This window comes from Roseovarius sp. Pro17 (genome assembly GCF_035599575.1).
Lineage (GTDB): Bacteria > Pseudomonadota > Alphaproteobacteria > Rhodobacterales > Rhodobacteraceae > Roseovarius.
Genome location: NZ_CP141179.1, coordinates 3,898,445 through 4,012,020, shown reverse-complemented (window position 1 = coordinate 4,012,020; position 113,576 = coordinate 3,898,445). Strand labels below are relative to the sequence as shown.

The 113,576-nt window shown below is 61.1% G+C and carries 112 protein-coding genes, 1 tRNA gene and 1 pseudogene (1 of these 114 cut by a window edge); 57 read left to right on the top strand and 57 right to left on the bottom strand.

Features of this window, described 5'->3' with window-relative positions; translation table 11 throughout:
* The first annotated feature begins 277 nt into the window (after positions 1–277).
* A complete protein-coding gene (locus U3654_RS19365; protein ID WP_324753166.1) occupies positions 278–910 on the top strand; it encodes a tyrosine-type recombinase/integrase in 633 nt (210 codons plus the stop codon).
* 274 nt (positions 911–1,184) lie between these two features.
* Here U3654_RS19365 and U3654_RS19360 read toward each other — a convergent pair whose 3' ends face one another.
* The 4 genes from U3654_RS19360 to U3654_RS19345 form a co-directional block, all read right to left on the bottom strand.
* A complete protein-coding gene (locus tag U3654_RS19360) occupies positions 1,185–1,589 on the bottom strand; it encodes a hypothetical protein (protein ID WP_324753165.1) in 405 nt (134 codons plus the stop codon).
* 238 nt (positions 1,590–1,827) lie between these two features.
* Positions 1,828–4,017 carry a xanthine dehydrogenase family protein molybdopterin-binding subunit gene (locus U3654_RS19355; RefSeq protein WP_324753164.1) on the bottom strand — a complete coding sequence of 730 codons (2,190 nt, stop codon included), beginning with the start codon at positions 4,015–4,017 and terminating at the stop codon, positions 1,828–1,830.
* On the bottom strand, positions 4,014–4,997 hold the full coding sequence (locus tag U3654_RS19350) for a xanthine dehydrogenase family protein subunit M (protein ID WP_324753163.1): 984 nt from the start codon (positions 4,995–4,997) through the stop codon (positions 4,014–4,016). Before U3654_RS19350 ends, U3654_RS19355 begins: the two co-directional genes overlap by 4 nt.
* Positions 4,994–5,500 (bottom strand): 2Fe-2S iron-sulfur cluster-binding protein, encoded by a 507-nt coding sequence (locus U3654_RS19345; RefSeq protein WP_324753162.1) that lies wholly within the window; start codon positions 5,498–5,500, stop codon positions 4,994–4,996. The genes U3654_RS19350 and U3654_RS19345 overlap by 4 nt, the downstream gene beginning before the upstream one ends.
* Before the next feature lie 300 nt (positions 5,501–5,800).
* Between U3654_RS19345 and U3654_RS19340 the strand changes: the two genes are divergently transcribed.
* Entirely contained in the window at positions 5,801–7,171 is a 1,371-nt protein-coding gene (locus tag U3654_RS19340; RefSeq protein WP_324753161.1) for an IS1182 family transposase, read from the top strand.
* A 168-nt stretch (positions 7,172–7,339) separates the two neighbouring features.
* Here U3654_RS19340 and U3654_RS19335 read toward each other — a convergent pair whose 3' ends face one another.
* On the bottom strand, positions 7,340–9,058 hold the full coding sequence (locus tag U3654_RS19335; RefSeq protein WP_324753160.1) for a winged helix-turn-helix domain-containing tetratricopeptide repeat protein: 1,719 nt from the start codon (positions 9,056–9,058) through the stop codon (positions 7,340–7,342).
* A gap of 118 nt (positions 9,059–9,176) precedes the next feature.
* Between U3654_RS19335 and U3654_RS19330 the strand changes: the two genes are divergently transcribed.
* The 3 genes and pseudogenes from U3654_RS19330 (at position 9,177) to U3654_RS19320 (ending at position 14,719) form a co-directional block, all read left to right on the top strand.
* Positions 9,177–9,674 carry a DUF6647 family protein gene (locus U3654_RS19330; RefSeq protein WP_324753159.1) on the top strand — a complete coding sequence of 166 codons (498 nt, stop codon included), beginning with the start codon at positions 9,177–9,179 and terminating at the stop codon, positions 9,672–9,674.
* A 338-nt stretch (positions 9,675–10,012) separates the two neighbouring features.
* Positions 10,013–11,434: pseudogene (locus U3654_RS19325) on the top strand (transposase).
* Positions 11,435–11,869: 435 nt separating this feature from the next.
* Positions 11,870–14,719: a relaxase/mobilization nuclease domain-containing protein gene (locus U3654_RS19320; RefSeq protein ID WP_324753158.1), complete on the top strand. Its 2,850-nt coding sequence runs from the start codon at positions 11,870–11,872 to the stop codon at positions 14,717–14,719.
* Here the strand turns inward: U3654_RS19320 and U3654_RS19315 are convergent.
* The 5 genes from U3654_RS19315 to U3654_RS19295 form a co-directional block, all read right to left on the bottom strand.
* The gene (locus tag U3654_RS19315; protein WP_324753157.1) at positions 14,611–15,387 is read right to left on the bottom strand and encodes a DUF6538 domain-containing protein; all 777 of its coding nucleotides are present in this window, start codon (positions 15,385–15,387) and stop codon (positions 14,611–14,613) included. The two genes, U3654_RS19320 and U3654_RS19315, sit on opposite strands and share 109 nt — an antisense overlap.
* Positions 15,388–15,528: 141 nt before the next feature.
* Positions 15,529–15,605, bottom strand: a tRNA-Arg gene (locus U3654_RS19310).
* 62 nt (positions 15,606–15,667) lie between these two features.
* On the bottom strand, positions 15,668–17,047 hold the full coding sequence (locus tag U3654_RS19305) for a HAMP domain-containing sensor histidine kinase (protein WP_324753156.1): 1,380 nt from the start codon (positions 17,045–17,047) through the stop codon (positions 15,668–15,670).
* A 22-nt stretch (positions 17,048–17,069) separates the two neighbouring features.
* Positions 17,070–18,488: a dihydrolipoyl dehydrogenase family protein gene (locus U3654_RS19300; RefSeq protein WP_324753155.1), complete on the bottom strand. Its 1,419-nt coding sequence runs from the start codon at positions 18,486–18,488 to the stop codon at positions 17,070–17,072.
* Between the two features lie 3 nt (positions 18,489–18,491).
* A complete protein-coding gene (locus U3654_RS19295) occupies positions 18,492–19,238 on the bottom strand; it encodes a TVP38/TMEM64 family protein (protein WP_324753154.1) in 747 nt (248 codons plus the stop codon).
* A 298-nt stretch (positions 19,239–19,536) separates the two neighbouring features.
* Here U3654_RS19295 and rpmH point away from each other — a divergent pair, with 298 nt between their 5' ends.
* Genes rpmH through yidD form a run of 3 tightly spaced genes read left to right on the top strand, consistent with a single transcriptional unit; the run spans position 19,537 to position 20,365 of the window.
* Complete coding sequence (rpmH, locus tag U3654_RS19290) at positions 19,537–19,671, top strand: 50S ribosomal protein L34 (RefSeq protein ID WP_072775959.1); 135 nt, start codon at positions 19,537–19,539, stop codon at positions 19,669–19,671.
* A gap of 23 nt (positions 19,672–19,694) precedes the next feature.
* Positions 19,695–20,147 (top strand): ribonuclease P protein component, encoded by a 453-nt coding sequence (rnpA, locus tag U3654_RS19285; protein ID WP_416384535.1) that lies wholly within the window; start codon positions 19,695–19,697, stop codon positions 20,145–20,147.
* Positions 20,144–20,365 carry a membrane protein insertion efficiency factor YidD gene (gene yidD / locus U3654_RS19280; RefSeq protein ID WP_324753153.1) on the top strand — a complete coding sequence of 74 codons (222 nt, stop codon included), beginning with the start codon at positions 20,144–20,146 and terminating at the stop codon, positions 20,363–20,365. Before rnpA ends, yidD begins: the two co-directional genes overlap by 4 nt.
* Positions 20,366–20,373: 8 nt before the next feature.
* Here the strand turns inward: yidD and U3654_RS19275 are convergent, their stop codons facing one another.
* Positions 20,374–20,889 carry a superoxide dismutase family protein gene (locus U3654_RS19275; RefSeq protein WP_324753152.1) on the bottom strand — a complete coding sequence of 172 codons (516 nt, stop codon included), beginning with the start codon at positions 20,887–20,889 and terminating at the stop codon, positions 20,374–20,376.
* A gap of 110 nt (positions 20,890–20,999) precedes the next feature.
* On the opposite strand from U3654_RS19275, the gene ttcA reads away from it, so the two are divergent.
* The 7 genes from ttcA (at position 21,000) to U3654_RS19240 (ending at position 28,502) form a co-directional block, all read left to right on the top strand.
* Positions 21,000–21,878 (top strand): tRNA 2-thiocytidine(32) synthetase TtcA, encoded by an 879-nt coding sequence (ttcA, locus tag U3654_RS19270; protein ID WP_324753151.1) that lies wholly within the window; start codon positions 21,000–21,002, stop codon positions 21,876–21,878.
* A 58-nt stretch (positions 21,879–21,936) separates the two neighbouring features.
* The gene (locus tag U3654_RS19265; protein ID WP_324753150.1) at positions 21,937–23,484 is read left to right on the top strand and encodes a GGDEF domain-containing phosphodiesterase; all 1,548 of its coding nucleotides are present in this window, start codon (positions 21,937–21,939) and stop codon (positions 23,482–23,484) included.
* A 231-nt stretch (positions 23,485–23,715) separates the two neighbouring features.
* Positions 23,716–25,542: a membrane protein insertase YidC gene (gene yidC / locus U3654_RS19260; RefSeq protein ID WP_324753149.1), complete on the top strand. Its 1,827-nt coding sequence runs from the start codon at positions 23,716–23,718 to the stop codon at positions 25,540–25,542.
* Entirely contained in the window at positions 25,539–26,288 is a 750-nt protein-coding gene (locus U3654_RS19255; protein ID WP_324753148.1) for an MOSC domain-containing protein, read from the top strand. Before yidC ends, U3654_RS19255 begins: the two co-directional genes overlap by 4 nt.
* Positions 26,288–26,941 carry a ribosome biogenesis GTP-binding protein YihA/YsxC gene (yihA, locus tag U3654_RS19250; protein ID WP_324753147.1) on the top strand — a complete coding sequence of 218 codons (654 nt, stop codon included), beginning with the start codon at positions 26,288–26,290 and terminating at the stop codon, positions 26,939–26,941. The genes U3654_RS19255 and yihA overlap by 1 nt, the downstream gene beginning before the upstream one ends.
* Positions 26,942–26,994: 53 nt before the next feature.
* Positions 26,995–27,855 (top strand): acetylglutamate kinase, encoded by an 861-nt coding sequence (gene argB / locus U3654_RS19245; RefSeq protein ID WP_324753146.1) that lies wholly within the window; start codon positions 26,995–26,997, stop codon positions 27,853–27,855.
* On the top strand, positions 27,852–28,502 hold the full coding sequence (locus U3654_RS19240; RefSeq protein WP_324753145.1) for a ferredoxin: 651 nt from the start codon (positions 27,852–27,854) through the stop codon (positions 28,500–28,502). Before argB ends, U3654_RS19240 begins: the two co-directional genes overlap by 4 nt.
* A gap of 69 nt (positions 28,503–28,571) precedes the next feature.
* Here the strand turns inward: U3654_RS19240 and U3654_RS19235 are convergent, their stop codons facing one another.
* The 8 genes from U3654_RS19235 to U3654_RS19200 all read right to left on the bottom strand — a co-directional run bounded on the left by U3654_RS19235 (position 28,572) and on the right by U3654_RS19200 (position 36,025).
* Positions 28,572–29,336: an amino acid ABC transporter ATP-binding protein gene (locus U3654_RS19235; RefSeq protein WP_324753144.1), complete on the bottom strand. Its 765-nt coding sequence runs from the start codon at positions 29,334–29,336 to the stop codon at positions 28,572–28,574.
* A 15-nt stretch (positions 29,337–29,351) separates the two neighbouring features.
* Positions 29,352–30,650, bottom strand: coding sequence for an amino acid ABC transporter permease (locus U3654_RS19230; protein WP_324753143.1), 1,299 nt, complete (start codon positions 30,648–30,650; stop codon positions 29,352–29,354).
* Between the two features lies 1 nt (position 30,651).
* Positions 30,652–31,866, bottom strand: a complete 1,215-nt coding sequence (locus U3654_RS19225) for an ABC transporter permease subunit (RefSeq protein WP_324753142.1) — start codon at positions 31,864–31,866, stop codon at positions 30,652–30,654.
* A 135-nt stretch (positions 31,867–32,001) separates the two neighbouring features.
* Positions 32,002–33,021: an amino acid ABC transporter substrate-binding protein gene (locus tag U3654_RS19220; protein ID WP_324753141.1), complete on the bottom strand. Its 1,020-nt coding sequence runs from the start codon at positions 33,019–33,021 to the stop codon at positions 32,002–32,004.
* A gap of 193 nt (positions 33,022–33,214) precedes the next feature.
* Positions 33,215–33,934, bottom strand: a complete 720-nt coding sequence (locus tag U3654_RS19215; protein ID WP_324753140.1) for an ATP12 family chaperone protein — start codon at positions 33,932–33,934, stop codon at positions 33,215–33,217.
* Complete coding sequence (locus tag U3654_RS19210; RefSeq protein WP_324753139.1) at positions 33,931–34,611, bottom strand: HAD-IA family hydrolase; 681 nt, start codon at positions 34,609–34,611, stop codon at positions 33,931–33,933. Before U3654_RS19210 ends, U3654_RS19215 begins: the two co-directional genes overlap by 4 nt.
* Entirely contained in the window at positions 34,608–35,651 is a 1,044-nt protein-coding gene (locus tag U3654_RS19205; RefSeq protein WP_324753138.1) for an RluA family pseudouridine synthase, read from the bottom strand. The genes U3654_RS19210 and U3654_RS19205 overlap by 4 nt, the downstream gene beginning before the upstream one ends.
* Positions 35,648–36,025 carry a CrcB family protein gene (locus U3654_RS19200; RefSeq protein WP_324753137.1) on the bottom strand — a complete coding sequence of 126 codons (378 nt, stop codon included), beginning with the start codon at positions 36,023–36,025 and terminating at the stop codon, positions 35,648–35,650. Before U3654_RS19200 ends, U3654_RS19205 begins: the two co-directional genes overlap by 4 nt.
* 130 nt (positions 36,026–36,155) lie before the next feature.
* Between U3654_RS19200 and U3654_RS19195 the strand changes: the two genes are divergently transcribed.
* Both U3654_RS19195 and U3654_RS19190 read left to right on the top strand, forming a co-directional pair.
* Positions 36,156–37,433 (top strand): glycerate kinase type-2 family protein, encoded by a 1,278-nt coding sequence (locus U3654_RS19195; RefSeq protein ID WP_416384534.1) that lies wholly within the window; start codon positions 36,156–36,158, stop codon positions 37,431–37,433.
* A gap of 77 nt (positions 37,434–37,510) precedes the next feature.
* Positions 37,511–37,900, top strand: a complete 390-nt coding sequence (locus U3654_RS19190) for a hypothetical protein (RefSeq protein ID WP_324753136.1) — start codon at positions 37,511–37,513, stop codon at positions 37,898–37,900.
* A 16-nt stretch (positions 37,901–37,916) separates the two neighbouring features.
* Here U3654_RS19190 and rsmD read toward each other — a convergent pair whose 3' ends face one another.
* Positions 37,917–38,471 carry a 16S rRNA (guanine(966)-N(2))-methyltransferase RsmD gene (rsmD, locus tag U3654_RS19185; RefSeq protein WP_324753135.1) on the bottom strand — a complete coding sequence of 185 codons (555 nt, stop codon included), beginning with the start codon at positions 38,469–38,471 and terminating at the stop codon, positions 37,917–37,919.
* On the bottom strand, positions 38,468–39,676 hold the full coding sequence (locus tag U3654_RS19180; protein WP_324753134.1) for an NAD(P)/FAD-dependent oxidoreductase: 1,209 nt from the start codon (positions 39,674–39,676) through the stop codon (positions 38,468–38,470). Before U3654_RS19180 ends, rsmD begins: the two co-directional genes overlap by 4 nt.
* Before the next feature lie 89 nt (positions 39,677–39,765).
* Between U3654_RS19180 and U3654_RS19175 the strand changes: the two genes are divergently transcribed.
* Both U3654_RS19175 and U3654_RS19170 read left to right on the top strand, forming a co-directional pair.
* On the top strand, positions 39,766–40,254 hold the full coding sequence (locus U3654_RS19175) for a peroxiredoxin (protein WP_324753133.1): 489 nt from the start codon (positions 39,766–39,768) through the stop codon (positions 40,252–40,254).
* Positions 40,255–40,347: 93 nt separating this feature from the next.
* A complete protein-coding gene (locus U3654_RS19170) occupies positions 40,348–40,581 on the top strand; it encodes a hypothetical protein (protein WP_324753132.1) in 234 nt (77 codons plus the stop codon).
* An 18-nt stretch (positions 40,582–40,599) separates the two neighbouring features.
* On the opposite strand, the gene U3654_RS19165 is transcribed toward U3654_RS19170, so the two are convergent.
* The 4 genes from U3654_RS19165 to U3654_RS19150 are packed head-to-tail and all read right to left on the bottom strand — an operon-like array spanning position 40,600 to position 43,361.
* Complete coding sequence (locus U3654_RS19165; RefSeq protein ID WP_324753131.1) at positions 40,600–40,896, bottom strand: 4a-hydroxytetrahydrobiopterin dehydratase; 297 nt, start codon at positions 40,894–40,896, stop codon at positions 40,600–40,602.
* A complete protein-coding gene (locus U3654_RS19160) occupies positions 40,893–42,083 on the bottom strand; it encodes a GNAT family N-acetyltransferase (RefSeq protein WP_324753130.1) in 1,191 nt (396 codons plus the stop codon). The genes U3654_RS19165 and U3654_RS19160 overlap by 4 nt, the downstream gene beginning before the upstream one ends.
* A gap of 52 nt (positions 42,084–42,135) precedes the next feature.
* Positions 42,136–42,903 (bottom strand): glycerophosphodiester phosphodiesterase family protein, encoded by a 768-nt coding sequence (locus U3654_RS19155; RefSeq protein ID WP_324753129.1) that lies wholly within the window; start codon positions 42,901–42,903, stop codon positions 42,136–42,138.
* The gene (locus U3654_RS19150) at positions 42,900–43,361 is read right to left on the bottom strand and encodes a RidA family protein (protein ID WP_324753128.1); all 462 of its coding nucleotides are present in this window, start codon (positions 43,359–43,361) and stop codon (positions 42,900–42,902) included. The genes U3654_RS19155 and U3654_RS19150 overlap by 4 nt, the downstream gene beginning before the upstream one ends.
* 303 nt (positions 43,362–43,664) lie before the next feature.
* Here U3654_RS19150 and U3654_RS19145 point away from each other — a divergent pair, with 303 nt between their 5' ends.
* Together U3654_RS19145 and U3654_RS19140 are read left to right on the top strand one after the other, a co-directional pair.
* Positions 43,665–44,480, top strand: coding sequence for a VacJ family lipoprotein (locus U3654_RS19145; protein WP_324753127.1), 816 nt, complete (start codon positions 43,665–43,667; stop codon positions 44,478–44,480).
* Complete coding sequence (locus U3654_RS19140; RefSeq protein WP_324753126.1) at positions 44,470–45,075, top strand: ABC transporter substrate-binding protein; 606 nt, start codon at positions 44,470–44,472, stop codon at positions 45,073–45,075. The genes U3654_RS19145 and U3654_RS19140 overlap by 11 nt, the downstream gene beginning before the upstream one ends.
* A gap of 104 nt (positions 45,076–45,179) precedes the next feature.
* Here the strand turns inward: U3654_RS19140 and U3654_RS19135 are convergent, their stop codons facing one another.
* Positions 45,180–47,354, bottom strand: coding sequence for a transglycosylase domain-containing protein (locus U3654_RS19135; RefSeq protein ID WP_324753125.1), 2,175 nt, complete (start codon positions 47,352–47,354; stop codon positions 45,180–45,182).
* 185 nt (positions 47,355–47,539) lie between these two features.
* On the opposite strand from U3654_RS19135, the gene mutL reads away from it, so the two are divergent.
* Both mutL and U3654_RS19125 read left to right on the top strand, forming a co-directional pair.
* A complete protein-coding gene (gene mutL / locus U3654_RS19130; protein ID WP_324753124.1) occupies positions 47,540–49,375 on the top strand; it encodes a DNA mismatch repair endonuclease MutL in 1,836 nt (611 codons plus the stop codon).
* Positions 49,376–49,449: 74 nt separating this feature from the next.
* Positions 49,450–50,880: a DNA recombination protein RmuC gene (locus U3654_RS19125; RefSeq protein WP_324753123.1), complete on the top strand. Its 1,431-nt coding sequence runs from the start codon at positions 49,450–49,452 to the stop codon at positions 50,878–50,880.
* Positions 50,881–50,946: 66 nt separating this feature from the next.
* On the opposite strand, the gene U3654_RS19120 is transcribed toward U3654_RS19125, so the two are convergent.
* From U3654_RS19120 to ilvD, 3 genes are all read right to left on the bottom strand, one after another.
* Positions 50,947–51,324, bottom strand: a complete 378-nt coding sequence (locus U3654_RS19120; protein WP_324753122.1) for a hypothetical protein — start codon at positions 51,322–51,324, stop codon at positions 50,947–50,949.
* Between the two features lie 50 nt (positions 51,325–51,374).
* Positions 51,375–52,145 carry a DUF6478 family protein gene (locus U3654_RS19115; protein WP_324753121.1) on the bottom strand — a complete coding sequence of 257 codons (771 nt, stop codon included), beginning with the start codon at positions 52,143–52,145 and terminating at the stop codon, positions 51,375–51,377.
* 160 nt (positions 52,146–52,305) lie between these two features.
* Entirely contained in the window at positions 52,306–54,063 is a 1,758-nt protein-coding gene (ilvD, locus tag U3654_RS19110; protein ID WP_324753120.1) for a dihydroxy-acid dehydratase, read from the bottom strand.
* Between the two features lie 127 nt (positions 54,064–54,190).
* Between ilvD and U3654_RS19105 the strand changes: the two genes are divergently transcribed.
* The 3 genes from U3654_RS19105 to U3654_RS19095 all read left to right on the top strand — a co-directional run bounded on the left by U3654_RS19105 (position 54,191) and on the right by U3654_RS19095 (position 57,374).
* Complete coding sequence (locus U3654_RS19105) at positions 54,191–55,078, top strand: CPBP family intramembrane glutamic endopeptidase (protein ID WP_324753119.1); 888 nt, start codon at positions 54,191–54,193, stop codon at positions 55,076–55,078.
* A gap of 62 nt (positions 55,079–55,140) precedes the next feature.
* Positions 55,141–56,103 (top strand): acetyl-CoA carboxylase, carboxyltransferase subunit beta, encoded by a 963-nt coding sequence (accD, locus tag U3654_RS19100; RefSeq protein ID WP_324753118.1) that lies wholly within the window; start codon positions 55,141–55,143, stop codon positions 56,101–56,103.
* A complete protein-coding gene (locus tag U3654_RS19095; protein WP_324753117.1) occupies positions 56,100–57,374 on the top strand; it encodes a folylpolyglutamate synthase/dihydrofolate synthase family protein in 1,275 nt (424 codons plus the stop codon). The genes accD and U3654_RS19095 overlap by 4 nt, the downstream gene beginning before the upstream one ends.
* A 493-nt stretch (positions 57,375–57,867) precedes the next feature.
* Here the strand turns inward: U3654_RS19095 and U3654_RS19090 are convergent, their stop codons facing one another.
* The 6 genes from U3654_RS19090 to U3654_RS19065 form a co-directional block, all read right to left on the bottom strand.
* Positions 57,868–58,425: a F0F1 ATP synthase subunit B gene (locus U3654_RS19090; RefSeq protein WP_324753116.1), complete on the bottom strand. Its 558-nt coding sequence runs from the start codon at positions 58,423–58,425 to the stop codon at positions 57,868–57,870.
* Between the two features lie 4 nt (positions 58,426–58,429).
* Entirely contained in the window at positions 58,430–59,011 is a 582-nt protein-coding gene (locus U3654_RS19085) for a F0F1 ATP synthase subunit B' (RefSeq protein ID WP_324753115.1), read from the bottom strand.
* Positions 59,012–59,104: 93 nt separating this feature from the next.
* Complete coding sequence (locus U3654_RS19080) at positions 59,105–59,341, bottom strand: F0F1 ATP synthase subunit C (RefSeq protein WP_076530926.1); 237 nt, start codon at positions 59,339–59,341, stop codon at positions 59,105–59,107.
* 81 nt (positions 59,342–59,422) lie between these two features.
* The gene (locus tag U3654_RS19075) at positions 59,423–60,211 is read right to left on the bottom strand and encodes a F0F1 ATP synthase subunit A (RefSeq protein WP_324753114.1); all 789 of its coding nucleotides are present in this window, start codon (positions 60,209–60,211) and stop codon (positions 59,423–59,425) included.
* Positions 60,201–60,563: an AtpZ/AtpI family protein gene (locus U3654_RS19070; RefSeq protein ID WP_324753113.1), complete on the bottom strand. Its 363-nt coding sequence runs from the start codon at positions 60,561–60,563 to the stop codon at positions 60,201–60,203. The genes U3654_RS19075 and U3654_RS19070 overlap by 11 nt, the downstream gene beginning before the upstream one ends.
* Before the next feature lie 318 nt (positions 60,564–60,881).
* On the bottom strand, positions 60,882–61,295 hold the full coding sequence (locus U3654_RS19065) for a universal stress protein (protein WP_324753112.1): 414 nt from the start codon (positions 61,293–61,295) through the stop codon (positions 60,882–60,884).
* A gap of 90 nt (positions 61,296–61,385) precedes the next feature.
* Between U3654_RS19065 and U3654_RS19060 the strand changes: the two genes are divergently transcribed.
* A complete protein-coding gene (locus U3654_RS19060) occupies positions 61,386–61,727 on the top strand; it encodes a metalloregulator ArsR/SmtB family transcription factor (RefSeq protein ID WP_324753111.1) in 342 nt (113 codons plus the stop codon).
* 122 nt (positions 61,728–61,849) lie between these two features.
* On the opposite strand, the gene U3654_RS19055 is transcribed toward U3654_RS19060, so the two are convergent.
* Positions 61,850–62,782 (bottom strand): DMT family transporter, encoded by a 933-nt coding sequence (locus tag U3654_RS19055; protein ID WP_324753110.1) that lies wholly within the window; start codon positions 62,780–62,782, stop codon positions 61,850–61,852.
* Between the two features lie 383 nt (positions 62,783–63,165).
* Here U3654_RS19055 and ffh point away from each other — a divergent pair, with 383 nt between their 5' ends.
* The 16 genes from ffh (at position 63,166) to U3654_RS18975 (ending at position 75,926) form a co-directional block, all read left to right on the top strand.
* Entirely contained in the window at positions 63,166–64,671 is a 1,506-nt protein-coding gene (gene ffh / locus U3654_RS19050) for a signal recognition particle protein (protein ID WP_324753109.1), read from the top strand.
* 90 nt (positions 64,672–64,761) lie between these two features.
* Positions 64,762–65,316 carry a GNAT family N-acetyltransferase gene (locus U3654_RS19045; protein WP_324753108.1) on the top strand — a complete coding sequence of 185 codons (555 nt, stop codon included), beginning with the start codon at positions 64,762–64,764 and terminating at the stop codon, positions 65,314–65,316.
* A complete protein-coding gene (locus U3654_RS19040) occupies positions 65,313–65,609 on the top strand; it encodes a chorismate mutase (RefSeq protein WP_324753107.1) in 297 nt (98 codons plus the stop codon). Before U3654_RS19045 ends, U3654_RS19040 begins: the two co-directional genes overlap by 4 nt.
* 24 nt (positions 65,610–65,633) lie before the next feature.
* Positions 65,634–66,065, top strand: coding sequence for a 30S ribosomal protein S16 (gene rpsP, locus U3654_RS19035; protein ID WP_324753106.1), 432 nt, complete (start codon positions 65,634–65,636; stop codon positions 66,063–66,065).
* Between the two features lie 16 nt (positions 66,066–66,081).
* A complete protein-coding gene (gene bluB / locus U3654_RS19030) occupies positions 66,082–66,711 on the top strand; it encodes a 5,6-dimethylbenzimidazole synthase (RefSeq protein ID WP_324753105.1) in 630 nt (209 codons plus the stop codon).
* Positions 66,712–66,847: 136 nt separating this feature from the next.
* Positions 66,848–67,372, top strand: a complete 525-nt coding sequence (gene rimM / locus U3654_RS19025; protein WP_324753104.1) for a ribosome maturation factor RimM — start codon at positions 66,848–66,850, stop codon at positions 67,370–67,372.
* A gap of 105 nt (positions 67,373–67,477) precedes the next feature.
* A complete protein-coding gene (locus U3654_RS19020; RefSeq protein ID WP_324753103.1) occupies positions 67,478–67,639 on the top strand; it encodes a DUF1328 family protein in 162 nt (53 codons plus the stop codon).
* A gap of 85 nt (positions 67,640–67,724) precedes the next feature.
* Entirely contained in the window at positions 67,725–68,534 is an 810-nt protein-coding gene (gene trmD, locus U3654_RS19015) for a tRNA (guanosine(37)-N1)-methyltransferase TrmD (protein ID WP_324753102.1), read from the top strand.
* A gap of 309 nt (positions 68,535–68,843) precedes the next feature.
* The gene (rplS, locus tag U3654_RS19010; protein ID WP_324753101.1) at positions 68,844–69,218 is read left to right on the top strand and encodes a 50S ribosomal protein L19; all 375 of its coding nucleotides are present in this window, start codon (positions 68,844–68,846) and stop codon (positions 69,216–69,218) included.
* Between the two features lie 11 nt (positions 69,219–69,229).
* Complete coding sequence (rpmE, locus tag U3654_RS19005) at positions 69,230–69,451, top strand: 50S ribosomal protein L31 (RefSeq protein WP_324753100.1); 222 nt, start codon at positions 69,230–69,232, stop codon at positions 69,449–69,451.
* Positions 69,452–69,604: 153 nt separating this feature from the next.
* Positions 69,605–70,678 carry a phenylalanine--tRNA ligase subunit alpha gene (gene pheS / locus U3654_RS19000; RefSeq protein WP_324755331.1) on the top strand — a complete coding sequence of 358 codons (1,074 nt, stop codon included), beginning with the start codon at positions 69,605–69,607 and terminating at the stop codon, positions 70,676–70,678.
* A 101-nt stretch (positions 70,679–70,779) separates the two neighbouring features.
* The gene (locus U3654_RS18995; protein WP_324753099.1) at positions 70,780–71,202 is read left to right on the top strand and encodes a hypothetical protein; all 423 of its coding nucleotides are present in this window, start codon (positions 70,780–70,782) and stop codon (positions 71,200–71,202) included.
* Between the two features lie 319 nt (positions 71,203–71,521).
* The gene (pheT, locus tag U3654_RS18990) at positions 71,522–73,921 is read left to right on the top strand and encodes a phenylalanine--tRNA ligase subunit beta (protein ID WP_324753098.1); all 2,400 of its coding nucleotides are present in this window, start codon (positions 71,522–71,524) and stop codon (positions 73,919–73,921) included.
* A 15-nt stretch (positions 73,922–73,936) separates the two neighbouring features.
* The gene (locus U3654_RS18985) at positions 73,937–74,383 is read left to right on the top strand and encodes a YtoQ family protein (RefSeq protein ID WP_324753097.1); all 447 of its coding nucleotides are present in this window, start codon (positions 73,937–73,939) and stop codon (positions 74,381–74,383) included.
* Positions 74,384–74,563: 180 nt separating this feature from the next.
* Positions 74,564–74,995, top strand: coding sequence for a large conductance mechanosensitive channel protein MscL (gene mscL, locus U3654_RS18980; protein WP_324753096.1), 432 nt, complete (start codon positions 74,564–74,566; stop codon positions 74,993–74,995).
* Positions 74,996–75,113: 118 nt separating this feature from the next.
* Entirely contained in the window at positions 75,114–75,926 is an 813-nt protein-coding gene (locus U3654_RS18975; RefSeq protein WP_324753095.1) for a mechanosensitive ion channel family protein, read from the top strand.
* A 47-nt stretch (positions 75,927–75,973) separates the two neighbouring features.
* On the opposite strand, the gene U3654_RS18970 is transcribed toward U3654_RS18975, so the two are convergent.
* Together U3654_RS18970 and U3654_RS18965 are read right to left on the bottom strand one after the other, a co-directional pair.
* Complete coding sequence (locus U3654_RS18970) at positions 75,974–76,627, bottom strand: flavin reductase family protein (protein WP_324753094.1); 654 nt, start codon at positions 76,625–76,627, stop codon at positions 75,974–75,976.
* Positions 76,628–76,693: 66 nt separating this feature from the next.
* Positions 76,694–77,296, bottom strand: a complete 603-nt coding sequence (locus tag U3654_RS18965; protein ID WP_324753093.1) for an alpha-ketoglutarate-dependent dioxygenase AlkB — start codon at positions 77,294–77,296, stop codon at positions 76,694–76,696.
* Between the two features lie 199 nt (positions 77,297–77,495).
* Between U3654_RS18965 and dnaK the strand changes: the two genes are divergently transcribed.
* From dnaK to U3654_RS18950, 3 genes are all read left to right on the top strand, one after another.
* Entirely contained in the window at positions 77,496–79,409 is a 1,914-nt protein-coding gene (dnaK, locus tag U3654_RS18960; RefSeq protein ID WP_324753092.1) for a molecular chaperone DnaK, read from the top strand.
* 74 nt (positions 79,410–79,483) lie between these two features.
* A complete protein-coding gene (gene dnaJ, locus U3654_RS18955) occupies positions 79,484–80,632 on the top strand; it encodes a molecular chaperone DnaJ (RefSeq protein WP_324753091.1) in 1,149 nt (382 codons plus the stop codon).
* Between the two features lie 202 nt (positions 80,633–80,834).
* A complete protein-coding gene (locus U3654_RS18950; RefSeq protein ID WP_324753090.1) occupies positions 80,835–81,644 on the top strand; it encodes a division plane positioning ATPase MipZ in 810 nt (269 codons plus the stop codon).
* Here U3654_RS18950 and U3654_RS18945 read toward each other — a convergent pair.
* Complete coding sequence (locus tag U3654_RS18945) at positions 81,613–82,500, bottom strand: DMT family transporter (protein WP_324753089.1); 888 nt, start codon at positions 82,498–82,500, stop codon at positions 81,613–81,615. The two genes, U3654_RS18950 and U3654_RS18945, sit on opposite strands and share 32 nt — an antisense overlap.
* Positions 82,501–82,621: 121 nt before the next feature.
* On the opposite strand from U3654_RS18945, the gene U3654_RS18940 reads away from it, so the two are divergent.
* The 4 genes from U3654_RS18940 (at position 82,622) to pdeM (ending at position 86,746) form a co-directional block, all read left to right on the top strand.
* Entirely contained in the window at positions 82,622–82,909 is a 288-nt protein-coding gene (locus tag U3654_RS18940) for a hypothetical protein (RefSeq protein ID WP_324753087.1), read from the top strand.
* 119 nt (positions 82,910–83,028) lie between these two features.
* The gene (locus tag U3654_RS18935) at positions 83,029–84,984 is read left to right on the top strand and encodes a DNA topoisomerase IV subunit B (protein ID WP_324753086.1); all 1,956 of its coding nucleotides are present in this window, start codon (positions 83,029–83,031) and stop codon (positions 84,982–84,984) included.
* A gap of 31 nt (positions 84,985–85,015) precedes the next feature.
* Positions 85,016–86,032 carry an ATP-binding protein gene (locus tag U3654_RS18930; protein ID WP_324753085.1) on the top strand — a complete coding sequence of 339 codons (1,017 nt, stop codon included), beginning with the start codon at positions 85,016–85,018 and terminating at the stop codon, positions 86,030–86,032.
* Positions 86,033–86,080: 48 nt separating this feature from the next.
* A complete protein-coding gene (pdeM, locus tag U3654_RS18925) occupies positions 86,081–86,746 on the top strand; it encodes a ligase-associated DNA damage response endonuclease PdeM (RefSeq protein ID WP_324753084.1) in 666 nt (221 codons plus the stop codon).
* Here pdeM and folD read toward each other — a convergent pair.
* The 14 genes from folD to U3654_RS18855 form a co-directional block, all read right to left on the bottom strand.
* The gene (gene folD, locus U3654_RS18920; RefSeq protein WP_324753083.1) at positions 86,743–87,636 is read right to left on the bottom strand and encodes a bifunctional methylenetetrahydrofolate dehydrogenase/methenyltetrahydrofolate cyclohydrolase FolD; all 894 of its coding nucleotides are present in this window, start codon (positions 87,634–87,636) and stop codon (positions 86,743–86,745) included. The two genes, pdeM and folD, sit on opposite strands and share 4 nt — an antisense overlap.
* A 135-nt stretch (positions 87,637–87,771) precedes the next feature.
* A complete protein-coding gene (locus U3654_RS18915) occupies positions 87,772–89,448 on the bottom strand; it encodes a formate--tetrahydrofolate ligase (protein ID WP_324753082.1) in 1,677 nt (558 codons plus the stop codon).
* Between the two features lie 29 nt (positions 89,449–89,477).
* Complete coding sequence (fdhF, locus tag U3654_RS18910; protein ID WP_324753081.1) at positions 89,478–92,258, bottom strand: formate dehydrogenase subunit alpha; 2,781 nt, start codon at positions 92,256–92,258, stop codon at positions 89,478–89,480.
* Entirely contained in the window at positions 92,258–93,943 is a 1,686-nt protein-coding gene (locus U3654_RS18905; protein WP_324753080.1) for an NAD(P)H-dependent oxidoreductase subunit E, read from the bottom strand. Before U3654_RS18905 ends, fdhF begins: the two co-directional genes overlap by 1 nt.
* 150 nt (positions 93,944–94,093) lie before the next feature.
* Positions 94,094–94,873: a succinate dehydrogenase iron-sulfur subunit gene (locus U3654_RS18900; RefSeq protein ID WP_324753079.1), complete on the bottom strand. Its 780-nt coding sequence runs from the start codon at positions 94,871–94,873 to the stop codon at positions 94,094–94,096.
* A gap of 12 nt (positions 94,874–94,885) precedes the next feature.
* Positions 94,886–95,200 carry a succinate dehydrogenase gene (locus U3654_RS18895; protein WP_324753078.1) on the bottom strand — a complete coding sequence of 105 codons (315 nt, stop codon included), beginning with the start codon at positions 95,198–95,200 and terminating at the stop codon, positions 94,886–94,888.
* On the bottom strand, positions 95,200–97,005 hold the full coding sequence (gene sdhA, locus U3654_RS18890; protein ID WP_324753077.1) for a succinate dehydrogenase flavoprotein subunit: 1,806 nt from the start codon (positions 97,003–97,005) through the stop codon (positions 95,200–95,202). Before sdhA ends, U3654_RS18895 begins: the two co-directional genes overlap by 1 nt.
* A 20-nt stretch (positions 97,006–97,025) precedes the next feature.
* Entirely contained in the window at positions 97,026–97,397 is a 372-nt protein-coding gene (sdhD, locus tag U3654_RS18885) for a succinate dehydrogenase, hydrophobic membrane anchor protein (RefSeq protein WP_324753076.1), read from the bottom strand.
* A gap of 13 nt (positions 97,398–97,410) precedes the next feature.
* Positions 97,411–97,794: a succinate dehydrogenase, cytochrome b556 subunit gene (gene sdhC / locus U3654_RS18880; RefSeq protein WP_324753075.1), complete on the bottom strand. Its 384-nt coding sequence runs from the start codon at positions 97,792–97,794 to the stop codon at positions 97,411–97,413.
* Between the two features lie 247 nt (positions 97,795–98,041).
* On the bottom strand, positions 98,042–98,275 hold the full coding sequence (locus U3654_RS18875) for a TM2 domain-containing protein (RefSeq protein ID WP_324753074.1): 234 nt from the start codon (positions 98,273–98,275) through the stop codon (positions 98,042–98,044).
* A 40-nt stretch (positions 98,276–98,315) separates the two neighbouring features.
* A complete protein-coding gene (locus U3654_RS18870) occupies positions 98,316–98,609 on the bottom strand; it encodes a hypothetical protein (RefSeq protein ID WP_324753073.1) in 294 nt (97 codons plus the stop codon).
* Positions 98,610–98,702: 93 nt separating this feature from the next.
* Positions 98,703–99,896 (bottom strand): bifunctional phosphopantothenoylcysteine decarboxylase/phosphopantothenate--cysteine ligase CoaBC, encoded by a 1,194-nt coding sequence (coaBC, locus tag U3654_RS18865; RefSeq protein ID WP_324753072.1) that lies wholly within the window; start codon positions 99,894–99,896, stop codon positions 98,703–98,705.
* 64 nt (positions 99,897–99,960) lie between these two features.
* The gene (locus U3654_RS18860) at positions 99,961–100,731 is read right to left on the bottom strand and encodes a ChaN family lipoprotein (RefSeq protein WP_324753071.1); all 771 of its coding nucleotides are present in this window, start codon (positions 100,729–100,731) and stop codon (positions 99,961–99,963) included.
* The gene (locus tag U3654_RS18855; protein ID WP_324753070.1) at positions 100,731–101,609 is read right to left on the bottom strand and encodes an RNA polymerase factor sigma-32; all 879 of its coding nucleotides are present in this window, start codon (positions 101,607–101,609) and stop codon (positions 100,731–100,733) included. Before U3654_RS18855 ends, U3654_RS18860 begins: the two co-directional genes overlap by 1 nt.
* 107 nt (positions 101,610–101,716) lie before the next feature.
* Between U3654_RS18855 and cobU the strand changes: the two genes are divergently transcribed.
* From cobU to U3654_RS18835, 4 genes are all read left to right on the top strand, one after another.
* Complete coding sequence (cobU, locus tag U3654_RS18850) at positions 101,717–102,241, top strand: bifunctional adenosylcobinamide kinase/adenosylcobinamide-phosphate guanylyltransferase (protein WP_324755330.1); 525 nt, start codon at positions 101,717–101,719, stop codon at positions 102,239–102,241.
* Positions 102,238–102,810, top strand: coding sequence for a histidine phosphatase family protein (locus tag U3654_RS18845; RefSeq protein ID WP_324753069.1), 573 nt, complete (start codon positions 102,238–102,240; stop codon positions 102,808–102,810). The genes cobU and U3654_RS18845 overlap by 4 nt, the downstream gene beginning before the upstream one ends.
* Before the next feature lie 58 nt (positions 102,811–102,868).
* The gene (locus U3654_RS18840; RefSeq protein WP_324753068.1) at positions 102,869–103,735 is read left to right on the top strand and encodes a glutathione S-transferase; all 867 of its coding nucleotides are present in this window, start codon (positions 102,869–102,871) and stop codon (positions 103,733–103,735) included.
* Positions 103,736–103,815: 80 nt separating this feature from the next.
* A complete protein-coding gene (locus U3654_RS18835) occupies positions 103,816–105,330 on the top strand; it encodes a YifB family Mg chelatase-like AAA ATPase (protein ID WP_324753067.1) in 1,515 nt (504 codons plus the stop codon).
* On the opposite strand, the gene U3654_RS18830 is transcribed toward U3654_RS18835, so the two are convergent.
* Genes U3654_RS18830 through rsmI form a run of 4 tightly spaced genes read right to left on the bottom strand, consistent with a single transcriptional unit; the run spans position 105,308 to position 108,487 of the window.
* Positions 105,308–106,207: an alpha/beta hydrolase gene (locus U3654_RS18830; protein WP_324753066.1), complete on the bottom strand. Its 900-nt coding sequence runs from the start codon at positions 106,205–106,207 to the stop codon at positions 105,308–105,310. The genes U3654_RS18835 and U3654_RS18830 overlap by 23 nt on opposite strands.
* Complete coding sequence (gene gshB, locus U3654_RS18825) at positions 106,204–107,139, bottom strand: glutathione synthase (RefSeq protein ID WP_324753065.1); 936 nt, start codon at positions 107,137–107,139, stop codon at positions 106,204–106,206. The genes U3654_RS18830 and gshB overlap by 4 nt, the downstream gene beginning before the upstream one ends.
* Positions 107,140–107,198: 59 nt before the next feature.
* Entirely contained in the window at positions 107,199–107,612 is a 414-nt protein-coding gene (locus tag U3654_RS18820; RefSeq protein ID WP_324753064.1) for a YraN family protein, read from the bottom strand.
* Positions 107,613–107,614: 2 nt separating this feature from the next.
* Positions 107,615–108,487, bottom strand: a complete 873-nt coding sequence (rsmI, locus tag U3654_RS18815; protein WP_324753063.1) for a 16S rRNA (cytidine(1402)-2'-O)-methyltransferase — start codon at positions 108,485–108,487, stop codon at positions 107,615–107,617.
* 76 nt (positions 108,488–108,563) lie between these two features.
* On the opposite strand from rsmI, the gene U3654_RS18810 reads away from it, so the two are divergent.
* The 3 genes from U3654_RS18810 to murJ all read left to right on the top strand — a co-directional run.
* The gene (locus U3654_RS18810) at positions 108,564–109,751 is read left to right on the top strand and encodes a penicillin-binding protein activator (protein WP_324753062.1); all 1,188 of its coding nucleotides are present in this window, start codon (positions 108,564–108,566) and stop codon (positions 109,749–109,751) included.
* A gap of 19 nt (positions 109,752–109,770) precedes the next feature.
* The gene (locus U3654_RS18805; protein WP_324753061.1) at positions 109,771–112,557 is read left to right on the top strand and encodes a [protein-PII] uridylyltransferase; all 2,787 of its coding nucleotides are present in this window, start codon (positions 109,771–109,773) and stop codon (positions 112,555–112,557) included.
* A 146-nt stretch (positions 112,558–112,703) separates the two neighbouring features.
* On the top strand, positions 112,704–113,576 hold the 5' portion of the coding sequence (murJ, locus tag U3654_RS18800; protein ID WP_324753060.1) for a murein biosynthesis integral membrane protein MurJ. Its footprint extends 666 nt past the window's final position; only the first 873 of its 1,539 coding nucleotides appear in the window; it begins with the start codon at positions 112,704–112,706; its stop codon lies off the right edge, out of view.

Genomic DNA, 113,576 nt, shown 5'->3' with positions numbered 1-113,576 from the left:
GCGCAATGACGTTGGTTCGCACTCCGGCGCCACTGCCGATACTCGGCGGCAACTGTCGCTTTGGGCTGCCAACCGAGTTTAGCTGCACCTCAGACGGACGGAAGCATTGGCTCCGGAGGTCGGCTCTAAACGCTTTGTTGCCGTTCAGCCATCGTGCAGCATCGGTCAAATTGGGCTCGAAGCTGACCTCTGAGGCAGCGCATCAGTCCCGTGATATAGTGCATTGTCAACGTCGGGTTGTCGTTATGGGAGGGTATGGCGGACCGGAGGATCAGTGATGAAAATACCAAACTTACCGGCCATTCGCGCGCTTCGCCCCGCTTGGAACAAGGGCCGCATCGTGGGACAGAAGCGACCGCTTAAGCCAAAACATGTCTGGGCGATCAGGGTTTGGCTTGAGCTGGCCGAGAACCATCGAGAGCTGGCCCTCTTCAATCTGGCCATCGACAGCAAGCTGCGTGGCTGCGATCTGGTCAAGATGAAGGTCGTCGATGTCATGGCGTCCGGCCAGATCAAGGAACGCGCGTCGGTTCTGCAAAGCAAGACCCAGACTCCTGTCCAGTTTGAAGTCTCCGAAGGCACTCGGGCCTCTCTTAACCGATGGATGCAAGACCCGCTGATGGTCGGATCTGAATACCTTTGGCCTGGCCGGTTTCACAAAAGGCTCCACATCTCGAGCCGCCAGTATGCGCGAATTGTCCGGGAATGGGTTACCTCGATCGGCTTGGAAGGAAGCGCCTACGGCACACATTCGATGCGGAGGACCAAGGTCACGCAGATTTACAAGAAGACGGGCAACCTGCGTGCGGTCCAGCTCCTTTTGGGACACACGAAGATGGACAGCATGGTCAGATACCTTGGCGTCGAGCTTGAGGACGCCCTTGCTATCGCTGAGGCCATAGAAATCTGAAAGCACGGGCCGTCTTCACAGACGGCCCACTGCAGACCTTCAACCACCCCCGGCGATTCTGCGGCGCGGCCCGTCGAACCGGACTTTCGCTGCAATCGCAAAATCAGTTGATGGCCAAACTCACACTATGCGGGACTCTCTTGACCTTGAACGCGAACCATCCGTTCACGTAATTACTTATTACAGCGTGAGCACAAGGACTGCGGCAACAGCCGCAACTATCATGTTCAAAACTGGCCAGATAAAAAAGAAATCAATTTTTGACGAGATTCTGTTAACCAACCCGAAGCGACTGGCCCTTATTGTAGAGACTTTGAATGTTTTTTTTGAACTCACCCTCAAAACCAGCGTCTTTTACCGCCTGTTGATAAAAGAAACCGGCAGCATTATTGTAATATAAATGGGCCGTGCCAACCTTTTGGTTAATAAGGGCAAATGAAATACCTAAAATAAGAATTGAGCCTGCAACCACCCATGGATTCAGTGTTTCGGAAAAGCGGAAAAACAGTCCTACCAAGAGGGTTGCAACCGTTATGTTGCTGACAACAAAACTTAGCCTAATCGCGCTATAATGTATTGCAGCGCGTTGAGCATGGTCTGCCAGCTTCACACAAGCATCAGTTCGAGAATTCAAACGCCTCTTAAGTTTGCGTTCTTCTTCGCTGCTTTCCACGGACATAGCTGACCTCATCTTTCGTAGACAGTAGTCGAAATACGCGATGAATCCAAAGTGGTGTTTTTGGGCTCTAAGCCGACATGCGGCGATGCGGCACGCCCTTCCATCGTTGGTGCGGCAACCTCGTTACTCGCGGCGCAGAGCGGAAATTCCGGTCCCTCTGAATCAGTGTCTGTTTATACTCCCTTATTATCTCACTCACGGAACCGGACGGGCAACGAACAAGATAATGCCGCCTTCGTCACAACCCAACAATGACTTTATCCAACGTCGCCGGATAGTTCCGCACGCGCACGCCGGTGGCATTGTAGATCGCATTGGTAATTGCCGCGGCCGCGCCGCAGATGCCAAGTTCGCCAATACCTTTGGCCTGCAGGGGGCTCGCCCAATCATCGCGCTCTTCCAGAAGTTCAACCGTTAGCTGCGGCACGTCGGCGTTCACAGGAATATGGTATTCGGCAAGGTTGTGGTTCGCCACATGGCCATCGCGCGGATCAAAAGCCAACTCTTCTGTCAACGCCATGCCGATGCCAAAGGTCATTCCGCCAAGGCATTGCGAGCGCGCCGTTTTGGCGTTCAGAATCCGCCCGGCTGCGAAGCTACCATGCATGCGCCTTACGCGGGTTTCGCCAGAGGCTGCATGGACGGCAACTTCGGCGAAGTAGGCACCAAACGTAGCCTGGCGCACGGCGTCCGAAGTGTCACCGGGTAGCACATGGCCCAGCTTCGCAATCTCGTCACCTTGCAAAACATCCGCAAGGGCCTTGGTCTGATTGGCATAGATCGCGCGAGCGTCTTTCAGCATCAGGTCATGCTCATTCACGTCTAACCGGTCGGCCAGTTGGCGACGGATCGCTTCGCAAGCGATATATACCGATGTCCCGCTGGAGGACGCTCCCCAAGACCCGCCCGAGCCGGCAGCCGGGGGCAAGTTGGTGTCGCCGAGGATCACATCGACCTTGTCGCGGGGCAAGCCGAGCATGTCGCCAGCGATCTGGCCGAGGATCGCATAGGTCCCGGTGCCAATGTCGGTCATATCGGTCTCAACCCGCGCCGTGCCGTCGGGCAGCAGCGTCACGCGGGCTTGGCTTTCCTGCAAGACGTTGATACGCGCGGCCGAGGCCATACCATAACCAATCAGCCATTCACCTTCGCGCCGTTCCTTCACTCCGGGGCGGTTGGCCCAACCAAAAATTTCGGCCCCGCTTTGCAATGCTTCGCGAAACCTGCGGGATGAATAGTCTTTACCGCTTTCGGGGTCTTTCTCGGGGATGTTACGCAGGCGGAGCTCGACGGGATCGATGCCTACCTCATGCGCCAATTCGTCCATCGCGTTTTCCACCACGGTGACGCCTACGGCTTCTCCCGGCGCACGGACGGAGCCTGCGCAGAGCCGGTGCAGACGCGCCAATTCAAGCGACATCTTGCGGTTGGCCCCAGCATAGAGAAAGTGCGAGGCTTGCAACACCGGCTCGGCAAAGGTCTCTCCGGGCAGGTTGGACACACGTGCATCATGGCCGAAACCACTCAACCGCCCGTCAGAATCGGCGGCAAGGCGCAGCCGCTGGCGGGTTTCCGAACGACGCATCGTGGCCTCATAGACTTGCTGGCGGTGCAGGGCGACGGAAACCGGACGCCGCAGCTCTTTCGCCGCGATAGCGGCGGCCACCGCTTCCGGCGCCAGCCCCAGCTTGGAGCCGAAGCCGCCGCCCACGTAAGGGGAGATTATGCGGACCCTGTCAGGGTGGATGCGCAGCGAATCCGCCAATTCATTGCGGTTGTATTTCAGCATCTGATAGCTGGCGCGCAGGGTCAGGTCTTCGCCCTCCCATGACGCGATGGAAGCATGCGGCTCCATCGGCGAGCTGGAATGCGACGGGGTGGTATAGACCACATCAACACTGTGCTTGGCGTCGCTCATGGCACCATCAAGGTTGCCTTGATCCAGCGTTTGGTCTTCCTGAGGCTCAACTGCGGCGGTTGCCGGATCGACGGGCACCATTTCCCCATTCTCAAGCGTGACTTTCAAGGCCTGCGCCGCGTGTCGGGCCTGTTCGAAGCTTTCGGCAACGACAACGGCGATCAATTGACCAAGGTAGGTCGCGTGCTGCGCTCCTTGCACCGGCGCCTTGTTGGCCGTGCCCTGGGCGGGGTTGCGCAGCAGACGGTCGTCCTGGATCACCGACAGGACGCCGGGCATCTTCGCCACTGCATCCCTGTTGGACAGCACGACCCGGCCGCTGTTGCCCGGCGCGCGGACCATGACGCCATGCACCATACCCTCGATCTGCCACTCATTGGCATAGGTCGCGGTGCCCGTGACCTTCAATGCTCCCTCGGGCCGGTCGAGCGGTGCGCCGACGAGGCCCTGCGCCATGTCATCCAGCCGCCGTTCCGTCGCCGGGTCGTCCATCTTGAATTGCTCGGTCATGTCCGTGCCTCCGTCAATTCCGTGAGCACCGACACAAGCGTGCGGCGGGCGAGAAGGAGCTTGAAATCATTATCGCCAAAGCCCTGCGCCTGCGCGAGCAACTGATCGGCGGCTTTGTTAAAAAGCGACTCCGACGGAGTTTCGCCGACCAGAAGAGCTTCGACCTGAGTGTCGCGCCAGGGTTTCGGTGCCAAGCCACCAAAGGCCAGGTCCGCCTTGGTGATGCGACCATCCTCCATGGCTACAATTCCGGCGACGGAAACCAAGGCAAATGCATAAGACGCACGGTCGCGCACCTTGCGATAGGTCTGACGCCCATCAACGCGCGCGGGCAGAACGACGCCTGTGATCAGTTCGCCGGCCTCCAGCACCGTTTCGCGGTCCGGCCGATCGCCGGGGAGAAGGTAAAATTCATCAAGCGTCATTTGACGGGTCTCGCCGTCTTCCTTCAGTGTCTCCACCTTGACCCCAAGCGCGCGCATCGCCACGGCCATGTCGCTGGGGTGCGTGGCGATGCAATGCTCTGACGTCCCCAACACGGCGAGAATACGGTTAAATCCCTCGCGCGCCGCACAGCCGCTGCCCGGCTCGCGCTTGTTGCAAGCCATTGCGCGATCATAGAAATACAAGCACCGCGTGCGTTGGAGCAGATTGCCCCCGGTGGTCGCCTTGTTGCGCAACTGAGCGCTTGCACCAGCAAGCAGGGCGCGGCTCAACACCGGCCAATCGCGGCGCACGCGGGTGTCATTGGCAAGGTCACTGTTTGTCACCAAGGCACCAATCCGCAACCCGCCGTCTTCGGTTTCTTCGATCTGGTTCAGCTCCAGCCGGTTGATGTCGATCAAGGCCTCCGGTGCCATGACCTCTAGCTTCATCAGGTCGAGCAGATTGGTGCCGCCCGCGATAAAAATCCCGCCGTCCGCCGCTTGGCGTGTCGCGCCCTCCGCGCTATCGGCACGGACATAATCGAAAGGTCTCATGCGCCTTTCCCTGCCGCTTTCCGGATCGCCTCGACAATGTTGGGATAGGCTGAACACCGGCAGAGATTTCCGCTCATGCGCTCCGAGATCTCCTCATTCGTGAGCTCCGCCCCACCCAGAAGATCGTCCGTCACATGGCTCGGCCATTCATTTCTTATCTCTTCCAGCATCGCCGTCGCCGAGCAGATCTGCCCAGGCGTGCAATACCCGCACTGGAACCCGTCTTCGCTGACGAAAGCTTCTTGAAGCGCGCTGAGGTTGCCGGGCTGGCCGATCCCTTCGATCGTAGTCACCTCATCGCCGTCATGCATGCACGCAAGCGTCAGGCAGGCATTGATCCGCCGACCGTTAACCATAACCGTGCAGGCCCCGCATTGTCCGTGATCGCAGCCCTTCTTGCTACCCGACAGTCCGAGGTGATGGCGGAGGGCATCCAGCAGGGTCGTTCTTGGATCAAGCTCCAGTCGCCGCTGCGTGCCATTGATTATCACGTTTGTTTGCACGGGAAATTTCTCTGAATTGGTTCAAGGATGGTGGACTAACCCGCGCGCTATCGCTTGGTTCCGAACTTTCGGACCAGTAACCGAGGGGTCTTCGTTGAAGCTTGCGGTGAACCCTCTTGCCTGAGTGGTCATGTCAAACAACAAGTGGTCAGCGCTCAGACACCATACCTGCGTGCTCCGCCAAGCGGACCTTGAAGTGAATTGCAGCGACCGTCCGCAATCCGCCGATACTGTTGAAAAAGTCTGTTGATTGGCTGTCGATGTGCTGATTCACTCGTTTTAGGAGTGGAGGGCGTGGCGATGATGGGACCGAGGCAGGTGGCGCAAGGCGCGCTGTTCTATGAGTTCTCAATCGAAGGGTTTGTGCCGCAGGATCATCCAATGCGCGGCATTGATTGCTTTCTGGACCTGACGGATGTGCGGCCTCTGTTGGCACCATTTTATAGCGCACATGGTCGCCCGTCGATTGACCCGGAACCGATGATCCGGATGCTTTTGCTTGGCTACTGCCAAGGCATACGCTCTGAACGGCGGCTGTGCGAAGAGGTGCATGTCAATCTGGCCTATCGTTGGTTCTGCAAGCTCGATCTGGCTGATCCAGTGCCGGACCATTCAACGTTTTCCAAGAACCGCCATGGCCGCTTCCGCGAAAGTGGCCTGTTCCGGCATCTGTTCGAGACGGTCTTGCAGCGCTGTATGGATGAAGGGCTGGTCGGTGGTCACAGCTTTGGTGTTGATGCCAGCTTGATCCCTGCGAATGCCAATCAGACGCGTGGTGTCGATAGCAAGGAAGGTTTGCCGTCGGATCTGACGTCCCGCGCCGTCGGTGAATATCTTGTGACACTTGATGACGTGGCTTTTGGCGCATCGACAACAGCCATTCCCAAATACATATCACCGGTTGATCCAGCCGCCCGCTGGACAGGGGCCGACGGGGGTGCCGCCTATTTTGCCTATTCCAACAATTATCTGGTGGATTTGGATAATGCGGTGATAGTTGACGTTGAACCCACAGCTCCAATCAGGCCAGCAGAGGCGCGTGCCGCAAGGGATATGATCGATCGGGTGCAAGATCGCTTCGGGATCAAACCCGACAAGCTGGTCGGCGACACTGACTACGGATCAGCCGAGATGCTGGGCTGGCTGGTCGAGGATCGCAAGATCGCGCCGCACATCCCCGTCTGGGATAAATCCAGACGCACCGACGGTACATTCTCACGGATTGATTTTGCCTACGATGCCGCCGCCGACAATTACACATGCCCCGCCGGAAATACGTTGGAGAAATCCCGCCGCAAGTTCTCAAAGCCCCGATCAGCAAACGTCAGCAAGGACGGATTGATCCGGTATCGGGCGCGCAAACTCGATTGCGATGCCTGCGCGCTCAAGGCCCAGTGTTGCCCAACCCAGCCGGCCAGAAAAGTGCTGAGGTCTGTGCATGAAGCCGCAAGAGACGTCGCCCGGGATATCCGCAAAACCGATGCCTACATGATCTCGTTCATGCAACGCCGAAAGGTCGAGATGCTGTTTGCGCATCTCAAACGATACATCGGCTTGCGGATGATGCGGCTTCGCGGACCCAAAGGCGCAACCGAACAGTTCCAACTCGCAGCAACCGCCCAAAACCTCTGCAAACTGGCCAAGTTGGTACCAGCAACGGTGCCAGGGTGAAAAAGGGTGGCGAGCGCCTTCCCCAGACAACTCGCTAAAACGTCCCAGAAAACAGACTTTTTCAACAGCATCCGGAGCTAGCGGTCAATCAGGTCACACGCACAAATGATAGTCGCGGATCCCGAAGGTTCCTGTTGTACAGCAGCATCTTTGACGACTTGTCGGATCTCAATCTGGCAATCCCGCCTTGCGTAAGTCATCATAAAACCGATCCGCCGCGCCTGGATCGCGGAATTTCCCCCGGAGACTGTGCTCCTGCGATGCGATGGTGTAGTCGGGGGCGTTTTCAAGCAATTCATCAATCGTGGCCCAGGCTTCATCCATGCGATCCAGGCGTACGTACAACGCCGCCTGCGTACGCCGGGCCAGGTTAGGCATGTTTGCCATTTTTTGTATTGAGGCCAACCCGGCCTCATACTCCCCGGCAAAATACTGCGCCCAAGCCAGGGTCCACAGATACCAGTCCGGGTGATGGGGGTTCAGACGGATCGCGGCCTGAATTCGGGCAATAGCCTCGTCCATTTGCCCGAGATAAACCAACACTTCGGTGGAATCGGCCAAGACACCGGCGGAGTTGGGATTAAGCGCGATTGATCGGTCATACTCAATGAGAGCTTGTTCAAGATCGCCGCTTTGCATTGTTGCATTCGCCAGTGTCCAGTAAGCCAGAGAACTGTCCGGATCAAGCTGGACAGCCTTACGGGCCGCCATGAAAGCTCGATCCAGGGCGCCCTCGTGCGGTTGGTCGCCGCACCATTCCCAGCGGAAGCAGTTAATATGCACCCAGGCCAGGCTGAAATACGCCTCCGAGTATCCCGGATCGAGTTCCAGCGCTTTCTCGGACAGCAGCTTTGCCTCCTGGTTGCCCTCTGGTGTGAACTTCTTGCGTGCGGATCGCCCTCGATTGACGAGCTCATAAGCCGCGAGGCTCTCGGTTGGTTGACGCAGCAGGCGATCATACTCTGCCAGGGTGATGTTTCGTTCCAGCGTCGCGGCGATCGTTCTGGTAATCTCTTCCTGAACGTCAAAGACATCCACCAGATCGCGATCATAGGTTGCAGCCCAAATCGTGTTTCCGTCAGTCGCGTCAATCAACTGCGCCGCGACACGCAATCGGTCCCCGGCCTTTTGTTGGCTACCTTCAAGAATATAGCGAACACCAAGTTCCGTAGCGACATCGCGAACAGCCAAAGCCTTATCCCGGTAGAAAAAACTTGAACTTCGGGCAATTACAAAAAAATCAGGAAAGTGAGACAATCTGGCGATGATCTCTTCACTGATTGCGTCACTCAGATATCCCTTGTCTGCACCTTGGCTCAGATCATCGAAAGCTAGTACTGCGATCGACGGTTTCTCGGGAAGGGGGAAATTCAGCGTTGCCGAGTCAATTGGCTCAAAGTCGGTAGCTGTGTTCCACCACGTAAAAATGCTGACACCTGTGACAAAGGCCAGAACGATCAGGACCAAAAACCAAGACGACCCAAACTTGCTGGTGATTCGGAAGCTTATCGGTCCAGAATTTCCAGAGCTATCCAGAGTATCGTCCGACACAGGTATCGCTTCCAGCTTGTAGCCCTTTTTAGTCAAGGTCTGAACGATCCTGTGTTCGGTATCGTTCAAGGCGCGGCGGATATCAGCGATGCATTGCACCAGACTGTCGTCGGTCACAAACGTATCGGACCACACGTTTTCGATTAGGTCCGACTTCGATACGAGCTCGCCGTGGCGGCGAACCAAATATTCCAGCACCTCGGTACTTTGGCTGCGCAAATGGACGGCATTTCCGTTTTCGTCTTTTAGTTCATTGGTTTGCAGCGAATACGTAAACCCCCCAAGCCGAAATTCTTCAAGAGATTTCGTATCTTTTTCGTGGGCTTCTCCGGACATTTCAGGTGCCTCCGTGCGCTCCTAACCTAGCGGGCGCTCTGTCGTATTAGCAACTGTATTCACTCCCACGCAGCGCGGCTCGCCAACCGATCACCGATCCAATCAAGGAGAGTTTCGGATGAGAAAGAGCATCTTGATCGCGCTTGCAATCACTCTTGCCAATGCTGCATTTGGCAGTGCCAGCGACGATAGTCACATAATTTCACCCGCGCGGTTGTACGAGCTGAACACTTGGCTTGACGCTGAAACCGAGTTCGAAAGAAGGGACAGCCAACCTCGTATCCGGTTGATCGCAGCGGAACAGGCACAACACTTTCAAGGCATAGCAGACCATACAGAGGGCACATTACGCGGGCTATATGATGAAGAGACTGAAATCATCTATCTGGTTCAACCCTGGTCACCAAACAATCAACGCGACGTCAGCGTTCTTGTGCATGAAATGGCACACCATCGCCAATCCGGGCAACATTGGTATTGCCCACAGGCACAGGAATGGCGGGCCTATCAGATTCAGGCGCAATGGCTTCGCGAACGTGCCATTGCGGATAATTTCTATTGGCCTGCAATTCTGCTTCAATCCAGTTGCGCAAAGCGTGACATTCACTCCGAGTGAGCATAGTTTGACAACTTTAGAGCAATCCAATCACCGGTTTGCAAGACTGACATTTTTCTGTGAGTCTGGACTTTGATGACGGCATTTTCCGTTGGCCGACTGAAACCCAGAACAATTTCTGCAACTTGCCGAATGGCCTGTGTGACGAAGCCGACCGCAGCATCGTAACGCCGGACGAGTGGCCTGTATGGACCGCCACTGCCATGACCGCAATGTGCTGCGAGTGCGAACGGTGTACAGACGGGGGCGCCACTTTGGGCTTATTTTGTTGAAAAACTCTTGTTGATTTGAGGCCTGTTCGCTGATTCACTTTCGGTAGTAAAGCGGGGGGATCTGCGATGCTGGGACCGAAGCAAGAGGCGCAAGGGGCGTTGTTTTACGAGTTCTCAATAGAGGACCACGTCCCACAGGATCACCTGTTGCGCTCCATTGACCGCTTCGTAGACCTGTCCAGTATTTGGCAGCACTTGGCACAATTCTACAGCCATACCGGGCGCCCGTCTGTTGACCCCGAGTTGCTAATCCGGATGTTGCTGGTTGGCTATTGCTTTGGAATCCGCTCCGAGCGGCGGCTCTGCGAGGAGGTGCATCTGAACCTCGCATATCGCTGGTTTTGTCGGCTCGACCTGGCTGATCGGGTTCCGGATCACTCGACCTTCTCGAAGAACCGGCACGGTCGCTTCCGTGACAGCGAACTGCTGCGGCATCTTTTCGAAACGACCGTCGCGCGCTGCATCGAGGAAGGGCTCGTGAGCGGGCAGCGCATGGCTGTCGACGCAAGCTTGATCGAGACCGATGCAAACAAGCAGAACTCGACGCCGAAGGAGGATTGGGACGCCAGACTGATCGATCCCGCCGATGCGCCCCGCGCTGTCCGCGAGTATCTGGATACGCTTGATGAGGCCGCGTTCGGTGCCGCAAGCGAGGTTCAACCCAAGTTCACTTCCCATTCCGATCCGGCCAGCCAATGCCTCTCGGTGATTGCAGGCAATCACCTGCCGGTAATAGACAGCGGCCCGCAAAGGCCCGGCATTCTTCAGCTATTCCGACAACTATCTGATCGACACTGACCACGGCGTCATCGTGGATGTAGAAGCGACGCGTTCGATCCGGCAGGCCGAAGTCGGATCAACAAAGACCATGCTGGACCGTGTGAAGGCCAGGTTCGATCTCCATCCCGAACGGCTGATAGCAGACACCGCCTACGGCACAGGGCCGATGCTGGGCTGGCTGGTCGACCGCAAGATTGCGCCGCATATCCCGGTCTTCGATAAGTCTGGCCGCAACGACGGCACTTGGAGCCGGGCGGACTTCGAATGGGACGCCGAGAATAATCAATACATCTGCCCCGAGGGTCAGGCACTGAAGCAGTTCCGCCGGAATTATTCCGACCCGAACCGAGGACCAACCGGCAAGGGACGCGCCAAATATCGCGCCCTAAAACTGACCTGCCAGGCTTGCCGTCGAAACAGAAATGCTGCCCGAACGCCGATGCCAGATCGATCACCCGCGAGGAAAACGAAGACGGCCGCCAGGTTGCCCGTGATATAGCCAAGACCAGGCAATACGTGATCTCCATGAAGCTCCGGAAGAAGGTCGAGATGCTGTTTGCCCACCTCAAACGCATCCTGGGTCTTGGAAGGCTCCGATTGCGCGGCCCATGCGGTGCAAATGACGAATTCCTCCTCGCCGTCACCGCCCAGAACCTCCGGAAACTGGCCAAGATTTTCCCTGCACCGCAGCAAATGCGCAAAGCGTGAAAAAAAAGACGCTCGCGCAATAAATTCGATAACACTTTCTGCATAAGCGACAGTTGTTTTTCCATAGAATCGGCTGGTAGCAGTCAATCGCCGCCAGGCTCATGACAACCCGTCTCCGGCAGGCAGTGTCAATTTTCGCTGCTCTATACTGGCGAGAAACGCCGGCATAGAGGGCTAAGATCATCGCAAGAAGACGAAACTGGGGGAGGAGTAGTTGTCACGCTTACGCTCTTCGCAGTGACCCCCGGTGATCAATCAGAGTGGGAGCGTCGTTTTGTGATGCCGAGTTCCTTTCTGGCTGACCCCTTCTCCACCTCGCGGCATCGGCGGGGTCAAATTTGGGCGGTAGAAGGAGAAGGCCGAAAAAAAGGATTGGGAGGATTTTCACGGGGATCGACTAGACTCAGGGAGTCTGCAATCACGTGAGAAGACAAAATGGCACGAGCAAATGACGGCAAGAAAAGATCAAACGAGCGGCGCGCGACGCGTCAGCTCTACAAGCGCGTAACCACAGAGGAACTAGCAGACTTCAAGGAGCGCGCAGATGCGGCCGTATACTGCGACCATCAGGTATACTTGACCGCCTTCATCTCGGGCGAGGTTGAACTGAAATCGGGTCTGAAAAAAGACATCATACGCGTCCTCGGTCAACTCGGCAAGGTCGGCTCGAACCTCAATCAGATCGCACATGGCATCAACGCCGGACGCGTGACTGACCTTGAGCCGGACGACCTTGAGACCCTCAAGGAAGCGCTAGCCGCCGTACAGCAGATCAGCGCTGAAATCCGGCAGGCCCTTGGGGAAATGATCTGCAAGATCATCGGCAAGCCCGGCGAGAAAGGCAGCGGCGGAGGCCGTGACGCCTTCGTGCCCGGCATCCGTTACGTCAGTGGAAAAGCCGGGCGAGTGGAGTTGCGCAACATTGCATCCTCTCGCTGGGAGGATGCTGCTGAGGAAATGCTGCTGACCTCGGAGCTCTCGGAGCGCGTGCAGAAGCCCTATTACCATCTCGTTTTATCGTGGCATGAATTGGAGCAGCCGACGGACGTCCAGATGGTCGCAGCCATGGAACATCTGATCTGCACCCTCGGGCTTGAAGAGCATCAGATTGTGATCGGCACGCATGATGACACGCGGCGCAAGCACGCCCACACAGTTGTGAATACCATCCACCCGCTTACCGGCAAGGTCTGGTCCAAATCCCGTGACCACCGCAAAGCCGAAGCCGCATGCCGCCAGATCGAGTTGGATCAAGGCTGGTCCCATGATCGAGGACGGTTCGACTTCGACGTCATCGAAAAAGACGGTCGCAAAATTGCCAAGCTGAAGAAGCACCCCCTCGTCTGCGAAAAGAAACTAAAGGATCGTGCGGCAGGAAAGCGTCCGAAAACCTCCGGAGATCTCATGTTTGAAAAGTCCACCGGGTTCGAGACGTTCGAGCACAGTATCCCCGACGCTCTTAGGCAGAAGTTTGCAACACTGGTGAACGCGGCATCCGGCTGGCAGGACATCCACACGACCCTCGGCGCGCACGGCCTGACATACTACACATTCGGATCCGGCGCCCGCGTCGGAATCATCGGATCGAGCGAGCATACGAAGGCATCAGCTTTCGGCGCAAAGTTCGGCATCACGAAGATGGAGAAAAGATTCGGCCCCTATGCCGCGCCCGAGACCGAGACCGAATATCGAAACGATCTGAACGAGACCCACGTCGAGGTCGCGGCCTTGATCGGATCCACGGCGGCTGAGGATGAGAAGGCGACATCCGCGTCTGCCTTCAAGCTCACCCTGCTGCGCCGGATCTACACCGATATCCATATCGACCCAAAGGTGGCGCAAGCGATCCGTTTTGTGGATTTCGCAGCCAAGCCGCCGCAAATCTCGTTTCAGGATGGGTCTACCGTTGTTGATCTCGACCGCAAACTGTCGACATCCCGGAGCACGATGGAAACGCGTGCCACGATGATTGCCATGGCGAAAGCGAAAGGCTGGGCGTCCGTCCGCCCAACCGGCACGCCTGAGTTTATTCGGCAGGCGGCCCTGGATTGTGCCCGGGCGGGCCTTCGGATCCACGGCGTGCCAGCTGATATCCAGGCCTTGGCAGACCGGACGCTCGAGCAGACCGAAAAGCGCCAGCGCAGGATTGAGCAGGTTGCCCGGGAAATGCAAAGAGACCATCTGGCAGATCAGACAGACCGGGAAGATTTGATCGAGGAAAACATGGAGGAGCGCAGGTTGAAGGCTCTGGTAGCCGCCGACATCACGGCAGAAGCCCAGGCTGTGCAGGAGGCGATTGGCTTCGGTCGAGGTCCCGGTCCTTCAGCGCTTCGAAAGATCAACCGAGAAGAACGGGATACCTGGATCGCCTCTCTTCCGGATATGCGGACCGTCTCGCACCCTCAAACCGCGCCCGATACGGCGAAACAGGACCATCGGGGGCGGCGCCGGATCGCCCATCAGCTTCGCGGCAATGATCACGCCGAGATCGAGGAAATGAAACGTCTCGATATTCAGGCGATCGCAGGGATGGGTGGCTGGTCAGATGTTTCTCGCACGCATCCCGATAGTGCCGACAGGCATGGCAAGACATACCGGGTTTTCCAGCGCGGCGGGGACACGATCAAGGCAAGCCTTGTCGAGGGGAAGTGGCTCTGGACATCCAACAAGTCAGGGGCGAACGGATCGGTCATCGATCTTTGGCTGCAGGACAATCCCGGCCGAACACTGAGCCACGCGCGCGCGGCCTTCCGTGAGATCATGGGCAGCGCCCCAGCTATGGCCCTGGCAGCTCCTGCCGTGACCCACGATCAGGACGGGGATCATACGGAGGCCCGCCGCCGGTGGGAGGAGGCACCCCATATCGATCACCAGCGATCCTATGCCGAAGCCCGTGGGATAGACCGCAAGACGCTCTTTCGGTTCCGCGCTGACGTGAGGTCTGGTGCCTTTGGCGGGATTTATTTTGCCCACCGAAACCCCACGACTGACGATATTCAAGGGTTTGAGCAGCGCTGGGAGAAGAATGGCGAGAAGAACAAGGCGCGGTTTGCAAAAGGTGGTCGGAAAACGGTGAACGTGCTCGGGAATACGCCCGCCGCCACCCGGATGATCGTCTTCGAAGGAGGGCTGGACGCCCTCGCCCTCGCCGAGATCGAGGACCGCAGCGACACGACCTACGTCAGCACGGGCGGCGGCGAGACTGGGTCGGCTTTCGGCAGTCGCCAATTGCGCTTCGGGACGGGCAAAACCAACTCCATCCCCAAACCGTCAATCACCGTGTAAAATGCGTTGGTGAGTTTATCAAAGTCCTTGTTCGCCGTATTGTTGGAACGGTCCTCAAGATCGACTTTTTCGATCCAGAACGACCGGAAGGATAGAAAGTCGTCCCGCCTGATCGCCGTCAATGCCCCATCACCGTTTACGTCAATCCAGCGGTTTAGCGCCCGCTCAAATGGGCTTTTCCACTTTCTTATCTGGTCGAAGGATTTCCCCAACCTCCGATCCGGCGTCAACTTGTAAAACTCCTCCCAGATCTCGGACATAAGGAGCGGTGGATCTTCGACCGTTCCCATCAAGGCTTTGACTTCGATCTGATCGACGCTGCCGTCGGTTTCCGTGATGGCATCTATCCGATTCAACAACGTGTCGTCAGGAAGATTCGCAACCCGTGACACCGGAAGATAGTTGTAGCCCCGTCCCTGTGCTACCTTACGGACTGCCTCATAAGCCAAACGGGCATCAGCGGACCGCCCATCAAGTCTGGCTTGCCAATGTTCAAGTTGCGCCTGCCAAGCGCCCGCCGCCTTATCCCGTGCCAACCGATGAGAATCTGTTTCAAGTGAGATTGACACAATACGCTTACGGGTCTCGACCGTCTCAAACCGCTTGGGGATGCGCCGCACAAGGTACCAGACACCGCGTCGGTTGGTCAGCTTCAAGTCTTTTTGCATCGCGAAACCCCATCCCCTCGGCTTCGCACTTACAAACCAATGTCATGCAATTTGTCATGCCGGCAGCGGGAGCCAAAGCGCAGGAAAGGTATGTATTACCTTTAATTTCAGTGAGTTAGCTGTATTTTGAGGGGGAAATTATGGCGGACCGAGGAGGATTCGAACCCCCGACCCCCTGATTCGTAGTCAGGTACTCTATCCAGCTGAGCTATCGGTCCACGCGGGCAGCAATTAGCGGCTGCGCTCGGGCTTTGCAAGGGGGGCTTGGTAGAAACTGATGTCAGGTCAGATCGCCCTTGGGTAGCGTGATCAGAAACGATGTGCCGTCTGGCCCTGTATGCTCTAGCGCCAATGTGCCGCCATGGCCGCGGACCAGTTCGAACGAAATCGTGAGGCCGAGGCCCGAACCACCCTTGGTCGCGCCGCCTTGGAAGGGCGTAAAGAGGTGTTCGCGCGCCTTGGGCGGCAGGCCGGGGCCAGTGTCGGAGATGCGGATCGTCACGGCCTCGTCGGTCTCATCCGCCTGCACGTTGATCTCGCCGGGCGTGCCGCTGGTCACGATAGCCTGACGCGCGTTGCGCACGAGGTTCGCGATCACGCGGTAAAGCTGCTCGGGATCAGCGCGCAGCTGGAATCCGGGGCGCACGTCCTCGGAAAAGCTGATGTCTGCGTCCCCGGCAGATAGCCGTTCGCTGTCGATGACGTCGGTCACAATGTCCAGCAGGGCAAAGCGCGACAGGCGCGGCGCGGGCTCTTCGGCCTTGCCGTAAGCCAGCGTCGATTCGCAGAGGTTCACGGCGCGGGTGATGGAATTGACCAGCTTGGGCGCCATCCGCTTGACCATCGGATCCTCGGACGTCTCAAGCCGGTCGGTAAAGAGCTGCGCCGACGTCAGGATGTTGCGCAGATCATGGCTGACCTTGGCCACTGCGCCGCCCAGACCCGCCAAGCGTTCCTTTTGGCGCAGGGCGCCGGTCAGTTGGGTCTGCATCAGGGCCAGCGTCTCTTCGGCCTCGCGCAGCTCGGTTATGGTCGAACTGGGGGCGATGACGCCGCGCGCGTCCTCGGGCGCACTGGCATAGGCCTTCATCGAGCCGACGACGCGGCTGATGGGGCGCACCAGAAACACGCGCACGGCCAGAAACAGCAGCACGGCAGTGATGATCGAGATGACGGCGGAGAGCAGCAGAATACGCAGACCATAGTCGATCATCGCCATGCGCAGCGTCCCTGTCTCCATGGTGACCTCGATCAGCATACCGGCGCTGCGCACGGGCGAGCCGATGACGCGCACTACCTGATCCTCGGCGTGCCACAGCCGTGACAGCGCGTCGCGCATCAGCTCGAACGCGCCTGCATCGCGCAAATCATAGGTGGCTGCGATGGGCGAGGGCAGTGGCGAAGACAGCACCAACTGACGCGCATCGTTGCGCCGCAGCACCACGTTAAAGACGCCCGCATTGATCAGCAATTCGTCTTCAAGATCGGGGCTGATTTCATCGCCAGCCAGCCGGGCCAGTGACGCAATCTGCGCCCGCTCCAGCCGCGACAGCAGGAAATCTTCGCGGAACCGCGCGATGGACGGCACAAAGATCAGCACTTCGGCCAGCATCACAAAGATCGCCGTAAGGATCAGGAAGCGGCCCGAGAGCGAGTTCATGCGGCACCCTGCCCCCCGCCTGTCACGGCAGCCATCTCTGGACTGCGCGCACGGCGCGTTTGACCCAGACGCTATCAAAGAGGCGCGGGCTGAAATAGGCGCCGGCGGCACGCTTGTTAACTTCGCCGATGGTTGGATAGGGGGCGACCATGGCCGCAATCTGGCTCATCTTCATGTCGTTTGCCAGTGCCAATGCCCACAGGCCGATCAACTCGCCCGCCTGCGCGCCGACGATGGACGCGCCGATGGGGCGACCGCGCAAGACCATGACCTTGATCAGGCCCTTTGTCTTGCGCTCCGCGATGGCGCGGTCGTTGTCCTCGTATTCAAAGCGCACGACCTCCGGTTTGTCGCCATGTGCCTCCCGCGCCTCGGCCTCGGTCATGCCGACCTGTGCCAGTTCGGGCGCGGTGTAGGTTGTCCATGGGATGTGGCTGGTTTTAGCCTTTGCAGGCAGGCCCAGCACAGCCGAGCGGATGACGATGCCCGCATGATAGCCCGCGACATGGGTGAATTGCAGCCCACCGGCGACGTCGCCGATGGCATAGACGCGGGAATTGGTGGTTTTCAGCCGATCATCCACTTTGATTCCGCGTTTCGTGGTTTCGATCCCCGCCCGGTCCAGGTTCAGCCGGTCCACATTACTCTTGCGTCCAACGGCTATCAGCAGGTGCGAGCCCTTGAATATCCGCCCATCCTTAGTCTTGACCTCAATTGCGCCGGCCTTGCCGCGTATTTCGGCGGCAAGCGCACCCTCGGCGATCTCGACGCCCTCTTCGCGCAAGGTATCCATCACGATAGCGACTGTCTCGGGATCGTCATTGGCCAGCACCTTGGAGCCCTGGATGACCGTTACCTTGCAGCCCAGCCGCCGATGCGCCTGAGCCATTTCCATGCCGATGGGGCCGCCGCCGACGATCAACAGGTGATCGGGCCGCTCGCGCAGATCAAACAGTGTCTCGTTAGTCAGATACGGCACCTTGTCCAAGCCGGGGATCGGCGGCACCAGCGGGCTGGAGCCTGTGGCAATCACGATGCGGCGGGCCTTTATAACGGTATCACCTGCCTGCACCTCGGTGTCCGAGATGAATTCGCCATATTCGCTGATGACCTGAACGCCCAGCCCCTCGAACCGCTCGACGCTGTCGTTGGGCGCGATGGTGGCGATCACATCCGCGACGTGATCCTTGGCAGCCGCATAATCGACGTCGGGCACCACATCGGCGACGCCATATTGCGACGCATGGGCCTGTGCATAGGCCGCCTTACCCGATGCGATCAGCGCCTTGGACGGAACGCAGCCGTAGTTCAGGCAATCGCCGCCCATCTTGTGCCCCTCCAGCAAGACGACGCGCGCGCCCATCTGGACCGCGCCGGACGCGACCGAAAGGCCCCCCGATCCGGCGCCGATGACCAGAATATCCGTCTCAATACGTTTCATTCGCTAAATATCCTTTTTGCCGCGCACGGCCTTTATCAATATCGGCAATGCGGCCAGCGCGCTCAGAGCCAAGAGGGGGCCGATCACCTGAGGCTCCCACAATAGGCTAAGGTCCGGGCTGCCCCCGCGATCGAACACTTCGCCCAGGCCAACGCCAATCCAAGTGAACACCAACGCGCCGGGAATGATCCCGACAAAGGTAGTCAGCACAAAGTTGCGGAATTTGACGCCCACCAGCGCAGGCAGCAGATTGGCGACAAAGAACGGCACCGCAGGCACGAGGCGCAATAGGAACAGCACGCTGATCTCATTCTGGTTCAGCCCGTCCTTGATCCGCTTTAACGTGCCTTCGCTGGCATCCATCCTTGCGGCCAACGATTTGCCCAGCCCCATGCGCGCGGCCTGAAATATAGCCGTGGCGCCCAATGAGGCGGCGATCACGTTGAATGTCGTTCCCCAAATGATGCCGAACAGAAAGCCGCCCGTCACCGACGCAACTGCCGCGCCGGGCAGCGAAAAGGCTACGATGGTGAAATAGATCGCGACGAACCCCGCGACCATCACGACGAAATGCGTATCGCGAAACGCCAGCAGCGCCTCGCGATTGTCGCGCAGCGTGTCGAAACTTAGGTAGTCGCGCAGGGTGAACGCGCCGATGGCGGCGACCAGCACGATCAACGCCAATGGCGCGTGGCGCAGCACTGGATGCTTGCGCGCGGGGTCCTGCTTGGTCTGCGTGGCCTTCGCCATATGCGGTCTGCCTTCCTGAAGGTTGCGGCGCTCCACCCTAGATGACGGGTCCATGCCGCTCTGGATAGCCGTATCACGCGGCGTTGATCGCATGTGACCTGCGCAGGGGGCTTTCGGGCGGCAGAGGCCCATCCTGTAACACCCGCACCGAACTGCGGCGCGCAATTGTTGCAATAAGTGGTCGGGCGGGGTTTGACTTGGGCAAAAGCGCCTACTATAGACCGGACTTCGGATATATCCGGATATCTGCGTGATTCCTCAATCTCGCGCCTATCCGCACAAATTTGGAGACGGAGCGATGAAACGCACCTTTCAACCCTCGAACCTGGTTCGCAAGCGGCGCCACGGTTTTCGTTCGCGCATGGCCACCAAGGCCGGCCGCAAGATTTTGAACGCGCGCCGCGCCCGCGGCCGCAAGTCGCTGAGCGCATAAGCGCCAGCCGACTGGACGACGACATGACACCGCCGAAGGCCCCCGATCACCAGACCGGGACGACGCCATCGGCGGTTTCGTCATGTCTGAAGGATCCTCAAACAGAAATGCGGTCAGAGGTTGGTAATTCCCTGACCGTTCTCAAGACCCGCAAGGATTTCCTGCAAGCGGCCCGCGCCATGCGTCAGGGCACATCCTCAATGATGGTGCAGGCGCGCAAACGCCGCGACGGTGAGCCACACAGTGGCATCCGTGTCGGATTCACCTGCTCAAAGAAGGTCGGCAACGCCGTCGCCCGCAACCGGGCCAAGCGCCGCCTGCGCGAGGCTGCGCGCGCTGTGCTGCCTCAGCACGCTCTGCCGGGATGGGACTATGTTCTGATCGGGCGGGCAGGTGCGACGGCAGCGCGCCCCTTCGAGGCGCTCAAGGGTGATCTGACCTATGCCCTGCGCAAGCTGCACGGGTCAGGGAAATGACGCCGCTGGCGTGGATATTCTCGCTGCCCGTGCGCGGTTATCGCCTGCTATTCAGCCCGTGGGTCGGCCATGGCTGCCGCTTTCAGCCCACTTGCAGTGCCTATGCGCTTGAGGCGTTGGAGCGCCACGGCGGTCTGCGCGGCGCATGGCTGACGCTTCGCCGGATTGCACGGTGCCACCCTTGGGGCGGGTCTGGCATCGACAACGTGCCGGACTGACCGCGCCCTTATTTGGTCTGAGAGACCACTCCGCAGGCCACCCGCCCGCCTGCATCCGCGTCGGTCTGGTAGCTGTCGGGGTTCTCATGAATCACGATGGCGGATCCATCATCGTCCATCAAAGGCGCCTTTTCGCCTGCAACGCTTAGCCGTCTGCTGTAGAAATCCGCCTTGGCCTCGCCATTATCATTGACGTAGATATTCGGCAGATCGCCCGCATGGGGGCCATCCTCGGCCGTCAGGCCGTGCCCGTTTCCATCTGGCGCATAGTGATCGCCAGCCGCGTCAAAGCCATCCTCGCACGACCCCACCTCATGCACATGAAAGCTGTGCCAGCCCGGGCTAAGCCCCTTCAACTCAGCCTGAAACAGCGTGCCGTTCCACCCCTCCGAAATTCTGACATGGCCAGCATCCTGGCCGTCGGCGGTCTTGAGCATTGCCATCGCGCCAGCATCCTGAGCCATTGCGGCACTGCCTGTTAGCCCAACGAGGGCGGTCGCAGCGATCAGAGTAAAGCGAGTCATAAGAACTCTCCTGCATTATGATATTACTTTATGATATCTCTTGCCAACGCCGCGACCCTGCCCTGCGTTCCAGCCTTGCCGGATTGGCGCAACTGAATTAAAGCTTGCCCATGCTGGATGATGTCGACGAAATTCACCCGCTCTTTCAGGGCGCGCCCCGCAGCACGGAATTCCGCAAGCTGCGCAAGCGGATCGTGCGCCTGACGCGCGAGGCGGTGGATCAGTACGGCATGGTCGATCGCGAGGGGCCGCGCGCCAGATGGTTGGTGTGTCTGTCAGGTGGCAAGGACAGCTATACCCTGCTCGCCGTCCTGCATGAGTTGCAATGGCGCGGTATGCTGCCCGTCGACCTGTTGGCCTGCAACCTAGATCAGGGGCAGCCCGGATTTCCCGCGACGGTCCTGCCTGAATTCCTGAAAAAGATGCAGGTGCCCCACCGGATCGAGTATCGAGACACCTATTCCGTCGTGGTCGACAAAGTGCCTGCTGGCCGCACCTTCTGCGCGCTCTGCTCGCGGCTGCGGCGCGGCAATCTCTATCGCGTCGCGCGTGAAGAGGGCTGTTCAGCCGTCGTTCTGGGCCATCACCGCGATGACATCCTTGAGACGTTCTTCATGAACCTCTTTCATGGCGGGCGCCTCGCCACGATGCCGCCAAAGCTGCTCAACGAGGTGGGCGATCTGTTCCTCTATCGCCCGCTTGCGCATGTGGCCGAGGCAGATTGCGAGCGGTTCGCGCGCGCCATGGCATATCCAATCATCCCCTGCGATCTGTGCGGCAGCCAGGATGGGCTGCAACGCCAGCAGGTCAAGCAGATCCTAGACGGCTGGGAGGCGAACAGCCCGGGGCGCCGCCAAGTGATGTTTCGCGCGCTGATGAACGCGCGTCCATCGCACCTGTTGGATCCGCAGCTGTTTGACTTTGCAGGACTTTCCCTGAACTCCGTAAAAACTGACGGAAATTCCGAAGGCATTCCGCAGCTGCGTTAAGCGACTCTTGAGGCGGCGTGCGTAGGGTGACGTTCGCGGGTCTAAAAGGGTTTGCCGGATGTCTGTGCGTTTTTATTCCATACTGATGGCCAACTATGCGCGTTTGCGCAGGGTGCTGGCGGGGCCTTCTGCCCTTGCGCTACTCCCCGCAGTGGTGCTGGGAGGTTTCTGGCTGGGCGGTGAGCAGATGCTGATCATGCTCGCGTTTGGATTTCCGATTTGCCTGCTCTTTGCCGGACTTCACCGGGCACCGGACCATTGCACCGAGCGCCCGCGCGCAGGAGAAGACGACGTGGATGAGGCCGCATTCGAGCAGACGATGGACGCCGCCGTGCGCCGCGCGGTGCAGACCTCGCGCCGCACCGGCTGCATCCTGCTGGAGCTGGATGAATACACCCCCACCCGCGAGCGGTTCGGCAGCGAGGCGACCGATGCGATGATGTCGCAACTGACGAATAGGGTGGCGTCCGTGCTGCGCAGCCGCGACTCTGTGCGCCGGATCGAAGACAATCTGCTAGCCGTCTGCATCGCACCAGTGCGCCAGTTGGACCTCGCCGTCATGCTGCAAATGGCCGGACGCCTGCAGGCCATGATGGAAGAGGCGATAGTGATAGACGGCGCTACCCTATATGTGACCGCGTCAGTCGGGCTGGCTCTGGACACGAACGCATCTGAAATGACAGGTGCAGGCCTGACCGCCGGTGCCACAACCGCGCTGGCAGAAGCGCGCCGTCATGGCCCCTCGTCGATGCGCGCGTTCAGTCGCGACATGAAGAGCCCCATCATCAATTGCAACTCCGATCTGATGCAGGAGGCCACCGAGGCGCTGGAAAACGGCCAGATACAGCCGTGGTTCCAGCCCCAGATCTCGACCGATACCGGTCAGGTCAGCGGGTTCGAGGCGCTGGCGCGCTGGTCGCATCCAACACGCGGCCTGATCGCACCCGCCGAATTCCTGCCCATTCTGGAACAGGCCGGCGCGATGGAGCGTCTGGGCGAAATTGTGCTCTACAATGCCCTCTCGGCGCTCAGGACGTGGGATGCCTCGGGCCTCGACGTGCCCCAAGTCGGCGTCAACTTTTCGCCCGAAGAGCTGCGCAATCCGAACCTCATCAAAAAGATCGAATGGGAGCTGGATCGTTTCAATCTGCCCGCCAGCCGCCTGAATGTCGAGATACTCGAGACCGTCGTCGCCTTGTCGCCGGACGATATCATAGTGCGAAACATCGCCGGGCTATCGCGCATCGGCTGCCAAATCGACCTTGACGATTTCGGCACAGGACACGCCTCGATCTCGTCCATCCGCAGGTTCGATGTGCAGCGGCTGAAAATCGACCGCTCCTTCGTGATGAAGGTCGACCGCGACCCCGAGCAGCAGCGCATGGTGTCGGCGATCCTCACCATGGCCGAGCAACTGGGACTGGCCACGCTGGCAGAGGGCGTCGAGACGGCGGGCGAGCATGCGATGTTGGCGCAGCTGGGTTGCGGCCATGTGCAGGGTTACGGCATCGGTAGGCCCGTTCCGCTAGATCAGACCGTCGATTGGGTCCAAGGCCACCTCGTCCGGCTCGAGGCACCGCCCACAATCGGGCGCCATTTCGGCTGATTGCCCATGAAACCGGTGGTGCAGGACGCGCAGGGCCGGGAATCCCCTTGACCTTTGGGGCCGCACTCTGTTGAACCCTCCCTTGACCCTCCGAGGCGCCCGGACCCGTTCCGCAGCCATGCTGCGGCGACCGGTATGCGCCCGAGACCAATGAAGTTGCGCGCGTTTCTGGCCGCGGCCTGTTTGGCTGGCCCGGCCTAAAGACCCCTAACAGATGAGTGGCTGCCCCGAATGGACGATCAAAACAAGAACCTAATCCTCGCCACCGCGCTAAGTTTCGTCGTGATCATGCTGTGGTTCGTCCTGTTCCCGGCCCCCGAGACCCCGAGCGAGCCACCGACCGAGGTTGCATCCCAGCCCGCAGAAGGCGTCATCACACCCGGGGTCGCCACTACGCCGGGCGCCATAGAGGGCGACGCAGGCAGCACGCCGACGCAGGATACCGGTGCGCCCCAGCCTGCCGATGCACCGCGCATCGCCATCGACACGCCCAGCCTGAAAGGCAGCATTTCGTTGCAGGGCGGGCGCATCGACCAGCTATCGCTCAAGAACTATCGCGAGACGATCGATCCGAACTCGCCCATCGTCGACCTTTTGTCACCGGTCGGTAGCGACGCGCCCTATTACGCGCTGTTCGGCTGGGCCCCCGGCGGCGGCCTGGCGCCCGACCTTGTACCGGGTGCGAACACGATCTGGCAGGCTGACGACACTGCGACCCTGACGCCCGAGACGCCGATCACTCTGACATGGGATAACGGTGCCGGCCTCGCCTTCACGCGGACGATCTCGGTCGATGACAAATTCATGTTCAACGTCGAGCAGGCGGTGCAGAATACAGGCGACGCCACAGTGTCGCTGGCCCCCTACGGAATTCTCGCGCGCCATGGTCTGCCAAAAGATCTGAAGAATTTCTTCATCCTGCACGAGGGCGGCATCCGCATGGCGGACGGCGAGTTGACCGAAACCGACTACGACGATTTCGACCCGATCAACGGCGTCAAGACCATCGCCGTCGAAAAAGACGGCTGGACCGGCCTGACCGATCAGTACTGGATGACCACGCTGATCCCGCGCGATACCGGCGGCTTTAACGTCACGACCCTGCAAGACGGGCGGCGCGACATCTATCAGACTACCGCGCGAATGCCGACGCAGACGGTCGCACCCGGCGCCAGCGCTTCGACCCGGCTCGAGGTTTTTGCCGGGGCCAAGGAATGGAAAACGATTCGCCACTATCAAAACGATGACGGCGTTGATCGTTTCGTCGATTCTATTGACTGGGGCTGGTTCTTTTTCCTGACCAAGCCGATCTTTGCGGTGCTGCATTACCTTAACAACATGATCGGCAACATGGGCTGGGCGATCATCGGCCTGACCCTGCTGATCAAGGCGCTGCTGCTGCCGTTGGCCTATAAATCCTACGTCTCGATGGCCAAGATGAAAGAGCTGCAGCCGCAGATGGAAAAGCTCAAGGAAGAGGCCGACGGCGACAAGCAAAAACTGCAAAAGTCGATGATGGAGCTCTACAAGAAGCAAAAGGTGAACCCGGCCTCGGGCTGCCTGCCAATCATTCTGCAAATCCCGATCTTCTTTTCGCTCTACAAGGTGATTTTCGTCACGCTCGAGTTGCGCCATGCGCCTTGGATCGGCTGGATCCATGACCTCAGCGCGCCGGATCCGTCGTCGATCCTGAACCTCTTTGGCCTCCTGCCCTTCGACGCGCCCGGCCCCGAATCGGCGCTTGCCATCATATCGCTGGGCGTGCTGCCGATCCTGCTGGGCGTCTCGATGTGGCTGCAACAAAAGCTGAACCCGACTCCGGCGGATGCGACGCAGAAAATGATCTTTGCCTGGATGCCGTGGGTCTTCATGTTCATGTTGGGCCAGTTTGCCAGCGGGCTCGTGGTCTACTGGATCGCGAACAACACGATTACCTTTACCCAGCAATACGCGATCATGCGCAGCCAAGGGTACAAGCCAGACGTCTTTGGCAACATCCTCGATGGCTTCAAGCGTAAGCCGAAAAAGGATGCCCCGGCCAAGAGCGACAAGTTATGACACGCATCGCCGCGCTTTGGCGGCACCCGATCAAAGGGCATGGCCGCGAAGCGCTGGAGCGGACCCAGCTGAGCGAAGGCTGCACTATGCCTTGGGATCGCCGCTGGGCCGTCGCCCACGAAGAGGCTAAGGCAGATGCCGATGGCAGCGCATGGGCGGTGTGCCACAACTTCTCACGCGCTGCGAAAGCACCGCAACTTATGGCGATTAGCACCGTCTCAGACGAGGCGGCGGGCAGTGTCACACTCAGCCATCCGCAGCGGCCCGACCTCACGTTCGATCCTGACACCCAAGAGGCGTCGTTCATCGAGTGGGTGCGCCCGCTGATGCCGGAAAATCGCGCGCAATCGGCGCGTATCATCCGCGTCCCGGGACGCGGCATGACCGACTCGGCATTTCCGTCGATCAGCATTGTGAATCTCGCCTCTCATCGTGATCTGGCGACAAGGATGGGGCAGGATATCAGCCCCGAGCGCTGGCGCGGTAACATCCATCTGGACGGGCAGGAGCCTTGGGCCGAGCGCGACTGGATCGGCAAGACATTGCGCATCGGCACCGCGGAGCTGGAAGTGCGCGAGCATATCGTGCGCTGCCTCGCCACTACAGCAAATCCGGAAACCGGCGAGCGGGACGCAGACATCTTGGGCGCGCTCGACACGCAATTCAGCCATCAGGAATTCGCCGTCTATGCCGTTGTCACGCGCAGCGGCGAGGTCAGCGTCGGCGACGCCGCCGAGGTGCTGTGATGGACGTCCTGCCTTTTCCTTTGGCCGACGAACCGGACGCCGAAGCATCCGAGCGGGGCCGCATTCTGTTCGCCGGTGAAACGGATTTCCTGAAAGGCGTCGTCGCCATGTCGGGCCTGCCCGAGGCGGACCGGATCGAGGTCTGCTTTGCTGGTCGCTCCAACGTGGGCAAATCGACGCTGATCAATGCGCTGACCGGCCGCAAGGCGCTGGCGCGCGCATCCAACACGCCGGGCCGCACGCAGGAAGTGAACTTTTTCACCCTTGCGGACAGTCATTACCTCGTCGACCTGCCCGGCTATGGCTATGCCAACGCGCCGCTGCCGGTGGTCGAGAAATGGCAGGCGCTGCTCAAACGCTATCTGCAAGGGCGTCAAAACCTGCGCCGCGCGTTTGTGCTGGTCGACACGCGCCACGGGATCAAGCCGGTGGATCATGAGATCATGAGCCTGCTGGACAGTGCTGCCGTCACCTTTCAGGTCGTGCTGACCAAGGCAGACAAGCTGCGCGGTACGGCGCTGGACGATATCCTCGCGCAGGTGCGCGGGCAACTCGCGCGCCACCCCGCCGCCTTTCCTGAGATGATCCTGACCTCCAGCGAAAAGAGCGAGGGCATCGCGACTTTGCGCGCGACGATCGCCGATCTGGTCTGACCCTTGCAAGCCGCCGCGCCCTCGCGGATAAATGGCGGGAACAGGGGTAACAGATGAAGCAACGTGACATGAACCGTGACTGGATTTCGACCGCCCGCACGCTATCCGAGGCGCTGCCTTATTTGCAGCGTTACGACGATGCTATCGTGGTGATCAAATTTGGCGGGCACGCCATGGGCGACGATGACGCGATGGAAACCTTCGCGCGCGATGTCGTTCTGATGCGTCAGGTCGGCGTGAACCCCGTGATCGTGCATGGCGGCGGCCCGATGATCAACGAGATGCTTGAGAAATTAGCGATCAAATCCAATTTCGTGAATGGCAAGCGGGTGACGGACGAGGCGACCATGGAGGTCGTCGAAATGGTCCTGTCGGGCCGCGTGAACAAGCGGATCGTGCAGGCGATCAATGCGCAGGGTGGCCGCGCGGTGGGACTGTCGGGCAAGGACGCGAACCTCGTCATCTGCGATCCCGCCGATCCGGCGCTGGGTCTGGTTGGCGTGCCGTCGCTGATCGATCCACGCATCCTGCACACGCTGTTTCGCGACGATGCGATCCCAGTGATCGCACCCCTCGGTGCCGGCCGCGCTGGCGAGACGTTCAATATCAACGGCGACACCATGGCCGGCGCCATCGCCGCCGCGCTCAAGGCTGACCGCCTGCTTCTGCTGACGGATGTGGACGGTGTGCGCGATGCGGCGGGCCACGTCATCACCGACCTCAAGGCCGATCAGGTGCGCGCAATGACCGCCGATGGCACCATATCGGGGGGCATGATCCCCAAGACGGAAACAGCGCTGCATGCCATCGAGGGCGGCGTGCGCGCGGTCGTGATTCTGGATGGCCGCGTGCCAAACGCGCCGTTGCTGGAGCTGTTCACGGACCATGGCGCAGGGTCAATGATCCGCGCATGAGTAGCGCGGTTTATGATGCCGTTGAACGCGCGGCTTCGGAGTCTTGCCTCGATATCTTGGGTGGCGTTCATGAGGATGGCGGCACGATAATTCTTCTGGGACCATCGCCAGACTTCTGGCCGCTGCTCAAACAATCCACCGAATGGCTGGACGGCGCGCGCGATCCAGTCGACCGCTGGTCACGCCGCGTCGTCGGCGATCTGGCGGATGCGCTGGAGGCCCAGCCTCTGTTTCCTTTCGGCGGGCCGCCATACCTGCCGTTCCTGAGATGGGCGGTGGAGTCGGGGCGCGCATGGCAAAGCCCGGCGGGAATGCTGGTGCATGACGTGGCCGGATTGATGGTATCCTATCGTGGCGCATTGCGATTCTCGCAGAAAATCGCACTGCCACCTGTTGGCCGTTCGCCGTGCAAGACCTGCGCCAATCAGCCGTGCATGACCGCCTGCCCAGTGGACGCGCTTAGCGCCGCGCAGGGCTATGATATCGCCGCATGTCATGGGTTTCTGGACACCGACTCAGGTGACGACTGCCTGACACAAGGCTGCAAGGCACGGCGGGCCTGCCCGGTATCGCAATCATTCGCACGCGACCCCGAACAATCGGCATTTCACATGAGTTATTTTCACCCAAGGACCAAGCAACCCTAGCCCCTGAACGAAAAAAGCGGCCCAAATGGGACCGCTTTTCCTAGATCTCTTTGGGCGCAGAACGCCGCCTCAGTGCCCCAAAATCTGTGACAGGAACAGTTTTGTCCGCTCGGATTTAGGATTGTTAAAGAACTCTTCCGGCTCGTTCTGCTCGACGATCTGACCCTCGTCCATAAAGATCACGCGGTTCGCGACCTGCCTAGCAAAGCCCATCTCGTGCGTGACGCAGAGCATGGTCATGCCCTCCTCTGCCAGCTCGATCATGGTGTCCAGAACCTCCTTGATCATCTCGGGGTCCAGCGCCGATGTCGGCTCGTCGAACAGCATGATGCGCGGCTTCATACACAGCGAGCGGGCGATGGCGACACGCTGCTGCTGGCCGCCGGATAGCTGGCCGGGATACTTCTTTGCCTGTTCGGGGATCTTGACCTTTTCGAGGAAATGCATCGCCGTCTCTTCGGCCTCGCGCTTGGGCACTTTGCGCACCCAAATCGGGGCCAGCGTGCAATTCTCGAGGATGGTCAGGTGCGGAAAGAGGTTGAAATGCTGAAAGCACATGCCGACCTCCTTGCGGATCTTGTCGACATTCTTGAGGTCCGAAGACAGCTTGGTGCCGTTGACCTCAATCGTGCCTTTCTGATGCTCTTCCAGCGCGTTGATACAGCGGATCAGCGTCGACTTGCCCGAACCTGACGGCCCGCAGATCACAATCCGCTCGCCCCGGTTCACCGTCAGATCGATGTCACGCAGCACGTGGAACGAGCCATACCATTTGTTCATATTGCGGATCGAGATCGCGACCTCGTCCGAGACTTTCATTTGAGCTTCGGCCATGTGAAAATTTTCCCCTTAACGGTGCCCGGTCTGAAGCTGACGCTCCAACCATTGCGAGTATTGCGAAATGCCGTAGCAAACGACGAAGAACAGCAGCGCGGCAAAGCCGAACAGCTCCCAATAGACGCCGTTCCATTCGCTCGAGGCCAGGATCGGACCCCGTATCATGCCGACCAGATCGAACATCGAGATGATCGAAACCAGCGTCGTATCCTTGAACAGACCCACTGCGATGTTGACGATGCCGGGGATCGAGATCTTGAGCGCTTGCGGCAGGATGATCAGCCGCATCGACTGTGGATAATCGAGGCCCAGACTATCACCCGCCTCGTACTGTCCCTTGGGCAATGCGGCGAGGCCGCCCCGGATCACCTCGGCGATATAGGCCGCGCTGAACATCGTAATCATGATGATGACGCGCAGGATCAGATCGAAATTAGTGCCCGGCGGCAGAAAATAAGCCAGCACGACGTTGGCGACGAACAGCAGCGTAATCAGCGGCACGCCACGGATGAACTCGATAAAGACGATGCAGATGCCCTTGATCAGCGGCAGTTTCGACTGACGTCCGAGGGCCAGCAGGATGCCCAGCGGAATCGACAGCGACACGCAGGTGACGCCGAGGATCAGGTTCAGCATGAAACCACCCATGTCGCGTGACGGGACCGCCTCCAGCCACGGACGATTGGGGGCGATCGCATCCACGATCATGCCGCCGATAAACCATGTCAGCGCCGCTGCCGCGATGGCGGCGAAAAACCCTGCGGCAAAGTTGCGTTTAACCAACTGTGCATAGGCCAGATAGCCCGCCACGAACCCCAGTAGCGCAAGGATCGGCGTCAGGATCGTGCCGCCCCAGATCAGGTAGTAGGCCACGAAGGGATAGAGCGCCGTAATGATCAACAGCTTGCGAGGCAGTTTGTAGAACATCACCGGCGCCGCAGCAGCAAAGAGCAGTAGGAATGCGACGCCGGGCCGCCAGTATTGATCGTTTGGATATGTAAACCCGAACAGCAACTGGTTCCACCGCTCTGTTAGCACCGAAAAGCACCCGCCGACTTTGCCTTGCAGCACCTCGCGGCAGGCAGTCAGGCTGGGTGTGGTCCACACGCCATTGACCAGCCATGGCATGACGCCCGCGACCAGCAGATAGATCACATAAAGGGCCGCGATGGTCAGGGCTGCGTTCAGCCAAGTGCTGAACAGGTTCTCGCGCATCCATTTGACGGCACCGGCCTGCGAGGCAGGGGGTGGCGATTCCGGAATGGCAGTCTCGCGCACGAAGGCGACGGATTGTGCGTGTGTGTCCGACATATTACCGCTCCTTCAGCTTAACCGAGTTGTTGTAAAGGTTCATGAGCCCCGAGATCGTCAGCGAAATGGCCAGGTAGAACAGCATCAACAGCAGCACGCATTCGATAGCGCGGCCGGTCTGATTCAAGGTGATCCCGCCCAGCGTCGCGGTAATGTCCGCATAGCCGACGGCGATAGCCAACGATGAGTTCTTGGTCAGGTTCAGGAATTGCGAGATCAGTGGCGGAATAATGACGCGCATGGCCTGCGGCAACACGACGAGGTTCATGATCCGGCCCGGACGCATGCCCAGTGCCGCCGCTGCCTCGGTCTGCCCGTGCGAGACGGATTGAATGCCGGCGCGCACGTTCTCGGCGATAAAGGCGCCGGTATAGACTGACAGCGCGAACCACAGCGCAATCAGCGGCGCGCCGATCTTGATCCCACCGCCAAAGTTGAAGCCTTTGAGCACGGGAATATCCAGGCCGATTGGTCGCCCCAGAATAAAGAAGATCAGGATCGTTGGCACCAGCAGGATCACCAGCGATGGCCAACCGGTCGGCAACAGCTTGCCCGTGTCGAACAGTATCTTTTTAGTATAGGCGCGGTAGGCAAACATCGCGATGATCGACGCTACAAAAACGCCAATGACCACCATTGAGCCGGGGTTCCAGACTGGCGCCGGGATATATATGCCGCGATTGGTAAAGGCGAACATACCCAGCAACATCGAGCTGGCGGGATCGTCGCCGCGGAACGCATTGGGTGCGGGCAGCGAGACGGTCATGACCGCATAGATGATCAGGATCCAGATCAACACCGGCACGTTGCGGAACGCCTCGACATAAACGGCCATGAGGCGCGAGACGATCCAGTTCTTGCTGAGGCGCAGCACGCCAGCGGTGACGCCCAGCAGCGTTGCGGTGATACAGCCCAGAAACGCGACCAGCAACGTATTGAGAATGCCGACCTTGGCGGCCTCCCAGTTCGACGATTGGCTGGAATAGGGGATCAGCGCCTGACCCACGTCATATCCCGCCGCATCCTCAAGGAACCCAAACGAGATGTTAAGACCAGCGGCCCGCAGGTTGCTGACCAGATTGTAACCCAGATAGTAGAATGCTGCGACAAGCAGGATGAACGCGATTGTTTGAAATGTGATGGCGCGGTATCTGGTATCGCTCAGCAGTTGCGAGACATGGAATCCCCCCGTATCGGGGTCGGTAATGGTGCTCATGGAGACTTCCCTGGGTTTTCCGGACGCCTTGATGCGGGGATGGTTCATCCATCCCTCGCAGGGTGCGAAATTTATAGGTTACAGGTCACGAGAAAGTCGAAGGGCGCGGCAATCGCCGCGCCCTTCGGGGTGATCTTAGCGGAAGGGGGGCGAATACAGCAGCCCGCCATCCGTCCATTGCGCGTTCAGGCCGCGCGCCAGACCGATGGGCGACGCCTCGCCGATGTTCTTCTCAAAGATCTGGCCGTAATTACCACCAGCCATGATGGCATTCTTGGCCCAATCAGCGTCAAGACCCAGCTGCTCGCCAAGGTTGCCTTCGGTTCCCAGCAGGCGGTTGACCTCGGGCGCATCGCCCGCTTGTGCCGACAGATCAGCGATATTGGCATTGGTAACGCCCAGCTCTTCGGCGGCGATCAGCGCGTTCAGCGTCCAACGAACCACGTCGGCCCACTCGTTGTCGCCATGGCGAACCAGCGGTGCCAGCGGCTCTTTTGAGATGATTTCAGGCAGCAGGATGTGATCATCCGGCGCTTCGAACGTGGCGCGGGTGGATGCCAGACCCGACATATCGGTGGTGTATGCATCGCACGCACCGGCCAGATATTGCTGCTGGCCTTCGGCGTTGGTTTCGATCGGAACCGGCTCGTAGCTGATGTTGTTCTTGCGGAAATAGTCGGCAAGGTTCAGCTCGGTCGTGGTGCCGGTCTGCACGCAGACGGTCGCGCCATCCAGATCCTTGGCCGAGCTGACGCCCAGCGCCTTGGGAACCATAAAGCCCTGACCGTCGTAGTAGTTGGTGCCGACGAATTCGAACTTCAGGTCGACATCGCGGCTGAAGGTCCAAGTGGTGTTCCGTGCCAGCAGATCGATCTCGCCGGAGGCGAGCGATGTAAAGCGGGTCTTGCCAGTGGTGGGCACGAATTCGACAGCGTTCTGGTCGCCCAGCACAGCAGCAGCGACGGCGCGGCAGATCGCCACGTCAAAGCCCTGCCAATCGCCATTTGCGTCCGGCGCGGCAAAGCCGACGAGGCCGGTGGTCACGCCGCAGTTCAGCTTGCCACGTGCCTTGACGTCGTCGAGCGTGCCCGCAGCAGCGGCCCCGGCGGATAGCCCGGCAGCCGTCATCGCGCCAAGAATTACGAGTTTTTTCATTATTACCTCTTCCTGATTGTCCACCCTTTCAGCCAGGGCGGTTTATTAGGTCCGTTGCGGACCCAATTAAAGCGCAGGGGATATTTCCCCTAGGTGGCGCAGAGTGTGGCGGGATTCACTCCAAAAGGTCAAGGGCCGCATGATGAAAAGTGATGAATTTGCAAACCGCTAACCCAGCGTCACCCAAGTGGATTCAGCAGGAATTTTCACTCACAAGACAGAAAAATTCCCTTGCGTGCATAAACGCCGCGCGCTTGGTGGCGGCCAGCGCGTCTGCCTCGTCATCGGCACCCCACAGCTCGGCCTGCCACGCCTCATCCAGACGGGATTTTTCCCATAGGACATCAGTGTCTTGACCGCCTTCAAGGGCGGCGAGGCCGATCACCAGAGATCCCGAAAGGGCAACCAGATCATGCAGTGCGGTCAGCGCAAAATTATCCTGCGCGTGGACCCGTGCGCGCAGGCGCCGCAGCGCGGTAGCGTCTTGCGGAGCGGGCATGACACCCGGCGTGGGGCGCAGTCGCACGCCCAGCTTCGAATCAGCCCAGTCCAGCAACGGATCCCATTCCTCGGCCTGACGCAGCACCAGCTCTTCGGGCGTGGTCGCACGGTGGCACAGAAGGTCCGTCTCGCCGTATGCGGCGATCATATCGGCCACTTCGCTATGCTGATGCGCGACCTTGTCGATCGCCGCATTGGCCGAGCGTGTCATCGGCATCGCAAGCGGATCGATCCACTCGCCCACGGCGTTCCATTCGTCCGCGATGGCCAGTGCCAACGCGCGCGTTGGTACGATCAGCGGTGCCTTGGCCGGGGTTTTTACCGGTCGTCCGTCCAGCGCAATACCGTGACTGGCGGCCACGTCCGTAACATTGGCCTCGTTCCAGAACCGTTTCGCGGCCCATTCGCTCATGCTGCCGCGTCCCATAGCTGATCGAGGCACGCAGGCAGGTCGGCCCAGCGGTTCAGCATGTGGTCAGCGCGCAGGTGAGCCGAGGGATGATAGCCCCATTCGACGCCGATGGTGGCAATGCTCGCCGCGCGCGCCATGTCCATGTCGAATGTCGTGTCGCCAATCATCACCGCATCGCGCGCACTGATACCCGTTTCCTCCAGCGCGGCGTGCAGCATGGCAGGATGCGGCTTGGACGGATGGAAATCGGCCACCTGCTGCGTGACAAAGATCTTTTGCAGGCCATGCCCCTCCAGCAGCTTGTCCAGTCCGCGCCGGGATTTGCCGGTGGCGACGCCCATCAACAGATCGCGGCGCGCACCTAGCATCTCCAGCATCTGCCGCGTGCCGGGGAAAAGCGGCGAGGATTGCGCCGCGCCCGCCTGCGCACGAGTGCTCATATAGCTGCGCTTATACGCCTCGACGAGGGCGTCATGGGCGGCGCTATCCAGATCGGGCGCAAGCCGCGCCATGGCGACATCCAGCGACAGGCCGATGATCCCCACGATGTCTGCGTGTGACGGCGCGGGCGCGCCAAGCTCTGCAAAAGCGTGGTGCATCGAGGCGACGATATCGCCCTGACTGTCGACCAGCGTGCCGTCGACGTCAAAGATGACGAGGCGCAGGGGGCCGCTCACTCCAGATCCTCGAACGGATCAGGCGGCACATCCGACGGCGACCATTGGAACGTGTCCCATGTGTGTTGCATGTGCTGCGGCAGCGGCGCGGTCAGGTGCAGCTGCGCATGCGTCACCGGATGCTCGATTTTCAGCGAGCGGGCGTGCAGGTGCAGCTTCTTGCTGATGTCCCCGCCAAGTTGCGCGCCCCAGCCATCGCCAAGGTTTTCCTGCCCCGAGCCGCCGTATTTGCCATCGCCGACCACCGGATGCCCCAGCTCGGCCATATGCGCGCGCAGCTGATGGGTGCGACCCGTGATCGGGACCAATGCGCACCATGACGCCCGCGCGCCCACTGCCTCCAGCACCGCGTAGTCGGTCGTTGCATGTTTCGCTCCGGGGGTATCCTCGACGTCGCGGGGATGGATCGCGTGCATCTTTTCGCCTTCGCCCTTGGCGCCGTGGCCGGGTGCCTTGACCAAACCGAACTTGATCGTGCCCATGCGTGGCGTCGGCACGCCAGCGACGGCAGCCCAGTACAGCTTGCGCGTGTTGCGGTGGCGGAACGCGGCGGTCAGCCCCTTGGCCGCCTCGCGGGTGCGGGCCAGCATCAGAACCCCGGATGTGTCCTTGTCCAGCCGGTGCACGAGGCGCGGTTTTTCGTCCATGCCAAAACGCAGCGCCTCGGCCAACCCGTCGACATGGCGCGTCTGTTTGGACCCGCCCTGCACCGGCAGACCGGGGGGCTTGTTCAAGGCGATCACATGATCGTCGCGGTAGATCACGCAGGCGCGGATCATCGCGGCGTCGGCATCGGTTACATGGGCGCGCGCCCGCGCATTTGCCTCCGCAGGATCGGGCAGCGGTGGAATGCGCACGGCCTGGCCAATCTCAAGACGCGTGGCGGCTTTTACGCGGCCGCCATCGACGCGCAGATCGCCCTTGCGGCACATCTTTTCGATGCGGCCCTGTTGCAGGTGCGGAAACTGGCGGCGCAGCCAGCGGTCCAGCCGCTGATCACCGTCGTCCTTGGACACGTAAATCGTCTGAACGCCACTCATGCCAGCACCCCCCGCATTAACCATAATCCCAGCGCCAGCGCGCCGATCGACAGGCCCACCGACAAGGCCACATAAAGCAGCGCCAGCAGGCCCTCTCCGCGCTCGATCAGCGTCAGCGCCTCAAGTGAAAAGGCAGAGAAGGTCGTAAAGCCGCCGAGGATGCCGGTCATCACAAAGGGATTCAGCGCCGCATGGCCCCGTTCCAGTGACCAGATGGCAAAGGCGCCCATGATGAAAGAGCCGATCACGTTGACGCCCATCACTGCCAAGGGAAAGCTGGGCGAAGCTAGGCGCGCCACCCACAGTCCTGCACTAAAACGCAGACTGGCACCGATTGCGCCGCCAAGGGCGACCGAGAGGTAGGTCATGAACATGGCCGCTCTGTCGCGCGACGCCTTGTCATTGTCAAGCGGCGCAGGGGTGCGCGGGCAGTTGCGAAACCGCTTGTTCCGCGGCCTGCGACCGCTAACATGGGTCGCCATGACCCAAGAGTGAGGCCCTGTCTTGTCCGATGATCCCAAGGCGCTGCTGCGCCGCCTGTTCGACCGCGCTGTCGAAGTCGCCGACCCGATGCAAAGCCTGGCCGCCTATCTGCCACCACGGCCCGAGGGGCGCGTGATCGTCATCGGCGCGGGCAAGGCGTCGGCGCGCATGGCCGAGGCGGTCGAGGCGGAGTGGGGGCCATGCGAGGGGCTGGTCATCACGCGCTATGGCTATGCGCGACCCTGCGAAGGCATCAAAATTGTCGAGGCCGCGCATCCCGTACCCGACGCGGCGGGCGTGGACGCGACAGCACGCATGCTGGATCTGCTGCGAAATTTGGGCGAGGGAGATTTCGTGCTGGCGCTGATCTCGGGCGGGGCGTCGGCGCTGCTGGTTCAGCCAGCGGGCAACATCACGCTGGGCGAAAAGCAGGCGGTCAATCAGGCGCTTTTATCGTCGGGCGCGCCCATCGGACAGATGAACGCGGTGCGCAAGCATCTGAGCCGCGTCAAAGGCGGGCAACTGGCCGCCGCCGCGTACCCCGCGACCATGCTGGCGCTGATGATTTCCGACGTGCCGGGCGATGATCCGGCGATGATCGGTTCGGGGCCGACGGTGGGCGATGCAAACACACCCGCCGACGCGGCCGCCATCCTCGCGCGCTATGGCATCGACGCTGCGCCCTCGGTGCAGGCCGTGCTGGACGGCGCCAGTGCCGTGTTGGCGCCAAATGACGAGCGCCTCGCCAATGTTCAGAACGTAATCTATGCCGCGCCCTCGCAATCTCTGGCCGCCGCCGCCGAACTGGCGCGCGGGGCCGGTATGCAGGTCGAAATCCTCGGCGATGCTATCGAGGGCGAGGCACGCGATGTGGCCGCCGCCCATGCCCGCACCGCGCTGAATGCGCGGGCCGGGATGATGCCCGAGGACGCGCCAATCCTGCTGCTATCGGGTGGCGAATTGACAGTGACGCGCCGGGGCGACGGCATTGGCGGGCCGAACGCCGAATACGCGCTGGCGCAGGCTATCGCGCTGGACGGCGCGCCGGGCATCCACGCCATCGCCTGCGATACAGATGGCGTCGATGGCGCCGCCGAAGTGGCGGGTGCGATCATCGGCCCCGACACATTGCGCGGGGCAGCGACGAAAGGTCTCGATCCCGCTGCGGCACTCGCGCAGAACGACGCTCACAGCTTCTTTGCGGCGCTGGGCGCTCAGGTGGTAACGGGGCCGACGCTGACCAACGTCAACGACTTTCGCGCGCTGCTGATTCGGCCACCCTTTGCCCGATCCAGTTGAAATCGCCCGCGATTGTGTTAATTTAAGGTCCGCCGGGCGCTGCCGCCCGTAACCGGCCCAACGGAGGACTTACTGCCATGCACCGTCGCCTCTTTACTACGATAGCCGCCACGACCGCCCTGCTGCTGGGCGCGGCGGGTACGGCTGCCTACGCCGAAGGCGACACGCTGAGCGCGCCTGAGGTCGAGCGTCTGCTGACCGGCAACACCGCCGAAGGGAAATGGGATGGCAACTCCTACAGATCCTATTTCGGCGCCGATGGCATCACCATCTATCAGCCACAAACCGGCGAGAGACTGACCGGTAAATGGCGCGTCGATGAGGGCACCGGCCTCTACGAGAGCTTTTGGGACACGGTCGGTTGGACCGCATACGCCGTGATGCGCACCGATGAGGGATTCGCCTGGAGTCTGGACGGCAAGACCTATCCCTTTGCCATGCTCGAAGGGCGCAACCTGAGGGATTGACCGAGGATATCGCCCCTCAGCCGCCCCACTCGAGCAGCGTGATATGCGTGTCGCCATAGCGGCGGCGATCCAGTTGCGCACAGCCCGGCGGTGGAACGATAGCCGCGCTTTCCTCCCAGACAATCAGCGCGCCGGGGGCCAACCAGCCGCCTTCGATCGCGGCACTTAGCGCCGCCTCACCCAGCTGGCGCGCATAGGGCGGATCCAGAAAGACCAAATTCGCAGGGGTGCCTTGCACGCCGCCCAGCCGCCGCACATCGCGGCGCAACACATCCGCACGGTCCTGCATTCCGGTTAGCGCGATGTTTTCATCCAGCAGCTTCAGCGCCACGCGGCCATTTTCGACGAACCGCGCCCGCACAGCCCCGCGCGACAACGCCTCAAGGCCCAGCGCACCGGTTCCGGCGAACAGGTCCAGCACCTCGGCACCCGCCACCGCGTCCATGCTGGTCAGCACGCTGAACAGGCTTTCGCGTACACGATCCGATGTGGGGCGCAGCTGCGCGGCGGCGTCCCCCTTGCCCAGCGCCGCGAGGCGGCGTCCGCGCGCATCTCCTGCAATGATCCTCACTTGAGCAGTGATTTCAGCTCGGTCTCGGGATTGGCCACGGCCTCGGGAGCAGGCGATTTTCCGGCGTCGATCAGCCGCTTGCCGACCATGTAAGCGCGCGGATCGTTCATCGCATCAACCGCCAGCAAAGTGTCGCCCCGGTAATACCAGAACGAGGCCGAGCGCGCGCCACTTGCCGGACGCGTCACAATCCGGTCATAGCCGGTGTTCAGCCCTGCGATCTGCAATTTAACGTCATACTGGTCCGACCAGAACCACGGCTGCGGCACATAGTTCTTGGCGGCGCCCATGATATTGTCTGCCACGCATTCGGCCATGTCGATGGCGTTCGGCACACACTCCAGCCGCAGGCGCCCGGCTTGATAAGGGAAAGAGGCACAGTCGCCAGCCGCCCAGATCGCCGGGTCGCTGGTGCGGCCCAGCGAATCAACGGCGATGCCGTTGTCGATTTCCAGCCCTGCCGCTTCGGCCAGCGCCGTGCCGGGGGCGATACCGACGCCGACGATAACAAAATCCGCTGCCAGTTCGGTCCCGTCGCTAAGGCGTGCACCAGTGACATGCCCCTCACCAAGCAATTTCTCAAGCCCCACACCCTCGCGGATATCAACGCCGTTTTCGGCATGAAGTGTGCGGAAAAAATCCGATGTTTCGGGCGCGGCGACCCGTTGCAGGATGCGCTCAGCCATTTCGACCAGCGTAACATTCAGCCCCTTTTTGGCCGCCACGGCCGCCGCCTCGAGGCCGATATAGCCCCCCCCCACGATCAGCACCTTTGCGCCGGGGCCGAATCGCGGCCCCATCGCATCCGCATCGGCCAGATCGCGGACCACATGCACGCCGTCCAATGCGCCGCCGATTGCGGCGGGCAGGCGGCGCGGGGTCGATCCGGTGGTCAGTACCAATGCGTCATAGTGCAGCGTCTCGCCACCCACGCTTACTGTCTGCGCGGCGCGATCAATGTGATCCACCCGCGAACCCAGTCGCAGATCGACGTCGATCTCACCGTAGAAATGATGCGGGCGCAGGTAGAGCCGCTCCAACTCCATGTCGCCCAGCAAATAGGCCTTGGATAGGGGCGGGCGCTGATAGGGCGGCGCGGTTTCCTCGCCGATCAGGGTGATACGACCCTCATGGCCATTATTGCGCAGACGCGCCACCAACGACGCACCTGCCTGCCCTGCCCCGACCACGACGATATCCGACATGTCCCATTTCCGATCTTTTGCATGGCTTCACCGCCGCGCAGACTATATCGGTTCGGTATCTCAGCGCAAACAACAGTCAGGAAACGACCATGAGTATTTCGACAGGCGACAAACTGCCCTCGGCCAGCTTTCTTCAGATGGGTACGGACGGCCCCGTGTCGGTCGATCTGGCGTCCAAGACCGATGGACGCAAGGTTGTCATCTTTGCCGTGCCGGGTGCCTTTACGGGCGTGTGCCACAACGCACATGTCCCCAGCTTTATCCGCACCAAGGACCAGTTCACCGCCAAGGGCGTGGACGAGATCATCTGCATCTCGGTCAACGATCCCTTCGTCACCGGCGCATGGGGCGAAGTGACTGGCGCAACCGCCGCAGGAATCACGATGCTGGGCGATCCGGTATCAGAGTTTACCAAGGCGATGGGCATGGACTTTACCAACGAAGACGCCGGCCTGATCGACCGGTCCAAGCGCTACGCGATGGTCGTCGAAGACGGCACCGTGACGCTGCTGAACGAAGAGGAAAACCCCGGCCTCTGCGACGTATCGGCTGGCGAGGGCCTTTTGGACGCTATGTAGGGCACCCTACGAGGCGGCGCGCCGCAATATGATTGCCAGCAGATCGCGGCGCGCCTAGTACTTGCCAGCCTTACCGCCAGCAACAGAGCAACTATGAACAAATCCATCTACGTCACAATTTTCGAGGTATCCGGCTCTGCCCTCGCTATCGCCTATGCACTTCTTATTGCGTCGAACACCGGCAACGAGGTGCTGGGTTTTACATTGCTACTGATTTCCTCAGCCCTTTTTGCGGGCTGGGCCGTTATTGACCGCAGGTGGGCCTTTCTTGCGTTACAATTCTTTTATGCGGTCTCGGCCATCATCGGCTTGCTGCGCTGGGGCTAGGCAGTTTGCGACCTTCGCTCAGCCCGCCAGAATATCCATCTTGCGCGCCAGCTTGGCGTCCAGCGTGCTGAGGCCATCCACGGAATGCGTGGTCAGCGTCACAGTTACCTTATTATAGACGTTGCTCCATTCGGGGTGGTGGTTCCACTTTTCGGCCCAGACACCCGCGCGGACCATCCAGCCCAGCGCATCGGCGAAATCAGAGAATTTGAACTCCTTGGTGATGGCATCGCGCCCCTCAACCATGGCCCAGCCGTCCTTCAGCAGCGGATTGATCATCGTGTTGCGGGCGGTATCGCTGAGTATCTCGGTCATTCATGATCCTCCTTGGGTGTTTTCCTGAACGGCCCGAAGGACGTCAGTATCTCGATGTCTTCCTCGACCGCCGCGCCCTCGGCCCGCAGATATTGCGCGACCGCATCGGCAAACCCCGCATCGCGCATCCAGTGCAGCGAATGTGTCGCCACGGGCAGATAACCGCGCGCCAGCTTGTGTTCGCCCTGCGCGCCCGCCTCAACACGAACTTGTCCATTCGCCAGCGCAAAATCAATGGCCTGATAATAGCATAGCTCAAAATGCAGGCACGGGTGATCCTCAATGCAGCCCCAGTAGCGGCCATATAATGCCGACGCGCCGATAAGGTTCACAGCGCCCGCAACAGGCTGCGCGCCGTCCATGGCAAGAATCAGCAAAATGTCGTCGCGCAGCGTGTCATGCGCAATCTCAAAGAATTCGCGCGTGAGGTAGGGTGTGCCCCATTTGCGCGCGCCGGTGTCCTGATAGAACTCCCACACGGCATCCCAATGCTCGGGCCGGATATCGTCACCGGTCAACTGCACTATCTGTCCGCCAAATTCCTGCGCTACGCGGCGCTCCTTGCGGATGTTCTTGCGCTTGCGCGCGCTGAGGGCGGCGAGGAAGCCGTCGAAATCGCCATAGCCCGCGTCGAACCAGTGAAACTGCTGACCGGTGCGCCGCATCAGGCCCATGGCCGCGCCTGCCTCGGCCTCGGCACCGGTGCAAAAGGTGATATGCAGCGACGACAGCGCGTTTTGCTCGGCGATCTGCAACGCGCCTTGCACCAGCGCGGCGCGGCCCGATTGCTCATGCCCCGGTCGGGTCAGGAACCGCCGCCCCGTCACCGGTGTGAACGGCACCGCCATCTGCAATTTCGGATAGTATCGCCCGCCCGCGCGCTGATACGCATCGGCCCAACCGTGATCAAAGATGTACTCACCCTGACTGTGCGATTTGGCGTAAAGCGGCGCACAGGCAATAATCTGTCCACCCTGCTCGGCAGTCAGGTATTGCGCCTGCCAGCCCGTGCCGGGGCCGACCGACCCGCTATCTTCCAGCGCTTTGAGAAAGCGGTAGGTGGTAAACGGATCTTCGGGGCGCGCGCCCCCCACAGCCTCGGGGCAGGCGCAGGAATCCCATTCGCCAGCAGCTATGCCGCTCAGGTCGCCATGCGCGCGGATGGTGATGTCGCTGGTTTCCGTCATGGATGCCTGTGCCTCGCTGCCTTGGACTAACCTGTACCCGAAGGCGCGCAATTCAAGCAGGCATGTCCGGTAGGTAGCCCTCGAAGGTGATATTTTCCGCGATGCGCCGCGCGCGCGCCTCGGCCTCAGGGCTGCGGATCGTCCAGCAGAGGATCGCGGCACCCGCCTCTTTCAGGTCGGCCACGCGAGGGCGGTCCAGATCGTCCCATTGATGACTGACAAAGCTGGCCTTTGCGGAATCGAAATCGGGAATCTCGCGCAGATGATTGCGCACATCCTCGGGCAACTCGGGCCAGTTATGCGCCGCATAGGCGCAAGTGACTATCCCGCGCGGCACGCCCGTGGCCAAGTCGGCGAGGCGGATCACCGAATGGGGGTTGAATGACATGACCGCGACCGGCCCGGCATATCCCGCCAGATCGCGCGCAACAGATGCCTCAAGAATACCGTCGGTTTGGCCCATCTGGCCGTGCTGGTCCTTGACCTCGACCAACAGCGGCACGCGGCACGCGACTAGCTGCAATACCTCGGCCAGCGTCGGGATTCCCTCGTCGCAGCCCTTCAACGGGATCGCGGCAAGGCCTGCGGCGCTCTGCGCACGGATCGGGCCGCTTGCATTCGTCAGCCGCTCCAGATCGTTGTCGTGGAATACCATCGCGACACCGTCCGACGACATCTGCACGTCGATCTCGATGCCATAGCCGCGCGCAATCGCGGCGCGAATCGCCGCGCGCGTGTTTTCGGGGCGCCCTGCCGCAATGTCATGCAGGGCGCGATGCGCCAGCGGCTGGCGCAAAAATGCCGCGTCAAGCCGCGTCATGCGATCTGGAAAATGCCCTCGATCTCGACCGCGACGCCCAGCGGCAGCGATGCCGCCGATACGGCAGCGCGCGCGTGCTTGCCCGCGTCGCCCAACGCCTCGCCCAGGAAATCGGACGCGCCGTTGATGACCTGCGGTTGTTCGGTGAAATCGGGTGTCGAATTGACAAAACCGCCCAGCTTGATCACCCGCACCAGCCGGTCCAGATCACCACCGCACGCGGCCTTGACCTGCGCCAGAAGGGCGATGGCACAATGGCGCGCCGCATTCGCACCGGCTGCAGTGTCCACGTCATCGCCCAGCTTGCCGGTCAAAAGACCGTTATCGTCGCGCGAAATCTGACCAGAGACATAGAGAGTGTCGCCCACCTGAACATAAGGCACATAATTGGCCGCGGGGGCCGGTGCGTCGGGCAGCGTCACGCCCATCTCGGCCAGCTTTGTCTCGAATTTTCCCATGTGCCTCAAGTCCTTTGTGCTGTTGTTTCGGCATGGACGCTAACGCCTGCGCCGCCGGATGAAAACGACAAATGCACACGCGCGGGGCGGGGCAGAGGCGTGCAGGAACAGGCGCGCCACTTGCGTGGCGGCGGGGAAAACGGTAATTCGCATGCGGGGGATGGACCTGTGCGGCGCGCCGCAAACGTCTCATTTGTGCAACGCATCCCTTTCATTCGACGAACCGCCACGTGCCGGAGACTGCGACTCGCTCTAGATGCTGGCCGGTAGACTGGACTGGAAATTTGGCTTGAAAGTGATCTGTTGACACGTACCCTCCCAATTCTTGCGCCCCGCGCCGCCATTTGCGTCATGCTGCTTGCACTGCTGGCCGCTTGCGGTCATCAGCCCGATCCCGCCCTCACGCGCGACGCACCCTATGATCCCTACGAGGCATCGAATCGCCTCAATCACGAGCGAAATAAGAGGCTGGACCGCGCCGTCCTGCGCCCGGTGGCCATGGGCTATAGCGCCGTCGTGCCGGACGATGTCGAAACGGCGGTCAGCAATTTCGCCACCAATCTGTCGCTGCCCGGCACGATGGTGAACAGCGCGCTGCAGGGCAATGGCGTGGGTCTGACGTCGGATTTCTACCGGTTTCTGGTCAACACGACGCTGGGGTTGGGCGGTCTGATCGACGTCGCCACGGACCTGAACATGCCTGCCGCGACCTATACCGATTTCGGTCAGACGCTTTACACATGGGGCGTGCATGAGGGCCCCTTTATCCAACTGCCAGCGATAGGCCCCTCGACCACCCGCGCGGCGGCGGGGCGTGTCGTGGACATATTCACCAACCCGCTGGGCTACGTGATCGAAGACCCCGAGGTCTATTATGTATTGGGCACGCGCGCCTCAAAGGGGCTGACATCGCGCGGGCGCTACAGCGAATCGATCGACTCGGTCCTCTATGACAGCGCCGATAGCTACGCGGCCTCCCGCTCACTTTATCTGCAAAATCGCCGCTTTAAGGTGGGCAGCGGGGGCAGCGAGGCCAATCTCGATCCCTACGACACCACCGCCGGAGCGCCTGCTGGCCCCGGCGTCAGCGCAGACCTCGAGGATCCTTATGACCAATGACATCACACGCCGCAGCCTGATCGCCACCGGGACGGGCGCGGCATTTATCGCCGCGATGCCTCGCAGCGCGCTGGCCCTGAATGACGCCAGCGCCCGCGCGCTGGTTGACAAGGTAGTGGGCGAGATCAACCGCGTCATCGCCTCGGGCAAGTCTCTGGGCCAGATGATTGGCGATTTCGAAGGCATTTTCCGCCGCTACGCGGACGTCGACCTGATCGCGCGCAGCACGCTGGGCGCGGATGCCAACCGCGCCAGCGCAGCGCAGATTGCAGCCTATACCGACGCCTTTCGCGGCTACATCGCGCGCAAATACGGCAAACGGTTCAAAGAATTCCAAGGCGGGCAGATTGAAGTGCTGAGGGTGAGCGCGGTCAAATCCTGGCACGAGGTTCAGGCCCGTGTGAACCTGCGCGGCGAGGCGCCCTTTGACGTGCGCTTTCTGGTCTCGGACCGCTCGGGGCGGGATCTGTTCTTTGACCTGTTGATCGAAGGCATCAGCCTACGCCTGAGCGAGCGGACCGAAATCGGCTCGATGCTGGATCGTCGTCAGGGCAATATCGACGCAATGACTGCGGATTTGCGGCGGGCGGGCTAACATCCGGATTGCACTAAGCCAGGCGCGCGGTTCCCTAAGGGCCGCGCGCTTTTCGTTGGCGTGTTTGGGCGCGCAGGCAACCATGCCGCTGAGCGCGCGGCAGATCACCCGCCGAACAGTTGCCGCAGGATATTGGTGATCGGGCCGTCCTGTCGCTGGCGCTGTCGGGTTTGACTACCTTGCCACCCTTGGTCACGTTGCTGTTGCTGCACCTGAGGTTGCTGCACCTGTTGAACGGGCCGCTCTTGAACACGCGTCATTGGCAGGGGGGTGACCGGCATCCCCTCATGGACGCGCACCATTACCTCATGCCATATTTCGGCAGGCAGGCCGCCGCCGGTCACGCCGGTTAGCGGCGTGTTATCGTCATAACCCATCCAGACGCCCGCGACGTAATCCGCGGTAAAGCCCAGGAACCACGCGTCGCGCGCGGCTTGCGTCGTGCCGGTTTTGCCCGCCGCCTCGCGGCCCGGCAGTTTGGCGCGCGCGCCGGTGCCGCCGTCGACCACGCGGCTCATCATCCAGGTCAGTTCGCGCGCGGCGTCCTCGCGGATCACACGCTCGCCGATGCCACCGCCCGCGCCCATGACGGCCTCATCCTGCCCCAGCAGCTTGAGCTCAACCAGACCGTAGGGTTTGACCGACGAACCGCCGTTGAGGATGCCAGCAAACGCACCGGTCATTTCCAGCAGCGTGCTCTCGGACGCGCCCAGCGCCAATGCGGGACCGGCGGCCAGATCGCTCTTGATCCCGAAATCGCTGGCGACCTTGCGCACCAGATCCAGTCCGACACTCTCAGCGACCTTAACGGCGGGGATGTTGTATGAGTACTTCAGCGCATCAGCCAACGTCACCCGACCATGGAAGCGATTGCTGTAGTTGCTGGGGCACCATCGGCCCGAGCCTGGAATGTCCAGACAATAGGGTTCGTCCACGACGGTGTCCTGGCTGGAATAGCCCAGCTCCAGCGCCGTCGCATAGACGAACGGCTTGAAGCTGCTGCCGGTCTGCCGGTTCGCCTGCGTGGCGCGGTTGAAGGCACCCGATACCTTGGTCTGGCGCCCGCCGATCATCGCTCGCACGGCACCATCCGACGACATGATGACGACTGCCGCCTGCGCCTTGGACCCCTCACGCAGCTTTTCGTCGAAAACAGCGTCCAGCCCTGCCTCGGCAGCGCGCTGGATGCGCTGGTCCAGCGTGGTGCGGATGATCACATCCTCGGTCGTGTCGCGGGTAAAGAATTCGGGGCCGGACGACATGACCCAATCGGCGAAATAGCCGCCCGCCTGCCGCTCGGCAGCCTCGGACAACTCGGCGGGATTAGCCACCGCGATCGCGGCCTCGGATGCGGACAAAAAGCCCTGATTGCGCATGAGGCCGATCACGACCGACGCGCGGTTCTGGCTACGCTCGATGTTGCTGGTCGGCGCCAGCGTCGAGGGCGCAGTCAAAAGGCCCGCCAGCATCGCACCCTCAGACGGGTTCAACTGCGCGGCAGATTTGCCGAAATAGCGCTGCGCGGCAGCCTCGGCACCATAGGCGCCACCGCCCAGATAGGCGCGGTTCAGGTAGATAGAGAGGATCTCTTCCTTGGTGTATTTCACCTCCATCGCCATTGCATATATGGCTTCCTTGGCCTTGCGAACCAGCGATCCACGACGGCAATCGGCGACATACTCGGCCTCGCTGTCCCATTCGGCCTCGACATATTCAGTGCCGAGGCACAGCAGCTTGGCCGTCTGTTGTGTCAGGGTCGATCCGCCATGGCCGCTGAGCGGCCCGCGCCCCTCGCTGAGGTTGATACGCACGGCGCTGGCAATGCCAATGGGATCAACGCCGGGATGCAGGTAGAACCGCTTGTCCTCGGTTGCGATCACGGCGTTGCGCAGGTGTTTTGACACGGTGCCGGCGTTGACAGCCCCACCAAACTGATCGCCGCGCCACGCGAACACGTCACTGTCGCGATCCAGTAGCGTGACCGATCCGCGCGCGCGTCCATCAAGCAGCGCCGAGACATCGGGCAGGGTGGCATAGACGTAGGCGACGGCGATGCCCAGGATCACTAGTGCCACCGCTGTCAGCCGCCAACCGACGCCCCAAACGATGCGCCAGATCCAGCGCAGCAGGCCAAAGACGGTGCGTGTCAGGACGTTACCGCCGCGCCGTTTGGCTGGCGCACGCTTGCGCGCCTTGCGGGGTTTAGCCGCCTTTGGCTTGGTCTTGGGTTTGCGCCTATCGGCCACCAAGGGTGACTTGCGCCGTCCTGAATTGCTCATCTTTGCCCTGCCCGGCCGGAATATCAGGGCTTTTACCCCTTGGATTTGCGGCAAGCTAGCCCAGATCGGCGCGAATGTAGAGGGGCCGCACGCATTGGGGCGATTTTTTACCTAAAACGCTTTAGCTGCGATGGCGCACGCCAGCGGCTGGTCGAATCAAGGCTCCCTATGCTAAGTCTTGTGGCATGACGCAACAGGCACCCCATATAGGCCAATCCGGCCCGATTATCCGACAGTTGGACGAGGCTGCGATCAACCGTATCGCGGCTGGCGAAGTGGTTGAACGACCCGCATCCGCGGTCAAGGAACTGGTCGAGAACGCCATAGACGCCGGCGCGCGCCGCATCGCGGTCGAAATCGCGGATGGTGGCAAAACGCTGATCCGCGTGACGGATGATGGCTGCGGCATGACCCCCGCCGACCTGCCGCTGGCACTGGCCCGTCATGCGACGTCCAAGATCGACGGCTCCGACTTGCTGAACATCAACAGCTTCGGCTTTCGCGGTGAGGCGCTTGCGTCCCTCGGCGCTGTCGGGCGGCTAAACGTCACCTCGCGCGCGGCAGGCCACGACGGGGCCGAGATCGCCGTGACGGGCGGCAAGATGAGTAGCGTGCGCCCCGCCGCACTGAATGGCGGCACGGTAATCACGTTGCGCGACCTTTTCCACGCGACACCTGCGCGGCTGAAATTCATGCGCACCGACCGGGCCGAGTCGCAGGCGATTGGTGACGTAATCAAACGGCTTGCAATGGCCGAGCCGCAGGTCAGCTTCACCCTTCGCGATGTGTCGGGCGGCGGCGACGGACGGCAGACATTCCGCGCCGATGCCGAAACGGGCGATCTGTTTGATGCCCTGCACGCGCGGCTGGCCCGCGTCATCGGCAGCGATTTCGCCGCCAATTCCATGCGTATAGACGCCGAGCGCGAGGGGTTTCACATGACCGGTTGCGCGGGCCTACCAACCTATTCGCGCGGCGCGGCGGTGGCGCAATTCCTGTTCGTCAATGGTCGCCCGGTGCGCGACCGCATGCTGATCGGCGCGCTGCGTGCAGGATATATGGACGTGCTCAGCCGCGACCGCCATCCGGTTGCCGCGCTATTCATCGACTGCGAGGGCGCGCTGGTCGACGTCAACGTGCATCCCGCCAAGTCCGAAGTGCGGTTTCGCGATCCCGGCACCGTGCGCGGCCTGATCGTGTCGGGCCTGCGCCACGCGCTGTCCGAGGCGGGGCATCGCGCGTCGTCAACAGTGACGACAGGCACGCTGGGCGCCTTCCGGCCCGAGCAGACCGGCGCGCGTGTCTATCAGATGGACCGCCCGTCGGCGCAGGCCCGCGCGGCCGGCTATGCCGCCCAAGCCCCCGGTTTTGCCGAGATGCAAGGTGATTACAGCGCGCGAGCCGAACCTGCCCCGGATACGACCGATTCGGCCCGCACAGATACACGGCTGGGTGCCGCCCGCGCGCAGGTGCATGAAAACTACATCATCGCCCAGACAGACGAGGGCATCGTCATCGTCGATCAGCACGCCGCGCACGAGCGGCTGGTTTACGAGCGCCTGAAACGCCAGATGGCCGAGCATGGCATCGCCGCACAGGCCCTGTTGATTCCCGAGATCATTGACCTCTCCGAGGGCGATTGCGCCACGCTGCTGGCGGCCGCGCCGGACCTCGCGCCGCTTGGCCTGACGATTGAGGCGTTTGGCGGCGGCGCCATCGCGGTGCGCGAAACGCCCGCTCTTTTGGGCAACGTGGATGCGCGCGCGTTGATCCTCGACCTGCTGGACGAGCTGAGCGATCAGGGCGACACCGAGATGGTGCGCGCCCGCATCGACGCGATCCTCAGCCGCATGTCTTGCCACGGCTCGATTCGCTCGGGGCGCCGGATGCAGGCGGACGAGATGAACGCGCTACTGCGCGAAATGGAGGCGACGCCGCTGTCGGGTCAGTGCAACCATGGTCGGCCCACCTATGTCGCGCTGAAACTCAGCGATATCGAGCGGCTATTCGGGCGCAGCTAGAGCCGTTTAAGGTTGCAGACCGACCTGCTTTGACGCCAGTTGGCGGCATCAATTCGACGCAAAAGGACGCCCGCATGGAGCAGTATCTGGATCTGGACCTCACGCAGTGGCAGGCCGTCGCGGTCGGTGCTGCCGCGCTGGCGCTGATCCTCGCGCTGATGGCCATTTTCGCGGCGCGCCGCGCCCGTCGACATGAGGCGGAGGCATCCGCACTGCGCGAAAAGCTGGCGGGGCTGCACCCCATAGCCGACCGCGTTCCCGCGCTGGAGGATCGCGCCGATGACTTGTTAGCGGACCTCTACCGCGAGCAGGTGAATTCCGCCTCGTTGGAACAGCGCCTGACCAGCCTTCAGGAAACACATCAGCAACGGCTGGCCGATCTGGCCGATATGAAAAAGCAACTGGAGGACCGGTTTCAATCGCTGGCCTCCGGCGCATTGTCGGCCAATTCCGAGAAATTCCTGTCGCTGGTGTCCGAGCGGTTCAAGACGCACAAGCAATCCGCCGATGAGGATCTGAACCGCCGTCATGCCGCGATCCGCGATCTGGTCAAACCGCTGGATGATAAATTGGGCAAATTCGACCTGCGCATGGGCGAGATCGAAAAGGCCCGCAACGAGGCCTATGGCACGATCAAACAGCAGGTGTTGTCCTTGACCGAGGGTCAGGCCAATCTTGGGCAGGAAACCCGGCGCCTCGTGCAGGCCCTGCGCGCGCCCAAAACGCGCGGGCGTTGGGGCGAGATGCAACTGCGGCAGGTGTTCGAGATGGCCGGCATGACCGAGCGCGTCGATTTCCATCTTGAGAAAAGCTTCGACACCGACGAGGGCAAGCGCCGCCCCGACGCTATCGTCCACATCCCCGGCGGCAAAAGCATCGTGATCGACGCCAAGACTCCGCTTTCGGCTTACCTCGACGCGCTAGAGGCCGACACGCCCGAATTGCAAAGCCAGTTTATAAAGTTGCACGCCGTTCAGGTGCGCAAACATGTGAACGAGCTATCGTCCAAATCCTATCAGGACAACCTAAGCTCGGCCCCTGATTTCGTGGTCATGTTCATCCCCGGCGAGACGTTCGTGTCTGCCGCCGCCGAGGCCGATCCGGGGCTGATCGAATACGCCTTTGAACGCAAGGTGCTGATCGCCACGCCGACCACTTTGATGGCGCTGGTCAAGGCGATCGCCTATGGCTGGCAGCAGGACAAGATGGCCGAAAATGCGGAGGAAGTGCAGAAGACGGCCAAGGAGATATACGACCGCCTGCGCGTCTTTGCCGAGCACCTGGGCAAGGTGGGCCGCTCGCTGGGCCAATCTGTTGATCACTACAACAAGGCGCTTGGATCGCTAGAAGGACGCGTGCTGCCTTCGGCCCGTAAGTTCGAGGAACTGGGGGTCGTTTCGGCCTCATCTGATAAAATCGAGAAGCCCGACAACGTCGAGCATGAACCGCGCCGCCTGACCGCACATGAATTCACCGCGCCGGACGAATCAAACGACAACACCTGATACCGGACAGGATGCCGAACAGGACTCGGGGCAACGATTTTTCGCGAAGGATCCCGCGCCCGTGGCTCAGGTGGTGTCGAGGCAGTGGCGGCGAAAGGCGCGCTTGAGCATGTCCAATTCCTCACGCAGCAGCGTCATCTCGGTGCGGATATCATAGCCCAGCGCATCCCCCGACATCAGCGCGAAACTGTCCAGCGTTGTATCCGCGCGCCTGTCGCGGATGAGGAAAATCTGCACACCATCGGTTATCATGTTGGCCGGGATAGGTACGCGCAGGGTCCAGAAACCGCCCTCTTCGTTTTCGACCACCTCTACGCCGGATATCGGCTGTTCCAGATGCGTGACCTCAATGTCGGGCTGGGTGTTCCCCTCGCCCTCATAGGTCAACTGGCCCTCCCAGACGCCCTCAAACAGGCGCGTCTTGGTCAGTGTGAGATTGCTCATGTCGATCCCTTTCCGGCTGTCAGAATTCCGGTTGTCAGAATTCGGGCCCATCAAAATTCGGCGCGCGGGCGGCGGCTAAAGGTCAGATCGCGCAGGATCACCTGGCTCATCTCGGGATTTTCAAAGATCAAATCGACCCATGCCCGCTCGATCCGCTTTTCGTTGAGGTTGGAATAAGCCAGATCGAATTCGACGACGATCTCGTCCTCGTTCAGCGGCAACTCACGCACGATCTGTTCGGTATTTGGCCCGTTTTTGATGTTCAGTCGGGCGAAAATCTCGAGAGGTTTTTCCATCTCGACGATGGCCGTCATGCGTAGCAGGTGGTGTTTTTTCAGCCCGTCGACCGCGCCGTGCGGCAGGTCCAGCACCACCGACAGGAACGAGCCGTCGAAGGCAAATACATCTATGCGCAGCCCGAAAGGCGCGAGGTCCGCCTCGCGCGTGTTGCGGATCTGGCGCAATGTCAGCTCAGAGCGGGCGCAATCGTGAAACAATGTCAGCTCATCGCCCAGCTTGGCTTTGCTTGGGGCCGACGACATGCCGGGGCTGGCCAGCGGCAGGTTCCATAGCGCGGGGCGCCAGGACCAATCTGTGCCATGAGGTTTGGGAAATGCCTTCGAGCCGATCATCGGCAGGGCCAGCCGGTTGTCGGCGATCGCAGTCATTTCATGCAGCGAATAGAGCAGGTTGCGCGCCATGGCCCGCTCGCGTCGCAGTTCGGCCAGCGCCATTTCGGGGGCGCGACGGGCGGCGCGGGTCCATCGACGCACGCCGCGCCGATGCACGATCCAGTCGACCAAAGCACTACGCACCCGCATCTGTCACCGCCCCTGCCTGCATTTGGTTGTTTTCTATCCTGCCTCGCCAATGCCTACTATAGAATCAAGCCGTTTTGCTAAACAATCCTTGGGAAACGCATTTGAACACACGCTGTTTCCAGACGGCACGCGCCGTTTGGGCCGCGACGTGCAGGTGGCGTCAGATGTCCATATAGACGTGCCGCTCGGCCTCGGCTCCCGGATGCGTGACTGCGCCCTTGTAGGTGGCACCCACCAGTTGCGCGTATTTCCACAGCGCGCCCGAAGCATACATCGTCTCGCGCGGACCAGGCCATGCGGCCTTGCGCGTCGCCAGTTCGTCGTCTGTCAGATCGACGGTGATACTGCCGTTGATCGCGTCGATGGAAATCATGTCGCCATCCTTGAGCAGCGCGATAGGTCCGCCATACGCCGCCTCGGGGCCGACATGGCCAACGCAAAATCCGCGCGTCGCACCAGAGAACCGTCCGTCGGTGATCAGCGCGACCTTCTTGCCCATCCCCTGCCCGCTGAGCGCGGCCGTGGTCGATAGCATTTCGCGCATGCCCGGCCCGCCTGCCGGGCCCTCGTTGCGGATGACGATGACCTCGCCCTCCTGATAGCCTCGCTTTTGCACGGCCTCAAACGCGTCCTCTTCGCATTCGAACACGCGCGCGGGGCCGGTAAAGGTCTGGTGCTGGCTGGGGATGCCCGCAACCTTTACGATCGCACCTTCGGGGGCCAGATTGCCCTTTAGGCCGACCACGCCACCGGTTTTCGTGAGCGGCGCGTCGATGGAATAGATCACCTTGCCATCGGCCTCGCGGTCGATCAGTTCCAGCTCTTCGCCGATGGAGCGTCCCGATGCCGTCATGCAATCCTCGTGGATGAGGCCCGCTTTGCGCAGTTCCTTCATCACGACGGGTATGCCGCCAACATCGTAGAGGTCCTTGGCCACATACTGACCGCCCGGTTTCAGATCGACGAAGTAGGGCGTATCGCGGAAAATGTCGCACACGTCCTCAAGAAAGAAGTCGATGCCCGCCTCATGGGCAATCGCGGGCAGGTGCAGGCCCGCATTGGTCGATCCGCCCGTGCAGGCGACGACGCGGGCCGCGTTTTGCAGTGATTTCAGCGTGACGACATCGCGGGCGCGGATGTTTTTCTCAATCAGGTTCATGACGGCGCGACCCGACGCCTCGCCGTATTGATCACGGCTCTCGTAGGGGGCGGGCATGCCGGAGCTGTTCATCAGCGCAAGGCCGATTGCCTCGGAAACGCACGCCATGGTGTTGGCAGTGAATTGGCCGCCGCAGGCGCCCGCGCTGGGGCAGGCGATACGTTCCAGCACATCCAGCGCCTTGTCGGACATGGTGCCGTTCTGGTGGCGACCCACGGCTTCGAACATGTCCTGCACGGTCAGATCGCGGTTGCGAAAATCTTCTGGAATCTCGTCGATCTCGGGGGCGCGGCCAGGCAGGATCGAACCTCCATAGATGAACACCGACGGCGTGTTCAGCCGCACCATCGCCATCATCATGCCCGGCAGCGATTTGTCGCACCCGGCAAGGCCGACAATGGCGTCATAGGCATGGCCGCGCATCGTCAGCTCGACCGTGTCGGCAATCGCCTCGCGGCTGGCGAGGCTGCTGCGCATGCCCTCGTGGCCCATGGCAATGCCGTCGGTCACGGTGATGGTGGTGAATTCGCGCGGTGTGCCGGAGGCCGCCTTGACCCCCATCTTGACCGCCTGCGCCTGACGGGACAGGGCGATGTTGCACGGCGCGGCCTCGTTCCAGCAGGTGGCGACGCCGACGAGAGGCTGGTGAATTTCCTCTTCGCTGAGGCCCATCGCATACATGTACGAGCGGTGCGGCGCCTTGGCGGGGCCTTCTGTTACGTAGCGGCTGGGCAGTTTGGATTTGTCGAACTTGGTCATGAGGGCCTCGCGGAAACTGGGCTGGGATATTTGCTGCCTCTGGAATAGGCGAGCCGTTCGCAGGGCGCAAGCACGGCGGGGCTTGTGGCAGATTGCGTGTCGCCCCGCGCGAGGGTAGCGTCGCGCCATGCGCTATCCCGCCTACAGACCCCTCGTTGACCCTGCCCGCGCCACCGCCCCGCCGTGGCGGCTGCTGGTGGGCATCGTGCTGACCGTCGCGCTCTTTTTGGTGCTGTCGCTGGTCTATGGATGGCTTTGCACGACATTTCTGCCGCGATCAACATGGGGCGAGGACGGGCGCGGCATTGAAGAGGCGACGACGGCGGGCGGTGCGCTGGTCAATCTCTATGCCTTTGGCCTTCTGACGCTTGCGTTGGCGGCGATTCTGCCGCTGATGCACAAGCGCAGCCTTGTCAGCCTGATCGGTGCGGCTGGGCTGGCGGCTGGCCAAGCGGGGCGCGTAATCCTCTATATGGTCGGCGTTTATATCGCCGCCTCTCTGGTGCAATTGCTGGACCCAATCCCGATGCAGCCCAGTCTAGCCTTCGTTGATTGGTTGCCGATCCTACCGCTGACACTGGCGGGCCTCATCATCCAGACCAGCGCCGAAGAGCTGATGTTTCGCGGCTATATCCAGAGCCAGCTGGCCGCGCGGTTCCGCCATCCAGCCATCTGGATGGGCATTCCTGCTGTGATGTTTGGCATGCTGCACTATCAGCCTGGCACAATGGGCGACGCCAGCTGGCTGATCGTGATCTGGGCGATCCTCTTTGGCATCGCCGCCGCCGACCTGACGGCGCGCAGTGGCACGCTGGGCCCGGCCATCGCGCTACATCTGGTGAATAATTTCAGCGCCATCGCGCTGGTCGCCCCGGCGGGGTATTTCGACGGGCTGGCGCTGGCGACCTACCCGTTTGGCCCGGACGACACCGCGCTCTTGCTGCAATGGATGCCCATGGACCTCGCGGTGCTGCTATGCTCGTATCTGGCGGCACGTCTGGCGCTGCGCGTTTGATTGCAATTCCCGGCAGTGGGGCTTATTTCAGGGCAAATCTTAGCGATAGGCAGGCAAGCCACATGAACTGGATCACCAACTACATGCGTCCGCGCATCAACTCGATCTTCTCGCGCCGCGAGATGCCCGAGAATCTGTGGACCAAATGCGACGAGTGCGGCTCGATGCTTTTTCACCGCGAGATGAGCCAGAACCTGAATGTCTGCACCTCTTGCGGCCATCATATGAATATCGCTCCCCGCGCACGGTTTCAGTCGCTGTTCGACGGTGGCATCTTTGCCGAAGTCGCCGTGCCTGCGCCCAAGGCCGATCCGCTGCATTTCCGCGACCAAAAGCGTTATCCCGACCGGATGAAAGCAGCGCAAAAGGCCACGGGCGAAAAAGAGGCGATGCTGGTCGCCACCGGCGACATCGGGCGCACGCCCATCGTGGCTGCGGCGCAGGATTTTTCATTCATGGCCGGGTCGATGGGCATGTATGTCGGCAACGCGATCATTGCGGCGGCCGAGACAGCGGTAAAGCTGAAGCGACCTCTGATCCTGTTCTCTGCCGCCGGCGGCGCGCGGATGCAGGAGGGGATCCTGTCGCTGATGCAGATGCCGCGCACGACAGTGGCCATTCAGATGCTGAAAGAGGCGGGCCTGCCCTATATCGTCGTGCTGACCCACCCCACGACCGGTGGCGTCACTGCCTCGTATGCGATGCTGGGCGACGTGCAGATCGCCGAGCCGAACGCGCTGATCTGCTTTGCCGGGCCGCGCGTGATCGAACAGACGATCCGCGAAAAGCTGCCCGAAGGATTTCAGCGCGCCGAATACCTGCTGGATCACGGCATGCTGGACCGCGTCACGCCCCGTCCCCGCATGCGTGATGAGCTGATTACCATCACAAGGATGCTGCTGGGCCTGAGCCCCGCTATCGCGGGCGATCTGCCCGCCCCCACACTGGAAGAGCATGAGCCGCAGATCCCCGATCTGCCCGAGAAGTTGGCCAAGGCCAAACCTGAGACACCGGCAAAGAAATGAGCGCGACAGGTTCGGACGTCATCCTAGAACGGATGATGGCGCTACACCCCAAGATCATCGACCTGACGTTGGACCGCGTCTGGCGCCTGCTGGACGCATTGGGCAATCCGCAGGACGCCCTGCCGCCGGTGATCCACATTGCCGGAACCAATGGCAAGGGCAGCACGCAGGCCATGATCCGTGCAGGACTAGAGGCCGTGGGGCTGCGCGTCCACGCCTACACCTCGCCGCACCTCGCGCGATTTCATGAACGCATCCGCCTTGCCGGCGATCTGATTTCCGAGGATGCCCTCACTGCCGTTCTGGACGAATGCTATGCGGCCAATGGCGCGGACAGCATCACCTATTTCGAGATCACGACCTGCGCCGCCCTTTTAGCCATGTCGCGCAGCCCTGCTGACTACACTCTGCTTGAGGTCGGCCTTGGCGGGCGGTTGGACGCGACCAACGTGATCGCCCGGCCCGCCCTTACGATCATCACGCCGATCAGCATCGACCATGAACAATATCTGGGCGACACCCTGGCCAAGATCGCGTTCGAGAAGGCAGGCATCATCAAGCGCGGCGTCCCTTGCGTCGTCGGCCCTCAACCGGACGAAGCGATGGACGTGATCGAAGAGGTTGCGGTCCGCAACGATGCGCCCCTGCTGGCCCATGGCCAAAACTGGCATGTCAGCGGCGAGCATGGGCGCATGATCTATCAGGACGAAACCGGCCTGCTGGACCTGCCCCTGCCGAACCTGCCCGGCGCGCACCAGATTGAGAACGCAGGCGCGGCGCTGGCCACCCTGCGCCATCTGTCGATGGGCGACGACGCCGCCGAGGCCGCTGTTACACGCGCTGAATGGCTTGCCCGGATGCAGCGGCTGGATAGTGGCACGCTGGCAGATTCCGCGCCCGAGGCCGAACTGTGGCTGGATGGCGGGCACAACGCAGCGGCAGGCGAGGCGCTGGGACGGCATCTGGCCAGCCTGCCTGCGCGGCCCACGCACCTGATCTGCGGGATGTTGAATACCAAGGATATCGCCGGCTATTTACGCCCGCTGGCCGCGCAATCGACCAGCCTGACGGCCGTGTCGATTCCAGGTGAGGCCAACACCCTACCTGCCGAGGTCACCGCTGCCGCTGCCACTGCTGCCGGGCTGACAGCGCATGTCGCGCCGGACGTAGCCACCGCATTGGCGCGGATCGTGGCAGAGGCACCGCAGGCGCGGGTGCTGATTTGCGGCTCGCTCTACTTGGCGGGGCATGTGTTGCGCGAAAATGGCTGACGCGGCGTAAAAAAAATTTCCCGGGCAAGGCACCGAATCGATTCGGCTTTTTGCTCGCCATGAGCGAGTCAGCCTACTCTCGCGCGCTTTTTGCGCTAATGGCATATTGACCGATTCGCAGCTTTTCGCCTATATGTTGCGTCAGCATCAAAATATGCCATTTCTTAGAAACTTTTCCCTAATGTCCGGAGACCCCGACAGAATCGCACATCCCGCCGCACATATCGCGAAACGCGACGCTGGATTGCCGCGAAGCTGATTATACCGGCCAAGACATCATGAACGACAGGCAGACCACGAAACAATCGTAGCAGAGTGATTGAGGGGCCGAATCAACGGCCCCCTTTCATTTTCAGGGACAAGGTTTGCTGGCGACGACGGTAATTATACATTTTCCCGTCAAAAATCCCGGCGGGCTTTGGCATCTGGCAGAAACGAAAAAACCCGGCATTCCCTTAGGGGTGCCGGGTTTCGCTATTGACTGTAAGTCAGCTCAGTGCAGCTTGGCGTCGACAGTTGCGATGCCGTCGTCGATCAGCTTGTTTGCGTCGGTCGCGTTCATCTGCTTGGCGATCACGTCGCGGGCAGCTGAAATCGCGATGGCGATGGCGCGGTCACGCACTTCGCGCACGGCGTCAGCCTCGGCTGAGGCGATGCGGTCTTCGGCGGCCTGCAACCTGCGAGCGATGGATTTTTGCAAATCCTCGCGCGCCTGCTCGGACGCAGAGGTCGCTTCGGCCTTGGCTTGTGCGACGATGCGGTCTGCCTGCTCTTGCACGTCTTTTTGCTGCCGCTCAAAGCTGGCAAGAAGGGCCTGTGCCTCTTCGCGCAGGGCGCGGGCCTCGTCCAGTTCGGATTTGATGCCGGCGGCACGCTTGTCCAGCAGCTCGCCAATCTTGCCAGGTACCTTCATGTAAATCAGGAAGCCGACGAAGATGAGGAACGAAAGCGTCACGACAAAGTTCGTGTTGCTCAGCGAAAAGAACGAACCGCTCGCGGCCAGTGCGGGGCTGGCAACGGTGAGGGCGATCAAGGTTGCGATCATGCGCATGGCGTTACCCTTTCATCTGCGAGGTGACGGCGGCGTTGACGGTCTTGGTATCCGCCTTCCCGCCCATGGCAGCGACGATTTCGCGGGCCGTGTCCTTGGCCACGTCCTTGACCGACTCCAGCGCGTTGGCGCGAATTTCATTTATCGCCTTTTCACCTTCGGCGGTTTTGGCCGCGATTTCCGCGTCGGCCTTGGCCATGGCGTCGTCGAGGTCGGCCTTGATGCCTGCCTTCGTCTCGGCGACGATTTCGTTCGCGGCGGCGCGGGCGTCGGCCAGCGCCTTTTCATAGGCCTTTTCGGCCTCGCTCGCCTTGACCTTGAGGTCTTCGGCGGCGGCAATGTCATTGGTTATGGTGCCCTGACGCTCGGCCAGGACGGCTGCGATGCGCGGCAGCGCGATGCGCGTTAGCACGAAAAAGATCACGATCAGCGTGATCAACAGCCAGAATATCTGATTGCCCATCCATTCAGGGCAAAGCTGCGGCAAGCCGATCGCCCCGCCTGCGGAGTCGACGCATTGGCCGGCCTCTTCGAGGGCGAGGGGGCTGACATGCCCGCCCGTCGCGGTGGCGGTTTCGGTAGCCATGGTGTCGTCCTTTCTCAGGAAACCAGTCGGTATGAGAGGGTGAAAGGCCCAGTGCCCTTCACCCATCCCGTAAGGATCAGTCTACCGCGAGTCTTAGACGGCGAACATCAGCAGAAGTGCGACGAGGAACGAGAAGATCCCTAGCGCTTCGGCGAATGCGATGCCGATAAACATCGTGGCCGTCTGGCCAGCAGCGGCCGAGGGGTTGCGCAGGGCGCCGGACAGGAAATTGCCGACAACGTTACCCACACCGACGGCTGCGCCGCCCATGCCGACACTTGCCAGACCTGCGCCGATATATGCGCCCATTGTTGCGATATCGCCTTCCATGAGATGTCTCCTTACAGTGGAATTTGCGTTATGTTGCTCGTTCGTGTGGCAGGTCGTTCTGCCGTTGTTTCCGTCTGCGGATCAGTGCGCCGGGTGCAGCGCATCCTTGAGATAAACGCAGGTGAGAATGGTAAAGACGTAGGCCTGAATGAAGGCCACGAGGATTTCCAGCGCATAGATCGCCGAAATCGCGAGGATCGACAGCGGAGTGACCGCAAGGCCGATACCGGTCGAGATAATGATCATGGGGGCAAAGGCCGCAAAGACCTTCATCACCGCGTGGCCGGCCATCATGTTGCCCGCCAGACGAATGGAGTGGCTGACGGGGCGCACGAAGTAGGAAATGACCTCAATCAGGGCGAGGATTGGCCGCAGTGGCAGCGGCGCGGCGTTGATCCAGAAAAGACCGAGGAAACCCGCGCCATGTTTGACAAAGCCAATGATGGTGACCGAGAAAAAGACGAGCAAGGCCAGCACGGCAGTGACGCCGATATGGCTGGTCGAGGTGAAGGCGCCCGGCAAAAGGCCGACGAAGTTCGCCATCACGACGAACATGAAGATCGTCATGATATAAGGGAAATAGGGCAGCGCATCGCGGCCTGCGACGTCCTCGACCATTTTGCGGATAAAGCCGTAGCACAATTCAGCAATCGACTGCATCCGCGTGGGGATCGTCGAGCGGCTGGACGAGCCAAGGACCAGCAGCGCGATGGTCGCGAGTACGGTGATCGCCATCCAGAGGGTGATGTTCGTCACGGTAAAGATGCCGACATCGCCTTCGCCGAAAAGCGGCTTGATGATGAACTGGTCCATCGGGTGGAAAACCAACCCGGTGGTCTCTTCTGCGGCCCCATTAGTCTCAGTCGCCATCTTTTGCCCTCTCGTCTCGGCCTGCTTCGGCCGGCTGGTCTTTGGCCTCCTCGGCCATCTGCTTTTGCTGAATTTCCTCAGCGCTGCGGATCATCACCTTGATCCCTGCCGCGAGGCCCAGCAATGTAAAGAGCACCAGGAATATGGGCAGCGTGCCCAAGAGGCGATCCAGCCCGTATCCGATGCCAAAGCCGATCAGCAGACCGGCGACTAATTCTATCACCATGCGCCATGCCAGATTGGCCTGCGAATAATGCTCGTCCGTGTGCGGCTTGACCACTTTGGTGGCCTTGTGCGCGTCGATCTTTGCCTCGAGATCGCGAAGTCTGGTGCGATGATCGGGGTCTGTCACGAGGCTGGCCCTTTGGGTGCGGACGGTTGCGCATTGCTATGCGGCAGGGGCGCGTGAGTCAAGCGCGGCTTGGCAGAGATCAGGGCGCGCGCAAGATGCTGTTTGGATTGAGTATTTTAAGAACGGTGAAACCGCCGATGGCGCCATGACGGGCTATCTGTCGGGAATTCGGCGGCCGGGACTTATTCAACCAATTGGTTAAGTGATCAAAGCGCTCCATATCAAACCTGAGGCAGGCATGACCTGAAACGCCGAGAGCAAAATCGAGTTAGTATGTGTTTCGCAAAAACCCATATCTCAGGTTTTGCGCGCAACGCCTTAGCGAACCACAAATACCGAGCATTTAGCATGTTGCGCGATGTAGCCGCCATGCGAGCTAAAGATATGTTCCATCATACCGGGTTCACGCGAGGCCATGATAACCAAATCAATGCCAAGATCGTCGATGCCCTGCATCAACTTGCGGGTGGTGTCGACCGAAGGGTCGTTCGCTGTGATCGGATGCGCCTGAACGTCAACGCCGTATTGGTCCCGTAGGGCAGCGGCAAAGCTATCCAGCATCTCGCCGAACTCGGCAGGGTTATGCCCGAGGCTGCTGGGCAGGTCGCCGCCCACGCTGACGACATGCACCTTGGCATTGTGCAACTTGGCCATTTCACCTGCGATAGCGAGCGCCTTTTGCTGCTTGTCCTTGTGAACCAGATCGACCGGAACCATGATATGATTGAACACGTGATGTCCTTTCGGTTTGAGGGGGTCGCGACACGTGCGCCTATGGTGCCATTTTTTTCGCGGCATGTCTGGTGCTATGAGGTGTTGTTAATGACCGGATCGCTCGACCTGACATTTGCGGCCCTAGCCGATCCAACGCGCCGCGCAATCCTGTCAATGCTGCTGGAGGATGACATGGCCGTGACCGACGTGGCCGAGCCGTTTGACATGAGCCTTGCCGCGATCTCAAAGCATTTGGCGATTCTCGGACGGGCTGGCCTGATCAGTCAGGAACGGCGGGGCCGGGTCAAATGGTGCAAGCTGGAGCCGGGCGGCCTGCGCGCTGCATCCGTCTGGATGCAAGGTTTTGGCCAGTTCGAACCTGTCGATCTGGACGCGTTCGAGATATTTCTCGCTGCGGAATTGCCCGGCGCTCGTGATAATTGCGAATAGCGCCGGGCGTGAGACCTCACACTACAAAGCCGTCCGTATCAAACTAACGATTACCAGAACGACGACGACGAGGCCGACAAGATAGATGATATTACGCATGGAATGTCCCCTGTTTGGTTTGCTTATCCCGTGTTAACGCCTCTGCGGCGCTGTTGGTTCCGGGGGCTTGTGCGTCCCTCTTCATTCTTGAGCAGCAATACCAGCGCAACGACCGTCAGCGCGACGCCCACCAGTACCAGCGCAGGCGGCAACGGATTGCCCAGCGCCATCTGCCAGCAGATCACCCAGCTGGGAGTGAGGTAAGTGTAGGCCATCACCTTGGCACTGGGCAGTCTGAGGGATGCGTATTGCAGCAGCACAAAGGTCAGTGCCGTGGCGAAGATCGTGACATAGGCCAGCGTAATCCACACGATGACAGGCATCGCGCCCCAGTCCAGCCGGATCAGGTCGCCCGCCCCAACGAGGGTCAGAATAATCGCCGCTGCCACTATGGTGCCAAAAGAGAACACGATGGGCGATTGCCCCCGGTTCAGTAATCGCACCAGCGGGGTATAGACCGCGTGCGCCACGCAGCCCCAGAAATAAATCGCTTCGCCCCGCCCGATGCGAAAGTCCAGCAGCGCGGCGACGTCGGCGCGGAAAATCACCCACAAGGCACCGGCCGCCCCCACCGCCAGCGCCAGCGCCATGCGCCGCGTCGTGATTTGGCGTAACAGGATGTAGCCTGCGATCCCCGACAGGATCGGCGACAAGGTGAACACAGCCGCTGCCGACACGGGCGGTGCGGTCTTGAGCCCCTCGAACATCAGCACAAAGTAGATACCCATCAGCGCGCCAAGGATGACATAGCGCCACGGTGCCGCGAAATCGCTGCGCTTTAGCCCGGTCGTGGCGAGGGCAGCCGCGCCCACCAGCACGGATGCCAGCGTAAACCGCATCGCATTCAACGCTGCCGGTGCGATATGCGGCGCCGCCAGCGATCCCAGCGCAAAGGAGCCAGCGATAAGTCCCGAAAAAATCAGCATCGCCAAATGTCCGCGCATGGCCGCGCTCATGTCGGTCCCCGTGCGGCGGTGCGCTGCTTGGTCAAGGCAGGCAATTCCTCAGATGCGCTACTGGCAGTGGCTAGGGGGGCGACGTGATGGCCCATCTTGATCTCGCCGCAGATACTCATTCGCGCCTACCCTTCGCCGTCACCGCAGCTTGATCGCAATTACCGGTGGTCTGCAAGGCAAGCGCATCTTGACTCAGGCGCGCCGCGCGTCTAAAAACCGGCGCAAATCCCGGAAGCGCCATGTCTTCCGGTCCCATGGCTTTGGCCGGGATCGCCCTCCGTCAGCGCGTCTGCGCCCACGGGGGCGTTACTGGTTTGGTCCTCTTCGCGCGGCCCGCGCCATAACGGGTCGCAAATATGTTCAACGGCTGAGGAGCCCGGCAGATGTTTGAAAATCTATCCGAACGCCTCTCAGGCGTCTTTGATCGCCTGACGAAACAGGGCGCGCTTAGCGAAGAGGACGTGAAAACCGCCCTGCGCGAAGTGCGCGTCGCGCTGCTGGAGGCGGACGTGTCGCTGCCCGTCGCACGCGATTTCGTCAAAAAGGTGCAGGAGCAGGCCACCGGCCAGTCGGTTCTGAAATCCATCACCCCCGGCCAGCAGGTCGTCAAGATCGTGCACGACGCGCTGATCGACACCCTGCGCGGCGAGGGTGATCCCGGCGTGCTGAAAATCGACAACGCGCCTGCCGCGATCCTGATGGTCGGCCTTCAAGGCTCGGGTAAGACGACAACCACCGCCAAGCTTGCCAAGCGCCTGACCGAACGCGAAGGCAAGCGCGTGCTGATGGCGTCACTTGACGTCAATCGCCCCGCCGCGATGGAGCAGTTGGCAATCCTCGGCCAGCAGATCGGCGTCGACACCCTGCCCATCGTCAGGGGCGAGGACCCGGTGCAGATCGCCAAACGTGCCAAGACCCAAGCCAGCCTCGGCGGCTACGACGTCTACATGCTGGATACGGCGGGCCGCCTGCATATCGACGCCGAATTAATTGCACAGGCCGCTGCCGTGCGTGACGCCACGAACCCCCGCGAAACGCTGCTGGTGGTTGACGGCCTCACCGGCCAAGACGCTGTGAACGTGGCGACCGAATTCGACGACAAGATCGGCGTCACCGGTGTCGTCCTCACCCGCATGGACGGCGACGGGCGTGGCGGCGCGGCCCTGTCGATGCGCGCCGTCACCGGCAAGCCGATCCGCTTTGTCGGCCTCGGCGAGAAAATGGACGCGATCGAAACCTTCGAGGCCGAACGTATCGCGGGCCGCATCCTTGGTATGGGCGACATCGTCAGCCTCGTCGAGAAAGCCCAGGCTACTATCGAGGCCGATCAGGCCGAGCGAATGATGAAGCGCTTCCAGAAGGGTCAGTTCAATATGAACGACCTGCGGATGCAGCTGGAACAGATGCAAAAGATGGGCGGCATGGAGTCGGTCATGGGCATGATGCCCGGCATGGGCAAGATGGCCAAACAGGTGCAGGACGCCGGTTTCGACGACAAGATCATCGCGCGTCAGATCGCCCTGATCCAGTCGATGACCAAGAAGGAACGCGCCAACCCCCAGATCCTTCAGGCCAGCCGGAAAAAGCGTATCGCCAAAGGCGCGGGCCTTGAGGTCAGCCAACTGAACCAGCTGCTGAAAATGCACCGCCAGATGGCCGACATGATGAAGAAAATGGGCAAGGGCGGCATGCTGAAACAGGCCATGAAAGGCATGTTCGGCAAAGGTGGCCCCTCGCCCGAGGAAATGGCTGCCGGCATGGACCCCAAGGCGCTGGAACAGGCCGCCAAGAAAATGGGCGGCAAGCTGCCCGGTGGTCTGGGCGGCCTCGGCGGTATGGGCGGCGGCGGCCTACCCCAAGGCCTGTCCGGCTTTGGTAAGAAAAAGTAGCGCCCATGCTTTCATTGTTCCCCAAATACTCTCGCCGGAGGCGCCTCGCCCCTCCCACAGCGCACACGCTAAATGCGGAGGTTAACCGCTATGGTGCATGATATTCCCCGCATCGAGACCGAGCGTCTGATCCTGCGCGGCCCCACCGAAGGTGACGTCGATCCGACAATCGACTTCTTGATGGATGCCGTTCGCGCCGCAGGGTTCGGGCACGAGCCCGACCGCAGTAACGCGTGGCGCTGGTTCGCGATGAACCTGGGTCACTGGGCGCTGCGCGGCTACGGCTATTTCATCATCGAGGACAAGGCATCGGGCCTGCCCTGCGGTCTGGTCGGCATCTGGGCGCCCGAGGGCTGGCCCGAACCCGAGTTGGGCTATGTCGTCTTTGAGGGGTTCGAAGGGCGCGGCATCGCTTATGAGGCTGCCATCGCGGCCCGCGCGTGGGGCTATACCGATCTGGGCCTCACCTCGGTCGGCTCGCATATCGTTCCGGGCAACGCTCGCTCGGTCGCACTGGCCGAGCGTATGGGCGCAACTTACGAGCGTACCTACACCAACCCGCATATGGGCGAGGACATGATTTACCGCCACCCCTCGGCTGCCGATCTGGGCCTTGTTCCCGCGACCAAAGAGGGCGCGACATGACCGACGCCGCCGCCCGCGCCGCGCAGCTACTAAAGGACCACCGCGACAGCATCGACCGGCTGGACGCAATCCTGGTCTATACGCTGGGCGAGCGGTTCAAGCACACGCAATCCGTCGGCCGTCTCAAGGCCGAGCACAACCTTCCCCCGTCCGATCCCGCGCGCGAAGCCGCGCAGATCGCGCGTCTGGAGGATTTGGCGAGGCAGGCCGATCTGGATCCTGAATTCGCCAAGAAGTTTCTGAACTTCGTCATCGCTGAAGTTATCCAGCACCACAAACAACACCAATCATAACCAAACACCTTAGGAGATACCCCCATGGCCATGAAAATTCGCCTCGCCCGCGGTGGCAGCAAGAAGCGCCCCCATTATTCCATCGTCGCCGCCGACAGCCGCATGCCGCGCGACGGTCGCTTTATCGAAAAGCTGGGCACATATAACCCCCTGCTGGCCAAAGACAGCGAAGAGCGCGTCAAGATGGACCTGGAGCGCGTGCAGTACTGGCTGGACAAAGGCGCGCAGCCGACCGACCGCATCAGCCGGATGCTTGAGGCCGCTGGCGTCACAGAAAAGAAAGAGCGCGCTAACCTGAAAAAAGGCACGCCCGGCAAGAAGGCGCAGGACCGCGCAGAAGAGCGCGCAGCCAAGACAGCCGCAGCCGAAGAGGCCGCCAACGCCCCCGCCGAAGAAGCGCCCGCAGAGGAAGCGCCCGCAGAAGCACCGGCAGAAGAAGCAGCCGTCGAAGAATAAGCAGGGACGCGCTGGAATGTCTCAGTTTACTCAGGACTTCCAGTCGCAACTGGCCGATCTTATGCGCTGGCGGCGCGATGTGCGCCGCTTTCGCAATGATCCGGTGGACGAGGCAGCGCTGATGCGCTGCCTCGATGCGTTTTGCATGGCCCCTTCGGTGGGCCTGAGCGAGCCGTGGCGCGTGGTCGAGGTGGTCAGCCACGCTGCCCGCGCTGCCGCGTTGACCAATTTTGAGGCGGCGAACCGCGCGGCACTTGCAGGCTACAACGGCGAGCGCGCGCAACTCTATAGTAGCCTCAAGCTGTCGGGAATGCGCGATGCACCAGTGCAACTGGCGATCTTTTGCGACGAGGACACGGACAAGGGCGCGGGCCTTGGTGCCGCGACCATGCCCGAAATGCGGCGCTATTCCGTCGTCGGCGCAATCACGCATTTCTGGCTGGCCGCGCGGGCCGAGGGGCTAGGCGTCGGTTGGGTGTCGATCCTCGATTCTGTGCAGATATGTCGCGATCTGGACGTGCCAGAGGGCTGGGCCCTCGTCGCGTATCTCTGCATCGGATGGCCCGAGGCAGACAGCCTGACCCCCGAACTGGAAACAGCCGGGTGGGAACAGCGCACCCCGCCGCAGCCCCGTCTGAGGCGCTGACGGCTATGCTGCGCAAACTGATTTTCTGGGCCTTCCTATTCCTTGCCGGTTGGGGGTATGCCAAACATCAGCACAGCGAAAACTGCACAATGGCAGGCGGACAGGTCGTAAACGGCCTTTGCCAAGGAGAGACGCGATGAACGAGCCAAGCGACATGATCTGCATCGGGGCGATTGCCGGCTCTTTCGGGGTGCGCGGCGAGGTGCGCCTCAAGAGTTTCGCCGCCCAGCCCGAGGATATCGCGGCCTATGGCCCCCTTGCGACCGAAGACGGCACGCAGAGTCATACCGTCACGTTGACCGGGCAGGCCAAGAACGGCTTTACCGCGCGCCTCTCGGGTATCCGTACCAAGGAAGAGGCCGATGCCCTGCGCGGCACGCGTCTGTTTGTTGCACGCGCCAAGCTGCCCGGATTGCCGGACGACGAATATTATCACGCCGACCTTGTGGGCCTCGACGTATTCGACTCGGGCGGCGCATTGCTGGGTCAGGTCAAAACCGTGCTTAATCACGGTGCCTCGGACCTATTGGAAATCGCCCTGCCCGGCACGCCTGAGACGGTTCTGCTGCCTTTCACGCAGGCGTCGGTGCCAACGGTCGACCTTGCTGGCGGACGGATCGTGGCAGACCCGCCCGACGGGCTGATGCCGGACAGCGACTGATGGGTCGGTCCGGCGCCTCAAAACGGGAACCATAGCAGCCGGGCGGTGTTTTAAGAATATCAGCAGGCGCGTCTGCCTGCCGTGGTATCTGAAAAGGACTTCGTCATGCTGCACTGGATTCTCGTTCTTCTGGCGATTGCCGCCATTGCCGCCCTTCTGGGCTTCGGTCGTTTGTCGGGTGTGGCTCTGACGGGCGCAAAGATTCTGATCGCGATCGCACTCGTGCTCTTTGTCCTCGTCGTTCTGGGTGTCGTCGCAATCGCCTGACATGCGGGGTTGGGCATGGTCCTTGTTGCGGCGGGCCTTGCGAAAGGCCTGTCACCTATCAGATGATCTGCGCTAAGACTGGCCTATGTCCGATCCCGATACCCCCAAAACCAATAGCCCTACGCGATCTCTGGGTCGCAAGTCCGTCACGCTTAGCGCGCAGCCACGCGATCTGATGGGCGGCCCCCAGCGGCTCGCACATGCGTGGCGCGTTCAGGTCATCACGCTAATGCCACAGGCCTTTCCCGGCATTCTGGGCGAGAGTCTGACAGGCCGCGCCTTGCAGGACGGCCAGTGGGAGCTTGAGACGTTAGATCTGCGCGCGCATGGCATCGGCAAGCATCGCAATGTCGACGACACACCCGCAGGTGGCGGTGCCGGGATGGTGCTGCGCGCCGACGTCATGGGCGCGGCGATTGAAGCCGCGCATGCCAGCGCCGCACCCGGCAGCCCGCTGATTTACCTCAGCCCTCGTGGTCGCCGTTTCGATCAAGCCATGGCGCAGGAATTGGCGCAGGCGCCCGGCATGACCCTGATCTGCGGGCGCTTTGAGGGGCTGGATGAGCGCGTGATCGAGCACTACGACGCAATTGAGGTGTCGCTGGGCGATTTCGTGATGACCGGAGGCGAAATTGCCGCGCAGGCGATAATCGACGCAGCGCTGCGCCTGCGGCCCGGCATTCTGGGCAATGCCGACAGCGCGGTCGAGGAAAGCCATTCCAGCGGCTTGCTGGAGCATCCGCAATATACAAAACCCGCAGAATGGCAGGGCCGCGCCATCCCTGATGTGCTAATGTCCGGCAACCACGGCAAAATCGCCAAGTGGCGGCAGGCGCAATCCGAAGAGATCACGCAAAAGCGACGTCCCGACTTGTGGGCGAAACGCCAGACGTAGGGCAACTTTTGGTCCGATATACCAGCATAAGGGCCGCCGCGACGCTTGCATTGCCCCCCTATCTGTCCTAAATCCCGCGCACCCTTACCCGGCCTCAGGCCGAGTCGGGAGCCTAAAGGCGTGCGATCCTGCCGGGTGATCTTTGCATCCGGCGCCGGCGCGCGTCGTCGGCACCACGTAGAAATAGGACGATCCGATCTGGGGCGGACTTCTGACATCTGGTCAGAGGGATCCGGACAAAGCCCACCAGCTCTCGGGGCGCGAAAACACTTTGCGGACCAAAACCGCAAGCAAATCAGGAGAACAGCGATGAACCTAATCGCTCAGATCGAAGCGGAACAGATTGCCGAACTCGGCAGGGACATTCCGGATTTCAAGGCCGGCGACACCATTCGCGTCGGCTTTAAGGTGACGGAAGGCACGCGCACGCGTGTTCAGAACTTTGAGGGCGTCTGCATCAGCCGCAAGAATGGCGTGGGCATTGCCGGATCGTTCACCGTCCGCAAGATTTCCTTTGGCGAAGGGGTGGAGCGTATGTTCCCGCTCTATTCGACCAATATCGACAGCATCGAGGTAGTGCGCCGCGGTCGTGTTCGCCGCGCCAAGCTGTACTATCTGCGCTCGCGTCGCGGCAAGTCGGCCCGTATCGCCGAAGACGCCACCTATAAGCCCAAAAAAGCGTAAGGACCGGTCCGATGAAAAAAGACATCCATCCCGATTACCACGACATCAACGTCAAGATGACCGACGGCACGATGCTCCAGATGCGCTCGACCTATGGCAAGGAAGGCGATCAACTGTCGCTGGACATTGACCCCACCGTGCACCCCGCATGGACAGGCGCCTCGGGTCGCCTGATGGACTCTGGCGGTCGCGTGTCGAAGTTCAAGAAGAAATACGAAGGTCTGGGCTTCTAAGCTTTGCTCCCTTTGGTTTTGAAACGCCGCTCCTTCGGGGGCGGCGTTTTTCGTTGAGCGACCTCTGCCGCCCATCCGCCCAGCCCGTCCCGAGGCTTGCAAGCAAGGGGGATGCGCGGTAACTCGCTAGCGATACAGATGATGGGTGCCCCGATGGACGATCTGCGCGACAAATATATCCGCCTCATAGCCGATGCCGATAGCGAGGCCACGCTGGAGGACCTGCGCGTACAGGCCGTCGGCAAGAAGGGCGAGATCAGCCTGCAAATGCGCGAGCTGGGCAAGATGACCGCTGAGCAGCGTCAGGTCGCCGGGCCGAAACTGAACGCGCTGAAGGATGAGATCAACTCTGCGCTGGCCGCCAAGAAAGAGGCGTTGGGTGATGCGGCGCTGGACGAGCGTTTGCGCGGTGAATGGCTGGACGTCACGCTGCCCGCCCGCACGCGGCGGCAGGGCACGATCCACCCGATCAGCCAGGTGACCGAGGAAGTGACCGCGATCTTTGCCGACATGGGCTTTGCCGTTGCCGAAGGTCCGCAGATCGAAAGCGACTGGTACAATTTCGACGCGCTGAACATCCCCGGCCACCACCCCGCGCGGGCCGAGATGGACACGTTCTACACCCATCGCGGCGAGGGCGATGACCGCCCGCCACACGTGCTGCGCACCCATACCAGCCCCGTGCAGATCCGCACGATGCAGGAGCAGGGCGCGCCGATCCGCATCATCGCGCCGGGCCGCGTCTACCGCGCCGATTACGACATGACGCACACACCGATGTTCCACCAGATCGAGGGCCTCGCCATCGACAAGGGCATCTCGATGGCGAACCTGAAATGGGTGCTGGAGGAGTTCGTGAAGGCGTTCTTCGAGGTCGACGACGTCGAACTGCGCTTCCGCGCCTCGCATTTTCCGTTCACCGAACCGTCCGCCGAGGTCGACATACGCTGCTCATGGGAGGGCGGCACGTTGAAGGTGGGCGAGGGTGACGACTGGCTGGAGATTTTGGGGTCCGGCATGGTGCATCCCAAGGTTCTGGAAGCCAGCAATATCGACCCCGAGCAGTGGCAGGGCTTTGCCTTCGGCATGGGAATCGACCGGATCGCGATGCTGAAATACGGGATACCGGATTTGCGGGCGTTCTTTGATTCAGACCTGCGCTGGCTGAGGCACTATGGATTTGCGGCGTTGGATGTGCCGACGTTGCGGGGCGGGTTGTCGAGGTAATGTGGTGGCAACTTGCTTCCATATTCATAGCGTCTGCAACTGCGTTTTTAATCGCGTTCGGTGCATATTCATGGCAGAAATCTAAGGATAGACAGCAGCAAATGCTGCATGAGAAAAGACAAGCTTACCAAAAATTTGCCGAGGAAATTAACAGCTGTTTTGCGCGTGTCGCTCTGGGCAGTAAGATCAACGATCAAGAAGGTCATCATGAACACTATTTGCGAGTGGTCGCTGTATCCTCGAACTTGATTGTCTATGCTCCAAAGGAAGTCATAAAAGCGTGTCAGATGTATTCTCAAACTGTTTTTGAATACAGCGACATGATGGGTTTAGCCCAAGGGTATGTAGGGTATTCTACGCCTCCAAGCCGAGATCGAAAAGCAGTGCATGCCGAAGCAAAACAGCGGCGGCGCGCAGCGATGCTAAGTATTCGCAACGATCTATACGAGCGTGAAGAAACAGCTTCAACAGAAGCGGTAAACGCTTTTTTCGTACTGACACCTCTAGACGAGGAAGCAAAATGACACTTACTCTTGTCTAGTTAAATGACTGCCTCGGCATCTTGGCAACTTCAATGCGCGAGCCAAGCCGGGCGAGCGCCTGCCCGTGGGTGGCGCTGCTACGCTCATGAGGCGCGCTTTATGCCCGCCAAGCCCCTCCACCCTATCAGCGATGCACCTCGCATCCAAAGCGCCAGCCCGCCGGGACGGGCAGGCGCTCGTCCGGCGGCTTTGCCTTGATTCCGGACGAAGGGGCGCGTCGCACCCGCAGCCTGCGCCCTTCCCCCGCCGCGCCTTCTGCGGTATGCGGGGCCAACCCATAATGACCTGCGGATGACGGCACATGAAATTCACGCTTTCCTGGCTCAAGGACCATCTCGACACCACGGCCTCGGTCGATGAGATCACCTATGCGCTGACCGATCTGGGCCTTGAGGTCGAGGGCGTCAGCAACCCCGCCGCGCGGCTGGCCGACTTCACGCTGGGCAAGGTAACGCATGCCGAGCCGCACCCCGACGCTGACCGCCTACGTGTGTGCAAGGTCGCCACCGGCGAGGGCGAGCTTCAGATTATCTGCGGCGCGCCCAACGCGCGCGAGGGGATCACCGTCGTCGTGGCCAAGCCGGGCGTTTACGTGCCGGGCATCGACACCACCATCGGCGTGGGCAAGATCCGCGGCATCGAGAGCTACGGCATGATGTGTTCCGAGCGCGAGATGGAGTTGTCGGAGGAGCATGACGGCATTATCGAGCTGCCTTCAGGCGAGGTCGGCGAGCGCTATATCGACTGGCTGGCGCAGAATGACCCGGCCAAGGTCGACCCGGTCATCCAGATCGCCATCACACCCAACCGCCCCGATGCGCTGGGCGTGCGCGGCATCGCCCGCGATCTGGCGGCACGTGGTCTGGGCACGCTGAAAGACGCCCCCACCGCCCATGTTGAGGGCGAATTCCCCTCCCCGATCAGCGTCACCATCGACGCGGATACCCAACAAAACGGCTGCGAGGTTTTCGCCGGACGCCTCATTCGCGGTGTTACAAATGGTCCCAGCCCCGAATGGCTGCAAACCCGTTTGCGCGCCATCGGGCTGCGGCCACGCTCGGCGCTGGTGGATGTGACGAACTTCTTTACCTACGACCGCAATCGCCCGCTGCATGTCTTTGACGCGGGCAAACTGCAGGGCGGATTGCGTATTCATCGCGTCAAGGGCGGTGAGACGCTGACTGGGCTGGATGAGAAGGAACATACCTTCGGCGCCGGTCAGGTCGTAATTTCGGACGACAACGGGATTGCGAGCATCGGCGGTATTATGGGCGGTCTGGCGACAGGCTGCACCGAAGCGACAACCGATGTGTTCCTTGAGGCCGCCGTTTGGGACCATGTCCAGATTGCCGCCACTGGCCGCGCGCTGAAGATCAACTCGGACGCGCGGTACCGCAACGAGCGCGGCATCGACCCGGCCTTTAATATGGAGGCGGTCGATCTGGCGACGCAGATGATTATTGATCTCTGCGGTGGCACCCCCTCAAACCTCGTGCAGGCAGGCAAGGTGCCGGATACCCGGCGCGCCTATCGGCTGATCCCGGCCAAGGTGCAGTCGCTGGTAGGCATGGACATTCCCGAATCCGAGCAGCGCCAGACGCTGACGGCCCTCGGCTTTCGCCTTGAGGGCGATATGGCCACCGTGCCCAGTTGGCGCCCCGACGTTCAGGGCGAGGCGGATCTGGTCGAAGAAGTCGCGCGCATCGCGTCCCTGACCAAGCTGGTGGGGCGCCCCTTGCGCCGCGCGCAGGCCGGCATTCCCGCGCCGATCCTATCGCCCATGCAAAAGCGCGAGCAGATCGCGCGGCGCACGGCTGCGGCACTGGGATATAACGAGTGTGTCACCTACAGCTTTATCGATCATGCCAGCGCCACCCTGTTCGGCGGCGGCGATGACGCCACCATGCTGGCCAATCCGATCAGCAGCGAGATGAGCCATATGCGCCCCGCCCTGCTGCCCGGCCTGTTGCAGGCGGCAGCGCGCAATCAGGCGCGCGGTGTTGCCGATATGGCCCTTTTCGAGGTCGGCCATGCCTTTCACGGCGGCGAGCCGGGCGAGCAGCATTTGCAGGTGTCTGGCGTTCTGATCGGTCGCACCGGGCCAAAGGATGTGCACGGCAGCGCCCGAGCGGTCGATCTCTATGACGTCAAGGCCGACGCCGAAGCGATCCTGTCAGCCATCGGCGCGCCTGCCAAGGTTCAGATCCTGCGCGGCGCGCGCGAATGGTGGCATCCGGGTCGTCACGGGATGATCTGTTTGGGGCCGAAAAAGGTGCTGGGCGTCTTTGGCGAACTGCACCCGAAAACCTTGCGCGCATTGGATATCAAGGGGCCTGCCATGGGGTTCACCCTCTGGCCCGCTGAAATCCCGCTACCGCGCAACGTGACGGCAAACAGGGGCGCAGCACAGATGCGCGATCTGCAAGCTGTCGAGCGTGATTTTGCCTTTGTCGTTGATGCCGATGTCGAGGCGCTGACGCTGGTCAACGCCGCCGCTGGCGCCGACAAGGCGCTGATCGAGGACGTGCGCGTGTTTGACGAGTTCATCGGTGGATCGCTGGGCGAGGGCAAGAAATCATTGGCCGTCACGGTGCGTCTGCAACCTACCGAGGCGACTTTGAAGGACAAGGACATCGAGGCCGTGTCAGCTAGAATCGTCGAAAAGGTCGCCAAGGCGACCGGCGGCGTTCTGCGCGGCTGATTGAGGGAGAAGACCATGCTGAATGTCTATCTGAGCGGCGAAATTCACACCGATTGGCGCGACCAGATCGAGGCAGGTGCCAAAGGGCTGAACATCAGCTTTGCTGCGCCCGTCACCGATCACGCCGCCAGCGACGATTGCGGCGTGGCGATCCTTGGGGCCGAGCCGGACAAGTTCTGGCACGATCACAAAGGCGCCAAGCTGAATGCGATCCGCACCCGCATGGGGATCGAAGAGGCCGATGTCGTCGTTGTCCGCTTTGGTGACAAGTACAAGCAATGGAACGCGGCATTTGACGCGGGCTATGCCGCCGCGTTGGGCAAGTCTCTGATCATCCTGCAACAGCCTGAGCATGACCATGCGCTAAAAGAGGTCGACGCAGCCGCGCTGGCCGTCGCGCGCACACCCGAGCAGGTCGTGCAGATGCTGCGCTACGTGCTGGACGGCACACTGCCGGGCTGAGACGTGTCTGGCGGTGCTCTGCGCGGTCGGAACTGATCCGCGCGCCCCGTTTCATAGCCATGTTGCCGCGCTACTAACGAGGTTGAGGCGCATAAAAACATGGAAAGGTTAACAAAATTCTGCAATAGACTTTGCCCGAGGGCGCAGATAGATGCTCGGATTATACTTAGAGGGACATAAATGCTAAATGAATTCAAAGACTTCATCGCCAAGGGCAATGTCATGGACATGGCCGTCGGCATCATCATCGGCGCGGCATTCACCGCGATCGTCACGTCCATGGTGGGCGATCTGATTAACCCGATCATCGGCCTGTTCACCGGCGGCGTTGATTTCACTAACAATTACGCGGTGCTGGCTGGCGAAGTGCCCGCCGGTGCGTCGCTTGAGGTTGCGCGCGAAACGGGCGCGTCGGTTTTTGCCTATGGCTCGTTCATCATGGCCGTCATTAACTTCCTGATCATCGCCTTCGTCGTGTTTATGCTGGTGAAGTATGTGAACAAGGTAAAGTCGCTGGCGGAAAAGCCGGACGATGTTGCGCCCGAGGTGGACTCCGGCCCCTCGGAAAAGGACATCCTGATTGAGATCCGCGACAGCCTGAAGGCGCGCTGATCCACCCTTAGAATCAGGCGAAAGGCTCCGGTGCTACCGGGGCCTTTTGTCATTTGAGACAGGCCGTTATAGACGCGTTCATCTAATTTTTACGAATTCGAGGGATAGAAGAAGCAGTATGGAAGGTTTTTTGGATCAATTGGGCGGCTACGCGCCGCTTGTAGTCAACGTCGTCAAGGCGCTGGTTGTACTGATCGTCGGCTGGTTGGTCGCCGGACTGACGGGCAGCTTTGTGCGCCGGCAGGTGCGCAAGCATCAGCGGATCGATCAGACACTGGGCAATTTCGCGGCAACGATAGCGACTTGGGCCATCCGCATCATCGTGTTGCTGGCGGTGCTGAACCTGTTTGGCATCGAGGCGACCAGCGTCGTCGCCGTTCTGGGCGCTGCAACATTGGCCATCGGTCTGGCGCTGCAGGGCACGCTGGCGGATCTGGCCGCAGGGATCATGCTGGTGATCTTTCGCCCCTACAAGCTGGGGCAATATGTCGATATCGGCGGCACGAGCGGCACGGTCAGCGAGGTTGCGTTGTTTTTTACCGAACTGACGACACCGCAGAATGTGCAGATTATCGTGCCGAACGGGCAGGCGTGGGGGTCGATCATCACCAATTATTCGGCGCATGATACTCGGCGGCTCGATCTGACCTTTGGCATCGACTACTCGGACAGCGCCGATACGGCGATGCAGATCATCCTCGACAACGCCCGCTCGGATGAACGCGTGATGGGCGAGCCTGAACCGTGGGCGCGGGTGACGAACCTCGGCGCCAGTTCGGTCGATATCACGGCGCGGCTGTGGACCTCGACCGACGATTTCTGGAACGTCAAGTTCGAGTTGACCAAGGCGATCAAGGAGGATTTCGACGCACAGGGAATCTCAATCCCATTCCCGCATCAGGTGAACGTCGAACCGAAAAAGGCCGGGTAAAGGTGCCTGAGAACGGGGCCAAGGGCGGGGTCATCTGGATCGGCGCCTTATGCCCGTCCCTCCAGTCCGTCCGCCTCCATTCCTGACGCGCTGGGGATACGCATCTCGAATGTTTCGCGCACGACGGTGTAGTCGTAATATCCCATCCGGGCCAGCGGCTGGATGCGCGGGATGTCCAGCTTGCCCTCGGGCGTCAGCACCTCGTCCTTGACGTGAATATGCTCGACCCGACCATAGACCACGTCGACGCCGCCCACGGCGCTGGCACCCGGCAGGTGATGGGTGCTGAGATATCGACACTCGAAATGGCAGGGGCTGGCAGCGACGCGCCCGCCGGGGGCCATCGCGCAGGCCTCGCGTGCCACGCCTGCCGCCTCAAATTCGTCGACGTCGAATTCCATCGCCATGGCCGAAATATTGACCGCCTCGCGCAGGTCGAAGGTCGCCATGTTCCACACGAACCAGCCGGTTTCCTCGGCATTCAGCACGGTGTCCTTGCGCCGCCCGTCGGGATAACGGTTGGCCGCGAACATCACCATCGGCGGATCAAAGGTCAGGTTCTGCCACTGGCTGTAGGGCGCCAGATTGTGCTGGCCCGCCGCGCTGACCGTCGACAGCCACCCGATGGGGCGCGGTACGGTGCAGGACTTGAAAGGCGAAAATGGCAGCGGGCAGGCATCGGTCGTCGGATTATATTGCATCGCAGAGGTATCCTTTGAGATTATGTGTCAATTCTTACCCGTGCCGCTCCGCATGGCAAGTGCAGGTCAGTCCACAACGCGGCAGGTCAGATTTATGCGCCCGCCCCCCTTCAACAGCGAGGATGAGCCGAACCTGATACGGTCTACCCCGTGATAGGTCAGCCGCGCGTCACCACCCATCACCACCACATCGCCCGAGCGCAGCCAGTGCGACACCGTGCTGCCGCCGCGCGCGGTATTGCCGATGCGCAAAAGCCCCTCGTCGCCTAGCGAGATCGACAGTACCGGCCATGCAAAATCAGCCTCGTCGCGGTCCTGATGCAAGCCCATGCGCGCGCCGCTCCCATAATAGTTCAGCAGACAGCAATCGGGCGTGCGTGCCGCACTGACCAGATCGCGCCAGATCGTCAGCACCGCCTCCGGTATCGCAGGCCAATCCTGCCCGTCCGGGTGCCGGCGCGCATAGCGATAGCCTGTCTGATCGGACACCCAACCATAGCGCCCTGCCGACGTCATGCGCACGCTCATCGCGCGGCCCATCGGCGTCATGGGCGAAAATAGCGGCGCCGCCACCACGACATCGCGCAGTGCCGCGACCAGCGAAATCTGCTGCGCGGAATCCAGATATCCCGGCAGAATGCGAAAGCCGCGAAGCTCAAGTTCACCCATGCCTGACCCCCGCTGCGCAAGTTTTTGGGAAAAACTGCAAATTGGCGGGCGTCCCACCGCTTGCAGGGCCTTCCCACGCTCCCTATATACGCCGGGAAGCAGAGACCAGCAAACGCGGGTCAAGCCGCACCTAACCGGGGCGAGGATGCCGAAATGGGTCCTGTCCTGTCATATCGCCTAGAGAGAAAGGGATGAAAGCATGTCCAAAGTTATTGGAATCGACCTCGGAACCACGAATAGCTGCGTTGCCATCATGGATGGTAAAACTGCGCGCGTCATTGAGAACTCAGAAGGGGCGCGCACGACTCCGTCGATTGTCGCCTTTACCGAGAATGAGCGCCTCGTCGGCCAGCCGGCCAAGCGGCAGGCGGTCACGAACCCCGAAAACACCGTCTTTGGCGTCAAGCGCCTGATCGGTCGTCGCGCTGACGATAGCCACCTGGCCAAAGACAAGAAGAACATGCCGTTCAACGTCATCGACGGCGGCAATGGCGACGCATGGGTCGAGGCGCGTGGCGAAAAGTATTCGCCCAGCCAACTCAGCGCATTCATTCTGGGCAAGATGAAGGAAACCGCCGAAAGCTATCTTGGCGAAGATGTGACGCAGGCCGTCATTACCGTTCCTGCCTATTTCAACGACGCTCAGCGTCAGGCCACCAAAGATGCTGGTAAAATTGCCGGCCTCGAAGTGCTGCGCATCATCAACGAGCCGACAGCAGCCGCTCTGGCCTATGGTCTGGACAAAGAGAACGCCCAGACGATCGCGGTCTATGACCTTGGCGGCGGCACGTTCGACGTGACCATTCTGGAAATCGAGGATGGTCTGTTCGAGGTCAAGGCGACCAATGGCGACACGTTCCTTGGTGGCGAAGACTTCGACATGCGCATCGTCAATTATCTGGCGGGCGAGTTCAAAAAAGAGCATCAGGTCGACCTGACGCAAGACAAGATGGCGCTGCAACGTCTGAAAGAGGCGGCTGAAAAGGCCAAGATCGAGCTGAGCTCGTCCTCGCAGACGGAAATCAACCAGCCCTTCATCTCGATGAGCTCGAATGGTCAGCCGCTGCACCTGGTTATGAAACTGACCCGTGCCAAGCTGGAATCGCTGGTTGGCGATCTGATCAAGGCGTCGCTCAAGCCGTGTCAGGCTGCGCTCAAGGATGCCGGGCTCAGCCCCAGCGATATCGACGAGGTCGTTCTGGTCGGCGGTATGACCCGCATGCCCAAGGTGATCGAAGAGGTGACCAAGCTGTTTGGCAAAGAGCCGAACAAGGGTGTGAACCCTGACGAGGTCGTCGCGATGGGCGCCGCCATTCAGGCCGCCGTTCTGCAAGGCGACATCAAGGACGTGGTCCTGCTGGACGTCACTCCGCTGAGCTTGGGTATTGAGACGCTGGGCGGTGTGTTCACGCGCCTGATCGACCGCAACACGACGATCCCGACGAACAAGTCTCAGGTGTTTTCGACTGCCGAAGACAGCCAGAACGCCGTGACGATCCGGGTGTTCCAGGGCGAGCGTGAGATGGCTGGCGACAACAAGATGCTGGGCCAGTTCAATCTGGAAAACATCCCGCCCGCACCGCGCGGAATGCCCCAGATCGAGGTGACTTTCGATATCGACACCAACGGCATCGTGTCTGTTTCTGCCAAGGACAAAGGCACCAACAAGGAACAGAAGATCACGATCCAGGCGTCGGGCGGCCTCAGCGATGAGGACATCGAAAAGATGGTCAAGGACGCCGAAGAGAACGCCGAGTCCGACAAGGAGCGTCGCGAACTGGTCGAAGCGAAAAACCAGGCTGAAAGCCTGATTGACTCGACCGAAAAGTCGATGGAAGAGCACGCCGACAAGGTGGACCCCACCACGATCGAGGCCATCGAACTGGCGATCTCCGCGCTGAAGGACGATCTGGAAAAGGACGACGCGGCCAAGATCAAGTCGGGCATCCAGAACGTCACGGAATCGGCCATGAAGCTGGGCGAGGCGATCTACAAGGCCAGCCAAGACGACGATGACGGCGGCCCCACCGCCGCCGACGAGGCCGGTGGGCCGGGTGACGACGATATCGTCGACGCCGATTTCGAAGACCTTGACGACAACAAGCGCGCTTAACGCGTCGCTAGGAAACCTTCGGGCCGGTCTGACACCAGGCTGGCCCGCATCGTTTCAAGTTTAGGAGGTCCCGAATGGCCAAACGAGATTATTACGAGGTTCTGGGTGTCGCGCGCGGGGCCGCGGCAGACGAGATCAAGAAGGCTTATCGCCAGCGGGCGAAGGCACTGCATCCAGACAGCAACAAAGACAATCCCGACGCCGAGAAGCAGTTCAAGGAAGCGGGCGAAGCCTATGACGTTCTAAAGGACGGCGAGAAAAAGGCCGCCTACGACCGTTTTGGCCATGCCGCCTTTGAGGGTGGAATGGGCGGCGGTGGCGGCCAGCGCCCCGGCGGGCCCGGTCAAGGCGATTTCGCCAGTGCCTTTTCGGACGTCTTCGACGATCTTTTTGGTGATTTCATGGGCGCACGCGGCGGCGGCGGGCGGCAGCGCGCCGCGCGCGGTTCGGACCTGCGCTATAACATGCGCGTCACGCTGGAGGAGGCCTATCTGGGTCTGCAAAAGACGATCAACGTGCCGACCTCGATCCAATGCACCAGCTGCGACGGATCTGGCGCCGAAGGTGGCGCCGAGCCGACGACATGCCCGACATGTTCAGGCATGGGCAAGGTGCGCGCGCAACAGGGTTTCTTTACGGTTGAGCGGACCTGCCCGACCTGTGCTGGCATGGGTCAGATCGTGCAAAATCCCTGCAAGTCCTGCGGTGGTCAGGGTCGCGTCGAAAAGGATCGCGCACTCAGCGTAAATATCCCCGCCGGCGTCGAAACCGGCACACGCATTCGCCTCTCGGGCGAAGGCGAGGCCGGGATGCGTGGTGGCCCTCCGGGCGATCTCTATATCTTTATCGAGGTGAGCAAACACAGCCTGTTCGAGCGCGAAGAGAGCAACCTTTTCTGCAATGTGCCGGTGTCGATGATCACCGCGGCCATCGGTGGCGATATCGAAGTTCCTACCATCGACGGTGGGCGCAGCAAGGTTAAGATCCCGTCCGGCAGCCAATCGGGCCGCCAGATGCGCCTTCGCGGCAAGGGGATGCCAGCCCTGCGCGGCGGCGGTGCGGGCGATATGTTCATTGAACTGGCCGTCGAGACGCCGGTAAACCTGACCTCCAAGCAAAAAGAGCTTCTACGGGAATTCGAGGCCCTTTCTGAGGACAACAACCCCGAAAGCAAGACATTCTTTCGGTCGGTCAAGTCGTTCTGGGACAGCATGAAAGGCTAAGACCTGATTGTTGTGAGCAACAGAAAAGAGCGGTCCTGACAGGCCGCTCTTTTGCTTTTAGCGATGCGTTAGCCACTCTGCATTGTTGCACAGCAGCCGCGCCTTCCCGGCACGCGTTCCATGCCCTTCCCTAATCCCTAAACCCGCGATACTGTGCGCGAAACGTCCCAAGCCGAGGGCGTGGGGCAAGGGATATTGGGACATGGCGCATATCATCGTCGTCGGAAACGAAAAGGGCGGCGCGGGCAAATCAACAGTGTCGATGCACGTCGCCACCGCGCTCGCGCGGATGGGCAAAACGGTTAGCGCGCTGGATCTGGACCTGCGGCAAAAGACGTTCGGGCGCTACGCCGAAAACCGCAAGGCTTACCTTGCCAAATCCGGACTCGATCTGCCCAGCCCCTTCTATCACGATCTGCCCGAGGTGGATCAGGCGACGCTCAGCCCCGGCGAGAATGTCTATGACCGCCGCCTGTCCGAGGCCGTCGCAACGCTGGAACCTGACAGCGATTTCATCGTGATAGACTGCCCCGGCTCGCATACGCGCCTTAGTCAGGTCGCGCACAGCTTAGCCGATACGCTGATCACGCCACTCAACGACAGCTTTGTGGATTTCGATCTGCTGGCCCATGTGGATGCGGACGGGCTCAAGATTCTGCGCCCCTCTGTTTACTCCGAAATGGTCTGGAACGCGCGCCAATTGCGCGCTCAGGCGGGGCTAAAGCCTATCGACTGGATCGTCGTGCGTAACCGCGTCGGCGCGCAGGCCATGGTCAACAAAGAGAAAATGGGCGCCGCGCTGGACAAGCTGGCGAGCCGCATCGGATTTCGCGTGGCCCCCGGCTTCAACGAGCGTGTGGTCTTTCGCGAGCTGTTTCCGCGCGGCCTGACCCTGCTGGATCTCAAGGATGTGGGCGTCAAGCAGCTGAACATCTCGAACGTGGCAGCCCGGCAGGAACTGCGCGACCTGATCAAGGCGCTCAAACTGCCCGAGATTGAGCCGAGTTTCTAATCCGTCTGCGGCGTAGCGCGATCGCGTTCGATACAAATAGCGCACCGATCACCAGAACACCGCCAGCGATGGCCCAAGGCCCCGGATCCTCACCAATGACCGCCCAGACCAACAGCGGAGCCAGCACGGATTCGAGCAAGATCAGCAGAGACACCTCGGCTGACGGTAAGTAGCGCGGCCCCAGTGTCAAAAGGCACGTGGATAGCGCGATGAACCCGCCATGCCCCAGCACCAGCGGCCATTGCGACGGCATGGCCTGACCCGGCGTAGCCCAGATCAACATGACCAGTGCAGACATGAGGTAGGCTACCGGAATCGCGGGAATCATTGAAGTTGTGCGCACCTTGCGCACCGTCGTCAGCGCGGCGGCGAAACTGGCCGAGACTGCCAGTGCGATCAGGTCGCCCTGCCAACTGGCGATTGCGCTGGTCTGGCTGCCATAGGCAATGATCCCAAGGCCTGGCAGCACAGCCGCGACGGTCAGGATCATGCGTTTGCTGAATGGTTCGCCCAGGAATATCCGGCTGAACAGGGCGGCGAATAACGGGATTGAGGCAAAGATGAACACGACATTTGCCACGCTGGTCAGCGAAATTGCCATGACGAAACCCGGCGCGGTGGTCGACATGAGCAACGTATAGAGCGCACCCGGCCAGCCCGTTCGCGCCACGGCACGAAATCCGGCTAGCCCTTGGAATATAAGACACCCCGTCAGGATCAAGCACCCTGCGACCGTCGCGCGCCAAAACGTGATGGTCATAGGGTCGGCCACGATAAGGCGCACGAAAAGGGAGTCGGGCACCACCATCAGCACGCCGAGCGCGGTGATCAGAAGGCCCTTTAAATGCTCGCTCATATTAGCGATCTGTTCATGCGAATCGGCCCAATGTAAAGCGACAGCTGGCGCGCGCTATGCGCTGGCACGGTTGGAGGCGCTTGCGCAGCGCACAGGAAATGAGGCGATTGGCAAACCCACTATGATGCCGCTGGTTCAGGTCATATGGCTCGGCGCGTCTGCTGCGTTCTTTGCGCTGTGGGTGTGGATGCTGTTCCGCATCCTCTGGCAGGCGGCCTGCGACGCACGCGAAACCGCTGAGGCGCGCGACGGCAAATGGCCATCGGCGATCCAGCCGATCACCCAATTCTCGGCCTTCCTGCGCACCCCAGCGCGTCAATGCAGCCGCTGGCAATTGATTGCCCTGACAGCGGCGCTACTAACACTTTACCTTCTCGGCCTCGCTATCTGGCCAACCGGTCCGGGGTAACGCGTGGCAAAGGATGAATTTGGCGACGTATCTGGCAATGTCACGCCACGCTCTTCTTTCAACCGCCGCGCCGCTCTGCCATAATCGCGCAAACCCATAATAAATGAGCAGCGCACCCCATGTCCGACCTTCTGACCGCCGCCACCTCTTCGGGCGACTATGACGCATCCTCGATTCAGGTCCTTGAGGATATGGAGCATGTGCGCCTGCGCCCCGGCATGTATATCGGCGGCAAGGACGACCGCGCGCTGCACCACATGGTCGCTGAGATCATCGACAACTCGATGGACGAGGCAGTGGCAGGTCACGCAACATGGATCGAAGTCGAGCTGCATGAGAACGGTCACGTGTCTGTGCGTGACAACGGGCGCGGCATCCCGACTGGGCCACATCCCAAGGATCCGACCAAATCCGCGCTCGAGATCATCTTTTGCACGCTGAATGCGGGCGGCAAGTTTTCCGGCGACAGCTACCAAACTTCTGGCGGCCTGCATGGCGTCGGCTCTTCGGTCGTCAACGCACTGTCGGATCATCTGCGCGTCGAGGTTGCGCGCAACAAGGAACTCTTTGCGATGGAATTCTCGCGCGGCCTACCGCAGGGCCCGCTGGAGAAAATCGGCGCGGCCCCCAATCGACGCGGCACCGCTGTCACCTTCCACCCTGACCCCGATATCTTTGGCTCGCTCAAGCTGAAGCCCGCGCGCCTGTTCAAGATGGCCCGCTCCAAGGCCTACCTTTTCTCAGGCGTCGAAATCCGGTGGAAGACCGAAATCGATGACGGCGAAACACCTCGCGAGGCGAAATTCCACTTTCCCGGCGGCCTCTCGGACTATCTGTCCGAGGCGATGGGTGGCGCGACCACCTACGCCGATAGCCCCTTTGCCGGAACTGTCAGCTTTGAGAAATTCAAGGTGCCGGGCAAGGTCGAATGGGCAATCAACTGGACGCCCGCGCGCGATGGCTTCATCCAGTCCTATTGCAACACCGTCCCCACCCCCGAGGGCGGCACGCACGAGGCCGGTTTCTGGGCCGCGATCCTCAAAGGGATCAAGGCGTACGGCGAGCTGGTGAACAACAAGAAGGCCGCGACCATAACCCGCGAGGATCTGATGACTGGCGCGGGCGCGCTGGTGTCATGCTTTATTCGTGACCCGGAATTTGTCGGACAGACCAAGGACCGGCTGGCGACGGTCGACGCGCAGCGCATGGTTGAAAATTCGGTGCGTGACCATTTCGACAACTGGCTGGCGGCAGATACGAAATCGGCCGGCGCGATCCTCGATTTTCTCGTTCTGCGCGCCGAGGAACGCCTGCGCCGACGGCAGGAAAAAGAAACCCAGCGCAAGACCGCAACCAAGAAACTGCGTCTGCCCGGCAAGCTGGTCGACTGTTCGTCCAACACCCGCGACGGCACCGAGCTGTTCATCGTCGAGGGTGATTCAGCTGGAGGTTCGGCCAAGATGGCGCGCGACCGCAAAATTCAGGCGCTGCTGCCCCTGCGTGGCAAGATCCTGAACGTGCTGGGCGCCGCCAGTTCAAAACTGGGCAGCAATCAGGAAATCAGCGACCTGACGCAGGCGTTGGGCGTCGGCCTTGGGTCGAAATTCAACCTCGACGATCTGCGCTATGACAAGATCATCATCATGACCGACGCCGACGTTGACGGTGCGCATATTGCGGCGCTGTTGATGACGTTCTTTTTCACCCAAATGCGTCCGATGATCGACGCGGGCCACCTCTACCTGGCCTGCCCACCCCTCTACCGCCTCAGCCAAGGCGCTGTCCGCGTCTATTGCATTGACGAGGCCGAGCGTGACGTCTGGCTGGCCAAGGGTCTGGGGGGTAAGGGAAAAATCGACGTCAGCCGCTTTAAGGGCTTGGGCGAGATGGACGCAAAGGATTTGAAAGAGACAACGATGGACGTCAAATCCCGCAAGCTGATCCGCGTGACGATAGACGAGGATGAACCGGGCGAAACCGGCGATCTGGTCGAGCGTCTGATGGGGAAGAAACCTGAGCTACGGTTCCAGTATATTCAGGAGAATGCGCGGTTTGTGGAGGAGTTGGATGTTTAGAGAAACGTCCCATGATCTGAGAGATTAGAGTATGACTGGAGAAATTCTGAGTGGGTTACTCAGGCAGAAGGGTGGAAAACTTTTCCATAGAGAAAGCAGAACACTTGAATTTAAAGAGCAATTTAACCTAGCCGGACTGGCTGACTACTTTAGAGATTTTGCTGCGTTCGCGAACAACATCGGTGGATATATTGTTTTTGGCGTTAAAGATTCACCACGAATTCCACTAGGCTTATTGGAAAAATCTTGGCAAAGTTTTGAAAAAGTTGACCCCGAGAAAACTACTGGCTTCTTGGGCCGAATGTTTTCCTCCGAAATAGGATGGCAAGCCATTTCGGCAGAGATTGGGGAGAAAAAATTTGCGGCCTTCAAAATCGACGAAGCAAGAATAAAGCCACTAATTGCATTACAGGACAGCGGTAAAGATCAGATCATCAGAAATGGCGATGTCTACTACCGTTATGGCGGCCGATCTCAGAGAATTCTATCAGGTGAATTGCAGGCCATTATTTCAAATCGGATTGAGGACACCAATCAGTCGTGGATTGATCACGTTCGTTCAATTGGACCTTCAGGGCCGCAAAGCGCGATAGTCTTGCGTGATGAAATTGCAACACTGGATCGGCAGCACAGTTCTCTAGTTATTGACAGCGAACTTGCCAGAAAACTGAAATTTATCAAGGAAGGTGAGTTTTCCGAAAGTTCGGGCGCCGAAACACTTAAGCTTGTTGGAGACGTCGTGCCGGTCAATGCCCTAGAGGTCGAGCGCACGGTAGAGCAAAACCTTTTAGCAAAGTATCCCTATAGCAGTACTGAAGTTTGGAAACGTGTTAAGCGTGCTGTTCCAACCTTAAAGCAGCCTGATTTCTGGCGCACTATTAATTGTAACAAAATGAAAGGCGATATCAGATACTCAAAGTACAACTTCAGAAATCTACAGCAAGAACAAAGATACAGAGACTCGGGTTATATACCCTCTGCAACGCCGGTGATTTACAACGAAGACGCGATCGCCTTTCTCATAAACTTGTTCCGGAATATACAATGACCCATTTTTTGGCTCTCCACTTTCTGTCCTGCTTGCCATAAATCCCGCATGACCACCACTTACCCCTTCACCCTCGCCGGCGCCCGCCTGATTGCCCTGCCTACCGGCGCGCTTTATTGGCCCGACGAGAACCTTCTCTGCGTTTCCGACCTGCATCTCGGAAAATCCGAGCGCCGTACGCGCCTTGGCTCCGCCGCCCTGCCCCCATACGAGACGCGTGATACCCTCGCCCGACTGGAAACCGACCTCAGGTTTACCGGCGCCAAGACTGTCATTTGCCTCGGTGATAGCTTCGATGACAATGCGGCGGCGGATGGCTTGATGGACGCGGACAAGCTCTGGATAATGACCCTCCAATCGGGTCGCCGTTGGGTCTGGGTCGAAGGCAATCACGATCCGGGCCCGGTCGATTTGGGCGGCACGCACCTGGCGGAGTTACCCATCCCTCCGCTCACCTTCCGTCACATCGCGCGCCCCGGCGCCAGTGGCGAGTTGTCGGGTCATTTCCACCCCAAGGCAAAAGTAAAAACGCGGGGCCGCAGCCTCAGCCGCCCCGCGTTCCTGATCGATACCGATCGTGTGATTTTGCCCGCCTATGGCACCTATACCGGCGGGCTGCGCAGCGACAATCCCGCGCTTACCAGCCTGATGCGCGCCGAGGCGGTGGCAGTGCTGACTGGCGGCATTGCTCGCCCCATCCCGATGCCGCGTTAAACAGTCAGGCCCTCGGGCTCTTCCAGACCGTTCGCGCGGCAGGTGGCCGTCAGCGTGTTGGCCAGCAGGCAGGCGATGGTCATCGGTCCGACGCCACCGGGCACAGGCGTGATCGCACCGGCGCGTGCGGCGCAGCTTTCGTAATCGACGTCGCCGACCAGCTTGGTCTTGCCGTCGTCCTTTTCGATCCGGTTGATGCCCACGTCGATGACGGTGGCGCCTTCCTTGATCCAGTCGCCCGGCACCATTTCGGGTCGACCGACTGCGGCGACAACGATATCGGCGCGGCGCACCACATCGGCCAGATCCTTGGTGCGCGAGTGCGCGATGGTCACTGTGCAGCTGTCACCCAGCAGTAGCTGCGCCATCGGCTTGCCCACGATATTGCTGCGCCCGATCACGACCGCATCCATACCCGAAAGCGAGCCGTGGTGATGACGTAACATCATGAGGCATCCCAGCGGCGTGCAGGGCACCATGCTTTTCTGTCCAGTTCCCAGCAGACCCACGTTCGAGATATGAAACCCGTCCACATCCTTGGTCGGGTCAATCGAGTTGATGACCAGATCCTCGTCGATATGTTTGGGCAAAGGCAGCTGCACCAGAATGCCGTTAATGCTGTCATCGTTGTTCAGCGTGTCGATCAGCGCCAGCAGATCCTCTTGTGATGTCTCGACGTCCAGCTTGTGCTCGACGCTTTTCATGCCGACCTCTGTCGTCTGCTTGCCTTTCGAGCGCACGTAGACCTGACTTGCAGGGTCTTCGCCGACCAGAACGACCGCCAGTCCCGGCACCAGATCGTGCTTGTCCTTCAGGCGGGCCACATGCTCTGCCACCTTGCCACGTACCTCGGCCGCAAAGGCCTTGCCGTCAATCACCTGAGCCGTCATCGCGCCCTCCCAAATTCGCGAAGGCGCTGCCCCCGCTTTCATCATTCCAAAAATACTCTCGCCGAAGGCGCAGAGCCGCCTGTAAGGCGGCGACCGGTGCGCGTGGGGCTCAATGCCCCGCGCGCACCGCTTCGCTTAAAACAGTCCTTCGATCTCACCACTGTCGTTCAGACGGATCGACTGCGCCGACGGAACGCGCGGCAGGCCCGGCATCGTCATGATCTCGCCGCAGACGACGACGACGAATCCCGCACCCGCGCTCAGACGCACTTCGCGCACCGGCACGCTATGCCCTGTCGGCGCGCCACGCACGCTGGGATCGGTGGTAAAGCTGTACTGCGTCTTGGCCATGCAGATCGGCAGATTGCCATAGCCCTGCTCTTCCCACAGCTTCAGCTGATTGCGGATTTTGCTGTCAGCCACCACACCATCGGCGTGATAGATCTTCTTGGCGATCGTTTCGATCTTTTCGAATAGGGGCATATCGTCGGGGTAGATCGGCTTGAAGTTGCTCTCACCGCTTTCGGCGATTTCGACGACGCGCTTTGCGAGGTCCGCGCTGCCTTCACTACCCAGTTCCCAATGACGCGACAGGACCGCCTCAGAGCCTTGGCTCTTGACGTATTCCTTGACAGCAGCGACTTCGGCGTCGGTGTCGTTGACGAAATGGTTGATCGCGACGACGACAGGCACCCCAAAGCTTTTGAGGTTGCCGATATGACGGCCGAGGTTGGAACAACCTTCCTTGACGGCATCCACATTCTCAGCGCCCAGATCGTTTTTGGCTACGCCGCCGTTCATCTTCATGGCACGCACTGTCGCCACCAGAACCACGCAATCAGGCGCAAGACCGGCCTTGCGGCACTTGATGTTCATGAACTTCTCAGCGCCCAGATCCGCACCAAAGCCTGCCTCAGTCACCACATATTCGGCGATTTTCAGCGCCGTAGAAGTGGCTGTGACCGAGTTACAGCCGTGTGCGATGTTGGCGAATGGGCCACCGTGCACGAAGGCCGGGTTGTTCTCCAGTGTCTGCACCAGGTTCGGCTGCATCGCGTCCTTTAGCAGGACAGTCATTGCACCCTGTGCCTCGATATCGCGGCAGAAGACGGGGCTGTGGTCGCGGCGATAGGCCACGATCATGCTACCCAGACGCTCTTCTAAATCCTTGAGGTTCTTGGCAAGGCAGAGGATCGCCATGACTTCGGAGGCCACGGTGATGTCAAAGCCAGCTTCACGCGGGAAGCCGTTGGCAACCCCGCCCAGCGATGCCGTGATCTGGCGCAGCGCGCGGTCGTTCATGTCGACGACCCGGCGCCAGACGACGCGGCGGATGTCGATCTCCAGCTCGTTGCCCCAATAGATGTGGTTGTCGATCATGGCCGACAGCAGGCTGTGCGCAGAGGTGATCGCGTGGAAGTCACCTGTAAAGTGCAGGTTCATGTCGTCCATCGGCACGACCTGAGCGTAACCGCCGCCTGCGGCGCCGCCCTTCATGCCAAAGTTCGGACCCAGCGAGGCCTCGCGGATACACACCATCGCCTTCTTGCCGATGCGGTTCAGGCCGTCGCCCAGACCGACAGTCGTCGTCGTCTTGCCCTCGCCCGCCGGGGTCGGGTTGATGGCCGTGACCAGAATCAGCTTGCCGTTCTTGTTGCCTTGGACGCTATCGATATAGGCTTGGCTCACCTTTGCCTTGTCGTGGCCGTAGGGCAGCAGATGCTCGCTGGGAATTCCCAACTTGTCACCAACCTCCTGGATCGGCTTCTTTTGCGCGGCGCGCGCAATTTCGATATCGCTTTTGTAGGCCATGAATAAGGCTCCCTTGGGGGTTTAAGGCGTCACTCTGCGGCGACGGATGTGGTGTTATCGGCTTCGACTTTTACGGCGGAAAATTTGAATTCCGGAATTTTGCCGTAGGGGTCGATTGCCGGGTTGGTCAGGATATTCGCGGCCGCTTCGACGAATGCGAAGGGCAGGAACACCATGTCGGGTGCGATAGCGCGGTCGGCCCGCGCCATGATGCTGATCGTGCCGCGCTTGGTGGTCAGTCGCACATGTTCGCCCGGTTCAACACCCAGCTTGCGTAGCGTGCTGGGATGAAGCGAGCAGTTCGCTTCAGGCTCCACCGCGTCCAGCACTTTGGACCGGCGCGTCATTGAACCTGTATGCCAATGCTCCAGCTGGCGACCAGTGGTCAGGATCATCGGATATTCTTCGTCCGGCACGTCATCGGGGGCGATGATCGATGCTGGCGTAAACCGCGCCCGGCCCTCTGGACGGGGGAAGCCGTCGCCAAACACGATGGCCTGACCGGGGTCCGTGGGCGACAGCGACGGATAGGTCACTGCGCCCTCATTCTCCAACCGCTCCCACGTGATATTGTCGAGACTGCGCATGTTCAGCTTCATCTCGGCAAAGATATCGGCGGGCGAGTCATAGGACCAATTCAGGCCCAGCCGATTTGCCAGATCGATGGTTATTTTCCAATCCTCACGCGCGTCCCCCATGGGCGGCAGGGCGGGTCGGGCCATCTGCACCTGACGGTTGGTGTTGGTCACCGTGCCCGATTTCTCGGCAAAAGCCGAGGCGGGCAGGATCACATCGGCATAGTTCGCCGTTTCGGTCAGGAAAATATCCTGCACGACCAGATGATCCAGCTTGGCCAGCGCATCACGGGCATGTTCGACATCGGGGTCGGACATGGCCGGGTTTTCACCCAGAATATACATCGCCTTGATGTCGCCATCATGGACCGCATCCATGATCTCGGTCACAGTCAGGCCCTTCTGGCTGCTAAAATCTTCGCTGCCCCAAACCTCGGTAAAGGCATTGCGCACACCGTCATCCGTGACGCTTTGATAGTCGGGCAGGAACATCGGCACGAGGCCCGCGTCAGACGCGCCCTGCACGTTGTTCTGTCCACGCAGCGGGTGCAGACCCGCACCGGGGCGCCCGACCTGACCGCACATGAGAGCCAGCGAAATCAGGCAGCGCGAATTATCCGTGCCGTGAATGTGCTGGCTGACACCCATGCCCCAAAAGATCATCGCAGATTTCGCACCGGCAAAGGTACGCGCGACCTCGCGCAGCGTTTCCGCCGAGATGCCGCAGATACCTTCCATCTTTTCCGGTGAAAAGTCGGCCAGATGCTCCTTTTGAGCTTCCCAATTCTCGGTGTAGGCGTCGACATATTGCTGATCGTACAGCTTTTCCTCGACGATCGTGTGCATGATGGCGTTCAGCATCGACACATCCGCACCGGGGCGGAATTGCAGCATATGGGACGCGAACCGCTTGAGCCCTTGTCCGCGCGGGTCCATCACGATCAGCTTGCCACCGCGCTGGGTGAACTGCTTGAAATAAGTGGCGGCAACGGGGTGGTTTTCAACCGGGTTACAGCCGATGGCGATTGCCACGTCGGCATTTTCAATCTCGTTGAAGGTCGCCGTGACAGCGCCCGAACCAACGTTTTCGATCAAGGCCGCCACAGAGGATGCGTGGCACAGACGCGTGCAGTGATCGACGTTATTATGGCCAAAGCCCTGGCGGATCAGCTTCTGGAACAGATACGCCTCTTCGTTGGTGCATTTTGCGCTGCCGAAACCGGCGACCTCGCGTCCGCGACCTTTTAGTCGGCCAGCGGCAAGGTCCAGCGCCTCGTCCCACTCGGCCTCGCGGAAGTGCGCCTGCCAATTGCCGGGATCGACGTTCAGACCCTTTGCGGGCGCGTCTTCGCGACGGATCAACGGCTTGGTCAGGCGGTGGGGGTGATGAATATAGTCAAAGCCAAAGCGACCTTTGACGCACAGCCGCCCCTCGTTGGCGGGGCCATTCAGACCCTCGACATACTTGACCTTGCCATCCTTGACCTTGAGCGAAATCTGGCAGCCGACGCCGCAGAACGGGCAGATGCTCTTGGTCTCGGAATCGAAATCGGCGCTGTCGCCAACCTGATTTTCGTCCACAACGGTCGACGGCATCAGCGCGCCGGTCGGACAAGCCTGAACGCACTCGCCGCAGGCGACGCAGGTGCTCTCGCCCATGGGATCATCGAAATCGAATACTGGATAGGCATTATGCCCGCGCCCGGCCATGCCGATCACGTCGTTCACCTGAACCTCGCGGCAGGCGCGCACGCACAGGCCGCATTGGATACAGGCATCAAGGTTAACGCTCATCGCGACGTGGCTGTCATCCAGCAGTGGGATGTGGCCCTCTTCCAGCTTGGGAAAGCGGCTGGTCTCGACGCCTTGCATCGCGGCCATGTCCCACATGTGGCTGGATTTGTCGTGCGCAACCTCGGGCTTGGGCTGGTCGGCGACCAGCATTTCCATCACCATTTTTCGGGCCGATTTGGCACGCGCGGTATCGGTCTTGACGACCATCCCCTCGCCCGGCTCGCGGATGCACGAGGCGACGAGGACCCGCTCGCCCTCGACCTCGACCATGCAGGCGCGGCAGTTGCCGTCGGGGCGATAGCCCGGCTCCGGCTTGTGGCAGAGGTTGGGGATGATCAGGCCACGACCGTGGCTGATTTCCCAGATCGTCATGCCCTTGGGTGCGGTAACTTCGGCGCCGTCGAGCGTGAAAGTGACTGTCTCCGTATTCGTATCGAGCATCAGATTTCCTCCGGGAAGTGCTTCATCGCTGAGCGTATCGGATTCGGCGCCGCCTGGCCAAGCCCGCAGATGGATGCATCGGCCATGGCTGTACAAAGCTCATCGAGCAACGGCTGATCCCACTTGTCCGCTTCCATCAGTTTGACCGCTTTTTCGCAGCCTACCCGGCAGGGGGTGCATTGGCCGCAGCTTTCATCCTCAAAGAACCGCAGCATGTTCAGCGCGGCCTGCTTGGCGCTGTCCTTGTCGCTGAGAACGACGACAGCGGCGGACCCGATGAAGGTGCCATGCGGTTGCAACGTATCAAAATCGAGCGGGATATCGTTCATCGACGCAGGCAACAGGCCCGAGGACGGACCACCCGGCTGATAAGCCTTAAAGGCGTGGCCATCCAGCATACCGCCCGCGGCCTCGATGATATCGGTGATGGTCGATCCAGCAGGCAGCAAATGCACGCCGGGGTTCTTGACCCGCCCCGAAACGGAATAGCTGCGCATGCCCTTGCGGCCATTTTTCTCGACGCCCGACAGGATCTCGCCGCCCTCGCGCAGGATGCGCGTGACCCAGTGCAGGGTCTCGACGTTGTTCACCAGCGTCGGGCGATTGAACACGCCGACCTGCGCCACAAATGGCGGACGGTGGCGCGGAATGCCGCGCTTGCCCTCAATGGATTCGATCATCGCGCTCTCTTCGCCGCAGATATACGCACCCGCGCCGCGCCGCACTTCGATATATCCATTGGGCGCGATCCCGGCGTCTTCGAGCGCCGCAATTTCGCGGGCCAGGATTTCCAGCACGGCGGGATATTCGTCGCGCATGTAGATAAAACAAGTCTGCGCCTCGACCGCCCAAGCGGCGATCAGCATGCCCTCTAGAAAGAGGTGGGGCGTACGCTCCAGGTGGTAGCGGTCCTTGAATGTGCCCGGCTCGCCCTCGTCGCCATTGACGGCAAGGTAGCGCGGGCCAGCAGCGTCGCGCACAAAACCCCATTTTTTACCCGACGGGAAACCAGCGCCGCCGAGGCCACGAAGACCCCCATCCAGCAGCGTCTGCTGAAGCGTCTCGAAATTGCCGTCCTTGCGAATTTGGGCAAGCACCTTGTAGCCGCCATCGGCGCGATAGGCCTCGAGCGCCTCGTAATCGGGAATATGCGGATGGGTGTCACCCGCCTCGATTGCCGCCTTCACCTTTTCGGGTGTGGCGTGGTCGATATGGGCGTGGCCCAGTTCCAGAACCGGCGCGGTATCGCAGCGACCCATGCAGGGCGCGCGCAGCACGCGGACCTCCGCAGGGTCATAGCCCTTTTCCAACGCCGATTTCAGTTCCTGCGCGCCAGCCAGTTCACAGCTAAGCGAATCGCAGACGCGGATTGTCAGCGCGGGCGGGGGTGTCTCGCCCTCTTTGACCACGTCGAAATGGGCGTAAAACGTGGCGACCTCATAGATTTCGGCCATGCCAAGACGCATTTCCTCGGCCAGCGCGCGCAGGTGCGCGGCAGACAGGTGCCCGAACTTGTCCTGAATGAGGTGCAGGAATTCGATCAATAGATCGCGCCGAACTTCGCGACCCTCCAACAGCGCCTTGACGTCGGCCCAGGCTGCGTCGTCGAGTTGACGGCCTTTTGGCGTGACGCGACCCTTGCCACGCCCGGATTTCCATACACCGCTACCTTGATCCGCGCCCATGACGACTCCTCACGTTAATTTCCCAGTGTTTAACTTATTTTCCCAGCAGTCAACAGCAGAGCGCGCAGAATCTGCCCGAATACTGGTCGCGTATGACACAGAAAAGCAGGCCGCGATACGGCCTGCAATACTGCTTGCGTCACTTTGGGATCAAACTGCGCGCTCGATCATCATCTTCTTGATGTTCGCAATGGCCTTGGCGGGGTTCAGACCCTTGGGGCACGTCTTGGTACAGTTCATGATCGTGTGGCAGCGATAGAGCTTGAAAGGGTCTTCCAGATCATCCAGCCGCTCGCCAGTGTTTTCGTCGCGCGAATCGACGATCCAGCGATAGGCGTGCAGCAGAGCGGCGGGGCCGAGGTACTTGTCGCCGTTCCACCAATAGCTGGGGCAGCCGGTCGAGCAGCAGGCGCACATGACGCATTCATACAGCCCGTCCAGCTTTTCGCGATCCTCAATGGATTGCTTCCACTCCTTGGCTGGGGCGTTCGTCTCGGTCTCCAGCCACGGCTGGATGCTGGCATGTTGGGCGTAGAAATGGGTGAGGTCGGTGATGAGGTCCCGCACGACGGGCATGTGCGGCAGCGGATAGATCCTAACGTCGCCCTTCACCTCGTCCATGCCGTAGATGCAGGCCAGCGTATTGATGCCACCGATATTCATCGAGCAGCTACCGCAGATCCCCTCGCGGCAGGACCGGCGGAACGATAGCGTCGGGTCGGTATCGGTCTTGATCTTGATCAGGGCGTCCAGAACCATCGGGCCGCAATCGTCCATATCGACAAAATAGGTATCAACGCTCGGGTTCTCGCCGTCATCGGGCGACCAACGATAGATGCTGAACTTGCGCAGGTTGGTCGCGCCCTCGGGCTTTGGCCACGTTTTGCCCGTCACCATGCGGCTGTTTTTTGGAAGGGTCAGTTGAACCATCTTCTACTCCTTTCAACCCAACAAGGTCAGGCTGTTTTGGGCAATGCATTGCAGGGCCTCGGGGCGGCGTGCGATCTGGCCAATCTGCTCGGCAATCGCCGCATCAACCCCGGTAAGCGCGCCGCTGGCGATTTGCAGGATCTCGCGCGCATCGGCGGCGTCGATGATGCAGTCGGTGATCGGTGCGGAATTCAGCCCCGGATATTTACCCGCGACATAGGTGTTCACCACCGATTTGGCCTGCTGGCGCGCAATCTGGTCGGCGGTATCGTTCACCGCCGTGCAGGACGTCAGCGCGGCGAGGGCCAATATGCCAAGCGCCCTCATCAGAACGTGCGCTCTTTTGGCGCGATCTTTTTCATCGAGATGCCGCCCTCGGCCTCGGTGGTAAGGGGCGTCTCGACGATGGGGCGATAGCTGAGGTCGACATCCTTGCCATGCACCCGCGCGATGGTATGGACACGCCAGTTTTCGTCATCACGCTTGCCAAAATCCTCGTGCGCATGGGCGCCTCGGCTCTCATGGCGGGCCTCGGCACCGGCGATAGTGGCCATCGCGTTGGGCATGAGGTTCGTCAACTCCAGCGTTTCCATCAGGTCCGTGTTCCAGATCAGGCTGCGGTCGGTGACGTGCAGATCGTCCAGTTTGGCCGCGATAACGGTCATCTTTTCCATGCCCTCGGTCAGCGTTTTCGACGTGCGGAACACGGCGGCGTCGGCCTGCATGGTTTTCTGCATCTCGATGCGCAGTTCGGCGGTCGGCGTGCCGCCATCGGCGTTGCGGATGCTGTCGAACCGCTCAAGCGCCTTGTCGACACCGGCCTTGTTGGTGGCAGGCACGGCGCTGTCAGCATCAACAACCTTGCCCGCGCGGATTGCGGCGGCGCGGCCGAAAACGACGAGGTCGATCAGCGAATTCGAGCCGAGGCGATTGGCCCCATGCACACTTGCGCAGCCCGCCTCGCCCACGGCCATCAGGCCGGGCACGACGGCCTTGGGATCGTCCTTGGTCGGGTTCAGCACCTCGCCCCAATAGTTCGTCGGAATGCCGCCCATATTGTAGTGAACGGTGGGCAGGACCGGGATCGGCTCTTTGGTGACGTCAACACCGGCGAAAATCCTGGCCGATTCCGAGATGCCGGGCAGGCGCAGATGTAGCGCCTCGGGCGGCAGGTGCGACAGGTTCAGGTGGATATGGTCAGCGTCCTTGCCCACGCCGCGCCCCTCGCGCATTTCCATAGTCATGCAGCGGCTGACATAGTCGCGCGGTGCGAGGTCTTTGTATTGCGGCGCATACCGCTCCATGAACCGCTCGCCTTCGGAGTTGGTCAGGTATCCGCCCTCGCCGCGCGCACCCTCGGTGATCAGGCAGCCTGCGCCGTAGATGCCGGTGGGGTGGAACTGGACAAACTCCATGTCCTGCAGGGGCAGGCCAGCGCGTGCCACCATGCCGCCACCGTCGCCGGTGCAGGTGTGGGCCGAGGTCGCACTGAAAAAGGCGCGGCCATAGCCGCCGGTCGCCAGAACGACAGTCTTGGCGTTGAAGACATGCATCGTGCCGTCGTCCAGCTTCCAGCAGACGACGCCGGTGCAGGCGCCATCATCGGACATAAGCAGGTCGATGGCGAAATACTCGATGTAGAACTCGGCCTTTTGCTTGAGGCTTTGGCCATAAAGGGTGTGCAGGATCGCATGACCCGTACGGTCAGCGGCGGCGCAGGTACGTTGCACCGCAGGGCCTTCGCCGAATTCGGTGGTGTGACCGCCAAATGGGCGCTGATAGATCTTGCCCTCTTCGGTGCGTGAGAATGGCACGCCGTAATGTTCCAGTTCGTAGACCGCCTTGGGTGCCTCGCGGGCCAGATACTCCATCGCGTCGGTATCGCCCAGCCAGTCCGAGCCTTTGACGGTGTCGTACATATGCCACTGCCAGTGATCCGGGCCCATGTTCGACAGCGACGCGGCGATGCCACCCTGCGCCGCGACGGTGTGCGAGCGGGTCGGAAAAACCTTGGTCACGCAGGCGGTGCGCAGACCCTGCTCGGCCATGCCCAGCGTGGCGCGCAAACCTGCGCCGCCAGCCCCGACGACCACGACGTCATAATCATGCGTCTCGTATTCGTATTCGGCCATTCGTCGTCACTCCGGTTCGTTTACAGGGCGAGGCGAGCAATGGCGAAAACGCCAGCCGCCATCGCAGCATAGGATAGGCAGGTCACCACTATGATCGTCACCTTTTGTGCCAGCCCATGAACATAATCCTCGATCATCATCTGGCATCCCCCCACAAAGTGGCGAAAGCCGACGATGATCGTCAGCGCAGCCACGATCGCGGGGAAGGGGCGCGCGAAATAGGCCGCGACCTCGGCATGGGGTGCGCCCAGAATGGGGCCAAAGGTAAAGATAAAGAGCGGTATCAGGATCAGCAGTGCAACAGAGCTAAGGATCATCGACCAATGGTGATGAACACCCGATTGCGCCGATCCAAGGCCCTCGGCCATTTTGCGGTCAGTCAGAAAACGCATGTCTTGGGCCCCCTCAGACGATGATGATGGTCAGGATGGTCAGAACGACCGATCCACCGATGCAGATCCAGCCCAGCATCTCGGCCTTGCCGATCTCCAGCATCGATCCGGTGTCCCAAATCAAATGCCGGATGCCGGCCAGTGTGTGATACCAGATGCCCCATAGCGACAGAACCATGACGATATCGCCAAACCAACTGGTCAGCACGCCATTCGCGGTGTCGAACGCGTCGGGCGACGTTGCGGCGGCCAGAAACCACCACACGATCAGCAACATCGTGATCATCAGCGCGTTGCCGGTGATCCGTGTCAGAATCGACGTCATCGAGGTCAGCTGCGGGCGATAAATTGAAATATGCGGTGAAAGCGGGCGATCGCCCCGGTTCACATCGGCCATTTCCTATGATCCTTTGCTTGGCTGTCGCACCGGATTGAAGGGGCCGGGTGCGATGACTTAGCTATTGTTCTAGAGGTCTTGGCGCGTTTGCCCAGAGCAAATCGACGAAAAACCGCGTCTCATACTCTGAGACGCGGTTTTGTGATCACGGCCCAGACTGCGTGATCACAAAACTGACTTGCGGCGCGCCGCCCTGCCAGTCTGGCACTCGAAATCAGGGAATCGCGCAAGTTTGCGCAACCGGCCGTCAGTGCTGAAGAGGCAGGCCGTGCTTGTCCTTCATCGAGCCTATGATGAGGCGCACGAAATCGATGATTGTCCAGATGCCGAGGCCACCGAACGTGATCAGCATCAGGATGCCAGTGCCGATCTTGCCCAGATAAAAGCGGTGGATGCCGAGGCTGCCCAGAAAAAAGCAGAGCAGAACAGCGGGGACGAATTTCTTTTCGCTCACGGGGCCGACGGTCGTTGTATTTGTCATTATAAAAAGTCCTTTTCAGTTTGCGCCGCTATAGGCGCGTCTATGCACGTGATTCCAGCACAACCGGCCGGCCTTGGCCGTCGCGCCATTTCTCGATGATGAGGTAATAAAAAATGATGATGGTATGCAGCGCGTCCAGCGCGATCACCAGCAATGCCAGCCCACCATAACCCTGCGCGGCAAAGCCGATGGCGAGGATCAGCAGACCAACATCAGCCAGCCCATGCAGCCAATCCTCAAGATAGAAATGATGGATGCCCATGATGCCGAAAATGCCGCACAGCATGACGGCTACGCCGTAGGATTTGGGTGATTTTTCGTTAGATTTCTGCATGTCCCGGACGCTCTGATGGCGATTTTTGTCCCTATTGACGCAATCGGCCGCGCCGCGCAACATATTTTGCGTCTAAAATCCCAGTGGCAGAATTCAACCCAGCGCGTCGGCGACTCGGCGGGCCAGTTCGCCCGCGACGCGCGCCTTGGTCATGCGGGGCCATGGTTCGGCGCCGGTTTCGGTGATCAGCGTCACTTCGTTCTCGGCCCCACCCATGATTCCGGTCGCCGGGCTGACATCATTTGCAACGATCCAGTCACAGCCCTTGCGCAGACGCTTGGCGGTCGCATTCTCAATCACGTCGTCCGTCTCGGCAGCAAAGCCGATCACGAGGGCGGGCCGCCCCGCGTCCATTTGCGAAATGGTCGCCAGAATGTCGGGGTTTTCTGCAAATTCCATCTGTGGCAGACCGCTTTTGGTCTTTTTCATCTTGGACGTCGCGGCGCTGGCAACGCGCCAGTCGGCCACGGCGGCGGCGCAGATCGCAGCATCAACAGGCAGCGCGGCTTGGCAAGCCTCCAGCATCTGCTGTGCCGTTTGCACGCGGCACAGTTCCACCTCATCCGGCGGAGGCGTCTCTGCCGGGCCAGTGACGAAAACCACGTCCGCGCCCAGCGCCACAAGCGCGCGCGCGATGGCCGTGCCTTGCGCGCCCGAGGACCGATTGGCGATGTAGCGCACGGGATCTATCGGCTCATGCGTCGGGCCGGACGTCACCAGAATGCGCCGCCCCTTCAGAGGGCCATTTGCCAGCGCAGCATTGACCACTGCGACAATCTCCAACGGTTCGGACATGCGGCCCGGCCCATGTTCGCCGCACGCCATGTCGCCGTCTTCGGGGCCGACAAAGGTGATCCCATCGGCGCGCAAACTGGCGATGTTGCGCTGCGTCGCCGGATGCTGCCACATGCGCACATTCATCGCCGGTGCGATCAGGACGGGTGTGTCGGTAGCCAATAACAGGGTCGAGGCCAGATCGCTGGCGTGGCCCTGCGCCATCTTGGCCATCAGGTCCGCCGTGGCGGGGGCGACGACGATCAGATCGGTGCTGCGGCTAAGCTGGATATGTCCCATCTCGGCCTCGTCCGTCAGATCAAAGAGATCGGTATAGACCTTTTGCCCAGCCAGGGCAGACACCGATAGGGGTGTCACGAATTCGGCCCCGGCGCGGGTCAGAACGGGTGTAACCTCGACGCCGCGTTCGCGCAGGCGGCGGATCAGGTCCAGCGACTTAAACGCCGCGATGCCGCCGCCAATGATCAGCAAAATCCGTTTCGACGTCAGCATGATCGCGTTCCTTGTTCAGGCGATGCGACAGTAGGGTCGCGCCCGCCCCAAGACAAGGGCACCGCTACTCAAACGCCTTGCAGGGATCGTCCCGCTCGGGCGCGGGAGCGATGATGACCTCGTCGAAAATGCCATCCGGCACTGCGCCATCTTCGCCTTGCCCCAATGTATAAATCTCAATCATCGGGGCGGCGCGTGCCAGAAGGGCAGGCATTCCCCAATCGCTGCGCGCGTGACCGTTGCCTGTGATCACAGCGACAGGACCGCCGGTCTGGTCCAGTGCCTGCATCGTGGCACGTGCCAGAGTAGCGTCGCGCAGGCGCTGGATATCGACCATCATTGGCAGCATTTCGGGCGGCAGCGCATCGCAATGCGCGCTGGCCTGCAACGCCTCACGCGCGCTCTGTTGGGTCTCCGTCAGAGGGGCCGTCAGGCCGTAGATTTTGGCGCCCTCGCCAAAAGCAGCCCCAAGGCCCTGCTCTGCCACAGTGCGCGTATCCTCGCGCGGCACACCGGCACCGTGAACCTGCGCCTGCGGGGCAGCAACGAAAATTGGATAATAGTAAGAGAAATCTGGCCAGCCGCTGCCGCCCCAGTCCAGTGCGGCGGCAAGTGCATCGGCATCACCGCGCAGCTCTGGCGTCACGCGCGTTGCCTGATCGGGCGTCAGCATCTCGAAAACCAGCGCTTGGGGCGCGAATTCGGCAACCCGCGCGGCCTGAACGGCATGATGGGCGGGGTTATCGTGAACCTCGCCCAGCACCAGAACATCCTGCGCACCGACGGGCGACGCCAGCAGCGCCAACGCGGTCGCCCAAAACGCGCACAGGCGCATCAGGCCAGCAGGCTCTGCACTTCGGTTCCGTTCGCCTCCAGCGTTTTGCGCATCTTTTGAAATGCTGCCGCCTCCAATTGGCGCACGCGCTCTTTGCTCAGGCTCAATTCCTGACCAAGACTCTCTAATGTGCGCGGCTCGTCACGCAGCTTACGCTCGCGCACGATGAAACGCTCGCGCTCGTTCAGCTTGCTCATCGCCTCGGTCAGCCAGACCCGTAGTGCGCCCAGATCGTGATCGACCTCAACCAATTCATCACCGCGCGGCGCGTCATCCTCAAGCGCGTCGATCCATTCGCGCCCCTCATCCTCTGAGCTTTGTGTGGCGTTCAGCGAGAAATCCGAACCGGACAGACGCCCCTGCATCATCTCGACATCGCGCAGCGGCACGCCGACCTCCTGCGCGATCATCTCGCGCAGTTGATAGCCGTCCAGCTCATGGCCTTGGGCCATCGCCTCACGCTCAATACGGGCCTGAACGCGGCGCATGTTGAAAAACAGCGACTTCTGCGATGACGTGGACCCCGTGCGCACCATCGACCAGTTGCGCATAACGTAATCTTGAATGCTCGCCTTGATCCACCAGACGGCATAGGTCGAAAACCGCACACCACGATCGGGATCGAACTTCTCGGCCGCCTTCATCAGGCCCAGACCGGCCTCCTGAATCAGATCGTTCATCGGTGCGCCGTAACGACGAAACTTGGACGCCATTGATATCGCGAGCCGCATGTAGGCGGTGATCAAACGGTGCAGCGCCTCTTCGTCTCGCTGATCACGCCAAGCGTATGCGAGTTTCAGTTCGGTCTCAGCATCCAAGAGCTCGGCCTTCATGGCCGTGCGCGACAAGGTGCGGTTTTGCTGTACGTCAATAGCCATACGACTTCCCCCGGATTTGCGAGCGATCCTGTCTGCGCTCTTTCTCACTCATTCGCCAAGTGTTACTGACTGGGTAACGTTTCAGATCACTAATGAGTTCAGAATTAATGTTGCCAAGGCTCACATTGGTGCTAGGGGGCGCGGCCTCGGGCAAGTCGCGATATGGCGAGGGTCTGGTCCGTGCGGCATCGCGCCGGCGCGTCTATCTGGCCACCGCCGAGGCCTATGATGATGAAATGCGGGCCAAGATCGCGCGCCACCGCGACATGCGCGCAGCGGACGGCTGGACCACTATCGAGGCACCGCTGGACCTGGTCCCGGCTCTGGGCGCGGTTAGGTCCGATCAGGCAGTGCTGCTGGATTGTGCGACGCTATGGCTGAGCAATCATATGCTGGCCGGGCATGATATGCGCGACGCCGAAACCGCGTTGATGACGGCGCTCACTGCCTGCGCCGCACCCGTGGTCGTCGTGTCCAACGAGGTGGGGCTGTCGGTCGTGCCGGAAAATGCGCTGGCCCGCCAGTTTCAGCGGGCGCAAGGTGAGCTGAACCAGCGGCTGGCAGGCGATGCTGGGCTGGTGGTGCAGGTCATTGCAGGCCTGCCCAGGACGCTGAAAGGCACGCTGTCATGAGCCAATTTTACTGGGTCCGACACGGGCCGACGCATGCAAACGCGATGGTCGGCTGGACCGACCTGCCCGCCGACCTGAGTGACACCGCGCAGCTAGCGCGCCTAGCGGCCTATCTACCCGCCGATGCGCTGGTGGTGTCCTCTGATCTGATACGCGCGCGCGACACGGCCAACGCTATCCAAGGCGCGCGGCAACGCCTGCCCGATGATTCCGCCCTGCGCGAGATCAACTTTGGCGCATGGGAGATGGCCGGTTTCGATACCGCCCCGCAGCCCGAACGCCTGCGTGCCTTTTGGGAGACGCCCGGCGATCTGACGGCGCCCGGGGGCGAATCGTGGAACATCGCGAGCGCCCGCGTCACGGCAGCGGCCAGCGCCCTGCACGCGACCCATCCGGGGCGTGACATCATCGCTGTCGCGCATATGGGCGCGATCCTTACGCAGGTGCAGACCGCGCTCGGCATCACCGCCTATCAGGCCTTTGGCCACCAGATCGACAACCTCTCGGTGACCACACTCAACTACGATGGCGCGCGTTGGCACGCATTGGGCATCAATCACATGCCCTGATGGCCCGCCGCACATTTGCTGACTATGCGCTGGCGCGCAGGGGTCGTAACCTCGCGCCATGACATATGATCTCATCATCGGCGACTACGCCTATTCCAGCTGGTCCATGCGCGCATGGCTACTGTTCGACCGGTTTGCCATCGACCGCCGACAGACCAAAATCTGCTTTGACGACGGCCACGTGCCGGACCTAATGCCCGACTGGGCACCGGCCAAAACGGTGCCTTCGATCCGCACGCCCGAGGGTGCGTTGGTTGGCGAATCCCTTGCCATCGCCGAAGAGCTGGCCAGCCGACATCCCGCCCTCGGACTCTGGCCCAAGTCACCGCTGGCCCGCGCCACGGCGCGGACCCTCAGTGCCGAAATGCATGCCGGTTTCACCGCGCTGCGCAGCGATTGTCCGATGAACCTGCGCAAGGCTTACACGGATTACACGCCGTCGGACGCCGTGCTGGCCGACCTGCGCAGGCTTGAGGTCGTCTGGGACCACGCCCGCACTACCTGCAAGCCGGATGGTCCGTGGCTGTGCGGAGATTATGGCATTGTCGACGCGTTTTACGCCCCAATCGCCGCGCGTATCGCCGGCTACGCCTTGCCCGTATCGCCTAGCGCGCAGGCCTATGTAGACGCGCATCTGGCCGATCCGTCCTTTCGCCGCTGGCGCGCACTCGCGCTGGTGCATGGCCCCGATCTGGAGCGGTATCGCCGCGACGACAACACCGGAAAATGGCCCGGCCCTACACCGCACGCGGCCAAGGCGGTGGACAGCGGCGCACCCGAAAACACGACATGCCCCTATTCAGGCGATCCGGTCACACATCTGATGGAGATGGACGGGCGCATCTTTGGGATGTGCAACGCAGGCTGCCGGGACAAGACCGTGGCAGACCCCGAGGCATGGCCGCAGTTCATGGCACTGGTCTGACGGTTTTTCATCAGGTGTTAACCATTCCTAAATCTCTGCCGCGCAAACGTTAATCAAGGTTTACGCCAGAGGGGCAAAGAATGGTCGCGCGCGCCTACACGGTTGCCTTTGAAGGAGTAGAGGCCCGCCATGTCGAGGTGCAATGTGCTATCACGCCCGGCGTGCCGGCCTTTTCGCTTGTCGGGCTGCCCGACAAGGCAGTCAGCGAGGCGCGCGACCGCGTGCGTACGGCACTGACATCAATGGCGATCGCGCTGCCGTCAAAACGCATCACGATCAATCTTAGCCCGGCCGACATGCCCAAAGAGGGCAGTCATTTTGACCTGCCCATCGCGCTGGCCCTGCTGGCGGCCCTGGAAATCATCCCCAAGGACGCAATCGAGGGCACCACCTCGCTGGGCGAGCTGTCTCTGGACGGAGCCATCATGCCCGTTATCGGCGCCCTGCCCGCCGCCATGGCCGCTGCGGAAGAGGATCGCACGCTGCTTTGCCCCAAGGCATCGGGCGCCGAGGCGGCATGGGTCGGCGCGGCGCATGTTATCGGCGCGGCGACGCTGGCCGACGTGGTGCGCCATTTCACCGGACAGTCGCCCCTGCTGCCTGCCGAGCCGGGCGAGGTGATCGCGCCCACGCTCAACCGCGATCTGCGCGACGTCAAAGGGCAGGAACGTGCCAAACGCGCGCTGGAAATCGCCGCCGCCGGGCGCCACCACCTGATGCTGATTGGCACACCCGGTTCGGGCAAATCCATGCTGGCCGCACGTCTGCCCGGCATCCTGCCGCCCTTGGACCCGCGCGAGGCGCTCGAGACGTCAATGATCCACTCACTTGCCGGCCTGCTGAGCGAGGGCGGCATCAGCCGCTCGCGCCCCTTCCGCGAGCCGCACCACACAGCGTCCATGGCTGCCATAGTCGGCGGCGGGCGGCGCGCGTCGCCGGGTGAAATCAGTCTGGCGCATAATGGCGTCCTCTTTATGGACGAATTCCCCGAGTTTACGCGCACCGTGCTGGAAACCCTGCGCCAACCGATCGAGACGGGCAAAGTCATGATCGCCCGCGCCAATGCGCATGTGACCTACCCCTGCCGCTTCATGCTGATCGCCGCGGCCAACCCCTGCAAATGCGGCTATCTCAGCGACCCTGCACGCGCGTGCAGTCGTGCGCCAATCTGCGGCGAGGATTATCTGGGCCGGATCAGCGGGCCACTTATGGACCGCTTTGATCTACGGGTCGAGGTGCCGCCTGTCAGCTTTTCCGACCTTGATCTGCCGTCCTCCGGAGACAGCTCTGCCGAGGTAGCCGGTCGCGTCGCGGCGGCGCAGGCTGTGCAGGCCGCGCGCTATGCGGGCGCGCCCGGCGTGCGGCTGAATTCTGATGCCGAAGGTGGCACACTGGACCGCGTGGCGACGCCCGATGCAGAAGGTCGCGCGCTGCTGATCCGCATGTCCGAACGGTTCGGCCTGTCCGCGCGCGGCTATCACCGCGTGTTGCGCGTGGCGCGCACCATCGCCGATCTGGATGGGTCTCAATCAGTGCGTCGGCCCCACGTGGCCGAGGCCGCCAGCTATCGAATCACAGACGCGAAAGAGACGTGATCCACCCCGTCAATTCGGCCATGGTCTGGCGCGCCTCGGGAATGACGCCATGCATCAACGGCCAGACATGGGGCAATTGTTTCTCGACTACGCAGGTGACGTCGACACCTTGAAGCATTAGTCGGTCCGACATCCGCAACGTATCATCGAGCAGAATTTCGGTATCCGCTGCCGTCATCCAGACAGGCGCCGCGCCGGTAAAATCCGCGAAAAGAGGCGATGCGCGCGGATCGCCCGGATCGGTGCCATGCAAATACATTTGCGCCATTTCCCTAGCCCGGTTAGCGGGCAACAAGGGATCAGCCTTGGCGTTGAGTGCGAAACTGGGGCCGGAAAAGGTCATGTCCGTCAGCGGCGAAAAGCAGAACGCGCCCAAGGGCTGGCGCAACCCCAGCGCGCCGATCTGCGCCAGAAGCGCCAGCACCAGACCACCCCCGGCGCTGTCCCCACCCAGAATGACGCCGCCAGGATGATCCATGACGGCCCGATAGGCCGTCTGCGCATCCTCGATCGCACCCGGAAAGGGATGCTCGGGCGCGAGTCGATATTGGGGCAGCACGGCGCGCAGTCCTGTGCGCGCCACCAGATGGGCCACCATCGCGCAATGCGTGCGCGGCGAGCCAAAAATGTAGCCGCCCCCGTGCAGATACAGAATCAACGGAGCGGCGCGCATGTCTGTTGGCGTGATCTGAACAGCTTGCATGTTCGACTCGCCCAGGACGATATCCTCAAAATTCACGCCGCGCGGCGGGTGAAAGAAAATGCGCGCACTGCGCTCGATGTGACGGCGCAACTGCTCGGGCCGTTCGGCGCGCGCCAAAATGCGCTTTTCCGTCTGGCGCAGCCAGCCGTTCAGCAGGCGGGCGCGTAGACTCACGCGCGCCTTGCTTCGATTGCGTCCCAGATTTTGCCTGCGATGTTCACCCCGTCGAAACGCTCCAACTCCTGGATGCCGGTGGGGGAGGTTACGTTGATCTCGGTCAGGTAGCGCCCGATCACGTCGATCCCGACGAAAATCTGTCCCTTTTCCCGCAGAAGCGGACCGATGGCGGCACAAATCTCAAGGTCGCGTTCGGTCAACTCAACCTTTTCCGGTCGTCCGCCCACATGCATGTTCGAGCGCGTTTCGCCCTCTGCCGGGACGCGATTGATCGCGCCGACCGGCTCACCATCGACGAGGATCACGCGCTTGTCGCCCTTGGCGACGTCGGGCAGAAATTTTTGCACGATAAGCGGCTCGCGGCTGAAACCAGTGAACATCTCGTGCAGCGAACTAAGGTTGCTGTCGCCACCCTTCAGCAGAAAGACGCCCGCGCCGCCGTTGCCATACAGCGGTTTGAGAATGACGTCGCCATGACGATCGCGAAAGGCACGGATCGTCGCCAAGTCGCGCGCGATCGTGGTGGGCGGCATAAGATCGGGAAAATCGAGGATCAGCAGCTTTTCAGGGAAGTTGCGCACCCAGAATGGATCGTTCACCACCAGCGTGCCGGGCGCCAGACGGTCCAGCAGATGAGTGGTGGTGATGTAGAACATGTCGAACGGAGGGTCCTGACGCAGCCAGACCACGTCGAAATCCCCCAAATCGACCGTCTCCATATCGCCGAGGATCGCGTGATCGCCACCAATCCGCTGCACTTTCAACGATTGTCCGCGCGCGGTGATGCGCCCTTCGTCATACGCAAGATGCTCGGGCGTGTAGTAAAACAACTTGTGCCCGCGCGTCTGCGCCTCTTCGGCAAGGCGAAATGTGCTGTCGGCGTCTATGTCGATCGGTCCGATCGGGTCCATCTGGAACGCAATTTTCATGGGCTGGCCCTCTGTTTTGCTATGCGGCCTTCATGGGCCAAGGGCCGCGAGGGTGCAATTCAGAAATGCGAGAACGCGCCTTGCATGATATCGCAACGGCCTGCGCCGTCGACCACTGCCAGATCAAACCGTACATCGGTCAACTGCCCCTTGGGGCAATGGCCAAGGTATTCGGACCCGGCCAGATGAATGCGGCGCATCTGCGCTGGGCGCAGGCTGGCAATCGCTGCATCGTGGGTGCGCGCCTGCTTGACTTCGACAAAGACAATTTCCTCGCCATCAGCGAGGATCAGGTCGATCTCACCACTTTTACCGCGCCAGCGCGTTTCGAGTAGCCGCAGCCCCGCAGCAATATAGAGTGCAACAGCACGATCTTCGGCGGCAAGGCCGCTATTATAGGCGCGCTTGCCACGATCACGCCGCGCCGGGGCGGGAACGTGTGCCAGATCACTCAGGTCCAATAGCTGCGGCATCCTCATCCCTCTTCGTCATTGGCATCAAGCCGCAGTGCGATCTGATAGACGTCACGCCGTTTCAACCCCAAATCGTGAGACACCGCATCAGCGGCATCGCGCACAGACATATCAGTCATAACCGCGCACAGCGCCTGTTCTATATCAGACAGGTTAACGATGCGTTCCCCCGCCCGGTCGATCAGCACGACCATCTCACCCTTGCGGGGATTTTGGGCCAACTCTTCGGCCAAATCGGCCAGCGGGCCGCGCAGAACTTCTTCGAATTTCTTGGTCAGCTCGCGGCAGACTGCCGCCTGCCTATCGCCGCCAAGGGTCGCGGCGGCGTCGCGCAACATCGCCGCAACACGCTTGGGCGATTCGTAGAAGGCGAGGGTCGCAGGTACCTGCGCTAGGCCGCGTAGCGCGGTTTTTCGCGCAGTGGCCGTGTTGGGCAGAAATCCGGCAAAGAGGAATTTGTCAGTCGGCAAGCCCGACAACGTCAGCGCCGTAATCACCGCCGAGGGCCCCGGCGCAGAAATCAGGCCGTACCCCTCTGCAATCGCCGCGCGCGCCAGATCAAAGCCGGGATCGGCCACCATTGGCGTGCCCGCCTCTGAAGCGTAAGCTATTGATTTTCCGTCCTTTAGCGCCTCCATCAGGCGGGGTCGCATTCGCGCGCCGTTGTGATCGTGATAGGCCAGCAGGGGCCGCCCCTCCAACGCGATGCCGTGGATATCCATCAGCTTGCGCAGGCTGCGCGTGTCCTCGGCGGCGATCACATCGACCGAGGCGAGGATATCCAGCGTGCGTAACGTGATGTCGCGCGCCGTCCCGATAGGAGTCGCGACCAGATATAACCCAGGGGCGAGACTTTGCCTGATATGATTCACCACTGGACCCGCCCCTCATGACGTCTATTATCGCCCCCAACACGTCATCAAAAAAACGTCCGAAACGAGGTATTCCCCCATGTTTGCTGTTTTGCCAATCGCCCGCAAGGTGCTGGCCCGTCTTATCGCGGTTTTGTCCATTCTCTGGATCGCCGCGTGCGAGCCTTCCGGCCTTGGCGGTCTGGGCGGCGGTGCCGGTCAGCCTATTGATCCCGGCGCACCCGTGGTGGTGGCACTCTTAGTGCCGCATGGCTCATCCGCACCCGGCGAGGCCACTCTGGCCCGCGATCTTGAGGCCGCAGCGCGGATGGCGGTCGCGGACCTCTCGGGCGTGCAGATCGATCTGCGCGTCTATGGCACGGCGGGCCAGCCCGCTCAGGCGCAGCAAGCCGCGCTGCACGCGGTGGGCGACGGGGCCAAGATCATCATCGGGCCACTTCACGCAGAGTCGGCCAATGCCGTGGCGGTCGCGGTGGCGCCCAAGAACGTCAACGTTCTGGCCTTTTCCAACAACCCGACGATCGCGGGCGGCAACCTCTTTGTCCTGGGGCAGACTTTTGACAACACGGCGAACCGCCTCACCCGCTTTGCCGCGCGGCAGGGCAAGAAGCGGATCCTGACCGTCTATTCCAACAACCTCGCCGGGCAACTGGGCCAGCAGGCCATTGCCAAGGCCGCCGCCGCTGCGGGCGCGCAGATTGTCGGCAATGTCGGCTACGATTTCTCGCAGAACGGTGTCGTCACGGCGGTTCCAAAAATCACGGCTGCCGCGCGCAGCACCTCTGCCGAGGCGATTTTCATCACCGCGAACTCTGCCGGGGCGCTGCCGCTCTTTGCTCAGATGCTGCCCGAAAATGGGCTGGACCCGGCCAGCACACAATATATCGGCCTCGCGCGCTGGGACACGCCGGCGCAGACGCTGGACCTGCCGGGCGTGCAGGGTGGCTGGTTCGCGATGCCCGATCAGGGCAAATCGTCACGCTTTCGGTCGCGCTTTGCCCAGACGAACGGCAATCAGCCGCATCCCATCGCCGGGCTGGCCTATGACGGCATCGCCGCCGTCGGCGCACTGATAAAGACCGGCAACCGCAACGCGCTATCCAAGTCCGGGCTGACGCAGTCGGCTGGCTTCCAAGGGGTCGACGGCGTATTCCGCCTGCGCAATGACGGCACCAATCAGCGCGGCCTCGCCGTGGCGACAGTGCGCGGCGGCAAGGTCGTGATCCTCGATCCCGCGCCGCAGGGCTTTAGCGGGGCCGGTTTCTGATCCGGATGATCGGGACCAAATGACGCCCACCACAAACAAAGGCCCGGCGCAGGACACAGCGCCGGGCGATCTGATTTGCCCGGCCGAGGATATCTTTGACCGGGCGGGCGTCGATCTGCGTCTGGCCGAATGGCAGGAGGGCGCGCCAGAAGACCTGCGCGCCCACGCCGTCGCCGTGTTGGGCGACGAAATGCGCCGGGGCCGCGCCGCCATCGCCGCCGCCCTCGCCGAGCAACCCCTGCGCGCACGCGCCGCGACACGTGCCTATAGCTGGCTGACCGACTGCCTCGTGCTGACCGCCTATCGCCTCGCAACCGAATCCTTGCACCCGATGCCCAACCCAACCGACGCCCAACGCCTGAGCGTGCTGGCCGTCGGTGGCTATGGCCGGGGGGAAATGGCGCCCCAGTCGGATGTCGATCTGCTGTTCCTGACGCCTTACAAGATCACCGGCTGGGCCGAGAGCGTGATTGAATCCACGCTGTATATCCTGTGGGATCTGCGTCTGAAGGTCGGACATGCCAGCCGCACCATTGCCGATTGCCTGCGCCTCGGGGCCGAGGATTTTACCATTCGCACGTCCCTGCTGGAGCATCGCTGGCTGACCGGCGACACGCGATTGGCGGGCGATCTCTATCATCGCCTGTGGCACGATCTGTTCTCGGGAACCGAGCGCGAATTTACCGAGGCCAAGCTGGAAGAACGCGAGGCGCGCCACGAGAAACAGGGTGGCCAGCGCTATATGGTCGAGCCGAACGTCAAGGAGGGCAAGGGAGGGCTGCGCGATCTGCAATCGTTGTTCTGGATCGCCAAATACCTCTACCGCGTCACGAACAAGGCTGATCTGATGACCGGCGGCATGTTCACCGAGGAGGAATTTGACACATTCGCCAAGGCCGAGAATTTCCTCTGGGCCGTGCGCTGTCAGCTGCACCTGATCACCAAACGGCCCAATGACAAGCTGACCTTCGATCTGCAGGTGGAGGTGGCCGAGCGGATGGGATACACCGACCGCGCCGGACGGCGCGAGGTTGAAATCTTTATGCAGGATTACTTTCGCCACGCTACCGCTGTTGGCGATCTGACCCGCATTTTCCTGACCAAGCTGGAAGCGGCGCATATCAAATCCCAGCCGCTGCTACAGCGCCTGTTCCGCCGCAAGCGCAAGCTGAAGGACGGCTACGGCGAGGTGCATGGCCGCCTCGCCATCAACGACGACACCGCCTTTCTGGCCGACCCGCTGAACATCCTGCGCATATTCGACGAGGCGCTGCGCACGGGCCTGTTGATCCACCCCGATGCGATGCGGCTCGTCACGGCCAATCTGGACCTCATCACCGACGACGTGCGCGCCAACCCCACCGCGCAAAAGCTGTTCCTCGGCCTCATGCTGAAACACGGCAACCCCGAGCGCGCCCTTCGCCGAATGAATGAGCTGGGCGTTCTGGCGGCCTTTATCCCCGAATTTGAGCCTATCGTCGCGATGATGCAATTCAACATGTATCACCATTACACGGTCGACGAACATACGATCCAATGCATCAGCCACCTCGCCCGGATTGAGCGCGAAGAGCTGATCGAAGAACTGCCCATCGCGTCATCGATCCTCAAGAAGGGGGTGAACCGCCGCATCCTCTATGTCGCACTTTTGTTGCACGATATTGGCAAGGGACGCAGCGAGGATCACTCGATCCTCGGCGCCAAGATCGTGCGCAAGGTCGCGCCGCGTCTGGGGCTGAAACCGCGTGAGGTGGACACCGTCGAATGGCTGGTGCGCTATCATCTGCTGATGTCGGACATGGCGCAGAAACGTGACATCGCCGATCCCCGCACCGTACGCGATTTTGCCAAGGCGGTGCAGGTGCGCGAGCGGCTGGATTTGCTATGCGTGCTGACGGTCTGCGATATTCGCGGCGTTGGGCCGGGGACATGGAACAATTGGAAGGCATCGCTGCTGCGCGCACTCTACCGACAGACGCTGGACGCGATGGAGAATGGGCTGGAGGACGTCAACCGCGAGCAGCGCGGCTCGGACGCCAAGCAGGGGCTGCGCAAGGCGCTCAAAGGCTGGGACGCCAAGGCGCTCAAGGCGGAAACCGCGCGACATTATCCGCCCTACTGGCAGGGCCTGCACGTCACCGCGCATGTGATTTTCGCGAACCTTCTGCGCGACCTGACCGGCAAGGATGGTGAGGTCGGCATCGATTTGCACCCCGACGAGGATCGCGATGCCACGCGCGCCTGTTTCGTCCTGGCGGACCATCCCGGCATATTCTCGCGCCTCGCAGGGGCGCTGGCGCTGGTCGGCGCGAATGTTGTCGATGCGCGCACCTATACATCCAAGGATGGCTACGCCACCGCGATCTTTTGGATACAGGACGCGGACGGCCATCCCTTTGCGGATGAGAGGTTGCCGCGCCTGCGCAAGACCATCCTCAAGACGCTCAAGGGCGAGGTTGTCGCGCATGATGCGATTCAGTCACGCGACAAACTCAAAAAGCGCGAGCGCGCGTTTCGCGTGCCGACGCATATCACATTTGATAATGAGGGCTCCGAGATCTACACGATCATCGAGGTCGACACCCGTGACCGGCCCGGCCTGCTCTATGACCTGACGCGCACATTGGCCGAAGCGAATGTCTATATCGCCAGCGCCGTCATCGCGACCTTTGGCGAACAGGTGGTCGACACGTTCTATGTCAAGGACATGTTCGGTCTGAAATTCTACTCGGAGGCCAAGCAAAAATCGCTGGAAGCGAAACTGCGCACGGCTATTTCCGAGGGTGTGGAGCGCGCAACCGTCTGAACTGGCTGCAAATGATCTTGGCTAAGATCAAGCTGACACAATGCCGCCGCCCCGATACCAAAAGACACGAAACGAATGCTTTCCATTTCCGGTTAAATCTATAGCAAAGCCCTCGTGATGAAACGTGATCGACCAGAGGGCCTTGCATGAAACCTGTCCGCCTGATCCGGGGTGTCCTGACTGTCAGCGGCTGGACCATGTTCAGCCGTGTGCTGGGCTTTGTGCGCGACGTGATGATCGCGGGGCTAATCGGTCCGGGCCCGATCATGGATGCGTTCGTCGCGGCGTTCCGCCTGCCCAACATGTTCCGTCGCTTTTTCGCCGAGGGTGCGTTTAACGCCGCGTTCGTGCCGATGTTTTCAAAACGGTTGGAGGGCGGCGACGATCCCGAGGGGTTCGCCCGGCTGGCGTTTAGTGGGCTGGCGTTGGTGTTGCTGTTTCTTGTGGCACTGGCGATGATATTCATGCCCGCGCTGGTCTGGGCCACGGCCGAGGGCTTTGCCGGGGATCAGCGGTTCGATCTTACAGTCGAATTCGGACGGGTCGTCTTTCCCTATATCTTCTTTATCTCGCTGGCGGCGCTGCTGTCTGGCGTGCTGAACTCGACAGGTCGGTTCGTGGCCGCCGCCGCCGCGCCTGTGCTACTGAACGTGATGCTCTGCACCGCGATGGGCATCGCCGTCTGGAGCGGTGGCAGCGTGCCAGGCGCATTGGTCTGGACGATCCCCTTTGCAGGCGTGGCGCAACTGGCGCTGGTCTGGGTCGCAGCGACGCGCGCGGGCCAGCGCATCGTGCCGGTGCGCCCCCGCTGGACACCCGCGATGCGACAACTGGTGCGCATTGCCGTACCTGCCGCGCTGGCGGGCGGCGTGATGCAGATAAACCTGCTGGTCGGCCAGCAAGTGGCCAGCAATTTCGAGAGCGCGGTCAGCTGGCTCTATGCCGCCGATCGGCTCTATCAGTTGCCGCTGGGCGTGGTGGGCATAGCCGTGGGCATTGTGCTGCTGCCGGACCTTTCG

Coding starts and splice junctions, on each gene's coding strand:
- U3654_RS19340 (WP_324753161.1), top strand. CDS start 5,801: ATGATGGGACCGAGGCAGGTGGCGCAAGGCGCGCTGTTCTATGAGTTC.
- U3654_RS18950 (WP_324753090.1), top strand. CDS start 80,835: ATGGCGCATATCATCGTCGTCGGAAACGAAAAGGGCGGCGCGGGCAAA.
- argB (WP_324753146.1), top strand. CDS start 26,995: ATGAAGCAACGTGACATGAACCGTGACTGGATTTCGACCGCCCGCACG.
- U3654_RS18900 (WP_324753079.1), bottom strand. CDS start 94,873: ATGGTTCAACTGACCCTTCCAAAAAACAGCCGCATGGTGACGGGCAAA.
- U3654_RS19155 (WP_324753129.1), bottom strand. CDS start 42,903: ATGACGCGGCTTGACGCGGCATTTTTGCGCCAGCCGCTGGCGCATCGC.
- U3654_RS18975 (WP_324753095.1), top strand. CDS start 75,114: ATGGAAGGTTTTTTGGATCAATTGGGCGGCTACGCGCCGCTTGTAGTC.
- U3654_RS19040 (WP_324753107.1), top strand. CDS start 65,313: ATGACCGACGCCGCCGCCCGCGCCGCGCAGCTACTAAAGGACCACCGC.
- U3654_RS19055 (WP_324753110.1), bottom strand. CDS start 62,782: ATGAGCGCGGCCATGCGCGGACATTTGGCGATGCTGATTTTTTCGGGA.
- U3654_RS19220 (WP_324753141.1), bottom strand. CDS start 33,021: ATGAAAAAACTCGTAATTCTTGGCGCGATGACGGCTGCCGGGCTATCC.
- U3654_RS19320 (WP_324753158.1), top strand. CDS start 11,870: ATGGCACGAGCAAATGACGGCAAGAAAAGATCAAACGAGCGGCGCGCG.
- ffh (WP_324753109.1), top strand. CDS start 63,166: ATGTTTGAAAATCTATCCGAACGCCTCTCAGGCGTCTTTGATCGCCTG.
- rpmE (WP_324753100.1), top strand. CDS start 69,230: ATGAAAAAAGACATCCATCCCGATTACCACGACATCAACGTCAAGATG.
- dnaJ (WP_324753091.1), top strand. CDS start 79,484: ATGGCCAAACGAGATTATTACGAGGTTCTGGGTGTCGCGCGCGGGGCC.
- dnaK (WP_324753092.1), top strand. CDS start 77,496: ATGTCCAAAGTTATTGGAATCGACCTCGGAACCACGAATAGCTGCGTT.
- U3654_RS19095 (WP_324753117.1), top strand. CDS start 56,100: ATGAGCGCGACAGGTTCGGACGTCATCCTAGAACGGATGATGGCGCTA.
- U3654_RS19045 (WP_324753108.1), top strand. CDS start 64,762: ATGGTGCATGATATTCCCCGCATCGAGACCGAGCGTCTGATCCTGCGC.
- U3654_RS19235 (WP_324753144.1), bottom strand. CDS start 29,336: ATGGCCGAAGCTCAAATGAAAGTCTCGGACGAGGTCGCGATCTCGATC.
- U3654_RS19350 (WP_324753163.1), bottom strand. CDS start 4,997: ATGAGACCTTTCGATTATGTCCGTGCCGATAGCGCGGAGGGCGCGACA.
- U3654_RS19335 (WP_324753160.1), bottom strand. CDS start 9,058: ATGTCCGGAGAAGCCCACGAAAAAGATACGAAATCTCTTGAAGAATTT.
- U3654_RS19140 (WP_324753126.1), top strand. CDS start 44,470: ATGACCAATGACATCACACGCCGCAGCCTGATCGCCACCGGGACGGGC.
- U3654_RS19255 (WP_324753148.1), top strand. CDS start 25,539: ATGACACGCATCGCCGCGCTTTGGCGGCACCCGATCAAAGGGCATGGC.
- pdeM (WP_324753084.1), top strand. CDS start 86,081: ATGACCACCACTTACCCCTTCACCCTCGCCGGCGCCCGCCTGATTGCC.
- U3654_RS19295 (WP_324753154.1), bottom strand. CDS start 19,238: ATGGCGAAGGCCACGCAGACCAAGCAGGACCCCGCGCGCAAGCATCCA.
- sdhC (WP_324753075.1), bottom strand. CDS start 97,794: ATGGCCGATGTGAACCGGGGCGATCGCCCGCTTTCACCGCATATTTCA.
- U3654_RS18845 (WP_324753069.1), top strand. CDS start 102,238: ATGAGCCAATTTTACTGGGTCCGACACGGGCCGACGCATGCAAACGCG.
- U3654_RS18875 (WP_324753074.1), bottom strand. CDS start 98,275: ATGACAAATACAACGACCGTCGGCCCCGTGAGCGAAAAGAAATTCGTC.
- U3654_RS19275 (WP_324753152.1), bottom strand. CDS start 20,889: ATGACTCGCTTTACTCTGATCGCTGCGACCGCCCTCGTTGGGCTAACA.
- U3654_RS18930 (WP_324753085.1), top strand. CDS start 85,016: ATGACTGGAGAAATTCTGAGTGGGTTACTCAGGCAGAAGGGTGGAAAA.
- accD (WP_324753118.1), top strand. CDS start 55,141: ATGAACTGGATCACCAACTACATGCGTCCGCGCATCAACTCGATCTTC.
- U3654_RS19305 (WP_324753156.1), bottom strand. CDS start 17,047: ATGAACTCGCTCTCGGGCCGCTTCCTGATCCTTACGGCGATCTTTGTG.
- rimM (WP_324753104.1), top strand. CDS start 66,848: ATGAACGAGCCAAGCGACATGATCTGCATCGGGGCGATTGCCGGCTCT.
- U3654_RS19165 (WP_324753131.1), bottom strand. CDS start 40,896: ATGACCGAGATACTCAGCGATACCGCCCGCAACACGATGATCAATCCG.
- U3654_RS19060 (WP_324753111.1), top strand. CDS start 61,386: ATGACCGGATCGCTCGACCTGACATTTGCGGCCCTAGCCGATCCAACG.
- U3654_RS18985 (WP_324753097.1), top strand. CDS start 73,937: ATGCTGAATGTCTATCTGAGCGGCGAAATTCACACCGATTGGCGCGAC.
- U3654_RS19120 (WP_324753122.1), bottom strand. CDS start 51,324: ATGAGCAATCTCACACTGACCAAGACGCGCCTGTTTGAGGGCGTCTGG.
- coaBC (WP_324753072.1), bottom strand. CDS start 99,896: ATGCTGACGTCGAAACGGATTTTGCTGATCATTGGCGGCGGCATCGCG.
- U3654_RS19265 (WP_324753150.1), top strand. CDS start 21,937: ATGTCTGTGCGTTTTTATTCCATACTGATGGCCAACTATGCGCGTTTG.
- ilvD (WP_324753120.1), bottom strand. CDS start 54,063: ATGACCAAGTTCGACAAATCCAAACTGCCCAGCCGCTACGTAACAGAA.
- U3654_RS19020 (WP_324753103.1), top strand. CDS start 67,478: ATGCTGCACTGGATTCTCGTTCTTCTGGCGATTGCCGCCATTGCCGCC.
- U3654_RS19105 (WP_324753119.1), top strand. CDS start 54,191: ATGCGCTATCCCGCCTACAGACCCCTCGTTGACCCTGCCCGCGCCACC.
- U3654_RS18820 (WP_324753064.1), bottom strand. CDS start 107,612: ATGCCGCAGCTATTGGACCTGAGTGATCTGGCACACGTTCCCGCCCCG.
- trmD (WP_324753102.1), top strand. CDS start 67,725: ATGTCCGATCCCGATACCCCCAAAACCAATAGCCCTACGCGATCTCTG.
- rnpA (WP_416384535.1), top strand. CDS start 19,695: ATGACACCGCCGAAGGCCCCCGATCACCAGACCGGGACGACGCCATCG.
- folD (WP_324753083.1), bottom strand. CDS start 87,636: ATGACGGCTCAGGTGATTGACGGCAAGGCCTTTGCGGCCGAGGTACGT.
- U3654_RS19190 (WP_324753136.1), top strand. CDS start 37,511: ATGCACCGTCGCCTCTTTACTACGATAGCCGCCACGACCGCCCTGCTG.
- U3654_RS18905 (WP_324753080.1), bottom strand. CDS start 93,943: ATGGGCGCGGATCAAGGTAGCGGTGTATGGAAATCCGGGCGTGGCAAG.
- U3654_RS19150 (WP_324753128.1), bottom strand. CDS start 43,361: ATGGGAAAATTCGAGACAAAGCTGGCCGAGATGGGCGTGACGCTGCCC.
- U3654_RS18805 (WP_324753061.1), top strand. CDS start 109,771: ATGACGCCCACCACAAACAAAGGCCCGGCGCAGGACACAGCGCCGGGC.
- U3654_RS18835 (WP_324753067.1), top strand. CDS start 103,816: ATGGTCGCGCGCGCCTACACGGTTGCCTTTGAAGGAGTAGAGGCCCGC.
- U3654_RS19115 (WP_324753121.1), bottom strand. CDS start 52,145: ATGCGGGTGCGTAGTGCTTTGGTCGACTGGATCGTGCATCGGCGCGGC.
- U3654_RS18840 (WP_324753068.1), top strand. CDS start 102,869: ATGACATATGATCTCATCATCGGCGACTACGCCTATTCCAGCTGGTCC.
- U3654_RS18810 (WP_324753062.1), top strand. CDS start 108,564: ATGTTTGCTGTTTTGCCAATCGCCCGCAAGGTGCTGGCCCGTCTTATC.
- U3654_RS18870 (WP_324753073.1), bottom strand. CDS start 98,609: ATGCAGAAATCTAACGAAAAATCACCCAAATCCTACGGCGTAGCCGTC.
- U3654_RS19135 (WP_324753125.1), bottom strand. CDS start 47,354: ATGAGCAATTCAGGACGGCGCAAGTCACCCTTGGTGGCCGATAGGCGC.
- U3654_RS18995 (WP_324753099.1), top strand. CDS start 70,780: ATGCTGCATGAGAAAAGACAAGCTTACCAAAAATTTGCCGAGGAAATT.
- U3654_RS19200 (WP_324753137.1), bottom strand. CDS start 36,025: ATGTTCATGACCTACCTCTCGGTCGCCCTTGGCGGCGCAATCGGTGCC.
- U3654_RS19175 (WP_324753133.1), top strand. CDS start 39,766: ATGAGTATTTCGACAGGCGACAAACTGCCCTCGGCCAGCTTTCTTCAG.
- yidC (WP_324753149.1), top strand. CDS start 23,716: ATGGACGATCAAAACAAGAACCTAATCCTCGCCACCGCGCTAAGTTTC.
- U3654_RS19240 (WP_324753145.1), top strand. CDS start 27,852: ATGAGTAGCGCGGTTTATGATGCCGTTGAACGCGCGGCTTCGGAGTCT.
- U3654_RS19360 (WP_324753165.1), bottom strand. CDS start 1,589: ATGTCCGTGGAAAGCAGCGAAGAAGAACGCAAACTTAAGAGGCGTTTG.
- U3654_RS19365 (WP_324753166.1), top strand. CDS start 278: ATGAAAATACCAAACTTACCGGCCATTCGCGCGCTTCGCCCCGCTTGG.
- U3654_RS19160 (WP_324753130.1), bottom strand. CDS start 42,083: ATGACGGAAACCAGCGACATCACCATCCGCGCGCATGGCGACCTGAGC.
- ttcA (WP_324753151.1), top strand. CDS start 21,000: ATGCTGGATGATGTCGACGAAATTCACCCGCTCTTTCAGGGCGCGCCC.
- U3654_RS18855 (WP_324753070.1), bottom strand. CDS start 101,609: ATGGCTATTGACGTACAGCAAAACCGCACCTTGTCGCGCACGGCCATG.
- sdhD (WP_324753076.1), bottom strand. CDS start 97,397: ATGCGTTTTCTGACTGACCGCAAAATGGCCGAGGGCCTTGGATCGGCG.
- U3654_RS19225 (WP_324753142.1), bottom strand. CDS start 31,866: ATGAGCACCATTACCGACCCCGATACGGGGGGATTCCATGTCTCGCAA.
- rplS (WP_324753101.1), top strand. CDS start 68,844: ATGAACCTAATCGCTCAGATCGAAGCGGAACAGATTGCCGAACTCGGC.
- mscL (WP_324753096.1), top strand. CDS start 74,564: ATGCTAAATGAATTCAAAGACTTCATCGCCAAGGGCAATGTCATGGAC.
- U3654_RS19230 (WP_324753143.1), bottom strand. CDS start 30,650: ATGTCGGACACACACGCACAATCCGTCGCCTTCGTGCGCGAGACTGCC.
- rpsP (WP_324753106.1), top strand. CDS start 65,634: ATGGCCATGAAAATTCGCCTCGCCCGCGGTGGCAGCAAGAAGCGCCCC.
- cobU (WP_324755330.1), top strand. CDS start 101,717: ATGTTGCCAAGGCTCACATTGGTGCTAGGGGGCGCGGCCTCGGGCAAG.
- U3654_RS19330 (WP_324753159.1), top strand. CDS start 9,177: ATGAGAAAGAGCATCTTGATCGCGCTTGCAATCACTCTTGCCAATGCT.
- yidD (WP_324753153.1), top strand. CDS start 20,144: ATGACGCCGCTGGCGTGGATATTCTCGCTGCCCGTGCGCGGTTATCGC.
- U3654_RS19300 (WP_324753155.1), bottom strand. CDS start 18,488: ATGAAACGTATTGAGACGGATATTCTGGTCATCGGCGCCGGATCGGGG.
- U3654_RS19170 (WP_324753132.1), top strand. CDS start 40,348: ATGAACAAATCCATCTACGTCACAATTTTCGAGGTATCCGGCTCTGCC.
- rpmH (WP_072775959.1), top strand. CDS start 19,537: ATGAAACGCACCTTTCAACCCTCGAACCTGGTTCGCAAGCGGCGCCAC.
- yihA (WP_324753147.1), top strand. CDS start 26,288: ATGGACGTCCTGCCTTTTCCTTTGGCCGACGAACCGGACGCCGAAGCA.
- U3654_RS19075 (WP_324753114.1), bottom strand. CDS start 60,211: ATGGCGACTGAGACTAATGGGGCCGCAGAAGAGACCACCGGGTTGGTT.
- pheT (WP_324753098.1), top strand. CDS start 71,522: ATGAAATTCACGCTTTCCTGGCTCAAGGACCATCTCGACACCACGGCC.
- U3654_RS19085 (WP_324753115.1), bottom strand. CDS start 59,011: ATGGCTACCGAAACCGCCACCGCGACGGGCGGGCATGTCAGCCCCCTC.
- mutL (WP_324753124.1), top strand. CDS start 47,540: ATGACGCAACAGGCACCCCATATAGGCCAATCCGGCCCGATTATCCGA.
- fdhF (WP_324753081.1), bottom strand. CDS start 92,258: ATGCTCGATACGAATACGGAGACAGTCACTTTCACGCTCGACGGCGCC.
- bluB (WP_324753105.1), top strand. CDS start 66,082: ATGTCTCAGTTTACTCAGGACTTCCAGTCGCAACTGGCCGATCTTATG.
- U3654_RS19080 (WP_076530926.1), bottom strand. CDS start 59,341: ATGGAAGGCGATATCGCAACAATGGGCGCATATATCGGCGCAGGTCTG.
- U3654_RS18935 (WP_324753086.1), top strand. CDS start 83,029: ATGTCCGACCTTCTGACCGCCGCCACCTCTTCGGGCGACTATGACGCA.
- U3654_RS19125 (WP_324753123.1), top strand. CDS start 49,450: ATGGAGCAGTATCTGGATCTGGACCTCACGCAGTGGCAGGCCGTCGCG.
- U3654_RS18945 (WP_324753089.1), bottom strand. CDS start 82,500: ATGAGCGAGCATTTAAAGGGCCTTCTGATCACCGCGCTCGGCGTGCTG.
- gshB (WP_324753065.1), bottom strand. CDS start 107,139: ATGAAAATTGCGTTCCAGATGGACCCGATCGGACCGATCGACATAGAC.
- U3654_RS18965 (WP_324753093.1), bottom strand. CDS start 77,296: ATGGGTGAACTTGAGCTTCGCGGCTTTCGCATTCTGCCGGGATATCTG.
- sdhA (WP_324753077.1), bottom strand. CDS start 97,005: ATGGCCGAATACGAATACGAGACGCATGATTATGACGTCGTGGTCGTC.
- U3654_RS18940 (WP_324753087.1), top strand. CDS start 82,622: ATGATGCCGCTGGTTCAGGTCATATGGCTCGGCGCGTCTGCTGCGTTC.
- U3654_RS18895 (WP_324753078.1), bottom strand. CDS start 95,200: ATGAGGGCGCTTGGCATATTGGCCCTCGCCGCGCTGACGTCCTGCACG.
- U3654_RS19355 (WP_324753164.1), bottom strand. CDS start 4,017: ATGACCGAGCAATTCAAGATGGACGACCCGGCGACGGAACGGCGGCTG.
- U3654_RS18970 (WP_324753094.1), bottom strand. CDS start 76,627: ATGCAATATAATCCGACGACCGATGCCTGCCCGCTGCCATTTTCGCCT.
- U3654_RS18860 (WP_324753071.1), bottom strand. CDS start 100,731: ATGCGCCTGTGCGCGTTTTGGGCGACCGCGTTGGCGCTGCTGGCGTCG.
- U3654_RS19205 (WP_324753138.1), bottom strand. CDS start 35,651: ATGAGTGGCGTTCAGACGATTTACGTGTCCAAGGACGACGGTGATCAG.
- U3654_RS19180 (WP_324753134.1), bottom strand. CDS start 39,676: ATGTCGGATATCGTCGTGGTCGGGGCAGGGCAGGCAGGTGCGTCGTTG.
- U3654_RS19315 (WP_324753157.1), bottom strand. CDS start 15,387: ATGCAAAAAGACTTGAAGCTGACCAACCGACGCGGTGTCTGGTACCTT.
- pheS (WP_324755331.1), top strand. CDS start 69,605: ATGGACGATCTGCGCGACAAATATATCCGCCTCATAGCCGATGCCGAT.
- U3654_RS18915 (WP_324753082.1), bottom strand. CDS start 89,448: ATGGCCTACAAAAGCGATATCGAAATTGCGCGCGCCGCGCAAAAGAAG.
- U3654_RS19090 (WP_324753116.1), bottom strand. CDS start 58,425: ATGCGCATGATCGCAACCTTGATCGCCCTCACCGTTGCCAGCCCCGCA.
- U3654_RS19215 (WP_324753140.1), bottom strand. CDS start 33,934: ATGAGCGAATGGGCCGCGAAACGGTTCTGGAACGAGGCCAATGTTACG.